General features: G+C 72.6%; 90 protein-coding genes and 3 pseudogenes (1 of these 93 running past the window's edge). 49 read left to right on the top strand and 44 right to left on the bottom strand.

The annotated features are described in order from the left end of the window. The 3 genes from ACIQ9P_RS32000 to ACIQ9P_RS32010 all read left to right on the top strand — a co-directional run. Nucleotides 1-2,891, top strand: partial view of an FtsX-like permease family protein gene (locus tag ACIQ9P_RS32000; RefSeq protein WP_402364041.1) — the 3' portion only. It extends 469 nt beyond the left edge of the window; only the last 2,891 of its 3,360 coding nucleotides appear in the window; its start codon lies beyond the left edge, outside the window; it ends in the stop codon at nt 2,889-2,891. 154 nt (nt 2,892-3,045) lie between these two features. After that, a complete protein-coding gene (locus tag ACIQ9P_RS32005; RefSeq protein WP_402364044.1) occupies nt 3,046-5,874 on the top strand; it encodes a hypothetical protein in 2,829 nt (942 codons plus the stop codon). A 104-nt stretch (nt 5,875-5,978) separates the two neighbouring features. Beyond that, complete coding sequence (locus ACIQ9P_RS32010) at nt 5,979-6,935, top strand: ABC transporter ATP-binding protein (RefSeq protein WP_402364047.1); 957 nt, start codon at nt 5,979-5,981, stop codon at nt 6,933-6,935. Between the two features lie 63 nt (nt 6,936-6,998). On the opposite strand, the gene ACIQ9P_RS32015 is transcribed toward ACIQ9P_RS32010, so the two are convergent. Further along, nucleotides 6,999-8,273, bottom strand: a complete 1,275-nt coding sequence (locus ACIQ9P_RS32015) for an MFS transporter (protein WP_402364050.1) — start codon at nt 8,271-8,273, stop codon at nt 6,999-7,001. Nucleotides 8,274-8,340: 67 nt separating this feature from the next. On the opposite strand from ACIQ9P_RS32015, the gene ACIQ9P_RS32020 reads away from it, so the two are divergent. Next, the gene (locus ACIQ9P_RS32020) at nt 8,341-8,997 is read left to right on the top strand and encodes a TetR/AcrR family transcriptional regulator (RefSeq protein WP_402364053.1); all 657 of its coding nucleotides are present in this window, start codon (nt 8,341-8,343) and stop codon (nt 8,995-8,997) included. A 127-nt stretch (nt 8,998-9,124) separates the two neighbouring features. On the opposite strand, the gene ACIQ9P_RS32025 is transcribed toward ACIQ9P_RS32020, so the two are convergent. After that, on the bottom strand, nt 9,125-13,846 hold the full coding sequence (locus ACIQ9P_RS32025) for an FG-GAP-like repeat-containing protein (RefSeq protein ID WP_402364056.1): 4,722 nt from the start codon (nt 13,844-13,846) through the stop codon (nt 9,125-9,127). Nucleotides 13,847-14,569: 723 nt separating this feature from the next. Between ACIQ9P_RS32025 and ACIQ9P_RS32030 the strand changes: the two genes are divergently transcribed. Further along, nucleotides 14,570-20,920, top strand: coding sequence for an RHS repeat-associated core domain-containing protein (locus ACIQ9P_RS32030; protein ID WP_402364059.1), 6,351 nt, complete (start codon nt 14,570-14,572; stop codon nt 20,918-20,920). Between the two features lie 238 nt (nt 20,921-21,158). Here ACIQ9P_RS32030 and ACIQ9P_RS32035 read toward each other — a convergent pair whose 3' ends face one another. Continuing rightward, entirely contained in the window at nt 21,159-21,998 is an 840-nt protein-coding gene (locus ACIQ9P_RS32035) for a hypothetical protein (RefSeq protein ID WP_402364062.1), read from the bottom strand. Nucleotides 21,999-22,697: 699 nt separating this feature from the next. Here ACIQ9P_RS32035 and ACIQ9P_RS32040 point away from each other — a divergent pair. Further along, on the top strand, nt 22,698-22,967 hold the full coding sequence (locus tag ACIQ9P_RS32040; protein WP_402364065.1) for a hypothetical protein: 270 nt from the start codon (nt 22,698-22,700) through the stop codon (nt 22,965-22,967). A gap of 382 nt (nt 22,968-23,349) precedes the next feature. Here the strand turns inward: ACIQ9P_RS32040 and ACIQ9P_RS32045 are convergent, their stop codons facing one another. From ACIQ9P_RS32045 to ACIQ9P_RS32055, 3 genes are all read right to left on the bottom strand, one after another. Beyond that, complete coding sequence (locus ACIQ9P_RS32045; RefSeq protein WP_402364068.1) at nt 23,350-23,910, bottom strand: hypothetical protein; 561 nt, start codon at nt 23,908-23,910, stop codon at nt 23,350-23,352. Between the two features lie 334 nt (nt 23,911-24,244). Beyond that, nucleotides 24,245-24,862 (bottom strand): hypothetical protein, encoded by a 618-nt coding sequence (locus ACIQ9P_RS32050; protein WP_402364071.1) that lies wholly within the window; start codon nt 24,860-24,862, stop codon nt 24,245-24,247. Continuing rightward, nucleotides 24,859-25,221, bottom strand: a complete 363-nt coding sequence (locus ACIQ9P_RS32055; RefSeq protein ID WP_402364073.1) for a hypothetical protein — start codon at nt 25,219-25,221, stop codon at nt 24,859-24,861. Before ACIQ9P_RS32055 ends, ACIQ9P_RS32050 begins: the two co-directional genes overlap by 4 nt. 105 nt (nt 25,222-25,326) lie before the next feature. Here ACIQ9P_RS32055 and ACIQ9P_RS32060 point away from each other — a divergent pair, with 105 nt between their 5' ends. Together ACIQ9P_RS32060 and ACIQ9P_RS32065 are read left to right on the top strand one after the other, a co-directional pair. Further along, complete coding sequence (locus ACIQ9P_RS32060) at nt 25,327-25,479, top strand: hypothetical protein (protein ID WP_402364076.1); 153 nt, start codon at nt 25,327-25,329, stop codon at nt 25,477-25,479. A gap of 850 nt (nt 25,480-26,329) precedes the next feature. Then, nucleotides 26,330-26,758, top strand: a complete 429-nt coding sequence (locus ACIQ9P_RS32065; protein ID WP_402364079.1) for a glutaredoxin domain-containing protein — start codon at nt 26,330-26,332, stop codon at nt 26,756-26,758. Between the two features lie 544 nt (nt 26,759-27,302). Here ACIQ9P_RS32065 and ACIQ9P_RS32070 read toward each other — a convergent pair. The 6 genes from ACIQ9P_RS32070 to ACIQ9P_RS32095 all read right to left on the bottom strand — a co-directional run bounded on the left by ACIQ9P_RS32070 (nt 27,303) and on the right by ACIQ9P_RS32095 (nt 32,974). After that, nucleotides 27,303-27,773: a hypothetical protein gene (locus ACIQ9P_RS32070; RefSeq protein ID WP_402364082.1), complete on the bottom strand. Its 471-nt coding sequence runs from the start codon at nt 27,771-27,773 to the stop codon at nt 27,303-27,305. Next, the gene (locus ACIQ9P_RS32075) at nt 27,770-28,207 is read right to left on the bottom strand and encodes a hypothetical protein (RefSeq protein ID WP_402364085.1); all 438 of its coding nucleotides are present in this window, start codon (nt 28,205-28,207) and stop codon (nt 27,770-27,772) included. The genes ACIQ9P_RS32070 and ACIQ9P_RS32075 overlap by 4 nt, the downstream gene beginning before the upstream one ends. Before the next feature lie 213 nt (nt 28,208-28,420). Continuing rightward, nucleotides 28,421-29,281: an amidohydrolase family protein gene (locus tag ACIQ9P_RS32080; protein WP_402364315.1), complete on the bottom strand. Its 861-nt coding sequence runs from the start codon at nt 29,279-29,281 to the stop codon at nt 28,421-28,423. 8 nt (nt 29,282-29,289) lie between these two features. Beyond that, complete coding sequence (locus tag ACIQ9P_RS32085; protein WP_402364088.1) at nt 29,290-30,174, bottom strand: 3-hydroxyacyl-CoA dehydrogenase NAD-binding domain-containing protein; 885 nt, start codon at nt 30,172-30,174, stop codon at nt 29,290-29,292. Further along, a complete protein-coding gene (locus tag ACIQ9P_RS32090; RefSeq protein WP_402364091.1) occupies nt 30,171-32,183 on the bottom strand; it encodes an acetoacetate--CoA ligase in 2,013 nt (670 codons plus the stop codon). Before ACIQ9P_RS32090 ends, ACIQ9P_RS32085 begins: the two co-directional genes overlap by 4 nt. Then, nucleotides 32,180-32,974, bottom strand: coding sequence for a crotonase/enoyl-CoA hydratase family protein (locus ACIQ9P_RS32095; protein WP_402364093.1), 795 nt, complete (start codon nt 32,972-32,974; stop codon nt 32,180-32,182). Before ACIQ9P_RS32095 ends, ACIQ9P_RS32090 begins: the two co-directional genes overlap by 4 nt. A 119-nt stretch (nt 32,975-33,093) precedes the next feature. Between ACIQ9P_RS32095 and ACIQ9P_RS32100 the strand changes: the two genes are divergently transcribed. Beyond that, nucleotides 33,094-33,510, top strand: coding sequence for a MarR family winged helix-turn-helix transcriptional regulator (locus ACIQ9P_RS32100; protein ID WP_402364318.1), 417 nt, complete (start codon nt 33,094-33,096; stop codon nt 33,508-33,510). 338 nt (nt 33,511-33,848) lie between these two features. Here ACIQ9P_RS32100 and ACIQ9P_RS32105 read toward each other — a convergent pair whose 3' ends face one another. Further along, entirely contained in the window at nt 33,849-34,550 is a 702-nt protein-coding gene (locus ACIQ9P_RS32105) for a substrate-binding domain-containing protein (protein ID WP_402364096.1), read from the bottom strand. A gap of 76 nt (nt 34,551-34,626) precedes the next feature. Between ACIQ9P_RS32105 and ACIQ9P_RS32110 the strand changes: the two genes are divergently transcribed. The 7 genes from ACIQ9P_RS32110 (at nt 34,627) to ACIQ9P_RS32140 (ending at nt 41,757) form a co-directional block, all read left to right on the top strand. Then, entirely contained in the window at nt 34,627-35,394 is a 768-nt protein-coding gene (locus ACIQ9P_RS32110) for an IclR family transcriptional regulator (RefSeq protein ID WP_402364099.1), read from the top strand. Between the two features lie 102 nt (nt 35,395-35,496). Next, entirely contained in the window at nt 35,497-36,708 is a 1,212-nt protein-coding gene (locus ACIQ9P_RS32115; protein ID WP_402364102.1) for a 4-hydroxybenzoate 3-monooxygenase, read from the top strand. A gap of 26 nt (nt 36,709-36,734) precedes the next feature. Continuing rightward, nucleotides 36,735-37,757: an amidohydrolase family protein gene (locus tag ACIQ9P_RS32120; RefSeq protein WP_402364104.1), complete on the top strand. Its 1,023-nt coding sequence runs from the start codon at nt 36,735-36,737 to the stop codon at nt 37,755-37,757. 19 nt (nt 37,758-37,776) lie between these two features. After that, nucleotides 37,777-38,472: a 4-carboxy-4-hydroxy-2-oxoadipate aldolase/oxaloacetate decarboxylase gene (ligK, locus tag ACIQ9P_RS32125; protein ID WP_402364107.1), complete on the top strand. Its 696-nt coding sequence runs from the start codon at nt 37,777-37,779 to the stop codon at nt 38,470-38,472. After that, nucleotides 38,469-39,386 carry an amidohydrolase family protein gene (locus ACIQ9P_RS32130; protein ID WP_402364110.1) on the top strand — a complete coding sequence of 306 codons (918 nt, stop codon included), beginning with the start codon at nt 38,469-38,471 and terminating at the stop codon, nt 39,384-39,386. Before ligK ends, ACIQ9P_RS32130 begins: the two co-directional genes overlap by 4 nt. Before the next feature lie 87 nt (nt 39,387-39,473). Further along, nucleotides 39,474-40,781 carry a protocatechuate 4,5-dioxygenase subunit alpha gene (gene ligA / locus ACIQ9P_RS32135; RefSeq protein ID WP_402364113.1) on the top strand — a complete coding sequence of 436 codons (1,308 nt, stop codon included), beginning with the start codon at nt 39,474-39,476 and terminating at the stop codon, nt 40,779-40,781. Between the two features lie 4 nt (nt 40,782-40,785). After that, nucleotides 40,786-41,757: a Gfo/Idh/MocA family oxidoreductase gene (locus tag ACIQ9P_RS32140; protein ID WP_402364115.1), complete on the top strand. Its 972-nt coding sequence runs from the start codon at nt 40,786-40,788 to the stop codon at nt 41,755-41,757. Between the two features lie 127 nt (nt 41,758-41,884). Here the strand turns inward: ACIQ9P_RS32140 and ACIQ9P_RS32145 are convergent, their stop codons facing one another. After that, the gene (locus ACIQ9P_RS32145) at nt 41,885-42,313 is read right to left on the bottom strand and encodes a hypothetical protein (protein ID WP_402364118.1); all 429 of its coding nucleotides are present in this window, start codon (nt 42,311-42,313) and stop codon (nt 41,885-41,887) included. A 540-nt stretch (nt 42,314-42,853) separates the two neighbouring features. Further along, complete coding sequence (locus ACIQ9P_RS32150) at nt 42,854-43,615, bottom strand: ricin-type beta-trefoil lectin domain protein (RefSeq protein ID WP_402364121.1); 762 nt, start codon at nt 43,613-43,615, stop codon at nt 42,854-42,856. 188 nt (nt 43,616-43,803) lie between these two features. Between ACIQ9P_RS32150 and ACIQ9P_RS32155 the strand changes: the two are divergent. Continuing rightward, a pseudogene (locus ACIQ9P_RS32155) lies at nt 43,804-43,890 on the top strand (DNA-binding response regulator); the annotation flags it as partial. A 160-nt stretch (nt 43,891-44,050) separates the two neighbouring features. Here ACIQ9P_RS32155 and ACIQ9P_RS32160 read toward each other — a convergent pair. Both ACIQ9P_RS32160 and ACIQ9P_RS32165 read right to left on the bottom strand, forming a co-directional pair. Then, complete coding sequence (locus tag ACIQ9P_RS32160; protein WP_402364124.1) at nt 44,051-44,227, bottom strand: transposase; 177 nt, start codon at nt 44,225-44,227, stop codon at nt 44,051-44,053. A 15-nt stretch (nt 44,228-44,242) separates the two neighbouring features. Beyond that, nucleotides 44,243-45,181 carry an NADP-dependent oxidoreductase gene (locus tag ACIQ9P_RS32165; RefSeq protein WP_402364126.1) on the bottom strand — a complete coding sequence of 313 codons (939 nt, stop codon included), beginning with the start codon at nt 45,179-45,181 and terminating at the stop codon, nt 44,243-44,245. A 193-nt stretch (nt 45,182-45,374) separates the two neighbouring features. Here ACIQ9P_RS32165 and ACIQ9P_RS32170 point away from each other — a divergent pair, with 193 nt between their 5' ends. Then, nucleotides 45,375-45,752: a nuclear transport factor 2 family protein gene (locus ACIQ9P_RS32170; protein WP_402364129.1), complete on the top strand. Its 378-nt coding sequence runs from the start codon at nt 45,375-45,377 to the stop codon at nt 45,750-45,752. A gap of 129 nt (nt 45,753-45,881) precedes the next feature. Here ACIQ9P_RS32170 and ACIQ9P_RS32175 read toward each other — a convergent pair whose 3' ends face one another. From ACIQ9P_RS32175 to ACIQ9P_RS32185, 3 genes are all read right to left on the bottom strand, one after another. Then, the gene (locus tag ACIQ9P_RS32175; RefSeq protein ID WP_402364132.1) at nt 45,882-46,583 is read right to left on the bottom strand and encodes an SDR family NAD(P)-dependent oxidoreductase; all 702 of its coding nucleotides are present in this window, start codon (nt 46,581-46,583) and stop codon (nt 45,882-45,884) included. Nucleotides 46,584-46,657: 74 nt separating this feature from the next. Next, a complete protein-coding gene (locus ACIQ9P_RS32180) occupies nt 46,658-47,089 on the bottom strand; it encodes an SRPBCC family protein (RefSeq protein ID WP_402364135.1) in 432 nt (143 codons plus the stop codon). 566 nt (nt 47,090-47,655) lie between these two features. Beyond that, nucleotides 47,656-48,615 (bottom strand): AsnC family transcriptional regulator, encoded by a 960-nt coding sequence (locus ACIQ9P_RS32185; RefSeq protein WP_402364138.1) that lies wholly within the window; start codon nt 48,613-48,615, stop codon nt 47,656-47,658. 253 nt (nt 48,616-48,868) lie between these two features. Here ACIQ9P_RS32185 and ACIQ9P_RS32190 point away from each other — a divergent pair, with 253 nt between their 5' ends. Beyond that, nucleotides 48,869-49,816, top strand: coding sequence for an isopenicillin N synthase family dioxygenase (locus ACIQ9P_RS32190; protein ID WP_402364141.1), 948 nt, complete (start codon nt 48,869-48,871; stop codon nt 49,814-49,816). A gap of 580 nt (nt 49,817-50,396) precedes the next feature. On the opposite strand, the gene ACIQ9P_RS32195 is transcribed toward ACIQ9P_RS32190, so the two are convergent. Further along, the gene (locus ACIQ9P_RS32195) at nt 50,397-50,894 is read right to left on the bottom strand and encodes a hypothetical protein (RefSeq protein ID WP_402364145.1); all 498 of its coding nucleotides are present in this window, start codon (nt 50,892-50,894) and stop codon (nt 50,397-50,399) included. A 514-nt stretch (nt 50,895-51,408) separates the two neighbouring features. Continuing rightward, entirely contained in the window at nt 51,409-52,347 is a 939-nt protein-coding gene (locus ACIQ9P_RS32200) for an AraC family transcriptional regulator (protein ID WP_402364147.1), read from the bottom strand. A 98-nt stretch (nt 52,348-52,445) separates the two neighbouring features. Between ACIQ9P_RS32200 and ACIQ9P_RS32205 the strand changes: the two genes are divergently transcribed. After that, nucleotides 52,446-53,267: an NAD(P)H-binding protein gene (locus ACIQ9P_RS32205; RefSeq protein WP_402364150.1), complete on the top strand. Its 822-nt coding sequence runs from the start codon at nt 52,446-52,448 to the stop codon at nt 53,265-53,267. 326 nt (nt 53,268-53,593) lie between these two features. Here the strand turns inward: ACIQ9P_RS32205 and ACIQ9P_RS32210 are convergent, their stop codons facing one another. The 6 genes and pseudogenes from ACIQ9P_RS32210 to ACIQ9P_RS32235 all read right to left on the bottom strand — a co-directional run bounded on the left by ACIQ9P_RS32210 (nt 53,594) and on the right by ACIQ9P_RS32235 (nt 60,892). Continuing rightward, nucleotides 53,594-53,893, bottom strand: coding sequence for a helix-turn-helix transcriptional regulator (locus ACIQ9P_RS32210; RefSeq protein WP_402364153.1), 300 nt, complete (start codon nt 53,891-53,893; stop codon nt 53,594-53,596). A 707-nt stretch (nt 53,894-54,600) separates the two neighbouring features. Continuing rightward, nucleotides 54,601-54,927, bottom strand: a pseudogene (locus tag ACIQ9P_RS32215) (CDP-alcohol phosphatidyltransferase family protein); the annotation flags it as partial. 243 nt (nt 54,928-55,170) lie between these two features. Then, a complete protein-coding gene (locus ACIQ9P_RS32220; protein ID WP_402364156.1) occupies nt 55,171-56,538 on the bottom strand; it encodes a hypothetical protein in 1,368 nt (455 codons plus the stop codon). A 408-nt stretch (nt 56,539-56,946) separates the two neighbouring features. Beyond that, nucleotides 56,947-58,077 carry a sensor histidine kinase gene (locus tag ACIQ9P_RS32225; protein ID WP_402364159.1) on the bottom strand — a complete coding sequence of 377 codons (1,131 nt, stop codon included), beginning with the start codon at nt 58,075-58,077 and terminating at the stop codon, nt 56,947-56,949. A 53-nt stretch (nt 58,078-58,130) separates the two neighbouring features. Then, complete coding sequence (locus tag ACIQ9P_RS32230; protein ID WP_402364162.1) at nt 58,131-58,790, bottom strand: response regulator; 660 nt, start codon at nt 58,788-58,790, stop codon at nt 58,131-58,133. A gap of 881 nt (nt 58,791-59,671) precedes the next feature. Continuing rightward, nucleotides 59,672-60,892 (bottom strand): alpha/beta hydrolase family protein, encoded by a 1,221-nt coding sequence (locus ACIQ9P_RS32235; RefSeq protein WP_402364165.1) that lies wholly within the window; start codon nt 60,890-60,892, stop codon nt 59,672-59,674. 132 nt (nt 60,893-61,024) lie between these two features. Here ACIQ9P_RS32235 and ACIQ9P_RS32240 point away from each other — a divergent pair, with 132 nt between their 5' ends. Next, nucleotides 61,025-62,272, top strand: coding sequence for a sensor histidine kinase (locus tag ACIQ9P_RS32240; RefSeq protein WP_402364168.1), 1,248 nt, complete (start codon nt 61,025-61,027; stop codon nt 62,270-62,272). Further along, nucleotides 62,269-62,940 carry a response regulator gene (locus ACIQ9P_RS32245; protein ID WP_402364171.1) on the top strand — a complete coding sequence of 224 codons (672 nt, stop codon included), beginning with the start codon at nt 62,269-62,271 and terminating at the stop codon, nt 62,938-62,940. The genes ACIQ9P_RS32240 and ACIQ9P_RS32245 overlap by 4 nt, the downstream gene beginning before the upstream one ends. 368 nt (nt 62,941-63,308) lie before the next feature. Here the strand turns inward: ACIQ9P_RS32245 and ACIQ9P_RS32250 are convergent, their stop codons facing one another. From ACIQ9P_RS32250 to ACIQ9P_RS32270, 5 genes are all read right to left on the bottom strand, one after another. Continuing rightward, nucleotides 63,309-64,400: a polyprenyl synthetase family protein gene (locus tag ACIQ9P_RS32250; RefSeq protein ID WP_402364174.1), complete on the bottom strand. Its 1,092-nt coding sequence runs from the start codon at nt 64,398-64,400 to the stop codon at nt 63,309-63,311. Nucleotides 64,401-64,599: 199 nt separating this feature from the next. Further along, entirely contained in the window at nt 64,600-65,253 is a 654-nt protein-coding gene (locus ACIQ9P_RS32255; protein ID WP_402364177.1) for a hypothetical protein, read from the bottom strand. Between the two features lie 38 nt (nt 65,254-65,291). After that, entirely contained in the window at nt 65,292-66,638 is a 1,347-nt protein-coding gene (locus ACIQ9P_RS32260; RefSeq protein ID WP_402364180.1) for a cytochrome P450, read from the bottom strand. Then, nucleotides 66,619-67,677, bottom strand: coding sequence for a hypothetical protein (locus ACIQ9P_RS32265; RefSeq protein ID WP_402364183.1), 1,059 nt, complete (start codon nt 67,675-67,677; stop codon nt 66,619-66,621). The genes ACIQ9P_RS32260 and ACIQ9P_RS32265 overlap by 20 nt, the downstream gene beginning before the upstream one ends. Before the next feature lie 1,438 nt (nt 67,678-69,115). After that, entirely contained in the window at nt 69,116-70,471 is a 1,356-nt protein-coding gene (locus ACIQ9P_RS32270) for a DUF4157 domain-containing protein (RefSeq protein ID WP_402364186.1), read from the bottom strand. A gap of 640 nt (nt 70,472-71,111) precedes the next feature. Here ACIQ9P_RS32270 and ACIQ9P_RS32275 point away from each other — a divergent pair. Then, entirely contained in the window at nt 71,112-71,960 is an 849-nt protein-coding gene (locus ACIQ9P_RS32275) for a hypothetical protein (protein ID WP_402364189.1), read from the top strand. Nucleotides 71,961-72,312: 352 nt separating this feature from the next. Here ACIQ9P_RS32275 and ACIQ9P_RS32280 read toward each other — a convergent pair whose 3' ends face one another. Then, entirely contained in the window at nt 72,313-72,828 is a 516-nt protein-coding gene (locus ACIQ9P_RS32280) for a hypothetical protein (protein ID WP_402364192.1), read from the bottom strand. Between the two features lie 577 nt (nt 72,829-73,405). Here ACIQ9P_RS32280 and ACIQ9P_RS32285 point away from each other — a divergent pair. From ACIQ9P_RS32285 to ACIQ9P_RS32305, 5 genes are all read left to right on the top strand, one after another. After that, a complete protein-coding gene (locus ACIQ9P_RS32285; protein WP_402364195.1) occupies nt 73,406-73,864 on the top strand; it encodes a hypothetical protein in 459 nt (152 codons plus the stop codon). A 65-nt stretch (nt 73,865-73,929) separates the two neighbouring features. Next, complete coding sequence (locus tag ACIQ9P_RS32290) at nt 73,930-74,211, top strand: hypothetical protein (protein WP_402364198.1); 282 nt, start codon at nt 73,930-73,932, stop codon at nt 74,209-74,211. 594 nt (nt 74,212-74,805) lie between these two features. Next, nucleotides 74,806-76,281, top strand: a complete 1,476-nt coding sequence (locus ACIQ9P_RS32295) for an FAD-dependent monooxygenase (protein WP_402364201.1) — start codon at nt 74,806-74,808, stop codon at nt 76,279-76,281. Between the two features lie 236 nt (nt 76,282-76,517). Continuing rightward, on the top strand, nt 76,518-77,450 hold the full coding sequence (locus tag ACIQ9P_RS32300; protein ID WP_402364204.1) for a ScbA/BarX family gamma-butyrolactone biosynthesis protein: 933 nt from the start codon (nt 76,518-76,520) through the stop codon (nt 77,448-77,450). Between the two features lie 17 nt (nt 77,451-77,467). Next, the gene (locus ACIQ9P_RS32305) at nt 77,468-78,310 is read left to right on the top strand and encodes an NAD(P)H-binding protein (RefSeq protein ID WP_402364207.1); all 843 of its coding nucleotides are present in this window, start codon (nt 77,468-77,470) and stop codon (nt 78,308-78,310) included. A gap of 271 nt (nt 78,311-78,581) precedes the next feature. Here ACIQ9P_RS32305 and ACIQ9P_RS32310 read toward each other — a convergent pair whose 3' ends face one another. After that, nucleotides 78,582-79,769: a PP2C family protein-serine/threonine phosphatase gene (locus tag ACIQ9P_RS32310; RefSeq protein ID WP_402364210.1), complete on the bottom strand. Its 1,188-nt coding sequence runs from the start codon at nt 79,767-79,769 to the stop codon at nt 78,582-78,584. Beyond that, nucleotides 79,766-81,382 (bottom strand): CHASE3 domain-containing protein, encoded by a 1,617-nt coding sequence (locus ACIQ9P_RS32315; RefSeq protein ID WP_402364213.1) that lies wholly within the window; start codon nt 81,380-81,382, stop codon nt 79,766-79,768. The genes ACIQ9P_RS32310 and ACIQ9P_RS32315 overlap by 4 nt, the downstream gene beginning before the upstream one ends. A 114-nt stretch (nt 81,383-81,496) precedes the next feature. Between ACIQ9P_RS32315 and ACIQ9P_RS32320 the strand changes: the two genes are divergently transcribed. Continuing rightward, the gene (locus tag ACIQ9P_RS32320) at nt 81,497-82,273 is read left to right on the top strand and encodes a response regulator (RefSeq protein WP_402364216.1); all 777 of its coding nucleotides are present in this window, start codon (nt 81,497-81,499) and stop codon (nt 82,271-82,273) included. Between the two features lie 459 nt (nt 82,274-82,732). On the opposite strand, the gene ACIQ9P_RS32325 is transcribed toward ACIQ9P_RS32320, so the two are convergent. Then, entirely contained in the window at nt 82,733-83,980 is a 1,248-nt protein-coding gene (locus tag ACIQ9P_RS32325; RefSeq protein ID WP_402364219.1) for a phosphatidylserine/phosphatidylglycerophosphate/cardiolipin synthase family protein, read from the bottom strand. Between the two features lie 109 nt (nt 83,981-84,089). On the opposite strand from ACIQ9P_RS32325, the gene ACIQ9P_RS32330 reads away from it, so the two are divergent. Genes ACIQ9P_RS32330 through ACIQ9P_RS32340 form a run of 3 tightly spaced genes read left to right on the top strand, consistent with a single transcriptional unit; the run spans nt 84,090 to nt 87,512 of the window. Continuing rightward, nucleotides 84,090-85,727: a diacylglycerol kinase family protein gene (locus ACIQ9P_RS32330; protein WP_402364222.1), complete on the top strand. Its 1,638-nt coding sequence runs from the start codon at nt 84,090-84,092 to the stop codon at nt 85,725-85,727. A 46-nt stretch (nt 85,728-85,773) separates the two neighbouring features. After that, on the top strand, nt 85,774-86,718 hold the full coding sequence (locus ACIQ9P_RS32335; RefSeq protein WP_402364225.1) for a YihY/virulence factor BrkB family protein: 945 nt from the start codon (nt 85,774-85,776) through the stop codon (nt 86,716-86,718). Next, a complete protein-coding gene (locus tag ACIQ9P_RS32340) occupies nt 86,718-87,512 on the top strand; it encodes a phosphatase PAP2 family protein (RefSeq protein WP_402364321.1) in 795 nt (264 codons plus the stop codon). Before ACIQ9P_RS32335 ends, ACIQ9P_RS32340 begins: the two co-directional genes overlap by 1 nt. A 322-nt stretch (nt 87,513-87,834) precedes the next feature. Here ACIQ9P_RS32340 and ACIQ9P_RS32345 read toward each other — a convergent pair whose 3' ends face one another. Together ACIQ9P_RS32345 and ACIQ9P_RS32350 are read right to left on the bottom strand one after the other, a co-directional pair. Beyond that, nucleotides 87,835-88,182 (bottom strand): PRC-barrel domain-containing protein, encoded by a 348-nt coding sequence (locus tag ACIQ9P_RS32345; RefSeq protein WP_402364228.1) that lies wholly within the window; start codon nt 88,180-88,182, stop codon nt 87,835-87,837. Nucleotides 88,183-88,312: 130 nt separating this feature from the next. After that, entirely contained in the window at nt 88,313-88,957 is a 645-nt protein-coding gene (locus ACIQ9P_RS32350; RefSeq protein ID WP_402364231.1) for a DedA family protein, read from the bottom strand. A gap of 460 nt (nt 88,958-89,417) precedes the next feature. Between ACIQ9P_RS32350 and ACIQ9P_RS32355 the strand changes: the two genes are divergently transcribed. After that, nucleotides 89,418-90,104: a hypothetical protein gene (locus ACIQ9P_RS32355; protein WP_402364234.1), complete on the top strand. Its 687-nt coding sequence runs from the start codon at nt 89,418-89,420 to the stop codon at nt 90,102-90,104. Nucleotides 90,105-91,498: 1,394 nt separating this feature from the next. After that, nucleotides 91,499-91,981 (top strand): GNAT family N-acetyltransferase, encoded by a 483-nt coding sequence (locus ACIQ9P_RS32360; protein WP_402364237.1) that lies wholly within the window; start codon nt 91,499-91,501, stop codon nt 91,979-91,981. A gap of 531 nt (nt 91,982-92,512) precedes the next feature. Here the strand turns inward: ACIQ9P_RS32360 and ACIQ9P_RS32365 are convergent. Then, complete coding sequence (locus ACIQ9P_RS32365) at nt 92,513-93,094, bottom strand: RBBP9/YdeN family alpha/beta hydrolase (RefSeq protein ID WP_402364240.1); 582 nt, start codon at nt 93,092-93,094, stop codon at nt 92,513-92,515. A 74-nt stretch (nt 93,095-93,168) separates the two neighbouring features. On the opposite strand from ACIQ9P_RS32365, the gene ACIQ9P_RS32370 reads away from it, so the two are divergent. Then, nucleotides 93,169-93,786: a TetR/AcrR family transcriptional regulator gene (locus ACIQ9P_RS32370; protein ID WP_402364243.1), complete on the top strand. Its 618-nt coding sequence runs from the start codon at nt 93,169-93,171 to the stop codon at nt 93,784-93,786. A 535-nt stretch (nt 93,787-94,321) separates the two neighbouring features. Then, nucleotides 94,322-97,192, top strand: coding sequence for a tetratricopeptide repeat protein (locus ACIQ9P_RS32375; RefSeq protein ID WP_402364246.1), 2,871 nt, complete (start codon nt 94,322-94,324; stop codon nt 97,190-97,192). Nucleotides 97,193-97,878: 686 nt separating this feature from the next. On the opposite strand, the gene ACIQ9P_RS32380 is transcribed toward ACIQ9P_RS32375, so the two are convergent. The 3 genes from ACIQ9P_RS32380 to ACIQ9P_RS32390 all read right to left on the bottom strand — a co-directional run bounded on the left by ACIQ9P_RS32380 (nt 97,879) and on the right by ACIQ9P_RS32390 (nt 99,982). Beyond that, nucleotides 97,879-98,271 carry a nuclear transport factor 2 family protein gene (locus ACIQ9P_RS32380; protein WP_402364249.1) on the bottom strand — a complete coding sequence of 131 codons (393 nt, stop codon included), beginning with the start codon at nt 98,269-98,271 and terminating at the stop codon, nt 97,879-97,881. Nucleotides 98,272-98,345: 74 nt separating this feature from the next. Further along, nucleotides 98,346-98,648 carry an ArsR/SmtB family transcription factor gene (locus ACIQ9P_RS32385; RefSeq protein WP_402364252.1) on the bottom strand — a complete coding sequence of 101 codons (303 nt, stop codon included), beginning with the start codon at nt 98,646-98,648 and terminating at the stop codon, nt 98,346-98,348. 104 nt (nt 98,649-98,752) lie between these two features. Next, nucleotides 98,753-99,982: an MFS transporter gene (locus ACIQ9P_RS32390; RefSeq protein WP_402364255.1), complete on the bottom strand. Its 1,230-nt coding sequence runs from the start codon at nt 99,980-99,982 to the stop codon at nt 98,753-98,755. Between the two features lie 265 nt (nt 99,983-100,247). On the opposite strand from ACIQ9P_RS32390, the gene ACIQ9P_RS32395 reads away from it, so the two are divergent. The 13 genes and pseudogenes from ACIQ9P_RS32395 to ACIQ9P_RS32455 form a co-directional block, all read left to right on the top strand. Continuing rightward, nucleotides 100,248-100,841: a TetR/AcrR family transcriptional regulator gene (locus ACIQ9P_RS32395; RefSeq protein ID WP_402364258.1), complete on the top strand. Its 594-nt coding sequence runs from the start codon at nt 100,248-100,250 to the stop codon at nt 100,839-100,841. Nucleotides 100,842-101,154: 313 nt separating this feature from the next. Further along, on the top strand, nt 101,155-101,721 hold the full coding sequence (locus tag ACIQ9P_RS32400) for a nuclear transport factor 2 family protein (RefSeq protein ID WP_402364261.1): 567 nt from the start codon (nt 101,155-101,157) through the stop codon (nt 101,719-101,721). A 344-nt stretch (nt 101,722-102,065) separates the two neighbouring features. Further along, nucleotides 102,066-103,040 carry a dTDP-glucose 4,6-dehydratase gene (rfbB, locus tag ACIQ9P_RS32405; protein WP_402364264.1) on the top strand — a complete coding sequence of 325 codons (975 nt, stop codon included), beginning with the start codon at nt 102,066-102,068 and terminating at the stop codon, nt 103,038-103,040. Nucleotides 103,041-103,092: 52 nt separating this feature from the next. Beyond that, nucleotides 103,093-103,962 carry a glucose-1-phosphate thymidylyltransferase RfbA gene (gene rfbA, locus ACIQ9P_RS32410; protein WP_402364267.1) on the top strand — a complete coding sequence of 290 codons (870 nt, stop codon included), beginning with the start codon at nt 103,093-103,095 and terminating at the stop codon, nt 103,960-103,962. Continuing rightward, nucleotides 103,959-104,894, top strand: coding sequence for an acyltransferase (locus ACIQ9P_RS32415; RefSeq protein ID WP_402364270.1), 936 nt, complete (start codon nt 103,959-103,961; stop codon nt 104,892-104,894). The genes rfbA and ACIQ9P_RS32415 overlap by 4 nt, the downstream gene beginning before the upstream one ends. Beyond that, nucleotides 104,891-106,123: a hypothetical protein gene (locus tag ACIQ9P_RS32420; protein ID WP_402364273.1), complete on the top strand. Its 1,233-nt coding sequence runs from the start codon at nt 104,891-104,893 to the stop codon at nt 106,121-106,123. Before ACIQ9P_RS32415 ends, ACIQ9P_RS32420 begins: the two co-directional genes overlap by 4 nt. Next, entirely contained in the window at nt 106,123-106,626 is a 504-nt protein-coding gene (locus tag ACIQ9P_RS32425) for a hypothetical protein (protein WP_402364276.1), read from the top strand. The genes ACIQ9P_RS32420 and ACIQ9P_RS32425 overlap by 1 nt, the downstream gene beginning before the upstream one ends. 19 nt (nt 106,627-106,645) lie before the next feature. Next, nucleotides 106,646-108,847, top strand: a complete 2,202-nt coding sequence (locus ACIQ9P_RS32430; RefSeq protein ID WP_402364279.1) for a prenyltransferase/squalene oxidase repeat-containing protein — start codon at nt 106,646-106,648, stop codon at nt 108,845-108,847. Between the two features lie 58 nt (nt 108,848-108,905). After that, nucleotides 108,906-109,700 carry an amidohydrolase family protein gene (locus ACIQ9P_RS32435; protein WP_402364282.1) on the top strand — a complete coding sequence of 265 codons (795 nt, stop codon included), beginning with the start codon at nt 108,906-108,908 and terminating at the stop codon, nt 109,698-109,700. A 268-nt stretch (nt 109,701-109,968) separates the two neighbouring features. Next, nucleotides 109,969-110,805: an aldo/keto reductase gene (locus ACIQ9P_RS32440; protein ID WP_402364285.1), complete on the top strand. Its 837-nt coding sequence runs from the start codon at nt 109,969-109,971 to the stop codon at nt 110,803-110,805. Nucleotides 110,806-110,843: 38 nt separating this feature from the next. Further along, the gene (locus ACIQ9P_RS32445; RefSeq protein ID WP_402364288.1) at nt 110,844-112,253 is read left to right on the top strand and encodes a BTAD domain-containing putative transcriptional regulator; all 1,410 of its coding nucleotides are present in this window, start codon (nt 110,844-110,846) and stop codon (nt 112,251-112,253) included. A gap of 502 nt (nt 112,254-112,755) precedes the next feature. Then, the gene (locus tag ACIQ9P_RS32450) at nt 112,756-114,027 is read left to right on the top strand and encodes a hypothetical protein (protein ID WP_402364291.1); all 1,272 of its coding nucleotides are present in this window, start codon (nt 112,756-112,758) and stop codon (nt 114,025-114,027) included. A gap of 153 nt (nt 114,028-114,180) precedes the next feature. Beyond that, nucleotides 114,181-114,348: pseudogene (locus ACIQ9P_RS32455) on the top strand (transposase); the annotation flags it as partial. Between the two features lie 9 nt (nt 114,349-114,357). Here the strand turns inward: ACIQ9P_RS32455 and ACIQ9P_RS32460 are convergent. Then, nucleotides 114,358-114,891, bottom strand: a complete 534-nt coding sequence (locus ACIQ9P_RS32460) for a hypothetical protein (protein ID WP_402364294.1) — start codon at nt 114,889-114,891, stop codon at nt 114,358-114,360. Between the last annotated feature and the right edge of the window lie 452 nt (nt 114,892-115,343).

Here is a 115,343-nt window from a genome sequence, read left to right on the forward strand (position 1 = left end):
TTCCCGAGGCCGCCGCCGACCGGCTCGGCCTGGACACCGGCGCCAGCACGGTCATCCGCACGCCGGGCACCGGCGAGCCGCTCAGGCTCACCGTGACGGGCGTCTACCGGGCCGACCCGGACGACGCCGCGTTCTGGACCGGCCTCGGCGGCGCCGACGCCGAGAGCCAGAGCCTCGTGCTGGTCGACGGGGCCCGGCTGGCCGCGCTGCCGGGGTTCGACGGCCGCATGTTCGCCGTCTGGCTGGCCCTGCCCGACACCGGGCGGTCGAGCCTCGCCGCACTCGCCGCGCTGCGCGACCGGGTGGCGGCCTTCTCCCGCTCGGACACCGGCCGCTCGGTCTACCGCGGCGCCGAACCGGTCCTGGCCGACACGGCGGTGCGCAGCACCCTGCCCGGGGCGATCGACGGCCAGGTGGTGCCGGTCCTGGCGGCCCGGGCCGAGATCGCCGTGCCGCTGGGCCTGCTCGCGCTGCTCGCCGCCGTCGTCCTCGTGCTGACCGCCCGCCGGCTGGCCGACGCGGTCGCCGGCGAGCACGCGCTCCGCAACGCCCGGGGCGCCGGCGCGGGCCGGCTGCTCGCGTCGGCGGCCGGCGAGTGGGCACTGGTCGCGGCGCCGGCGGCGGTCTGCGGTCTGCTGCTGGCCGGGCCCCTGCTCGCCGCCGTGCCGCGTGTCGCCGGAGCGCACGGCCTGGTGGTGGACGACGGCCGGGCCGGCTGGTGGGCGGCGGGCTTCGCGCTCCTGGTGCACGGCGCGGCCCTGCTGCTGCCGCTCGCCCGGCAGGCGATGGACCCGGGGGCCCAGCGGGCGCTGCGGGCACGCGGTGCGCGCCGCCTCGGTCTGCAGCGGGCGGGCGCGGACCTCGCGCTGCTCGCCGCCGCGGCCTTCGGCCTCTACCAACTCCGGTACTACGACGGAGTGGTGGTGAGGAGCTCCGGGGCCGGGTTCGACTCCGGGGTCGACCTGACGCTGGTGCTCGCCCCGGTGGTGATGGCGGTGTCCGGTGCCGTCCTGCTGCTGCGGGTGATGCCGGTGGTGGGGCGGCTGCTGGAGCGGGCGGCCGCCCGGGCCCGCGGACTGGTGCTGCCGCTGGGCGCCTGGCGTCTGAGCCGTGACATCGGCCGCCAGGCGGTGCCGGTGCTGGTGACCCTGCTGGCGGTGGCCTGCAGCAGCCTGGCCGCCGGGGTGCTGGGCGCGCTGCCGAGCAGCGACCGTGACCGGGGCGCGTACGCGGTCGGCGCCGATCTGCGGCTGTCAGGGGTGACCGGTGCGGCGGGGGAGCGCCACGCCGCGCTGGCCGCCCTGCCGGGTGTCACGGGACTCACCCCGGTGGCCGAGCAGTCCGCCTACGTGGGGACCACCGTGGTCCAGACGGTCGCCCTCGACAGCGCGGCAGCCTCCGCCGCGGGGCTGCCGAAGCTCCGTCCGGACCAGGCCGACCGCCCCGGCCCGGAGCTGCTCGCCCCCCTGACCGCCGTGCCCGCCCAGGGGCTCGCGCTGCCCGGCGCGCCGACCGTGCTGGAGGCGAGCGTCCGGGCGAGCACCGATCTGCCGGTCCCGGCACCCGGCCTGCTCCTGCGGTTCTGGATCCAGGACGCCGACGGGCTGACCGAGCAGCTGACGGTCCCGCTGCCCGCCGACGGCCGTCCGCACGTCCTCACCGTCCCGCTGCCCGGCGGCGACCTGCGGGCCCGCCCCCTGACGCTCGGCCGACTCGGCGTCCACTTCCCCGGCACGACGGCCCTGCGCACCACCCTCGACCTGAGCGTGCCGAGGATCACGGCCGTGGCCGCCGACGGCACGCGGACCGACCTCGCGGTTCCGCCGGGACAGGGCTGGGCCCGCTCCGGCAAGGTCCTCGCCGACCCGTCCGTGCTCGGCTGCCCCGGCACCGAGCACCGTCCCGACGGGATCTCCGCCCCGCAGGCCGAGGCGTGCACCTGGCAGAGCGAAGGGGCCGACCTGCTGCACACCGTGATGCGGTCCCACGAGCCGGAGATCCCCCTCGACCCGCTGGGCTCGGACGCGGTCCTCGCGGCGCCCGTGACCGGTGACCTGCCCGCACCGCGCACCCTGCCGTCGGGCGCGATCCTGCCGACACCCCCCACGCTGCCCGTGATCGCCGACCGCGCGCTGCTCGACGCGGCGAACGTCAGGGTGGGCGACACCGTCCCGCTCAACTGGGAGCGCGACGGGCGCAGCACCCAGCAGGTCCGGATCACCGGGAAGATCGACGTGCTGCCCGGCTACGGCCAGGGGCAGGGCCACCTGCTGCTGGACCTGCGCGCGCTCGCCGCCAACCGCGCGCTCACCGGCGCCGCCCCACCTGTCGCCGCCCACTGGTGGGTGGCCAGCTCGGACCCGTCGGCCACCTGGGCCGCCGTCGACGGCCGCGGCGAGTTCGGCCGGCCGCAGAGCGCTCGGCGGGTCTCCGACGGCCTGGCGACGGACCCGTTCCGGGTCGGCCTGCGCTGCGCCTGGCTGCTCGTCCTGATCACCGCGCCGCTCTTCGCGGTGACCGTGCTGACCCTGCACGCGGTGAGCACCGTCCGCTCCCGTCAGCGGGAGTTCGCGCTGCTGCGCGCGCTGGGAGTGCGGCGCGCGGAGCTGACCGCGCTGCTGCGCGCCGAACAGGTGGCGGTCACCGTGCTGCCGGTCCTGCTCGGAGGGCTGCTGGGCCTGCTGCTCGCGGCCCTGCTGCTGTCGCTCGTCGTACTGGACGACTACGCGCGCCCGGTCTTCCCTGCCATGGCCGTCGACCCGGGCCGCCCCGCCGCCCTGCTCACGGCGCTGGCCGGCGGTCTGCTGCTGACCCTCGCCGTGCTGGTGCTCACCCGGGTGCTGGCCCGGGTCGACCTCGTCCGGGCCCTGCGCGCCGGGGACGACGGATGAACCCGGCGCGGGACCGGCGGCGCGCCCGCCGACGGCGCGCGGACCACTGGTACGCCGACCACTGCGGCGCGGACCACTGCCGCGCCGACCGGCACCTGACGGGCGGGCACGGCGGTGCGCGCGAGGACGGACGCTTCGACGGGGGGAGCCCCACATGCTGACACTGCGCCTGATCCGGCGCGAGGCGCGGATCGCCTGGCCGGTCTGCGCCGTGCTCGCGCTGCTCGCCGCCCTGCTCACGGCGGTCCCGCTGAGCTGGCCGCCGCAGTTCGACCGGATGGCGGCCGGCACGCTCGCCGACCGGGTCGCCCGCGCCCAGCTGGCCGCGCCGCTGCTCTCCGCGAGCACCACCACCGTCCCGCTGATCGGGCTGGAGCCCTCGCGCCCCGGCTCGCTCGACCAGGAGCTGGACGCGCTCGGCGAGCGGACGCGCACCGCGGCGGGGCCCGAGCTGACCTCCGCGCTCGGCAGGCCCCGGGCCCGCGTCACCACCCTCCGCCTGGCGGCGAGCGGCCCCGGGATGCCCACCCCCTACAACAGGGAGCCTGGGTTCAACCTGGTCCACGCCCAACCCGACGGCCCGGACGGGGCGGTCGAGTACCTCCAGGGCCGAGCGCCGCAGCAGCCCGCGGCCGACCTGGTGGCGCCGAACGGAGAGGCGGGCCCGATCGAGGTCGCGGTCTCCGAAGGGACCCGCGAGAAGATGGGACTGACGGTCGGCCGGCGGTTCGACCTCATGGGCGGCCGCGCCCCGGCGATCCTGGTCGGGGTCTTCCGGACCGACCGCGGCGCGGCCCGGCTCTGGCAGCAGTCACCGATGCTGGTCCTCCCGTGGACCGTGGTGCTGCCCGACGGCGGCCAGCAGTTGGAGAGCCAGGCGTTGACCAGCGCCGGCGGCATCGAGCTGATCGCGGGCCACGGCGGCGCGCTCAAGGTGAACTGGGAGCTGCCGGTGGCCACCGACCGTTCCGGGCCGGCCGCCACCCCGGCCGGCATCGCCGGACTGCGGTCCGCCCTGAGGACCCTGCACGGCGCCGGGCCGGAGCAGTTGTGCGGACCCCAGACCGGGGCGCGCTGCATGCTGGCCGGCCAGATGGTGCCCTCGGTCAACCCCGCCGACCGGCTCGGCCCCGAGCTGGACGCCTTCGCCGCCCAGCGTCAGCGCACCGAGCAACTGCAGAGCTTCGCGCTCTCCGGACTCCTCGCCATGGTGGTGGCCACCGCCGTCGCCACCGCCCGGCTCGGGACCCGCCGCCGGGCCGGCGCGTTCGCGCTCCAGGTCTCCCGCGGCGCGGGGCTGCCCGGTATCGCGGGGCGGCTGCTGGTGGAGGCTTCGGTGGCGGTCGGCGCCGGGGTCGCGGTGGGCTGGGCGGCCGGCCGCGCGCTCGCGCCGCAGGGCGTCGCCCTCGGCTCGCCGGTGCCCGTGCTGGTCGCCGCCCTGCTGGTCTGGTGCGCGCCGGCCGCGGTGCTGCTCGCCTCCGCCGGACGGACCCGGCCGGTGCCGCGCTCGCGCCGGATCGTTCTGGAGGTACTGCTGCTGATCCTGACCGTCGGCGGCCTGGTCGCGCTGCGGACCCGCGGCGCCTGGACGGGCACCGGGATCGACCCCCAACTCGCCCTCTCGCCGGTCCTCCTGGCGCTGCTCACGGTGGGGGTCCTGCTCCGGCTGCTGCCCGCGCTGGTGCGCCGGGCGAGCCGCGCGGCGCGGCGCTCGCGCGGCCTGGTACCGCTGGTGGCGATGGCCGGGGCCAGGACGCAGAGCGGCGCGGCGGCCCTCTCGCTGCTGGTCCTGGTCCTGTCCCTGGGCTGCGGCGTCTACGGGGGGATGATCCCGCGCACCCTCGCGGACGGCCAGGAGCAGATCGCCTCCTGGCGCACCGGCGGGGCGCCGATGGCTCTGGTCGGGCCGAAGGACCGGCTGGCCGATGACCTGCCACCGGTTCCCGGCGTGGAGCACCGGGTGGCCGTCACCGGCGCGAGCGGGGAGATCGTCGCACTGGACGACGGCGCCACCTTCCCGGGCACCCGGTTCGTCGGGCTGGACGCCGCCGCCCTGGCCGCGGCCGACCCGTCCTCCCCGGTGGCCCGCGCCCTGCTGGCCGCCGACGGGGCGGACGCGGCCGTCGGGCGGACCGGCGCCGACGGTGACGTCCCCGTACTCACCGCGCTGGCCGACCCCGGGCTCGCCGCCCGCCTCCCCGACGGCACCTTCGAGCTGAACGCGCTGGGGGCGAGCCGGCGTCTGGTCCACGTGGTCGGCGCCCTGCCCGAGGAGGCGCTGCGCGACCCGGTCCTCGGGCCGGTGCTGGGCAGCGGGGCGAGGACCGGGGCCCTGCTGGTGTTCACCGGCCCGTCCGCGGAGCGCCTGCCCCCGCAGCGGACGAACCCCTCCGCCCTCCTGCTCTACCCGGCCGCCGGGGCGCCTCCCCTGGACCCGGCCGCGATGCGGATCGCCGCCGGCGCGCTGCTGGCTCCCGCCGAACTGCCCGGGGCTCAGGTCGAACTCCGCGACCGGGCCGGGGAACTCGCCGCGCTGCGGTCGGACGGGCTGGGGCACTCGGCCCGGCTCGCCTTCCGGATCACCACCGCGCTGGGCCTGCTGCTCGCGCTCGGCACGTTCGCGCTGGACCTGCTGCTGGGCGCCGGCGAGCGGGCCCGGACGACGTCGTACCTGCGGACCCTGGGAGTCGGCGGCCGCGCGGTACTCGGCCTGCAGTTGCTCCAGCTGCTGCCGCTGGCGCTGGCGGCGGCGGTCGGCGGCACCGCGCTCGGCCTGATGCTGCCCGCCGCGCTCGGCTCCGGCCTGCGGCTGGGGGCGATCACCGGCGGGCCGTTCGAGCCCGCCGTGCACATCGACTGGACGATCACCGCGGGGCTCGGCGTCGCGCTGGTGGTGCTGATGGCGGCGGCCGCCGTCCTGGAGGCGGCGATCAGCCGTCGGCGCGGACTGGGCGCCGTGCTACGAGTGGGGGAGGCGTTGTGACCGACCGACCGAACGGACAACCCGGGGCCGGGGCCGGGGCCGTGGCTGTGGCCGGGGGACCCGCATCCGGCACCGGCAGGCCGGGGCCGGGCACCGACCGGCCCATGGTGGCGTGCGAGAGCCTGGTGCGGATCTACCGCACCGGCACCCGTGCCCGCGACGGGGTGGAGGTGCAGGCCCTGCAGGGGCTCGACCTGACCGTGCGCGAGGGCGAGCTGACCGCTCTGGTCGGCGCCTCGGGCTCCGGCAAGTCCACCCTGCTCGGCATCCTGGCCGGCCTGGACACCCCGAGCGCGGGCACCGTCGAGGTGGCCGGCACCGACCTGGGCGGACTCAAGCGCCGCGAGCGGATCGCCTACCGGCGCCGGACCGTCGGGGTGATCCAGCAGCAGACCGCGCGCAACCTGCTGCCCTACCTCACGGCGCGCGAGAACGTTCAGCTGCCGATGGGCTACGCCGGAGTGCCGCGCCGTCGGCGCGCCGCGCGGGCGATGGAGCTGCTCGACCTGATGGGCATCGCCCCGGCCGCGGACCGCACCCCGGCCTCGCTCTCCGGCGGGGAGCAGCAACGGGTGGCGATCGCGGTCGCCCTGGCGAACGAGCCCCGGCTGCTGCTCGCCGACGAGCCCACCGGCGAGCTGGACACGGCCACCTCGGAGGAGATCTTCGGTGCCCTGCGCACCGCCAACACCGAGCTGGGCACCACCGTGCTGATCGTCACCCACGACGCCCTGGTGGCCGACCAGGTCCGCCGCACGGTGCGGATCCGCGACGGGCGCACCTCCACCGAGGTGCTCCGCCACGCGGCCGACACCGGTGCGGACGGCGGGCTCGGCGCCCAGGAGTACACCGTGCTGGACCGGGTCGGCCGGCTCCAGCTGCCGCGCGAGTTCACCGACGCGCTGGGCCTGGCCCACCGCGTGCGGCTGGTCCTGGAGCGCGACCACGTGTCCGTGTGGCCCGACCTCGGCCGCCCACCGGACGGTGCCGGTGCTGGGGTCGACGACGCGCGCGGAGCGGACGGGGACGGTACGACCGGGGGAGGGGACTCCGGGAGCTGAGGCGTCGGTGCGGCCGGCCGCCGCGGCGCAGCGCCGCACCGGCGCACATCGGCTCCCCTCGCGTCAGCCGGAGGCGGACGCCGGCACCGGCTCCGCCGCATCCGCACCGCGCCGCACGACCGGCACCAGCAGCAGACCGGTGACCGCCAGCAACGCCGCCCCGGCCAGGAACGGGGACCGCAGGCCGAAGCCGTGCGCCAGCACCCCGGCCAGGGCCGCGCCGACCGCCGTGCCGCTGTTCGCCAGCATCTGGTGCGCCATGCCGACCCGGCCCATCAGTCCCTCCGGCACCAGCCCCTGCCTGACGGACACCGCGACGATGCCGTACGCCATGCTGAGCGCGCCCCAGAGGAACGTACAGATCCCTACCAGCAGCAGGGACTTGAACCGACCGGCACCGGCCAGTGCGGCAGCAGCGCCGATCGGCCCGGCGATCAGTACCCACCCGCTGCCCAGCCGCGCCGCCGACCGCGACGCGGCCAGCGAGCCGAGCACCCCGCCGACGGCGAAGACGGCGACCAGCGCGCCGTAGCCCTCCGCCCCCAGGTGCAGCACGTTGCGGGTGTACAGCACCAGGACGGAGATCACGCCCCCGGCCACCAGGTTCGTCGCGCAGGCCGCCAGGCACAGGGCCCGCAGCACCCGGTGCCGCCAAAGCCGGCGCACGCCCTCGCCCGCCTCCGCGCAGAGGTGCCGCACCGCGGAGCCGCGCCGCTCGGTCACCCGCTCCGCCCGCGGCACTCCGCCGAGGCCGTCCCGGATCCCGAGTACCAGCAGCGCGGCCGCCGCGAACGAGATCGCGTCCAGGACGAACGGTGCCGACACGGCGGCGGCGAACAGCACAGTGCCGAGCGGAGCGCCGAGCAATGGCTCGGCGACCAGCGCGCCCGCCTGGAGCCGGCCGTTCGCCCGGGCCCGGTGCCCCGGTGCGACCACGGACGGCACGGCGCCGACCCAGCCGGCGTTGTAGAACGTCTGGCCGCAGCCGAGCAGGAAGCCGACCACGGCGAGCAGCGGCACCGACACCGCGCCCACGGCCATGGCGAGCACCAGACCGCCGACCAGCACCGCGCGCAGCATGTCCACCAGGAAGAGCAGGCGGCGGCGGTCCATGCGGTCGGCGAGCGCCCCGGCGGGCAGGCTCAGCAACAGCCAGGGCAGGTGCTCGGCCGTGGCGACGAGGGTCACGTCGCGCGGGTCCCCGGTGATCCCGGCGGCGAGCAGCGGAAGCGCGACGAACCGCATGCCGTCACCGAACGCGGAGACGGTGACGGAGACACAGAGCAGATGGAACCGGCGACCCAGTGACGAACCGGGCTCTCCCCCGATGGAAAACATGAACCAGACTCTGATTCGTATCTGACGAGCTGTCAAGATAGGCTGTCGTCCTCAGTGAAGGAGCCCCATGTCCGATCCCGGTCCGCCGCCCACGTCCGCCGAGGCCACGGTGCTGCCCGGCGCGCTGCGCACACCGCAGCAGCAGCGCAGCCGGGAGAAGGTGTCCCGGATCCTCGCGGCGACCGCCCGGCTCCTGGAGGAGCGGCCCTACGACGAGGTGGGGACGAAACTGATCGCCGCCGAGGCCGGAGTCTCGGTCGGCGTGCTCTACCGCTTCTTCCCGGACAAGCACGCGATCGTGACGGCGCTCACCGTCGACTGGCTGGACCGGATCGTGCGGATCGCCGACCGAACGCTGGCCGGGCCGCTGCCCGCCGACCCCCGCGAACTGATCGGCCGGCTGGTGTCCGAGCACTCCCGCTTCCGCGCCGAGCAGCCCGGCTTCCGTCGGCTCTGGTACGACGGCCCGCCGCTGCCCGCCCTGCGCGAGTACGACCGGGCGAGCGACCAGGCCGTCGCGGACCTGATCCGGGCGGCCCTGGTCCGCGACTACGGCTACGCCGACACCCCGGCCTTCGCCCTGCGCACCCGGCTCGCCGTACACACGGCCGCCGACCTGCTGAACGCGGCCTTCCGGGACCACCCCGACGGTGCCCCGGAGATCCTCGCCGAGATCGAACTCCTGCTGAACCGCTGGCTCCTGGCCCTCCCGGACACCGAGTGACGGTGAGGAACCGCTGGAGCTGACCGCCGCATCCCGGGTCTACGACGGGGGCCCGCCCGTCCGGTCGCGCGCGGTACGGCTGCGCGCGACCGGACGGTCGGTGGTGGTTCGGGTGGTGCGGGGGCGGCTACCAGAGGCCCGCCGGGGTCTCCCAGCCGGGCAGGTTGCCGGTGAAGGTGCCGTCGGGGCGGCCGGGGACGACGGCGAGGCTGAAGCGGGTGTCGCCGTAGTCGTACATGAACGTCAGGTCGGCGCGGTTGTCGCCGTCGTACTTGCCTCCGGTGAGGGTGAGGGCGTTCCAGTCCCAGGCGCCGGCCGGGATGTCCCAGCCGCCGGTGAAGCCGTTGACGGTGCCGTCGGGGCGGGTGGTGAAGGTGAAGAAGCGGACGCGGCCGTCGGGGTAGCTGTAGACCGCGCCGATGTCGGCGTAGCCGTCGCCGTTGAAGTCGCCGGTGGCGTACTTCGCGCGCTCGGGCCACCAGTCGTTCGGGGCGCCGCTCCAGGCGACGGACGCGCCGTTGAACCCGCCGTCCGGGCGGGCGCGGAAGGTCCACAGCCGGGCGTTGCCGTTGCCGTAGTTGTACATGGCGCCGATGTCGGTGCGGCCGTCCTTGTCGAAGTCGCCGGCCAGCAGGGTGGACGCCGCCGCGCACCAGTTGCCCGCGCCGGAGCGGTAGCTCGCGAGCTCGGTGGAGAGACTGCCGGTGGCCTGGCCGTAGAGGGTGAACAGGCCGGAGTCGCAGTTGCCGTAGTCGTACAGGAAGGCGATGTCGTCGCGGTGGTCGTCGTTGAAGTCCCCGGTGATTGGTTTGATCGCGTTCCAGCTCCAGTTGCCGGGCGGCACGTCGCGGGCCAACTGCTCGTCGAAGGACCCGTCCGGCCTGGCGATCCAGGTGAAGATCTTCACCCGGCCGTCCCCGTAACCGTAGACGGCGGCCAGGTCGTCGCGTCCGTCGCCGTTGAAGTCGCCCGCCAGGTACTTGGCGTTGCCGTAGCACCACCAGTCCTTGGGCCAGCTCTTGCGCTCGACCGGGTTCGCGGGCCTGCCGTCGGGGCCGGTGGTGAACGTCCAGATGCCCATGGCGCAGGTGCCGTAGTCGACGAAGGTCGCGACGTCGTCGCGTCCGTCACCGTTGAAGTCGCCCGCCACATTGGTGCGGGCCATCGGGCGTTCGTCCCCGCCGCGGTAGTCGGTCGAGCCGCCGGCGACGCCGTTCCAGCGGATGTAGCCGCCGGTGAAGCTGGAGCGGCGCCCGGCGGCGACGGTGAACTCGTCGCTGGTCGGGAAGCCCAGGTAGCTGTTCTCCCAGCCGAGTTGGGACCACTTGGCGCGGATGTCGCCGTGCACCTCGTGCGCGCCGGTGTCCTGGCTCCAGTAGATCGACAGGTACGGTTCGGTGCCGCCGGAGGGCAGGACGAAGTGGTTGTAGCGCCCGGGCTTGACCGGGGTGGGTGTCTCGTCCGTCGTGGGGAACCCGACGACGTTGTGCCCGCCGAGGGCGAGGTAGCGCTGGTAGATGGCGCCGTGCATCTCGTGGGTGCCCGCCGAGCCGGTGAACGTGATCGCGCCGGGCGTCGCCCCGGGAGCGCCGGCGAAGGTGGAGATCCACGAGGTGTTCAGGCCGCCGATGTTGAGCTCGTCGGTGGCGGGGTATCCCAGGTAGCTCTGTTCCCAGCCCAGTTCGGCCCACTTGGCGCGGATGTTGCCGTTGACGAAGTGGGCGCCGGTGTCGGGCGACCAGTAGACGGAACCGGCCGAGGCGCCGCCCTCGGCCTCGCCCGACCGGAAGTGCACGTAGCGGCCGATCCCGTCGGGGGTGACGGTGGTGCCGGTCACCGGGTTGCGCAGCGGCCCGGTCGGTCCGCCGAGGGCGAGGTACTTGTCGAGGATCGGTCCGCAGACGCTCAGGCCGGAGAAGGTCCGGCAGTCGGTCCACAGGCTGACGCCGTCGGCGAGCGGCACGGCGGGGCCGAATCCGCCGCCGGTGCCGGTGCCGGTGCCGGGGTACAGGGTCATGTGCTTGTCGGCGCCGCGGGCCCACAGGTCCGGCTTGCCGTCGCCGGTGAGGTCGCCGCCGCTGCCCAGCAGCGGCTGGGCGGCCGTCCGGAAGGTGCCGCCGACGGCGGTGCCGGGGCCGAGCGCCAGGGCGCTGCCCGCGGTGGTGAGCGAGTACTGCGTGAGCGCTCCGGTGGTCCCGTTGCGCCCCCAGACCTCCGGCCGGCCGTCGCCGGTCAGGTCACCGGGCGAGCTGAGGGTGGTGTCGGTCCACCCGGAGCCGAGCAGGACCGGGCTCCGGCCCGCGGCGTCCAGCGTGCCCGAGCCGTCGCCCTGGTAGAGCCACAGCTCCCCGCCGGACAGCACGAGCAGGTCCGGGTAGCCGGAGCCGAGGCCGGTGTCGTCCCCGGTGGCGTTGTCGATGGCGAGCAGGTCCGTGGCGGCCGCGATCCGGGCGCGGGCGGCGTCGTCGCGGACGGGCATCCGCTGGTAGCCGGAGCACTCCTTGTCCACGCAGACGCGTCCGTCGCCGAGGCCGGGGTGCAGGTACATCTCCACCGTGCCCGTGGTCGGGTCGGTGCGGCGCACCAGGGCGTCGGCGTAGCCGTCGCTGTTCCAGTCGCCGCGGCTGGTGACGAGGTTGCCCTTCCAGGCGGTGGCGTTGTTGGGGAGGGTGTCGGTGTACTGGGAGGCGCGGGAGGGTGTGCCGAGGCCGGTGCCGGTGCCCGGGTAGAACAGGAGCCGGCCGTCGGGGTCGGTGGTGAGGACGTCCACCTTTCCGTCGCCGTCGAGGTCGCCCGGCGCGTCGACCGCGCCGCTGCCCCTGGCCCAGAAGTCGTAGGTCGCGACGTCCGAGTAGTTGCCCGCCCGGTCCTTGCTGCGGACGGACAGGGTGTGCGGTCCCGGGTTCGGGATCCGGAGGCTGATGCCGCGGTCGCAGCCCGCGCACGGGGCGTCGACCGCCCGGTGGTCGGGGTCCCATTCCGTCCAGTACTCGTACCGGGCGACGTCGTTCACGCCGTTGGCGGTGAAGGAGAACGGCCCGGTGCCGCGTGCGGGCCCGGTCGTCGCCGGGTCGGGGCCGTAGGCGGTGGAGGTCACCACCGGCGGTTTGGAGGGCCTGGAGCGGTCGATGGTGAAGCGGCATGCCGGGGACCACCCGGACCACGCCGCGTCGTCGTACGCCACCACGTCCCAGGTGTACTCGCCGGTGGGCAGGTCCTGGGTCCGCACGTCGAGTGTTCCGACGTTCCCGGCGGAGACCGCGACCATTCCGGCGTCCCGTGCCGGGCCGCCGGTCGGGTAGAGCCGGAAGTACAGCTTGACGGTGCCGCCGTCGCGGTCCTGGCCGCGGGCGCGCAGCCGGACCGCCGGGGCGTCGCCGAGGACGACGGAGCCGTCGCAGCTGGTCCCGGGGTCCGTGGACAGCCAGTCCGGCGTCTCCGGCGGGTAGTTCGCCTCGGTGGAGAGGATGGCGCTGGCGGCCTGGAACTTCGTCCACGAGTAGGCGGTGCTCTCGTCGTTCGCGCGCAGGCCGAGCGACCAGTTGTACCAGTGGTTCCCGGCGGCGAGCCGGGCCGGGCCGGTGGTGTCCCACTCCACGTCACCGCCCGGGCAGTTGGCGCCGCCGCCCGCGCCGGTCTTCGCGGTGGAGACCGGATAGCCCCACCAGCCGGCCGAGTTGTTCCAGTTGGTCGACGGGCTGATCTTGGGGGTGTCGTAGAGCGTGATCGGTTTCGCGGTGCAGGACCAGCTGTGGGTGGCCCGCAGCCGGAACGTCGATCCGATGATGTTGGCATCCCACAGGTTCGTGGTGTCCAGTTCGAAGAACGAGCGGGCGGTGCCGTTGGTGTCGGTCTCGTGGCCGACCCGGGCGACGGACGTCCAGCTGTTGCCGTCGCCCTCGTTGAAGCCCGCGCCGTTCCAGTACCCGGTGTTGGGTGTGGGCTTGTAGGCGGTCGTCCAGTTCTGGAGCCGGCCGGGGAAGGTCGGGTCGATCACGACCGGGAACACCGTGTCCGGTGCGGTGAGCAACGACTGCTCGGGGGTGATGGTGAGCTCGGTGTCGTCGCCCGCGCCGGAGACCGTGGCCGTCATCGGGTGGGTCTCCCGGGGCGCGTCCGAGGGCGCGGCACCCGGCTCGGCTGCGGATCCGGCCTCCGGCGCGCCGTCCGGTACGGCCTCCGGTGCGCTGTCCGGAACGGCCTCCGGTGCGGCCGGGTGCTTCGCCCCGGCGTTCGCCCCGTTTTCCGCCCCGGAGTCCCACATCAGCGGTCGGGACCCGGTGAAGAACTCCTTGCCGGCGGAGTCGGCGGCCCGCAGCGTGCCGTCGGCCTCGGTGCGCACGGTGACGCCGGTGCCCCTGGTGGTGAACGTCAGCTGCGCGAGCTTCGGGTTCCGGGCCGCCTGCGGGGTCCTGACGACCAGGACCTCGGAGAACTCCTCGGCGTGCGCGGTGACGACCAGGTCGACGTCGGGGAGCACGTTCGCGTACGTCGCCACCGGGCCCGCGAGGGTCGGCACCGGGAGCGGGACGTCCCAGGAGAACGCCAGGCCGCGCCCGGCCCGGTTCAACTCGGCGAGCGCCTGTCCGGGTCTGCCGCCCGAGAAGCTCATCCCGAGCGGTGTGGCAACGGGCCGGACGCTTCCGTCGGGGGCGAAGCGGAGCGTCGGGTCGATCGCGGCCCACTTGCCGTCGACCTTCACCCGCTGCGGTTGGAAAGCCTGTTCGACGGTGAAGGTGCCCGAGGGGTTCGCGAACACCTGGGTGTACTCGGTCCGGGCCGAACCGACCTCGATCCGGTGGCCGGCGCGCCGGGCCTCCGCCGAAGCCTCGGCGCGGGTGGCCCTCACCTCCGGGCTGTTCGGGACACCGGCAACGGTCGCCGCAGGCGCGGGTGCGACCGGTGCCGGCGCGGCGGCGGCCGTCGGTGAGTGGACGGGAACGGCTGTCACCACGGCGGCTGCGACGGCCAGGGCGACCGGCCTCCACCGGTGCCGCATTCGCTCCTTGCGCGGGGTACGGGCGGTCAAGGCGACCTCCAGGGTCCGGGCCATGAGCGCCCCGGTCCCCGCGCGCGACTGCGTGAAGAGCCTTGGGCGCTGCGGGAGTTCGGAGACTAGCGCGCACCGGCCCGGGACCGTGGTGTGACGAGGGTCACATGTCGGGAGCGGTCGGACGGCCTCCGGATCCGGCATCGGTCGGCGGGCGGGCCGGATGCACCCTTCGCCCCCGATTCGTCCGCACGTAAGTGCTGCATAACGCGCCGTTCGTGCCGCTCCGGGTGTCATGTCACAGACATCAACAAAACGGTGCCTCGCGACGTGATGCGGGTCACATCCTCGCTTGGTCCGCCCAACACCCCTTCGGTGACGCCCGATTGACGCAGCGCCGCACCCGGCGAGAATTGACGGTGCATTGCTGATCTTCGAGTGCTCCGTTCGCACGGTCCCACAGCGATGTGTCATGCGGGGGCGGGGCATGACCGGGACGGGGGAATCGCCGTGGCATTCACGTTCAGGGACGACCGCACTCCAATGCCGTTACCCCGCAGGGGAAGAGGCCCCCTGCGACTGGTGACCGCGTCCGGGCTGGCCGGGCTGCTGCTCACGGGGCTGCTCGGTCCGACCGCGGCGTTCGCCGCGAAGTCGTCACCGCCTGGCGCGGTCGGCCCCGCCGCGGCTCCGGCCCGGGTGCGGCCGGTCGTGCCGAAGCCCTTGCCGGTCGACACCGAGACCGTGACACCACCGCCCGCCGTCGCCTGGCCCCAGGAGGCGGAGGCCACGGTCGACCTCACGGGCGGCCCCACCGGCCCGGGCGGCTTCGCGGCGGCCGGCCGACTGCCCGTGCAACTCTCGCTCGACGCCGGGCCGGGCGCACCCGACAGCACCACCGAACGGCGGACGACCCCCTCGGCGCGGGTGAAGGTGCTGGACGCGGGGAAGGCCCGCGCCGCCGGCGTCAACGGACTGCTCCTCACCGTGGACACGGGCGCGCTCGGCGGTAGCCCGCTCTCGGTGCGGATCGACTACCGGTCGATCGCCGGTGCGGGCGGCGCGGGCTGGGGTTCCCGGCTGCGACTGGTGCGGCTCCCCGCCTGCGTGCTGACCACCCCCGAGGTCCCCGCCTGCCAGGTCCGCACCGACCTCGCCTCGGTCAACGACGCCGGGGCCACGACCGTCACCGCGCACCTGCCCGGCACCCGAACCGAAACGCAGCCCGAAACGCAGACCGACGCGCGCACCGACGCGCCCGCGACCCGGTCCCCCGAAGCGGCCCCGTCCGAAACGCAGCCCCTCCGAGCCGCCGCGCCGACGGTTCTGGCGGCGGAGCCGCAGGCCGCGGGCGCGAGCGGCGACTTCAAGGCCACCGGCCTCGCCCCCTCGGGCGCGTGGACCGGCGGCAGTTCGGCGGGCGGGTTCGCCTGGACGTACCCCGTCCCCACACCCGAGGTGTTCGGCGGCCCGCGACCCGACCTCGCGCTGTCCTACTCCTCACAGGCCCTCGACGGCCGCACCTCGGTCAGCAACAACCAGTCCAACTGGGTCGGCGACGGCTGGTCGTTCGCCGAGAACTTCGTCGAACGCCGCTACCGCACCTGCTCCGACGACATGGGCGGCACCGCCACCAACACCACCAGGAGCGGCGACCTCTGCTGGTACACCGACAACGCCACCCTCTCCCTCAACGGCACCACCGCCGAACTCGTCCGCGCCGCCGACGGCAACTGGCACCCCGTCAACGACACCGCCGCGAAGGTGGAGAGGCTCACCGGCGCCGTGAACGGCGACAACGACGGCGAGTACTGGAAGGTCACCGACGCCAAGGGCGTGCAGTACTTCTTCGGCCTCAACCGACTGCCCGGCTGGAGCGCCGGCAAGGACGAGACCAACTCGGCCTGGACCGTTCCCGTCTTCGGCAACAACCCCGGCGAGGACTGCAACAAACCCGGCAACCACGCCGCCTCCTGGTGCCAGCAGGGCTGGCGGTGGAACCTCGACCACGTCATCGACCCGCGCGGCAACGCCATGACCGTCTACTACGCCAAGGAGACCAACAACTACGGCCGCAACGGCAACCTCACCACCGGCGCCTCCACCGCCACCTCCTACGTCCGCGGCGGCCACCCGCTGCGCATGGAGTACGGCCTGCGCGCCGACGCCGTCTACGCCACCCCCGCCGCCCGGGTCGACTTCACCGTCTCCGAACGCTGCGTACCCGACACCGCGGCCAGGATCACCTGCGCCCCGGGGGAGTTGAAGACCGACCCCGACCCGTCCAGGGACACCACCCGCTGGTGGCCCGACGTCCCCTTCGACCTCGACTGCGCCGACGGCAAGGAGTGCAAGGGCCAGTTCTCGCCCTCCTTCTGGACCCGCAAGCGCCTCACCGGCATCACCACCAAGGTCCTGGTGGGCGGCGGCTACAAGGACGTCGACACCTGGACCCTCACCCAGACCTTCCCGCCCACCGGGGACACCGCCAAGGAGTTCCCGCTCTGGCTGGAGGCCATCACCCGCACCGGCACCGCCGGCACCGGCGGCCCGATCACCCTCCCCCCGGTCTCCTTCAACGGCATCCAGCTCGCCAACCGCGTCGACGGCACCGGCGACGGCGCACCCCCCTTCCTGCGCCGCCGCGTCAACAGCATCACCACCGAGACCGGCGCCACCGTCGCCGCCGTCTACTCCGGGAAGGACTGCACCACCAGCGACCTCCCGGCGCCCGAGACGAACAACCGCCGCTGCTACCCGGTGTTCTGGCAGAAACCCTCCGACACCAGGCCGACCCTCGACTGGTTCCACAAGTACGTGGTCACCCAGGTCCGCGAGGAGGACAACACCGGCGGCTCCCCGGCGAAGGTCACCGACTACGCCTACCTCGGCGGACCCGCCTGGGCGAAGTCCACCGACGAACTCACCAAACCCGAACACCGCACCTGGTCCGAGTACCGCGGCTACGCCACCGTCCAGACCCGCACCGGCGCCGGCAACGACCGACGCACCCTCGCCGAGACCCTCTACCTGCGCGGCATCCCCGGCGCCAAGGTCGCCGACTCCGAGGGCAACACCGTCGACGACGACACCGCCTTCCAGGGCATGGCCCGCGAGACCCGCAGCTACCTCGGTGACGGCGGCCCCCTCGTCAGCGCCACCACCAACACCCCCTGGCAGTCCGACCCCACCGCCACCCGCACCCGACCCGGCCTCCCCGACCTCGTCGCCCGCTACTCCGGCACCGCCCGCACCGCCACCCGCGTCCTCGTCGACGGCGGCACCTGGCGCCGCAACGCGACCACCACGACCTACGGCGCCTACGGGATGGTCACCGCGGTCGACGACGCCGGCGACCTCGCCGTCCCCACCGACGACCGCTGCACCCGCACCGAGTACGCCCGCAACACCGCGGCCAACCTGCTCGACCTCCCCTCCCGCGTCGAAACCGTCGCCACCGGGTGCGCCAACACCCCGGTCCGGCCGCGCGACGTGGTCGCCGACAACCGCAGCGCCTACGACGGCGGCACCCCGGGCACGGCACCCACCCGAGGGCTCCTCACCGCGACCGAGCAGATCAAGGGCGACGGATCCGGCTACGCCCCGGTCACGACCGTCGGATACGACCTCTACGGCCGCGCGACGTCCATGGCCAACGCCGCCGGCTCCACCACCAGCACCGTCTACACACCCGCGCAGGGCGAAGCCGCGGCGAGCAGCGTGGTCACCAACCCCCTCGGCCACACCGTCACCAGCGAGTTCGACCCGCGCCGCGGCCTCACCACCGCGACCGTGGATCCCAACGGCAAGCGCACCGACCGGGTCTACGACGCCCTGGGCCGCCTGGTCAGGGGATGGGCCGCGGGCTGGAGCAAGGCCGAGCACCAGTCCTACCCCAGCGTCCAGTACACCTACGACATCACCCGCACCGGCCCGGCGGTGATCACCTCGAAGAGCCTCCTGCCGAACGGGGCCTACCGGACCGGCCACACGGTCTACGACTCACTGCTCCGGGAGCGCCAGACCCAGGAACCCACCCCCGGGGGCCGGCTGATCACGGAGAAGTTCTACGACACGCACGGCTGGACACCGATCGAGTTCAAGCCGTACTTCACGACCGGTGCGCCGGAACCGAAACTCGTCTCCGGCGACCCGTACGGGGTGGTGGACCAGCAGGTCACCGAGTACGACGGGGTGGGCCGCCCGACCGCGGTCGTCTCCAAGTACCTCAACCAGGAGAAGAGCCGCACCACCACCCTCTACGGCGGCGACCGCACCACGGTCCTGCCCCCGGACGGCGGCACCGCCACGACGAAGCTGACGGACGTCCGCGGCAACACCACGGAACTGCGGGAGTACACCGACCCCGCCCGGACGGCCTGGGCGGCGACCGCCTACGAGTACGGCGACCGCGGCCTGCTCACCAAGGTGACCGCCCCCGGCGGCAGCGTGTGGACGTACGCCTACGACGTCCGGGGACGGAAGACCACGACCGTCGACCCCGACAAGGGCGCGCTGACCCTCACCTACGACGCCCTCGACCGCCCGGTCACCGCGACCGACGCGCGCGGTGACACCCTGACCACCGAGTACGACCCTCTGGGGCGGACCACCGCCGTCCGCAACGACGGCGTCCTGCGGTCCAGTTGGGTGTTCGACACCGTCGCCAAGGGACTGCCGACCTCGTCCACCAGCTTCGACAACGGCCAGGCGTACACCACCGCGGTCACCGGGTACGACGACCGCGGGCAACCGACCGGCCGCACGGTCACCGTCCCCGCGGCCGAACAGAAACTGGCCGGCACCTACAGCTGGAAGTACTCCTACAACCAGCAGACCGGCAAGCTCGAAGGCACCGACCTCCCGGCCGCCGGCGGCTTCGGCGCGGAGACCGTCGGGCACACCTACGACAACCTCCTCGGCCTGCCGCTGACCACCGCCGGCCTGGTGCCGTACGTGCAGAACACGACGTACGACAACTACGGCCGGATCAACGGCATCGACTCCTCGATCACCGGGAAGCGCGTCTACCAGCGCCTGGGCCACGACCTGCACACCGGTCGGCTGACCGACGTCAGCGTCAAGCGCGACACCGCTCCGGTCGACCTCACCGACACCCACTACACCTACGATGCCGCGGGCAACGTCACCGCGATCGGCGAACAGCAGAAGGCCGGCGCGGGCGCCGCGCAGACCGACACCCAGTGCTTCGCCTACGACGCCCTGCGCCGCACGACGGAGGCGTGGACGGCGACCGACCAGTGCGCCGCGCCGCCGACGACCACCGGCCCGGCCGCGAACGTCGGCGGCCCGGACGCGTACTGGACCAGCTACGCGTACGACGCCGCCGGCAACCGCAGTACCGAGACCCGGCACGGACCGGCGGGCGCCGCCGCCACCGTGCGCAGCTACAGCAACACCGGCCACCGCACCACCGGGGTGAGCGAGACCGGCCCCGGCGGTACCAGGACCGAGACCTACGCCTACGACACCACGGGCAACCTCCGGCGCCGGGCGGCCACCGGATCGGGCGGTGCGTTCGACCAGACGCTCACCTGGAACGACCAGGGGCACCTGACCGCGAACGGCCCCACGGGCGGCAGCGGCGGCTCGACCTACGTGTACGACGCCGACGGCAACCGCCTGCTCCGCAAGGACGCCGGCCTGGTCACCCTCTACCTGGGCGAGACCGAGCTGACCTGGGACAAGGTGTCGGTCAAGGTCCTCGGGACCCGCAGCTACAGCCACGACGGCGTCGTGGTCGCCGTCCGCACCGCCACCGCGACCGGCGGCACCGTCGTCACCTTCCAGACCGCGGACCAGCACGGCACGGCGACGACGAGCATCGACGGCGCGGGCCAGCAGGTCACCCGGCGCAAGCAGACACCGTTCGGGGCGCCCCGCGGCGCCCAGCCCCCGCAGGGCGCAGCCGCCGGCAACTGGCCCGACGACAAGGGCTTCCTCGGCAAACCGCAGGACGGCACCGGGCTCACCCACATCGGGGCCCGCGAGTACGATCCGGCGCTCGGCCGCTTCATCAGCGTCGACCCCGTCATGGACCTGAGCGACCCCCAGCAGATGAACGGCTACGCCTACGCGAACAACGCCCCGGCGAGCGCGTCCGACCCGACGGGCCTGATGGCGGGCGGTGGGTTCATTCCGGGGATCGGGGGGATCGGGGGGATCGCGCTGGCCATCGGCCTGCTGATGATCGACCAGGACTACGCGGAGGTCAAGAAGCTCTTCACCGAGCCCCAGCAGTCCGGCCACACGAAGATCCCGGCCAAGGGCCCGATCCGTCCGGGCAACGGCATCATCGTCGTGCGCTTCTTCATCGCGGCCAAGAGCCCGGCCCCTTTCATGGAGGGGGACGGCAGGGGGTTCAGCACCGACGGAGACGCCCCTTACCGCATCGTGCTGGCATGGGACACCGACACCGGCGAGGTGGTCATGGACGCGGCCCCGACCCACTCGACCGCGGTGGGGGCTCCCAGCAGCGGTCCGGTCATCGTTCAGAAGGAGTGGGCGGCGCACCCGCGGGGCGACGGCAACGACCTGACGGACGTGACACCGACCTCGACCGGCGACGGCTTCAAAGCCACCATCAAGGGGCTGATCGGCTCCATCGCGAACAAGCCGGTTCTCAAGTGGGCGTCGATCGACTACAGGGTCGAGCTGAGCGTACCGAAGAACAATTGCGGCTTCGACGAAGGCATCTCCGTGAAAATCAAGGGCGACGACTTCCCGCACGTGGAGGCCATCCAGTACCGGGCGAGCCAGCCACCCCGGACGATCGGGACCGACAAGGCATCCGGTCTCGGCGTCATAGCTACCCAGGGGTGGACGAAGTGGATCCCCGGGGTCGACGGACGTGACCTCAAGTGGAAGGTCCCGAACGACTCCTGGTCGACCCCGCACCGTCCGGGACCCTGAGCCCCGACAGTCCGTCGTTGCGGGGGCGTGCCCGACGCGGCACGCCCCCGCAACTCGCGTCCTGACCAACGCGTTCGGGGACCCCGGTCCTGATCCACCACAATCACCAGCGCGGCCTTCGCGTCAAGTCCTCGATCTCGGTTTCGAGTTCAGGATCACGCGAGGGCCGCTCCGCTGTCCTGGGAGCACTCGCACGGGTGACTGCCAGGTTGGCTTCAGCGGGGCCGTGCCGGGCCTTCTACTGCATGAGCTCGTCGACGGCCCGCCACTCGACGTAGAGCAGGAAGCGCAGGTGGTTGTACGCCTTGTGCAGATCGCCCGGCTTGTCCAAGAACGTGCTTTTGCCCACCGAGGCTTTGAACGTCTTGCCGCTCTGGCCCGGCAGGTCGATCAGCCCGGCTGCGTCGAGCCGACTGAGCCCGGTGTCGGCGGCGAGCATCTTGGCGCCGACGATCGCGTTCATCTCGCCGTTGGCGGGATCACGCGACGGCGGTCCACTGATCATCGGCGTACGCGTCGGCTGCTTCTTGAGGGCATCGATGCAGGCGCCGCGTCCCGCGGCGAGCACGAGATTCCAGGAGATCCTGAAAACCGTGGTCTTCTTCGTCGCCAGGTTGGCGTTGGTGATGAGCGTGACCTCGGGGACGTTCAGCTTCGTCATCTGACGCAGCCGGGCCTCGGCCGCGCTGCGCAGCGCGATCAGGTGGACGGCGAGGTCGCACAGTTCCGGAGTGACCGCCCCGAACGCGGTGCGCACGTGGAAGGTCTGGTGTACATCCGGGGCCGGACACCACGTCCAGTTCGGCGTCACACGCTCGACGACCGCGTCAACGACCGCGTCCAGCAGGCATGCTTCCTTGACCAGAGTGCTGACGATGTTGCCGGTGACGTGCGCCCGAACGGCCGCCAGCGCCGGGGCCGCCATCGTCGCCCGTGCCGTTCTACTGCTGGTCCACTGCCCGTCGACCTTGTACTCGCGGTGAGTGGCGGGTCCGCCCGGGTGGGTGAAGTCGACGTGGTTCACCGCATCGTGCAGGAACTCGGCTCCGGAGATCCCTTCCTTCTTCCCCGGAACCACTCGCCAGACTCCCGCTGTTGGTGCTACTGGCATGGCCACGGACGGTCCCCCCAACCTGCGTGCGTTCGCACGCTCAGGCGAATCGTCCCGTCACAGCCTCCACCGGTCAACAATCCGGGCGCGCCGCCGCACGAGCAGCCTGCCGCACTGACAGCCGCGTCCAGGGTGAGGGAAGCACTGTCCCGCCGTCCCCTCCCGCGGAGCGTAGGGCGGCCGGTCCGCGAAAGAGCGGCTACCCTGCCGTGACGATTCCGCGCGGGCCCTGACCGGCATCCTCGACCACGTCCTGGCCCCGGCGGCACTCCCTTCCCGATCCACGGCTGCGGTTCGCTCAAGCTGTGGCTGCTGCCGCCACTTCTGCGCCTCATCGCGCCGGGTGACCGTCTCCACCGCTGCGGGGTTCGGTGTCGTCGGCAGGACCCGTCCGGCCAGCCATCCGTTCGCCTGGATGGGCTGCCTCAACCGCGCCCGGCACCGCCGTCGTCGTCACCACCATCCGCTCCCGGCGGGTTCGCAGTGGTGGTGTGGGCCGTTCGGGGGAACGAGTCGTCGCGGGTTGCGGTTTCGTGGTCAGGAGTCGGTTCCGGGGCGGTAGGTGTGTACACGGATGCCTCGGGTCCGCAGCGGCCCACCGGAGTGTCCGGACATGTCCTGGCGGGCCGCCGGTCCCAGCGGCTCCCCGAATCGGAGGGAACTCCCGTGCGCCGACTTCTCACCTCACTGGCCGTTGTCGCGGCCACCGCCCTCACCCCTGCCCTGGCGCTTGCCGCGCCCGCGCACGCCACCACCCGCACCGTCGCGGAGTGCGTCGGACGGGCCGTGCTCGCGGGCGTCAACACCCAGGTCGCCAAGGACGCCTGCGCAGCCGCCAAGGAAGACGTCGCTCTGTGTGTCGACGAGTTCGACGACGAGGACACGGCCAGGACCTTCGACCACTATTCGGCGTGCGAGGAAGCCGCCAAACCCTGAGATCACGGACCGGGGTTGTCATCCGTTCCGGCCTCGGCCGCGTGCTGCGCCACGTCGTTCCGCGCGATGGCGCGGCCGATGCGCACCGGGCGGGTCGGGAACGGACGCAGCGGGTTCGCCTGCTCGTCGGGTCCGTCGTCGTCCCCTGCGGCGGCCGGTTCCCGCAGGGGACGCGGGCCGCCGCCCTCCGGGTGGGAGCGATGGAAGGTCCTCGATCCCCAGCCGCACGTGCTGCCGTGGCGGGCGCAGGGCTGCAGGCGGCCGGGTCGCGCCCGGCCGCCCGCAGCCATCGGACTCTGCCATCGGACACGGCCGTTGTTTCGCGCGGTGTGCGAGGATTCGCAGCCGTTGACGGTCCGACCGGTGCCGTTGGGGCGTTCGGTCAGAGGCGGCGCAGCAGGTGGCTGTAGCCGCGGCAGTCGGTGGACGCGGTCGTCGAGGAGGAGGTGAAGCCCGCCGGTATCGTGCAGGCCCACAGGCCGGTGGCCGGCGTGCGCAGGTGGTAGTTGCCGCCGTAGGCGCTGCACCCGCTCAGTACCGGGGTGGTGGAGATGCGGTCGTAGGTCCAGACGCCCGCCTTGGGCGGAGCGCACACCCACGCGCCGTCGACGGGGGCGAGCAGCCTGGTGGCGCTGCCCTTGGAGGCGCCCAGCTGGCACGGTCCGTAGGGCTTGCCCCCGAGGGACGAGTCGAGCGCGTCGTACGTCCAGGCGTCCGGGACGGCGCAGCTCCACCGCCCGGTGGCGGGTGTCAGCAGGCGGAACGTCACGCCGCTGCCACCGCAGCCCGAGGCGATGGCGTCGTGCACGTAGCCGGCGGGCACGGTGCAGGACCAGGTGCCGTCGAGACCTGTGGTGTTCGCCGACGCCGGCCCGGTCGTCCACGGGCCGAGAGCCGCAAGTGCGGCGAGTACGGTCAGGACCAGAGCTCGGATCGTTCTCATCGGACACTCCTCCGTTCGGTGCGGGCGGCCGACACACGACTCCGGATCCGGCCGGTCCGAGTCTGCGGCCCGACCACGGGCCCGGGGAATACGTCCTTCCCGGTCGGTACGGAGGCCCCGAGTAGACGGTCTGGTACGGCACTTCGTCCTCGACGCGGGTCACCCCCGTTCTCTGCCGGGCCGGGAACGGTGTCGGCCGCCCCGCGACATGCTCGCCAACCCCGCACCGAACCGCACTGCCGACGTACCGGCGCCGTCCCACTGCGCCTTGGGCCCACCTTGGCCGGACCCCTGACCGCGACCGGCGCTGTCGGGGCCGGGCCGGGTTCCTGCTTCAGGGCGTGCCGGGGGTGTCCGGCCGGTCTGCGGGGCGCTTGTAGTAGCGCCAGGGGAAGGAGCCGGAACCCACCTCTGTCCACCCGTCCGCGTGCACCCGGCGGCGCTGGCCGACGAAGGCGCGTCGGTGCTCCCAGGTCCGGTCGGAGGCTTCCACGACGAGGAACAGGGTTCCGTAGTCGACGAGGTGCCAGCCGTCCCGCCCGGCGGTGTCGAGTTCGGCCATCTCGTTGAAGGCGGTGACGGGCGTGATGGTCCGGCGTGCCGGTGCGTCGTCGGCGGCGGCGGTCCCGTCCGCCCCGTCCTCGGCGGAGTCCGCCGTCACGGCCGGGGCCTTGACGGCGAACCGCTGCTGGGCGGCCTGCCGACTCACGCCGAGGACGCCTCCGACGCTGTCCCAGCTGTGGCCCGCGGCCCTGGCCCCCTGGATGGCCTCGCGCAGGAGGCGGCTGGACTCCTCGGCGCCGACGCGGGCCGCGGCCACCAGGCGCAGGAAGCTCTCCGGGTCGCGCTCCAGGGATTCGGCGAGTCCCTCGGGGGTGCGGAGCACGGCGGCCGCGATCTCCTCGCGGATGGCGGTGATCTCCTGCTGGCTGAGGAGTTCGGCGTTGCTCATCGCTGGTCGTCCCGAGCGCGGCCGGCGGGGTCCAAGGGCTCCAGGGCGTCGAGCAGTTCGTCGTCCCGCCGGCGTCGCGCCGCGTTCTCCCGGGCATCCTGAGCGCCCAGGCCGTTCAGGGGAACGCCGGGCGTGGACTGTGGCCGTTGCGCGGCGAGCAGGGCCCCCATCGCGGCGATGAGCACGACGTCCGCGGCGATGAGCGCGGTGGTGGCGCCCGCCCCGAGGTCGTCGGCGAGCGTCAGGGCGACGGCGACCAGGCTGGTCGCGAGAGCGAGGAGCCCCAGCACGGGGGCGAAGGCGGGGGAGGTGGCACTGGCGGGGGAGGCCGCGGCGGGGATGTCCTGAGAGGCGTTCACAACGTCAAGGATTCCTTGACGTGATCTTCCTGTCAAGGAAATCTTGACGCCGACGTCGGCCCGGGCGGCACCCGGCAAGTGGGCGCTCGTTCTGCCGATCTTGATGTGTCCGACGAGTTCGACCTGGACGTGCGGATCGCCGTGAATGCGGACATCCACTCGTTCGAGGGATCCTTCAGCAACTGGCTGTCCTGCAAGGAGACCTGCAGCATCTCGCGCTGTTATCGCGGGGCGTCCACGTCCTGCGGCGCCCGCTGATTCGGTTCGAAGGAGCGGCCCGCCACATCGGCGGGCCGCGCCCTCCTGGGAAAGGCAGACATGGCCACCGAACGCGTACTCGTCATATCTCCGCGCAACAGCGGAACGCACCTGATTCAGGAACTCATGGTGCAACTGGGCTTCCGGGTCTACGGAGAGCCGGTACCGCCGGCCGAGGGCCGCCCCGCCTTCAGCATCACCGAGCGGCAGGAGATGGCGGAGCGGTACCTCGATCCCGACGAGCTGGCGGGCCTGGACCACCGGCGGGACCGGGCGGGGTTCCTCGGCAGGACCGACCAGCTGTGGCACCAGCTCGCGTGGGCCTGGCAGGTGAGGCTGGCCGTGGCGCCGCTGGCGCACGTGGAGGCTGTCGCCCCGGGCTCGGTGCTGAACCTCAGGTTCAAGCCCGAAATCCGGACGTCGCCGTTCTCCGAGACGCCCGCCGGGATGAGCTGGATCTTCCATTCCATGGACGTCTGGCGCGCGGACAACACCTTCCTCGCGGAGTGGCTGAACTCCGGTAGTCCCAAGGTGATCCTGAACTACCGGGACCCGCCTGACGCGCTGCTGTCGCTCGTCAACTTCTTCTCCCGGAGCAACGGTCTCGACTTCGTGAGATATCCGGGGTCCGCGATATTCGGCCCCACGATGGAGTCGATCGACTCCCTCACCGAGAAGCCCGGTCCACGTCACCTCGGCCGTGGCGGTCTCCCCGCTCAATGGTGGTGCGGTCGCTCGGTGCGGGTTCGGCTCTCCGGGGCGGGGTGGGCCCGAGCCGCGAGTGGCCCGCGGGTTCCGGTCCCGGGGCGGTTACGGCGGGTCCTCCTGCTCCTTGCTAGCGTGCGTCACCATGATGCGCGTCTGGATCCTTCCGTTGCTGTTGATGTTCTGCGGCTCGACCGTCGCGATCGGGCTGGTCCGCTCCGGGAACCCCGCCATGGCCGTGGCACTCCTGGCGGTGTTCCTCCCGCTCGCCGTCGTGAACTCGCCTCTGATCTTCCCGGGGTCGGTCGGTGCGGAGGAGGCACAGCGGCGCAGCGCGGTCGACGGCCGGCCGGTCGTGTTCTGGCGGCCGGGCTGCAAGTACTGCATCCGGTTGCGGATCGGGCTGGGCCGCGGCGCCCGTCGGCTGCACTGGGTCGACATCTGGCGCGACCCGGCGGCGGCCGCGGCCGTGAGAGCGGCCAACGACGGCAACGAGACCGTACCGACCGTTGTCGTGGCAGGTCGGCCGTACACCAATCCTGACGTCGAATGGGTGCGTGGACAGCTCTCCTGATCCGCGGCACAAGTGGTGCCCGCTCCAGCAGCGCCGGTCGTGCACCGGCGGAGGAGCTGTGCCGTTCCACTCCGGCGGAGGCGCCACGGCTGGTGCCCCGGGTGGAGGGACGGTGTGTCAGGCGCGTGCGGCGGCCTCGATCAGGCGTGGCGCGAGGCGGGGCGAGCGGACGAGGGAGGTCCGGCCGCGGGTGCGCCGGGCCTGGCGGGCGAGTGCGAGGACGTCGGGGCAGAGGGGCCCGGCGGAGGATCGCAGGTCGCATGGATCCGGTGCAGTCCAGTTGCTCCGAATCCTTTGCCGAGAGGTTCCCCGCCGATGGCTGTGCCCACGCCTCGACCCCGCACCTGGGACGGACGAGGCAGGAGATCGCGCCCTGACGGTGGGCCAGGCTACGGACCTTCGACTCGCCGAGGCCGACGAGCCCACCGTCGAGGCAGGCCGCGTACACGTACCTCGCCCGCTGCGGCTGCAGCCGGGCATCCACCGCTCCTGGGACGAAGTCCCGTAGGGTCGTCCTGCCGCTGTCGGCGTTGTGGCCGACCCGTCAGGGGGCCCGGAGCCTCGGCGCGATCGTCATTTCGGAGCCGGCCACCAGCGCGTCGCCGTCACCGATCCGGAGGAGCCAGTGGTCGTACTCGCCTTCCTGGGGATCGTGCCGGAAGATCGGGAAGGTCTCCAGCCTGAGCCCGGCGAAGTCGAACCGGGTCTCCAGCGCGGGCGGCCGGATCAGAACCTCGGTGAGCCGCCTGCCTTCGAGTCGGGCGAGCGCCTGATCGATGTCCTGATCCGGGTCCTCCGATCCGACGATCACCTGGTCCGCGGTTTCCAGCCGCCATGCGGCCATCATGATCCACAGGTGGTAGTGGCCGTGCACGTTGCCACGGCCGTCGGCTGGCAACGGATGGCCGAACTCGATCGAGACGTAGCTGCCGATGCCGCGACGGACGTTCCACGCCCGCTGTCCCAACAGCGGGTCGATCCTCCGCCGGGCCCCGGCGAGGTCGATGGCGCTCATTCGACCACTGCCCATCGTGGACCCGGCCCGACCTGCAGCAGTCGTCCGGACGGCAGGCGAAATGTCCAGTCCGGCAGGGCGGACGTGTCTCGGTGATGCACGGAGTAGATCGTCAGTACCTCGTCCTCGAAGCGGATCCGGGTGTCCCGGCCGGGCAGTCGCACGTCCACCGAGCTGATCACCCGGTCGACCAGCGTCGAGAGGTCCACGGCGAGCCGCCCGGTGTCGTCGCCCGCGGCCGCGAGTACGGCTTCCCGGCCGTCCAGGCGCCAAGCCTCCGAGTGGATCCACAGCCATCCGAGCCGGTCCCGCGCCGACAGCTGCAGGCCGAATCGGCCCTCGCCGTGGGGCTGAACCTGCACCGCTCTCACGGCGCAGCCGCTCAGTCGCCCCACCAGTTCCCGCAGTTCGTCAATGCCCGCAGCGTCCTCCACGGTCCAGAGTATGCCGACCGGCGGGCCGCCGGGACACCGGAATTCGACCTGTGCGGCAGGCCGACCTCCAGGCGGACCGACCTGCCTTCGACGACAGGCGATTCGCCTTCGTGGTCGGGCCGGCAGGTGCGGTGGGTGAGCCCGGCGGATTGCCGATGAGAGGAACGGGGGCCGGTGGACCACCGCGTGCCCGGTCGCGTCCTGCGTGGGTCGTCAGAGGGCCAGGACGCGGGCCGCGTTCTCCTTGAGGATCAGGGGGCGGACCTCCGGTGCGATGTCGAGGGTGTCGAAGTCCGCCAGCCAGCGGTCGGGTGTGACGACGGGGAAGTCCGAGCCGAACAGCACCTTGTGCCGGAGGAAGGAGCCGGCCGCCTTGACGAGTTGCGGCGGGAAGTACTTCGGCGACCATCCCGACAGGTCGATGTACACGTTGGCCTTGTGCGTGGCGATGGAGATCGCCGCGTCCTGCCAGGGCACCGACGGGTGGGCGAGGACGACCGTCAGGCCGGGGAAGTCGGCCGCGACGTCGTCCAGGAGCATCGGGTCGGACCAGCGCAGCTTGATGCCGCGTCCACCGGGCAGGCCGGCGCCGATCCCGGTCTGCCCGGTGTGGAACAGGGCGGGGACACCGAGTTCCTGGATCGCCTCGTAGAGCGGGTAGTGCTCAAGGGCGTTGGGCGCGAACGCCTGGAGGCTCGGGTGGAACTTGAAGCCGCGCACGCCGTGGTCGAGGACGAGCGAGCGGGCCCGGGCGACGGCGTCCGGTCGGTGCGGGTCGACCGAGCCGAACGGGACGAGGACATCGGGGTGGGCGGCGGCGGCCTCGGCGATGTCCTCGCTGGACAGTGCGGGGTGGCCCAGGCCCGTGGTGGCGTCCACCGTGAAGATCACGGCGGCCGTGCGGCGTTCGCGGTAGTACGCGGCCAGGCGCTCCACGGTGGGTGTGCGGTCCTGGCCGGACCTGAAGTAGGCGGCGGAGGCGTCCATCAGCTCCGCGTCGAGCGCGAGATGGCCGTGGGCGTCCTGCTCCACGTGGACGTGGAAGTCGATGGCGATCACATCGGCGGGGTTCATCGGAGTGCTCACAGGTGGTCGGTCCGGTTCTTGGCGTCGAGGAGGAGGGAGAGGAGGGCGTCGCGTTCCGCGACGAGCTCGGCCGTCGCGGTCCCGGCGAGTTCGTCGCCGACGCCTTCGATGACGGCGCGCGTCAGTCCTGGTGTCAGGCGCGGCGTGCCGAGGTCGGCCCACCACTCCTCCATGGGCGGGCCGAGGTGTTCCAGGACGTGCGCGATGCCGCCAGGGCCGCCCGAGAGGTGCTGGTTGAGGAAGGGTCCGAGCAGGGCCCAGCGCAGGCCGGGGCCGTGGGCGATGGCCGCGTCGATGTCCGCGACGCTCGCCGCCCCTCGTTCGACCAGGGAGTACGCCTCCCGCCACAGCGCGGCCTGGAGCCGGTTCGCGACGTGGCCGGGAAGTTCCTGGCGCAGTCGGATCGGACGGCGGCCCAGGCTGCGGTAGAAGCCCATGGCCGCTTCGACGTTGGCCTCGTCGGTCAGTTCGCCCGGTACGACCTCGACCAGCGGGATGAGGTGGGGCGGGTTGAACGGGTGTCCCACCAGGACGCGTTCGGGATGGGCCGGGCAGGCCCGCTGGATCCGGGACGGCGGCAGTCCGGAGGAGCTGCTCGCCAGGATCGTCCCCGGTGGGGCCGCGGCGTCGAGGACGGCGAAGAGTTCGTCCTTCAGGTCCGGACGTTCCGGGCCGTTCTCCTGGACGAAGTCGGCGTCCGCGACGGCCTCGGCGAGGTCGGGGGTGAACGACAGCCGGCGCTGGTCGGCGGCGATGGCCGCCCGGAGCCGCTCCTCCGCGCCGGGCGCGGGATCGCCGGCGACGACCTCGTGCCCGTGCAGCAGGAAGAGCGTGGTCCAGGAGGCCCCGATGACCCCGGTGCCGACGACGGCGACCTTCACGACGCGCTCCCGTGCCCGGTGCCGGTGCCGGTGCCGGCGCCGGTGTCGGTGGCGCAGGCGGTGGCGGTGGCCCGCCCGGCGGCGTACGCGACGAAGGGGTCCAGCGAGCGCGGGTCGGTGAGGACATCGCCGCTGGCGACGGACTCGGGACGCGCGCCGAGCAGGATCCGCTTGACGGGCACCTCCAGCTTCTTGCCGGTGCGGTTGCGGGGGACGGCGGGCACCTGCTCGATGACGTCCGGGACGTGCCGCGGCGACAGCGCCGACCGCAGCGCCCGGGCGATCGCCGTGCGGAGGGTGTCGTCCAGTTCCACGGGGCCGGCGACGAACAGCAGTAGTTCCCCGTTGCCGCCCTCGGGGTCCTCGATGTGGACGACGAGGCTGTCCTCGATCCCGGGAAGGTCCTCGACGACGGCGTAGAACTCGGCGGTGCCGAGCCGGACCCCGCCCCGGTTGAGGGTGGCGTCGGAGCGGCCGGCGACGACGCAGTGGCCCTCGGGCGCGAACCGCACCCAGTCGCCGTGCCGCCACACGCCCGGGAACTCCTCGAAGTACGCGGCCCGGTAGCGGGAGCCGTCGGTGTCGCCCCAGAAGCCGACGGGCATCGACGGCATCGGTTCGGTGATCACCAGCTCGCCCAGCTCGCCGACGACCCGCCGGCCCTCGCTGTCGTAGGCGTACGCGGCGACCCCGAGGCAGGGGCCGGAGATCTCCCCGGCGCGCACCGCCTGGAGCGGGCTGCCCTGGAGGATTCCGGTGCAGACGTCGGTGCCGCCGCAGCCGACGTTCAGGAGGACCTGGTCCCCGAACTGCTCTGCCACCCAGCGGAAGCCGTCGGCGGCGAGCGGGCTGCCCGCGGCGCCGAGCTGGCGCAGCCGCGGCAGGGCGAACTCCTCGGCGGGCCGGATCCCGGCCTTGCGGCAGGCCATGAGGTAGCCGGGGCTCACACCCATCAGCGTCGCCCCCGTGTCCTGCGCGATCCGCCACTGCTCCCGCAGGTCGGGGTGGACCGGATTGCCGTCGATCATGACGATCGAGGCGCGGACGAGCAGCGCCGAGACGAGGGTGTTCCACAGCATCCAGGCGGTCGTGCTGAACCAGAGCATCCGGTCGCCCGGCTTCAGGTCCCAGCTCAGCGCGTTGTTCTTCAGGTGCTCCAGGAGGATCCCGCCGTGCCGGTGGACGATCGCCTTGGGGATGCCCGTGGTGCCGGAGGAGAAGAGCACGAACAGCGGATGGTCGAACGGCACCGGCTCGAAGGCCGGTTCGCCCGGTTCGGCGAGCAGCTCCGGCCAGCCCAGCGCGTCGGGGAGGGCGTTCGGACCGTACGGGACGTGGACGACCCGTTCCAGGGTGGGAAGCAGGGCGGCGATCTCCGCCACCTCGGTACGGCGGTCGACGTCCCGTTCCCCGTACCGGTAGCCGGCGACGGTCAGCAGCACCTTCGGTTCGAGCTGGGCGAACCGGTCGACCACGCTGCGCGGGCCGAACTCCGGTGCGCAGGCCGCCCAGACCGCGCCGATGCTCGTGGTGGCGAGGAAGGCCACCAGTGTCTCCGGGATGTTCGGCAGGTAGGCGACGACCCGGTCGCCCTTGCGGACGCCGAGGCGCAGCAGCCCGGCGCGGGCCCGGGCGACCTGGTCGCGGAGCTCGCCGAAGGTCAGCTCGATGGGTGCCCGGGTCTGGGAGTGCGCGACGACCGCGACGGCGTCGCGGTCCTCCTCGCGGCCGAGCGCGTGCTCGGCGTAGTTGAGGGTCGCGCCGGGGAACCACTCGGTGTCCGGCATCGACCTGCGGCCCAGGGCGGCCGTGGGCGGGGTGTGGGGGCGGACGTCGAAGAACTCCCAGACCGACGACCAGAAGCCTTCGAGGTCGGTGACGGACCACTGCCACAGGCTGTCGTAGTCCGGGAAGGTGAGCTGTCGCCGGGACTCCAGCCAGCGGAGGTAGCGGCCGATCTCCGACTCGTCCCTGACCGCGGGGCCGGGGGTGCTGAGGATCTCGTTCACCGGGCGTCCTTTCCGTGGGAGCCGTGTGCGGCGGCGACCTTGGCGGCGCGGCCGTCGAGGAACGCCCGCATGCGCTCCTGGGCGTCGTGGCTTCCGGCCGCGACGGCCGACATCAGGGATTCGAGCAGCAGGCCGCCGGCCGGGGAGGCTTCGGCGATCCGGGGGAGTGCCTGGAGGACGGCGAAGTTGGTCAGCGGCGCGTTGGCCGCGATCCGCTCCGCGAGATCCAGGGCCCGGGCGCGCCCCCCGCCCTCCTCGGTGAGGTAGTGCGAGAGGCCGACGGCCTGGCCCTCGGGGGCGTCGAGGACGCGGCCGGTGAGCATCATGTCCGCCATCCGGTGGGCGCCGATCAGCCGGGGGATCCGGACCGAGCCGCCGCCGCCGACGAAGAGGCCGCGCTGACCCTCGGGCAGCGCGTAGAACGTGGACGGTTCGGCGACGCGGATGTGCGCGGCCGCGGCCAGCTCCAGACCGCCGCCGATCACCGCGCCCTTGAGGGCGGCCACGACGGGAACGCGCCCGCCCTCGATGGTGTCGAAGACGCGGTGCCACATGAGCGAGTGCTCCAGTGCCTCCTCGGTGGACCGCTCGGTCAGCTCGCCGAGATCGAGTCCGGCGGAGAAGTGGTCACCCTCGGCGTCCAGGACGACGGCCCGGACGTCCGCGCCCGGCTTGCGGAAGAACTGCTCGACGCTCAGCACGGTGGCGTCGTCGAGGGCGTTGCGCTTGGCCGGGCGACGGAGTGTCAGGACGGCCACTCCGTTGTCGCGGTCGATGGAAAGCGTGCTCAAGGGGGGCTCCTCAATTATCAGGAATCCTGAGTATCGGAGGGTGCGGCGCCGGCGGGCAAGGGGGTAGGGCTAGAATTTTTGACAGGTTTCCTGATGATGGAGGAGGGCTTGTGACGGACATGGCTCCGCCGTCGTTGCTGTACTCGGTGAAGCAGGTCGAGCTGGCGACCCGGGCCCGGCTCGACGAACTGCTCAAGCCCGCGGGCGTCACCGCCCTCCAGTACACCGCCCTGACCGTGCTCGAACGCCGGGACGACATGTCCTCGGCCGAGCTCGCCCGCAACTCCTTCGTCACGCCGCAGTCCATGGCCGACCTGGTCGGCGCGCTGGAACGGCGGAACCTCATCACCCGGTCCCCGGACCCGGCGAGCCGGCGCCGCCACGTCATCAGCCTCACCGACGACGGCCGCGCCCTGCTGGCCCGCCACGCCCCGGCCGTGCAGCAACTGGAGGAGGAGATGCTCACGGGCTTCACCGCCCGCGAGCGCACCGCCTTCCGCGGCTACCTCAACCGCGCCCGCGCCGCACTCGGCTAGGGCTTGTCCGGACCTGGACCGGGCGGCCGCGCGGGCGTCGACGGCACGGGCCCGCGGCGATCGCGGAGGCCGGGTCGAGGCGCTGCTCGGACAGGAGGACGCGGCAGTCGTGGGCGCCGGGCTCGGGCCGGTCGACGGCGACGTGCGGGCCGGCCGGCGGGTCGGGGATCACCGCCTTGCCGGTGAGGGGTGCAGGGGTGGTGGTGGGGGTGTGGGGGCGGGGGTGAAGTACGTGCCATGAAACCGGCGGCCGCGAGACACGTCAATCCTGTTGTCATAAGGGCCCGCGACCGTCCGCCTGGCCCGGGCCGCCGGTTGCGGTTGGTCGGGGCCCCGCGTCAGCCCCGGTGGCCGAACGCCCGCATACCCCTGGCACCGGCGATCGCCGACGCCGCGTCGGACCCGAGCAGGTCGAGGACCTCGCCGGCCCGGCCCCGTTGCCCGGACGAGGCCAGGACACCCCCACTGAACAGCGAGTCGATCGCGGTGTCGCCCGGCAGCGGCCCGACGACCACGACGCCCGGCAGGCCCGTCAGCTCGCTGCGCTGCTGAAAGGCCAGGTCGGCCCGGCCGGAGGTGAGCAGGCTGCCGGCGGGCACCCCCGTCGGTGCCTGGACGAGCCGCCCCGAGAGAGCGTCCGCCAGCCCCAGCCTGGTGATCAGTTCGACGAGAGCCGTTCCGCTCGGACCTGTGGAGTACGCGATCCTCCGCGCGGACAGGAGCGCGGCCCGCAGGTCGGACTCCGAGTCGAGTGCCGGTACCGGCCGTCCGTCCGGCAGGGCGGCCACCACCTGGGAGACCCACAGCGGCCGCACCGTCGCACTCAGGACGAGCCCCTCTTCCGCCAGCCGCACCAGTGCTCCCTCGGCGAGGACGAGCAGGTCGGCCTCCGCGCCCGCGCGCACCCGCCGGGCGGTCTCGACCCCGCCGGCGGACTCGAAGCGCACCGGGACGCCGCAGGTGCGCCGGAGGTGGTCGGAAAGGTCGGTCAGGATCGGCCGGGTCGCCATCGAGGACAGGCCGGAGATCTCTTGCTCCACATCGTCTCCTTCGGGATCCGGCAGCCGGTACGACGCGTGCCGGGGAGGCAGCGCGCCGGTCTGCGAGACTGGCCGGATGATCACACCCCGGAGCACGGCGGCCGGAAAGGTTCTCGAGGTCCTCGCGGCCTTCGACCGTGAGCACCCGTCGCAGACACTGTCGGAGATCGCACAGCGTACGGGCTTGGCGCTGAGCACCACCCACCGCGTGCTCGGCGAACTGGCGGGCTGGGGGGCGCTGGAGCGCGCGGAGGACGGATCGTGGCACGTCGGTCTGCGTCTGTGGGAGATCGCCTCGGGATGTCCGAGGACCCAGATCCTGCGCGACGCGGCGCTGCCGTTCATGCAGGACCTCTACGAGGCGACCCACGAGAACGTCCAGCTCGCGGTACGCGAGGGCACCGAGCTGGTCTTCGTGGAACGGATCGCGGGGCACGGGTCGGTCGAGGTGGTCACGATGGTCGGGTCGCGGTTCCCCATCGGCTCCACCGGGATGGGGAGGGTGTTGCTGGCGCACGCGCCCCGGGAGATCCAGGAGGAGGTCCTCGATTCGCCGCTGCGGGCCTGGACCCCGCACACCGTCACCGACCCGAAGGCGTTGCGGACGCAGCTGGACCGGATCCGCCGCGAGCAGGTGTTCGTCAGTGACCGGCAGCTCTCGGAGCGCTCCGTCGCGGTGGCCGCGCCGGTGCGGATCGGTCGGGCCGGCCCGGTGAGCGCCGCCCTGGGGATCGTCATCGCGGCGCGGGGAGCGAGCCGTGCGCGCGGGCTGCGCGAGCCGCTGCTGAGGGCTGTGCGGGGGATCTCCGACGAGCTCGGCCGGCGGGCCCGGACGACGGCCTGACAGCCGGGGCTTCCGCCTGACGGAAAGAGCGGCGACGGGCCGAGGGGCCGGATGCCAGCGTTCGGGGTGTTCGCAACCCCGCGCCACCGTTCAGGAGATTCCATGGCCGATGCCATCGTCGACACCGTCGCCTCGGTCCCCGTCGCCGTCGTGGGTGCCGGCCCGGCCGGACTGATGCTGGCCCACCTGCTCGGGCGCGCCGGTGTCCCGACGATCGTGCTCGACACCCGCACCCGGCAGGAGATCGGGACGACGCACCGGGCGGGCATCCTCGAAGCGGACGTGGCCCGGGACCTGGTCGAGACCGGTGTCTCCGAACGGATCCTGCGGGACGGCCACGAGCACGAGGGCGTCGAGCTCCGCTTCGGCGGCCGTCCGTACCGCGTCGACTTCAAGAAGCTGGTCGGCGCGTCGGTGTGGCTCTACCCGCAGACCGATGTGTTCACCGACCTGGCCGACGCCCGGGAGCGCGACGGCGGCACGGTCCACTTCGGTGTCAGGGACACCGAGGTCCTGGACGTCACGACCGACGCTCCCCGGGTCCGCTGGACCGCGCCCGACGGGGCCCGCCACGAGGTCCGGGCCCGGTTCGTGGTGGGCGCGGACGGATCGCGCAGCATGTGCCGCGACCTGGTGCCCGAGGACCGGCGGGTCCGGTACGGCAAGAAGTACCCCTTCGCGTGGTTCGGCATCATGGCCGAGGCGCCGATGAGCGCGCCCGAGCTGGTCTACGCCCACTCCGAGCACGGGTTCGCGCTGATCAGCCAGCGCACCGAGACCGTGCAGCGGATGTACTTCCAGTGCGCCCCCGACGAGTCCGTGGACGCCTGGCCGGACGACCGCATCTGGGAGACGCTCCAGGCCCGGGTGGCCGGTGAGGACGGCTTCCGGCTCAAGGACGGGCCGATCGTCGAGAAGACGGTGCTGCGGTTCCGCTCGTTCGTGCAGGAGCCGATGCGCTGGGGCTCGATGGCGCTGGCGGGCGACGCCGCGCACACCGTACCGCCGACCGGCGCCCGCGGGCTGAACCTCGCGCTGCACGACGTGAAGGTCCTCGCCGGCGTCCTGCTCCGGGCGCTCGGCCGCGAAGGCGCGGCCGCGCTGGACGACTACCAGCCGCGCGCCCTCCAACGGGTCTGGCGGGCACAGAACTTCTCGTACTGGATGACCCGGCTGCTGCACACCGCGCCCGGCGCCACGCCGTTCGACCTGCGACGCCAGCTCGGCGAGCTCGACAACGCGGTGGGCACCCGGGCCGGCCGCGCCTTCCTCACCGAGCAGTACACCGGCTGGCCCACCGGCACCCAGGACTGACCCGGACGCGCTTCAGGAGAGCACACATGATCATCGACTGTCACGGCCACTTCACCACCGCACCACCGCAGTTGGCCCAGTGGCGGGACCGGCAGGCGGCGGCGGCCGGCTCCGCCGCCGACGCACCCGACCCCGACGACCTGGTCATCACCGACGACGACCTGCGCCGGGCGATCGAGGACAACCAGCTGCGGCTCATGGACGAACGCGGCACCGACCTGACCGTCTTCTCCCCGCGGGCCAGCTTCATGGCCCACCACATCGGCGACCTCGCGGTCTCCTCGGTGTGGGCGCGGATCTGCAACGACCTGGTCCACCGCGTCAGCACGCTCTACCCCGACCGCTTCGCGATGGGCGCGATGCTCCCGCAGTCGCCCGGCGCCGACCCCGCCACCTGTCTGCCCGAGCTGCGCCGCGCGGTCGAGGAGCTCGGCGCGGTGACCATCAACCTCAACCCCGACGCCTCGGGGGGCCGGTGGACCGCACCGCCGCTGACCGACCGCAGCTGGTACCCGTTGTACGAGGCGATGGCCGAGTACGACATCCCCGCCATGATCCACGTCAGCACCTCGTGCAACCCGGCCTTCCACACCACCGGTGCCCACTACCTCAACGCCGACACCACGGCCTTCATGCAACTGGTCCAGGGCGACCTGTTCACCGACTTCCCGACGCTGCGGTTCGTGATCCCGCACGGCGGCGGCGCGGTGCCCTACCACTGGGGGCGGTTCCGCGGCCTGGCGATGGCGCTCGGCAGGCCGGACCCCGAGACCCTGCTGGACAACGTCCTCTTCGACACCTGCGTCTACCACCAGCCCGGCGTCGACCTGCTGACCCGGGTGATCCCCAGCCGGTCGGTCCTCTTCGCCAGCGAGATGATCGGCGCGGTCCGCGACATCGACCCGCGCACCGGCCACCACTTCGACGACACCAAGAGGTACGTCGACGCGGCCCCCGACCTCACGGACGAGGAACGGGCGGCCGTCTACGCGGGCAACGCCCTGCGTGTGTACCCCCGCCTCGCCGCGCGCCTCGCCGCCGGCCGCTGACCCCCGAGGAGAAGAAGGAATGGAACACACCGAGATCGGTATTGTCCGCACGGCGATCACCCGAGCCGACCCCGAGGCGGTCGCCGCGCTGTCGAAGTTCGGCGTCGCCACGATCCACGAGGCGATGGGCAGGGTCGGACTGATGCGGCCCTACCTGCGTCCGGTCCACCCGAAGGCCCGCCTGTGCGGCACGGCCGTGACCGTCCTGCTGCAACCCGGCGACAACTGGATGCTCCACGTCGCCGCCGAGCAGATCCGCGACGGCGACGTCGTCGTCGCCGCCTGCACGACCGAGAGCGAGGACGGATTCTTCGGCGACCTGCTCGCCACCTCCTTCCGGGCCCGCGGCTGCCAGGGCCTGGTCATCGACGGCGGCGTGCGCGACACGGCGGACCTCCAGGAGATGGACTTCCCGGTCTTCGCGCGGTCGATCAACGCCAAGGGCACGGTCAAGGCCACCCTCGGCTCGGTCAACGTGCCGGTGGTCTGCGCCAACGCCCTGGTCCGGCCCGGCGACGTCGTGGTGGCGGACGGCGACGGCGTCGTCGTCGTGCCGCGCGAGCGCGCCGCCGAGGTCGCCGAGGCGTCGGCCGCGCGTGAGGCGGGCGAGGCGGGCAAGCGCGCCCGGTTCCGCGCGGGCGAACTCGGACTGGACATCTACGACATGCGCGGCCCGCTGGCCGCGCTCGGGCTGCGGTACGAGGACCGGGGATGACGACCTTCGAGAAGACCCCCGGCTGGCTGGACTGGCACGCCGGGCCGAGCCGTCCGGAGCTGCGGTTGCCCGCGGGCGCCGTCGACGCGCACTGCCACGTCTTCGGACCGGGTGCCGAGTTCCCGTTCGCCCCCGAGCGCAAGTACACCCCGTGCGACGCGTCGAAGGACCAGCTCTTCGCCCTGCGCGACCGACTGGGCTTCGCGCGCACCGTCGTGGTCCAGGCGACCTGCCACGGCGCCGACAACAGCGCCATGGTCGACGCCCTGCGGGCGTCGGGAGGGCTGGCCCGCGGGGTCGCGACGGTGCGCCCCGGGATCGCGGACGCGCAGCTGCGGGAACTGCACGAGGCCGGCGTGCGCGGCGTGCGGTTCAACTTCGTCAAGCGGCTCGTCGACGCGGCCCCGCGGCAGGACCTGCTGGACGTCGCCGAGCGGATCGGACCGTACGGCTGGCACGTCGTCGTCTACTTCGAGGCGGCCGACCTCCCCGACCTGCGCGAGTTCCTCCTCTCGATCCCGGTGCCGCTGGTCGTCGACCACATGGGCCGGCCCGACGTCTCCGAGGATCCGCACGGGCCGCGGTTCGAGGCGTTCCTGGACTTCCTGCGCGCCAGGCCGGACATCTGGTGCAAGGTCACCTGCCCGGAGCGGCTGTCGGAGAGCGGCCCGCCGGCCCTCGACGGGGAGCGCGCGGCCTACCGCGACGTCGTCCCGTTCGCCCGGCGCGTGGTCGAGGAGTTCCCCGACCGGGTCCTGTGGGGCACCGACTGGCCGCACCCGAACCTCACCGGCCACATGCCCGACGACGGCCTGCTCGTCGACTTCGTGCCGCACATCGCGCCCACGCCGGAACTGCGGCACAGGCTCCTGGTCGACAACCCGATGCGCCTGTACTGGCCCGAACCGGACTGAAACGGCTCGAACCGGACTAAACCTGACTGAACCTGACTGAATCTGACTGAACCGGATTGAACCGTCCCATCAACGAAGGACCCACCCATGTCGCTGGACAAGAGCTACAAACTGGTCCCGGGGACGACCGTCTTCGACGCCGAGCAGTCCGCCAAGGGCTACCACCTCAACCAGTTCTGCATGTCACTGATGACGGCCGAGAACCGGCGCGGCTACCTCGCCGACGAGCGTGCCTACCTGGACGCGTGGCCACTGCGGGAGGAACAGAAGCGGGCGCTGCTCGACCGCGACCTCAACGCCGCGATCCGCGAGGGCGGCAACATCTACTTCCTCGCCAAGTGGGGGGCGACGCTGGGACTGTCGTTCCAGCAGATGGCCGGCTCGATGACCGGCATGACCGAGCAGGAATACCGCGACATGATGGTCGCCGGCGGCCGCTCCGTCACCGGCAACCGGATCGACCACGCCGTCCTCGAAGCGGCCCACGCCGACCGGACGCCGCCGGCCGAGCACGCCGTGATCACCGGCGCCGTCTTCACCTCGCACGTACCGGCGATCGGCGCGGCGATGGACCACCACAAGACCGAGGAGCCCTACTGGCGGTCGGTCTTCCAGGGCTACGAGTTCTCCAAGCGGTGGGAGGAGGAGAACCTCCCCGACGTGATCATCCTGGTCTACAACGACCACGCCTCCACCTTCGACCTGTCGATGATTCCGACCTTCGTGCTCGGCACCGGCGCGGCCTGCCCGACCGCCGACGAGGGCTACGGGCCCCGGCCCGTTCCCGGGATCGAGGGCGATCCGGAGCTGGCCGCGCACATCGCGCACTCACTGATCCGCGACGACTTCGACCTCACCCTCGCCAACGAGATGACCGTCGACCACGGGCTGACCGTCCCGCTGTCGTTGATGTTCGGCGACGTCGAGCGGTGGCCGTGCAAGGTGATCCCGTTCCACGTCAACGTGGTGCAGTACCCCGTGCCCTCGGGCGCGCGGTGCTTCCGGCTCGGCCAGGCGCTGCGCAGGGCCGTCGAGTCCTACGACAGGCCGCTGAACGTCCAGGTGTGGGGCACCGGCGGCATGAGCCACCAGCTCCAGGGGCCGCGCGCCGGCCTCATCAACCGCGAATGGGACAACGCCTTCCTGGACCGTCTGATCACGGATCCGGAGGGTCTGGCCCAGGTACCGCACCTGGAGTACGTCGAGGAGGCCGGCTCCGAGGGGATCGAGCTGGTCATGTGGCTGATCGCCCGCGGCGCGATGAGCGACATCGACGGATCCGGCCGGACAGAGGTCAAACACCGCTTCTACCACGTGCCGGCGTCCAACACCGCCGTCGGCCACCTGATCCTCGAGAACCACCCGCAGGGCGAGACGCCCGCAGTGAAGGAGTGACGACATGACCGACGAGCAGACCGTCCGGATCGCCCTGGTCGGCGGCGGCGCCTTCGGCGCCAAGCACGCGGCCGCGCTGCGCCGGATCAAGGGCGTCGAGGTGAGCGCCGTGGTCAGCAGCAGCCTGGAGAAGGCGCGGCGGTTCGCCGAGGAGCAGACCGTGGGCCGCGCCGTCGCCACACTGGAAGAGGCGCTGGCGATGGACGACGTCGACGCGGTGATCCTCGCGACGCCCACCCGGATGCACGCCGCGCAGACCCTCGCCTGCCTGGAGGCGGGCAAGCACGTCCAGGTCGAGATCCCGCTGGCCGACTCACTGGCCGACGCCGAGGCGTGCGACGCGGCGCAGCGACGCACCGGCCTGGTCGCCATGGTGGGACACACGCGGCGCTTCAACCCCAGCCACCAGTGGGTGCGCCAGCAGATCCAGGCCGGGGACTACCGGATCCAGCAGATGGACGTGCAGACCTACTTCTTCCGCCGCACCAACCTCAACGCGCTGGGCCAGGAACGTTCCTGGACCGACCACCTGCTGTGGCACCACGCCGCGCACACCGTCGACCTGTTCGCCCGTCAGACCGGCTCGCCGATCGTGCGGGCCAACGCGATCCAGGGGCCGGTCCACCCCGAGCTCGGCATCGCGATGGACATGTCCATCCAGCTGCGCGCGGAGAACGGGGCCATCTGCACCCTGTCGCTGTCCTTCAACAACGACGGTCCGCTCGGCAGCTTCTTCCGCTACATCGGCGACACCGGCACCTACCTCGCACGCTACGACGACCTGTTCACCGGCAAGGACGAGCCGATCGACGTGAGCGCGGTCGACGTCTCCATGGACGGCATCGAGCTGCAGGACCGCGAGTTCGTGGCCGCCATCCGCGAGGGCCGCGAGCCGAACTCCTCCATCGCCCAGGTGCTGAACTGCTACCGGACGCTGGCCGCCCTCGAGGAGCAGCTCGCGACCGCCGGGTCCTGACCGCGGAGCCGAACGCGGGCCCGGCCCGCCGCGCCTTGCGGCGGCCCGGGCCCTTCGACGTACTGTCCGACGATCATCGCCGGGCATTGCGGAGGCCGGGGGCGTACTTCCCCGACGGCTGCAGGTTCTAGCGGACGTGGTTGATGAAGACGCGGGATCCGTCGTGGAGGTCGAGGACCGCTCCGTGGCCGACGGCGGGCGGGGTGGGGCGGGCGGAGTAGAGGTCGACGGAGGCGATCTCGCCGGGGTCGGTGGCGAGCAGCCGGGCGATGAGGGCCCGTTCGACGGTGGCGGGGTCGGCGGTGGGTGCGGGGGCCTCCATCGCGGGGGGCTTCGCGCCCAGGACGGGGGCCGGCACGTCCTCACCGGTCAGGATCTCGCCCGGGGCGCTCATGACGGCGACCTGCCAGCGCGAGGTCCGGCCGTCGGCGTCGACGGTGATCCCGAACGGGTGCCGGGCGCGATCGCCGTCCGCGTCCTCGAACGTCCTTGCCGAGACGCCGGGGAGGCCGACCACAGCGTCGAGGAGCAACTGCTGAACGCGGGCAGGGCGCATGGGGGTCCGTCCTTCGGTGGGGTCGGCATCACGCTACTGGCCGCTGGCCCCGGTGCTCCCGAGGCGGTCGTGCGGCTGACGTTTGATCACCCCGTCGGCGTATCGAAGAACAGGTCGACGACCGACTCCGTCCGGTTCCCCCCCCCGTGTACCCGGCCCCGACGCAGGGTGACGTCGAGCGGGCGCCGCCGGAGCTGATGACGTTGCCCGGGACGTCGGGATGTGCGCAGGTGGCGGCTGCTGGAGGCGCGGATCGGCGGTGGTTGGTGGGCGGAACGCCCTGGAGCTGGTCCCCCGACACCCGCGCCCAGGGGCTGTCGAACCGGCAGATCCCCGACCGCCCGGAGGCGCCCGCACGCCGCCTCCTCTGTGAAGCGGATGGTTGTCACGCTCCGTGAGGCCCTGGGGGTCGAGAATCGCTCCCAGTGCGCCGGCCCCGTCCACGGAGCGGTGCGGTCCCGGGGCGGAGCGCCACCCCGGGACCGGCCGCCGCGCCGCGTCCGGGCCGCAGCCGGCCCGGGCGCCGGCTTGGCGCACCCGTCAGGAGGGCAGGCTCCAGTGCTGGTTGGCGCCGTTCAGGCAGTCCCAGAGCACCAGTTGGTTGCCGTTCGTCGGGTCGGACCCCGGGACGGTCAGGCACCGGCCGGACTGCGGGTTGACGATCTGGCCGTCCGGTTCCGGATACCACTGCTGGGCGGCGCTGCCGTTGCAGAGGAGGAGCTGCACCTTGGTGCCGTTGTCCGTACCACCGCCGGTCGCGTCCATGCACTTGCCCAGCGCCTTGTAGGTTCCGCCGACGGGCAGCCGCCAGATCTGGCCGGCGGTGCCGGTGCAGTCGCTGATCTGTACCTTCGTCCCGTCCTCGGGGCTGCCGTTCCGCAGTTCCATGCACTTGCCCGCGAGTCCGGTGATCCGTCCGGGCGGGCGGACCGGACCGGGCTGCTCCGGCGGCAGGCGGTAGCCGAGGAGGATGTCCACGTCGACGAACCGTCCCGCCTTGCAGTCCACGGAGGTGGTGGTGTTGCCGACGATCACCGAGCTGTTGACGTAGAAGTCGTAAGGGTGACCGTTGAAGCCAAAGTCGCAGTGGGCCCGGAGTGTCCAGGTCTGGAGCGGGTCGATTCCGGTGCATTCCCCGTACCACCGCGGTTCGCCGATGACGGCATAGGTGCGGCAGCCGACGGGCGCCGAGGCGGTCGCCGCAGGCGCTCCGGGTTCGGAGGCGAAGGCGGCCGAGGGTGCAGTGAGGGCGGCGACCACCGCCAGGAGGAGGGCCGCGAGCAGGGTTGGGGCACGACGCATCGAAGGATCCCTTCCGGGCCACGGAATGCCCAACTCAACACCTTGCCGGTTGAATTGACTGATCAACAGATTCCCCGCGGGCCGCTGGCCAGCTTCGGGGATCGACCGCGCGGCGTCAATGTGACCCCGCGAAATTCTTCGCCGGGCCGGTCCGTCCGTCCTCGGCGTCCGGACGGGCGGGACCGGCTGTCCGGCGGCTGCTGGCCAAGCTCCACGCCCATGACCGGGCCCAGCTGGTCGTCATCGCCTATGAGACCGGAGTGGTCGTGCCCGGCGAAGGGCCGGTGGGCCCGGTCGGCCGTGGAGTCGATCGCTACGGTCCACTCCGCCCGGCCCACCGCGTCGTCGCCGGATCAGGACGTGCTCCAGCAGCTTCGCCAGGGTGCCGCTCGACTTCCGGCGGGCGAACCGCTCGTTGACGCCCCGCCACGGCCCTTACCGGTCCGGGGGATCACGCCACGGGGCCCCGGTCCGGAGCCGCCGCGGGACGCCGTTGACCGCCTGCCGGTGATCACGCCACGGGCGGCCATGTCGGTCCAGATGCGGCAACAGGGACTCCATGCACTCCCGCGCCGCATCCGTCGACTCGCCTCGACCCCGCCACAAGATCAATTATTCGGGCACGCCTCAGGGTACGAGCACGATCTTGCCCTGGACCCGTCCGGTTTCGCTCAGCTCGTGGGCCTTCGCGGCCTCGGTGAGCGGGAGGGTCTCGGAGATCGTGGGTCGGATGCCGTGCGCGTCGACGAGCTCGGCGAAGGCGGCCAGTACGGCGGGGGTGGGCTCCAGGAAGAACTCCACGAACCGCACGCCGAGTTCGGCGGCGCGGGCCATGACCTCGGTGCGGTCGACGCCGACGCCGACAACGTCGACGAGGATGCCCCCCGGCTTGAGGGTGGGCAGGGAACGCGGGCCGTAGTCGTTGCTGACGGTGTCGAGCACGGCGTCGATGTCGCGCAGGGTCGAGAAGTCCCGGGCCGTGTAGTCGATCACCTCGTCGGCGCCGAGTCCGCGCAGGTACTCGTGCTTGGCGGCGCGGGCGGTGCCGATGACGTACGCGCCACGGGCCTTGGCGATCTGTACGGCGAGGTGGCCGACGCCGCCGGCCGCGCCGTGGATCAGCACCCGCTGTCCCGGCTGTACTTCGGAGAGGGTGATCAGGGCCTGGTAGGCGGTGAAGCCGGAGATCGGCAGGGCGGCGGAGCCGACGTGGTCGAGAGTGCGCGGCTTGGGCGCGATGCGGTCCTCGGTCACCACCACGTGGTCGGCGTGACTGCCCCGCGGCGGGACGGTCCACCCGTAGACCTCCTCGCCGATGGCGAAGCGGGTCACACCCTCGCCGACGCCCTCCACCGTGCCGCTGAACTCGTGGCCGAGGACGAACGGCGGCGGGCCGAAGAAGTCCACCTTGCCGACGCGGACCTTCCAGTCCGCGGGGTTCATGCCGGTGGCCCGTACCCTCACGAGCACCTCGCCGGGGCCCGGGGAGGGCGTGGGTGTCTCGGCGAGTTCCAGGACGTCGGAGCCGCCGATGGTCCGCTGGGTGATCACACGTGTCGTCGTCATGCCGAGCATTCTGCGCCAGATGATCATGAGAGGGAAACGGTTTCGCCGCCCGGCGGTCCCGCGGCGTTCCGGGCATCACGACCCGAGGAACCTGTTCGGTCGCAGCACTGGTGCTGCGACCGGGACGGCTCGCGGTGACCGGAGGACGGCTCGTGGGACGAGCGGACGCGAAGCGGCTGGTATTACTGGGGGCATGCAGGAAGAGACCGCACGCTCCGCGATCGACACGTTCATCTCCGCGTTCAACGCCTCGGAGGACAGCTATGTGACCGCCCTGCTCTCTCGGGCCCTGACCTCGGACGTGGTCTTCTGGGGACCGTTGGGTCGCAGCGAAGGAATCGCGGCGGTCGAGCGGTTCGTCCTGGACATCCGGCGCCACCCGGCGGGGCCCGGCACGATGGTGCGCTGCTCGGCAGTGGACATGCCTGACGAATGGGCCCGGTACCAGTGGGTCTACACCACGCCTGAGGGAGGCCCCCGCCTGGCGGGAACGGACGTCGTCCATCTGCGACGGAACCTCATCGACCAGTTCATCGTCTTCGCGGGGGAGATCGCGCCGTCCGGCTCCTGAGTGTCGAAATTTCCTCCTTCGCCCGGGGCCGCGTGACGTGCTACGCCGTCCCGGAACAGCTGAGGAAGGACTTCGGCGTCGGCGGCACCGTGGCCCCGAACCGGTACTGGACCCCTCCCGCCCCCACGGTCACTGCCTGAGCGGGTGGGCACCTGTGCTGTCGGGGCGCAGGACGGTGCCGCCGTGGAGCAGGCCGTCGAGTACCGCGGACACCCAGGTGTCCAGGTCGGCCCCGGGCGGCAGCGGCGGGGGCGTTCCGGCGAGGGCGCGCTGAGCGAAGCCGGTGTCCAGGTGAGGAAGGCGGGCGTCGAGCACCGTGAGTCGTTCCCGGCGGTGCTCGGCCCGCAGCGAATCGAGCCAGACCGCCAGCGCGGCCTTGGACGCCCGGTAGGCGACTGTCCCCGGTACGGGCCGATCGACGACCATGCCGGTGAGCGCACCGACCGCGCCGTCCGGTGCGAGGACGTCCAGCGCTCCTTCGAGCACGGCCATCGGGGCCGAGGCGTTCACGGCCATCAGATGCTCCTGGATCGCGAGCGGAACCTCGCCGGCCCGGCCGAAGGCGACCGCGCCGAACGTGACCAGTACCGCGTCCAGGCCACTCGTCCGACGCGCGGCCCGGGCGGCGAGGCCGCGGCAGCCCTCCAGGTCGTAGGCGTCGAACACCTCCCCCCGCTCCGCGCCCACCCGTCGTGCCACGCGCTCCAGTCGCGCCGGGTCCCGTCCCGCCACCGCGACCCGGGCCCCTCTCGCCGCCGCGGTGGCCGCGACCTCGGCCCCGATCACCCCGGTGGCACCCACCACCAGCAGTCGCCATCCGTCGATCTCCATCGTCGCCTCCGGGCCGGTCGTCGCGTCGGTCGTTGCCGTGCGAGCCGTCGTCGGGCCGGTCACCGTCGGGCCGGTCATCGTCGGGTCAGCACGCGCGGAAGCCGGTAGGCCACCGCGTCCGCGAGACGCTCGAACTCGGACCGCAGGAACGGTGCGGCGAGCCGTGCGGGGCCGTGGAAACGCAGCGAGGCGCGGTAGACCAGCAGCGTGTGGTCGGTGGACGCGCCGACCGTGATGTCGTCGGTGGCGGTGACAGTGCGGTTGCGCCCGACGAACACCAGCCGGTCGGGCCCGTACTCCTCCAACCGGTACTCCAGTTCGGTCCGCCGCCCCCTGAAGCGCGAGGCGTTGCGCCAGCGTGCTCCCGTCTCCACCGGCCCGGAGTCCAGGCGCACGCAGTCCTCGGTACCCGGGTCCCATTCGACTGTGTTCCCGAAGTCCGCCAGGTACCGAAGCACTTCGTCGGCGGGCCGCTGCACCGCCATTCGGCGCTCCACCTCGATCATCGCTCTCCCTTTCGCTCACGGGGCGCCGGGCGTGCGCGCCGCCGTCCTCCTGTTCGGCGCGGACGCGTCCGCGGATGTGTCTGGTGCCGAACCCGTACCGGCCGTGGTCCCGCCGGGGTCGGTGGTGGTGCCGTCGAGCGCGCCCCTCCCGTTGCCGTGGCGTCGCCAGGTCCGGTCGTATGCCGCGTCCGCCGGCCCGGGGCGGGGGCGAGGCGCCCCGGCTCACGATCGGACCCCGCTGTGTCGTTGGTGCGCTCGGCGATCGTGGGGGCCGTGCGCCGTGCCGGGGCCGGGCTGGGGCGGCGCGTCAGGACGGTGAGAAGGTCGCTGTCCGGTGGGTCGCAGGGGCGGGCGGCGTCGGCCCCGGGGCGGACGCCGGTTTGCGCGGCAGTGCCAGGTGTCGCAGGACGAGTGCCGGCACGGGCGCCGACGCGCGTGCCGGCTTCGGCGGTGTGGCGGATGGCGAGCGGCCCGGACTCGTCGAAGGCGAACACCCGGTCGGGGAGGCGTTCCAGGAGGTGCTCGATGCGGTCGACTCCGGCGTCGTAGCCGGGGGGTGGGGGTGCTCATGCGGGCGTGAGGGCGAGGCGTTTGATCTCTCGTAGGGTCATGGCCGTTTCGGTGTGGTGGATCCCCGGGAGTGGGCCGATGCGGTGGTGGAGGTAGTCGTACAGTTCGGCGGGGTCGCGGAAGATGCCGTTCGCAACCAGGTTGGACGTGCCGGTGGTGGCCGCGGCGAAAGCGATCTGTGGGTGTGTGGCGAGGGCTTCCCCGACGGTGCGCAGGTGCGCCGGGGCGACGTTGAGTCGGATGCGTGTGGCTGTCCGGTAGCCGAGGAGCCGCGGGTCGAAGTCGACCGAGAGGTTCAGGGCGCCCGCGTCGCGCAGACGGTCGAGGTGGCGCTGGATGCTGGAGGGGGAGCGGTGGGCGGCCGCGGCGAGTTCGGGCAGTGTCGCGCGGCCGTCGCGGGCCAGTTCCTGGAACAGGATGCGATCGGTGGTGTCCACGTCCAGCGGGGTGGTGGGGGGTGCGGGGGAGTGCGCCGCGGCCGCCGTGTTCCGGGGCCCGTACCGGGTGGAGTGCCAGGTGCTCGTGGCCCCGACGAAGACGTGCAGCATGCGGTGCGCGCCGGCGGTGAGCACCTGCGGGGTGCGCAGGAGCTTCTCCAGCAGCAGGGTGGCGGGTTCGTCGGCGGTGGGGGCGTCGAGTGCGCAGTAGAGCTCGGTGCTGTCGGCGGTGAGGGTGACCCAACTGGTGTCGGAGCGGCGGGCGAGGTCTTCGGCGATGGTCGCGGTGGCGGGCGGGGCGCAGTGCAGGCGCAGCAGCCAGCGGCTCAGGCCCAGTCGGTTGGAGACGGGTCGGCCGACGATGCGCAGGCCGAGGCCGCGTAGGCGCCGGTAGCGGCGGGCGACGGTGCGTTCGGACACGTCGTGCTCTCGGGCGATGCGGCTGAAGGGTGCGCGGCCGTCGAGTTGGAGAGCCCGGAGCAGGTGCTGGTCGAGCTCGTCGACGGTGTCGCGATCCACCGGTGAACCTCGCTTCCTCGCCGGAGCCTCCCGTTCTTGAGCGTACGGCTTGAGCCGGGGCGGCGGGGCGGCGGATGGTGAGCGGGTCGTTGTCCGTCCGGCGGGTGACGGCGGTGGTGGGCGAGTGCGACGAGGTCGCGCTCCCACTGATCGACCGCCCCGCTTCCACTGATCGACCGCCGTGCTCCCGCCTGCCGCCCCCGGCCCCGCCGACCGTCCTGCTCCGTCCGCCGACCTCAAGGAGGATCCACCCGTGGACACCGCCCCGATTCCCCTCATCGACCTCGGCCGCTGGACGCGCGGCCATCGTGCGGACCGGGAGCGGCTCGCCGCCCGGGTCGACCGCTCCCTGCAGTCCAGCGGCTTCCTCCTGGTGACCGGACACGGCATCGAAACGGAACTCCCGGGCAGGCTACGCGCCGCGGCGAACGAGTTCTTCCACCTGCCCCAGCCCGTCAAGAGGCGCTACGACCAGGACCGGCGCGGCTGGATCGGCCGGGACCGGGTGACGACCGCCAGGTCCGAGGGCACCCCCGGCCCGCCGGATCTGCTGGAGGTCTGGTCGTGCGCCGTCGACTCCTCCGTGCGCCCCGGCGGTCGGCAGCAGACCCCCGGCCGGTGGCCCGGGGAAGTGCCTGTCCTGCACCCGCTCGTGACGGCGTACACCGCCCGGATGCGCACTCTGGCCGACACGCTCCTCGCCGTCATGGCGACGGCCCTGGGCCGCCCGGCCGACTTCTTCACCCGTCACACGGCGCGCCCGCACTGGGACTTCACCATCAACTGGTATCCGGCGGCCGAGGAGACCGGTGCGCCAGCACCGGGTCAGTTCCGCGTCGGACCGCACACCGACTTCGGCCTCGTCACCCTCCTGGACCGGGAGCCCGGCAGGGGCGGCCTCCAGGTCCACGACGAAGTGGCGGGCTGGCGGGACGCCCCTTTCAAGGCGGGTGCGGTTACCGTGAACATCGGCGACCTGATGGCCCGTTGGAGCGGGGACCGCTGGCGCTCCGGGCGCCACCGCGTGCTGCCCCCGCCCTGCGGGGCGCCGCAGGAGGAACTCACCTCGCTGGTGTACTTCCACGGGTGTGCGCCCGACACCGAGATCACCTCGCTGCCGGCGCCGCTCGGGCGAAGGTCCTACGGCGCGATACGCGCCGGTGACTATCTGGCCGACAGGATGCGCGCCATTCTCCACTGACGGCCTCCTCCTTCCTCCCCCTCGTTCCCAACGCCCGCTCCGCCCGGTCCGCCCGATCCCGGCCCGGGGGGGAGCCGTGTCGTGGCTGTCGGCGCGCACCGCGGCGGAGAACAAGGGTCCGCCACGCCTTCGGGAACTTCCCGGCCGGAGCACGACACCGGCGACGACCGACGCACACACCCCTGCGGCACGATGCCCTCGCCCCCGGCCCCCTGGCGCTCCCGGCCCCGGGAGGGGCGCGTCCCCCGGATGACAGGAAATCTTGCGGCCGCGAGGCCCGGAATGGTGTATGCCCACCCCCGAGGGTGCCGAAGAATTTCCTGTCCCCGTCCGGTGCCGCAGGTGGCTGCGCCAGCGACACACCAGGGACCCGTGACCGGGGGGCGGGTGCGCGGGTGCTCGTCAGGCTCCCGGTGCACGCCGCCGGGGAGGACCCCGATCCCCCGAGGACCCGCGTCCGCGGCCGTAGTGCGGGGAGGGCACCGGGCACGGAAGGCCGTCGATCACTCGGGATCGATCCGGCTCGTACTCGGGACAGCGATCTGAGTACGAGGCGGTCAGAGGATGAGCGGGACGACTGCTAGACGGGTGATCCCCCATGCTTGACCAGTGACTTGAGCGCACCGGGCGCTCCTACGCCGAATGCGCCCACCAGGGAGTATCCGAGTGCGGCCTCCTGCGGTGCGACACGTGCCTCCGGCAGCCAGTCGACGCCGATCGCCCCGGACGGGTTCCGGTCGAAAGTCCCTAGCTCGATCCCTTCGCGGTCGAAACGGCTACGGATCCCTGACACGGGTACGAGCCGGTACGAGCGACCCTGGTATTCGACGTCCACTCGGAACGATCTGCGAGTGGCGAATCCCATGCCCGGGGCTGTCGTTCCCGAAACTTCTCCCACCGACAACAGCAAATTCCGCCGGTTGCGAGTTCCGATCGGCGAACAGTCCTCGGCGATGGCCCCGTCACGGCGCTTCACGCTCGCACCCGGCAATGAGGGCGAGCTGACATGGACCACTCCGCGCCGACTGTCGGAAAGAATCTCCACCCGCCCGTGACGCGGATCATTGACGACGATCATTCGCTCATCCCTCTTCGCTCGTGCCTTCGGCCGCAAATCCGGGACCCTGCCTGCCCAGCGGCTCGTGGGCGCGTGTCCCGCAGTGCTGGAGCTGAGTTCGCGCGTGACGGTGTGGTCCGCGCCGACCTGACTCGCGGACCGTATGCGGTTCCTGGCGTCCAGTCCGTCCTTGACGAAGAAGGTAGCCGGTTGAACCGAGGCCGCCGCCGGAGCGACCGCACCCGTACTTCCCTCGACAATCGCGACAACTGCCGCCCAGAGGATCCCGGTGCTGCGCAGAGTTTCGCTCCTGCCGAGAATTCCGGACAGGTATCCAGGGCTACTTGTGGCGTCCGAATACTGTGGGGCGATGCCATTCTCCATCTCGTGGCACGACGTCGGCCAGCCCTCTGTCGGCTGATTCTGATCCGCCACGGGGCGGCTTTCGACCCGCTGGCCGGCTGTCTGTAACCCCGCCGTTCGGCGGGTCGGCCCCCATCGTCCGGCGGAGGTGGCTCGGAGGCTGCCGAAGCGCTCAGCCGTCGAGCCGTCGCCAGTCGGAGGGGCTGTGTCCGCGGGCCCGTTTGAAGGCGACGCTGAACGCGAAGGCGTCCGCGTAGCCGACCGCGTGGGCGACGGCGGCGACGGTGTCGTCGGTGTCGCGGAGCAGGTCCGCCGCCAGGACCATCCGCCAGGTGGTCAAGTAGGTGAGCGGGGGCTCGCCCACGGCGGCGGTGAAGTGCGCGGCGAAGGTGGCCCGGGACTGGCCGACCTGTGCGGCCAGTTCGGCGACGGTCCAGCGGCGGGCCGGGTCCTCGTGCAGCAGGCGCAGCGCGTCGCCGACCGCCGGTGTGGTCAATGCGGTCTGCCAGGAAGGGGGTTCGGCGTTGGGGCGGGCGCACCAGGCGCGCAGGGCGAGGACCAGGACGAGGTCCAGCAGCCGGTTCAGGACGGCGTCCTGGCCGGGTTCGTCGAGGGCTGTCTCGGTGGCGAGCAGGTCCAGCGCGCCGCTGGTGCGGGGTCCGGCGGGGACGACGGCCAGGGGCGGGAGCATGGCGAGCAGGCGTTCGCCGACGTCGCCGCGCAGGTCGTAGGCGCCGCGGAGCAGGACCGTGGCGCCGGGCAGGCCGTCGCCGTAGGTCCGGGGGGCCAGGCTCTGCCGGCACGGGCCGACGGCCTCGAAGACGGGTGCGCTTCCGCCGCGGATCACCACCTGCGGCGGAGTGTCCGGGGCGTCGGCGACGGTGTAGCGGTGGGTGCCGCTGATCAGGGCGATGTCTCCGGCGGCAAGCCGTACCGGGGTGGCCCGCGGGTCGTCGTCGAGCCGGATCCACGCGGCACCGCCGAGTGCGGTCACGACGGTGAGCGCGGGGTTCTCCGCGAAGGCCATCGACCACGGCGGGCGCTGGATCATCTGCCGGACCAGTGCGCTGTTCGCGCGGGCCCGGTGCAGCAGATCGCTCAGCACGTCCATGCGGACCACGCTAGACGATGGCAGGGCTGGACGATGACAAAGGGATCGTCGACGATCACCCATGGAACATCCGGCTCCGCCGGGGTTGCCTGGAGGGCATGACGAACAACATCCTCGTTCTCGGCGGGACCGGCACCACCGGCCGCCGCATCGCCCGCCGCCTGACCGACCGGGGCCTGCCGGTCCGTACCGCCGCCCGTACCGGCGCTGACGTCCGCCTCGACCTGGACGATCCCACGACCTGGGCGCCCGCGCTCGACGGCGTTACCGCCGCCTACCTCCTGGAGCCCGGCGGGCAGTCCCGCACCCCGCACCTGGTCGCGGAGGCCGTCGCCGCGGGCGTCAAGCGCCTGGTACTGCTCTCCGCCCACGGCGTCGACCTGGCCGGCGACAGTCACCCGCTCAGGGCCGCCGAAGCGGCGGTGCGCGGGAGCGGCGTCGACTGGACCGTCCTGCAGCCCGAGTGGTTCGCCCAGAACTTCACCGAGTCCTTCTGGCGGGAGGGCGTGCGCTCCGGGACGCTCGCCCTGCCCACCGGCGACGGCCGGGTTCCTTTTGTCGACGCCGAGGACATCGCCGACGTCGCCGTGGCCGCCCTCACCGAGGACGGCCACGGCGGCCGCACGTACCGGCTGACCGGCCCCCGGGCGATCAGCCTCGGCGAGGCGGCCGACGTGATCACCGCCGCCACGGGCCGCACCGTGCGCCACCTCGACGTCACCCCCGAGGCATTCACCGCCCAACTGGTCGCCCACGGCACACCCTTCGACGTCGCCGCGGTGCTCACCGGCCTGCTGGTGAACATCCGCGACGGCCACGGCGCCGACATCTCCGACGGCGTCGAACAGGCCCTCGGCCGCCCGGCCCGCTCCTTCGAGTCCTTCGCCACCGGGGCAGCGGCCGCGGGTCTCTGGGACTGAGGCCGTCCGGGGCCGCGACCACGCGTGGCGGTCGGTTCCACGGCTTCGTGTCGGCCGGCCGGTTCCGTCGGCCCGGTGCGCACCGTCGCCGTCGATCCTGCCTTCGGGGAGGGAGCACCCCGGAGGCAGGATCGACACGGTGTCGGCCCGGGTCGAAGAGCCGGTGGGTGTTGCCGGAGCAGCACCCACCGGGAGCCCAGGAGCGGGGTTTGCCCGGATGTGTGGGTCGCTGTGGGGCCGGCCGGTGGCGTGCAGCGGCCTCGGCGGGGAGCCGGCGGAGCAGCAGGTCGACGTCGGAGCCGGTGTACGCACGGTCACCCCGTCCGTCAGGAGGGTGTGCCCCGTCGGCAGATCCGATCGTGGTCCAGGACCGCGACCAGGGCGGCCTCCAGGCGGGAACGCACACCGAGCTTGCCGAAGAGGCTGGAGACGTGCTTCTTGACGGTGCGTTCGGTGATGCCCAGGCGGAGCGCGATGGAGACGTTGCCCAGTCCGGACGCCAGGAGCAGAAGGACGGAGGTCTCCCGTTCGGTGAGCGCGGACAGGTCGCGCGGTGCCGGCCGTGCCGTCGGCGTGGGCTGTTCGCACAGGCAGGTGGTGGGTGTCGAAGGCCGGGGTCGGCTCATCGGTTCGGTGGTCCGTTCATCGGGGCGTCCGCCCGTCCGCGCATTCCGGGCGGACGGGGGAAAGCCGGGTGCTGTGGGAGCGAAGCGGCCACGACAGCAGGATTCGTCCTGCGGTTGTCGTGTATCGGTACGTCATCGTAGGCAGGCGGTGGGCGCCGGAACCGCGTTCGGGCGGGGGGATCCCACCCGCCAGGCGGCGGGTCTTTCCCGCCGTGCGGTGGTCTCCGTGTCCGCCCGGGCGAAGAGGCTCGCCGGCCCCGCTCGGTTTGTGCTTCATGGTCTGCTCCGGTCCCGTTCGGTGGTGTTCTCGGGGTGCCGGACGGCTTCTTCCTACGTCGAAGGGGGTGGCAGGGCGCTGGTTCTTCGAGCTGAGGGGCCTGCCGGGGCCCGGTCCGGTGGGTTTGGACGTACGGGGTGGACCTGGCGCCGCGTCTGCCGGTGGTCCTGTTGTCGGGACGGCGCGGATCGGTTGGCTGCGGAACGGTAGAAGTTCCTGTCGCGGGCCGTCCACGGACGGAGGGAAGGACTGTTGTCAGGACGATGGCTCCTTCCTGTCGCCCGCAATCCCCGCTCACCCGTCCGGCCCGGAAACGGACCCCCACGTGCCGCGCTGGGCGAGCGAACCGGCCGATGCGCGTTCCCGAGCCAGGAGTCGCGGCCGAGGACCTCGGCGAAGCGTCGCCGCCTCGCCGCCTCGCCGCCCTGGCGCGCAGGGTCAGTGCCACCAGCGTTGCCGCGGTGCAGAGACGGTCCGCGGCCGGGTCCAGGATCCGGCCGAGATCGCTCACCTGGTCGACCTTTCGTGCGAGGCAGCCGTCCGGACAGTCGGTGATTCCGCTGAGGGCAGGGACCAGAACGGCCAACAGATCCTTGTTGTCGCGCCCGTCGCGCCCCAGCAAGGGGAGCAGGGCGAGTCAGAGGAAGACGGGAACACCCGCGAGCCGCAGCATGCTCAGCACATTGGGAACCGTCAGGATCCGAGCTGCCTGTTCTCCTGCCCGAGGGCGTCTCGGCCCCGTTCTCGGTTGTGGCACGTGTGATCAGGTCCAGCGATTCCGGACGTGGACAGTTCACACGACCCGGCATCGCCCATGTGCCGTGGGCGGACGCCCTGGGAGCCACTGTTTCCGGTGGTCCGCCGACACCTCGGCCCACGCCACTCCCGCGCCGGCCCGCGCGGGTTCCGCGCGCGACGTCCACCGACAGTAGCCGCCCCGGTCCCACGGCAAGCCGTGTCGGACCGTGCTTCCGGGGGTGCCTCGCCCGTGGGCGAACACTCAGACATGGGGGTGGTCGGGGGCGTAGTCGCTCAGGTGGTCGAGCGCGCTACGGACGAGGGGTTCGTGCCGGTAGGGGTTCAGGCGGTTGCGGTACGCGGTGGTCAGGCCCGGGGAGAGCTCTCCGCCTACGGCGATGGCCCGGTGGACGGCCCAGCAGGCGAGGTCGATCTCGTTCAGCGCGAGGTAGGTGTCGACCGCGCGGAGAAGCCGACGGGCGGCGAGGGGCGAGGGAGGTTCGGGGCGGGGATCGGCGAGAGAGCTCGCGAGGGTGTCGAAGTAGCTTCTGGCCCGGTGGGGTTGGCCGAGGCTGAGCCAGGCATTGGCCCGCGCGCCGGCCAGGAAATGGTCGTCGACGTTGATGCCGAAGGGAGTGCCGGCTTCGTCGTGCTCGCTGGGGGCCGTGCGTGTGTCGGCGGCCAGGTCCATGGTCCGCGCGGTGTCGTCGGGCCGACCGAGCTGCGCACGGGCGAGGGCCTCCTTGATGTACAGGGAGGCTGTCGTGTGGGGTGACGGCCGGGGGTGCGTGGCCAGGGCGGCGCGAACGAGGGCCATGGCGTCCGTAGGATCGCCGGCGATGAGATGGCGCATGGACAGTTGAGCCAGTGCGGCCGAGACGTACTCCGGGTCCGCTGCCGCGGCGGCTGTGCGCAGTGCGGTGAGGTTGTGCCGTTCCGCTCGGGTTTCCTCGCCGAGCGAGCTGCTGAGCCAGCCGCAGGCGATGGAGGTCCGGGTGGCGAGCCGCAGGAGGCGTTGGCCGGTCGGGTGGTCGTATCCGGTCCTGGTCAGCAGGTGGACGATCAGCCGGAACTCGGCGTGCGCCGCCGTGTACAGTGCCGCGGCCGGCACGAGAGTGCCGTTCTCCTGTTGTTCGAGGGCCTTCGTCCGGTTCTCCGCCCAGTCCAGGTAGTCGTCGGGGAGCCCGGGGCCGTCGCGGCCGGGCCACGGTTGCGGGCGGGCCAGGCGTGCCCGGACGGCCCGCAGCTGGCGGGCGAGCGCCGGGCCGCCCACGACGAGAGTCGGACTGGCGTGGGCTTCGGGCAGACCGAGGGCGTTGTGGACAGTCTCGACGGTGCCTTCATTTGTGTACGGTGTTTCCAGCCAGTCGGCGTCCCCGGTGGCGATGCGCAGCCAGACGGGCCAGCCGAGCCGGTACACCTCGCTCGGCTCGATGCCGTGGATGTGGGCGATGGCGAGCTGGGCGGTGTGCTCGGGTACGGTACGGCCCGATTCCCAGCGCGACACCTTCTCCCTCCTGGCGGCCATGTGCCCGAAGCCGAGCTCGCTGTGGGTCTGGGCGACCAGCCGCGCGTAGTCGGGATGGGACAGACCTGCCGTTGCCCTGAGTCGAGCGAGTGGATGAGTCATCTGTACAACCTGGAGGGTCGTCGGGAACAGGAGCACCGGAGGGCCACCGCACGTCGGCGGGGATCCTGGACACGCCGCTTCACCTGTATCAGTACGCGAGGCCCCTGCCCGGGCAGCCCACGGGCTGCCGGTGCGGGGAGAGCAGAGCGAACGGTCCTCCGCCCGGCGTGCGACCCGTCTCCCTGTTGGGGGTGCGCCGGCTTCGTCGATGGAGTCGACCACTGTGCCTCTACCGCCGAATTTTACCGTCGGCCGGGTGTTCCTCGGCTGCGGCAAGGGTCGCTCGGGGCAACTGTGGCCCCGTGGCGGAGCACGATCCGCCGATCGGCGGTGGAACTGCTGGCCTCCCGTCGGTGGCTCTCCGCCGGACGGCGGACGCCCGACACCGGACGGCGCCGGCGTGCCCGGTCACTTCCGGTAGTCGGGCAGGGCGGCGTGCACGCGGTAGCCGCCGTCGGGCGCGGGGCCGCTGGTCAGGGAGCCGTCGAGGTTCTCGGCACGCTCCCGCAGCCCGATCAGACCGTGCCGGGAGCTGGGCAGTTGGAGGCTCGGTCGGGTCGGTGCGGTGTTCACCACACTCACCTCCAGGCCCAAGCCGGACCGGTGGATCTCGACCACGGCGCTCGCGCCGGGGGCGTGCTTGCGGACGTTGGTGAGGGCCTCCTGGACGATCCGGTAGACGGTGCGTTGCACCGTGGCGCTGGCGTCGGCGGGCACCTCGCCCACCAGCCTGGCGTCGAGACCGCTTCCCGCCACCAGCTCCGCGAGCTGTTCCGCGGTGGGCTGGGGGGTGATCTCGGTGTCCCGGCTGCCCGATGCCCTCAGCAGGGTGACCATGTGCCGCAGCTCGTCGAGGGTGGTGACGCTCAGCTTCCGGATCGTTCGGGCCGCCTCCTCGGTGTCGGCGTTGTCCGCACCGACCTGCAGGGCGCCGGCACGCACGGCGATCAGACTGACCTGGTGCGACACCACGTCGTGCATCTCCCGTGCCAGCTGCGCCCTCTCCCGCCCCAGGACAGCCTGGGCGTGCAGTTCGCGGCGGTGTGCCTGGGCCTCGTGCAGGTCGGCCACACTCCGGGTGAGGCCCGCGCGAATCGCGAGCAGTTGGCCCACGGCGACGGCAGCGAAGGCCGCCATGGCCGGAGGGGGCACCAGCCAGAGGTACTCCGGTCCGACGACGTAGTGGTGCGGAACCTTATGGGGGAGTGCCCAGCACTGGTAGGACGCGACCACCGCCAGGTACAGCAGCGCGCCCGCCACACCCCGGCGCAGCGACCCCTCGGCGACGGTCGACAGTGCCACCAGCACTGCCGGCGCGTCGTGGTGGTCCGCCACGGCCACGTAGACGAGGGAGAGGGCGAACACCGGGACCGGGAAGCGCCGGCGCAGGAGCAGCAGGAGCGCGGCTGCCGAGCCCGCTACCAGGCGCGTGTGGTCCAGTGTCGCGAACGACAGGTGCGGATCGAGACGATGGTGGGTAATGCCCAGGGCGTGTATCCACGTGGTCGCCAGGGCGATCGCCACCAGTAGGGCATCCACCGCCCACCTGGGCATTGTCGGCCGGACGCGCGCCGTCCCCGGACCGAGGGGATTCACTTGACCACGCCATCGACGAGCAGTCCGGCGCGCTGGGCCCACAGGGCGGCCTGGACGCGGTTGTCGACGGCGAGCTTGGCGAGCAACGAGCTGACGTGATCCTTGACGGTGCCGGTGCTCAGGTGCATGTGCCGTCCGATCTCGGCGTTGGTCAGCCCCTGGGCCAGGAGCGTCAGGACGTCGCGTTCGCGACGGTTCAGCGCGGTGCCGCGCGCGGGGTCGAATTCCGGGTCGCGATGGCGGCTGAGGTACCCGCCGACCACGACGGGGGCGATCCTCCGGTCCAGTACCACGGCACCTCCGATCAGTGACCTGACGAGGGGGGTGAGGTCGTCCGGGTCGGTGTCCTTGAGGATGTAGCCCGAAGCGCCCGAGCCCAGGGCCTGCGCGATGTACTCGTCGGAGTCGAAGGTGGTGAGCATGGCCGCCACGGGCGGTGCGGGCAGTGCCAGCAGCTGCTCCAGGAGCGCCAGTCCGTCGACGTCGGGCATCCGTACGTCCAGCAGGACCAGGTCGGGGGCGTGTTCCGTGACGGCCGCCAGTGCCTGTCCGCCGGGCACCGCGGCGACCACTTCGATGTCCTCGGCGACGTTGAGGATCAGGCTGAAGCCGGAACGGACGAGCGCCTCGTCGTCGACCACCACTACCCGGATCATTCTCGGTTCCCGCCCTCTGGTCCTGATCGTCGGGCCGGTCCACCGTGCCACGTCTGTTCGTCCGCGGCCGCCGCGCACCCGGCGGCGACCGGAACCAAGGTAACCGGCCGAAATGCGTGCGAAGCACCGTGGAAGCCGGGAGCAGAAGGGCGGCACCTTGCACCCCGGAGGGGGCTTGTGGACGTCCGGAGAAGCCGTTCCCCCTTGGGGCGCGGGGAGTCCGGCCCGGAGGAAGCCGGGTGCTCACGGGATCAGGGACCGGGAAACGCCTCCAGGAGGAGGCACGTCCGAGGCACGTGGAGGTGGCGTGGAGGCGGACCTCAGCAAAGGGTCCTGGGCCCGCCGCTCGGGTCGGAAGCCATAGGAGACCGGCTCGAAGTCGGCCTCGAAGATCGGCTGCAGCCAAGGTCCACCTGAGCGCGGACGGCCGCTGCCGCCCGCTGTCCCTTGTCGTCACCGCCGGGCAGCGGGCGGACTGCACCCAGTTCGAACCGGTGCCGGAGAAGATCCGCGTCCCGCGGACCGGCCCGGGCAGGCCCCGCAAGAAGCCCGACAGCATGGCCGCCGACAATGCCCACAGCAACGGGCCCTGCCGCGCGCACCTGCGCAGACGCCCCCGGTGCGGCCACCGGCGTCCTTGTGCTCCCCGCACCTGGCGGCCAGCAGGGCAAGTGGCCGGCGTTCCATGGGTGAGCGGGACACGGCTCCCGTCGAGAGCAGGCGCATGGCGATCTCGTTGCGGCCCACGTCGAGGCCGTAGGTCACGGTGGCAGGAAGTGGCGGAGGAGCAGGCCCGCAGGATGGTGAGCACAAGGATGCTCTTGCCGTGGGCGGGACGGAGCCCCCGTCCGGCGCCCCTCCTCCTCCGCCCGGTGCCGGCGTCAGCGGATCAGGTTCACCTCCGGGTGGGTGGGGGACGGCATGCTGAACAGGGGCGTCGGACGGTGACGCAGGTGGAGGTCGAAGAAGGCCGCTAGGTAGGCGCGCTGCGCGGCGACGGCGCGGGCCGGGTCGATCGTGCCGAGGAGGTGGTCGACCTCCTCGGCGGGCCAGCCCAGGACCGGCCGGGCGGCGCTCAGCAGCACCTCCAGGTCGGCGAAGCTCCCGTGTCCCGAGCCGTCCAGGAGGAGCTGCCGCCGCCAGGAGGTGAGGCGCGGCCAGAGCGCGTCCCACATGGCGTCGCGGACCGGCCGGTCGTCCGCGGCGCCGAACAGCAGCAGCGGGCGGTCCAGGCCGTCGGCGGCGACGGTGCCGAAGACCGGGCCGTCCAGGGAGGCACCGGCCAGCACGCGGGGGTCGTCATGCAGGATCTGGACGGCGGTGGCGCCGCCCATCGAGTGGCCGGCCACCCCGACGGCGGTGAGGTCGAGGGCCGCGCCGAGGCCCGGTGGGAGGGGCCGTTGCTCGGCGTCGGGGTTGGTGCCGGCGGCGAGGTCGGTGAGCCGGTCGAGGAGGAACCGGATGTCGGCGGTGCGGTAGGCGACGATCTCCTCGTCCGTCATGGCGAACACGGCCGGCTTGTTGCGGACCTCCAGCCGGCCGTCCGGAAAGGCGACTTCACCGGCGTCGAAGGTGTGGTCCAGGACACCGACCAGATAGCCCCGGGAGGCGAGGTCCTCGGCGGCGAGGGTGGCGAAGGAGCGGTCGGCGCGCGAGCCGGGGGAGTAGAGGACCACCGGGTGGCGTGTGGTGCGGTCGACCGGCGCGTCCTGGCGTGCGTGTGTGGCGGGCCAGGAGAGCCGGCCGGGGGCGACGCCGAGGTAGTCGGACTCCAGGTGGGCCCGTTCGGCTGCCCCCGTCCACGGCGCGAGCCGGCGGGCGGGGGTGCCATGGGCGGCGGCCGGGTACCAGAGCTGCGCCATCAGCTCGCGCGGACGCGGGGTGGGCGCCCAGCGGTCGGGGCGCTGCGGGTCGACCAGGTGGAGGGTGGTCGTGCCGACGGGCTGCGGGCCGGTCGGCGCGGGCAGGGTGAGCGTGATCGGAGCGGTGGCCGCGACGGCGACGGCGGCGGCCGAGGGCACGGTCAAGGTTCCGGCGAGCGCGCCGGTGGCCAGCAGCGCGGCGAGCGCGGCGGCGGCGGGACGGGAACGGGGGTTCGGCATGTGGGAGTTCCTCCGAGGGACGGGTCGGTCAGCCGTCCCCACTCTGGTGCCGGGCGTCTCCCGGCGCGCCCCGCCAGGGGCATACGACCGTGGTCGGATGCCGGCCCGCCGGGCCGTGGCTAGCCTGGCCGGGTGCAGAACGAGAAGCGGGTGGTGCCCGTCCCGTGGACCAAGCGGCTGGCGCCCGCGCACCGGGTGTGGACGGACCCGCTCGCCGCGTTGGCCGGTACGGCCGTGACCGCCGCGCGGGTGCTCGAAGCTGCCCGGCACTTCGACCCGCACGGGCGCGGCAACCCGCCGCCGGACAGCCCCGCCGTCGTGGCCGTCGCGCTGCTCACCACCGTGGTGCTGGGCATGGCGCTGGCCGTCCGGCGGCGGGAGCCGGCCGGGGCCTGCGGGCTCGCGCTGTTCGCCTGGGCGGCCACTGCGGTCGGCTGCCGGCAGCCTGCGATCGGGCTGGTCGTCGGGTTCTGGGCGGTGCTGGTGGGGGTGCTGCTCGGGTACACGGCGGCGGTCCGGAACCGGCGGACCGCCCGGTCGGCGCTGGGCGCGGCCGTCGCCGGCTGGATGGTCACCCTGGTGGCACCCGCCGAGGTAGCCGCCAACGTCCTGCTCGCCGTGCTCGGGCAGGCGCTCGGCTGGGCGGCAGGGCACGCGGTCCGCCGCCACCGTGCGCACACCGCCGCGCTGGCCGCCCGGGCGGCGGCCCTGGAGCGCGCCGCGGCTTCGGACGAACGACTTCGGCTGGCAAGGGAGTTGCACGACGTGGTGGCACATAGCCTGGGCGTGGTGAGCGTTCAGGCGGGCTTCGGGCGGTACGCGCTGGAGCGGGCCGGGCAGCAGGACGGGCCGGCCGGGGACGCGCTCGCCGCGATCCGGACGGTGAGTGCGGAGGCACTGCGCGAGACCCGGGTGCTGCTGGCCGTGCTGCGTGAGGACGCCGAGCCGGGCGAGCCGCCGCCCGCGCCCGGCCTGACGGCGGTGGAGCTGGCGCGGCTGGCGGAGCGGACCGGCGCGGCGGGCGTCGCGGTGCAGGTACGGATCCACGGCCGGGAGCGCGAACTGCCGCCCGGCGTGGGCCTGTCCGGCTACCGGATCGTGCAGGAGGCGCTCGCCAACGTGGTTCGCCACTCTGGCGCGGCTGCGGCCCAGGTCGAGGTGGAGTACCGGGACGGCGGGCTGTGGCTGGAAGTCACGGACGGCGGCCCCACCGACGGCCGTACCCGCGCTGCGACGTCGCCGGGCGGCACCGGCCTGGCTGGGATGCGCGAGCGGGTGGCCCCGTACGGCGGATGGTGCGTCGCCGGACCGACACCGGCCGGCGGGTTCCGTGTCACGGCGGGCCTGCCGCTGGACGCCGCGGCCGTGGTCGGGCCGTGACGATCCGCGTGGTGGTGGCCGACGATCAGGCCCTGGTGCGTGCCGGGTTCGCCGGGATCCTGCGTCTGGCCCCCGGTTTCGCGGTAGCGGGCGAAGCGGCCGACGGCGTCCAGGCCGTCGACCTCGCTCACCGGGAGCGGCCGGACGTGGTCCTGATGGACATCCGGATGCCCGGCCTGGACGGTATCGAGGCCACCCGGCGGATCACCGCTGGACCGTCCGGCAGCCGGGTACTGATCCTCACCACCTTCGAACTCGACGAGTACGTGCGTGGCGCGCTGCGTGCCGGGGCCGGCGGTTTTCTGCTCAAGGACGCCGAGCCGGCCGAACTCCTCGCCGCCACCAGGGCGGTGGCCGCCGGTGAGGCCGCGCTCGCGCCCAGCGTCACCCGCCGGCTGATCGCCGGAATGCTCGCCGGTGTACTGCCCGGCGGCCCCGAGGACCCGGCACGCACCCGGGCCCGCGCGGCCGTTGCCGCCCTCACCGCCCGCGAGCGCGAAGTTCTCGCCCTGGTCGGCGACGGCCTCACCAACCCGGAGATCGCCGCCCGCCTGCACATCACCGAGGGAACCGTTAAGACCCACATCGGCCGCCTGCTCCACAAGCTCGCCGCCCGCGACCGCGTCCGCCTCGCCATCCTCGCCCACCACGCGGGCCTGTCCCGCTAGGACTTGTCCGGTCGATCGTGTGCGGAGCCGGATGACGGGGGCGGCTGCGGTGACGGTGCCGAGGCAGACGTAGCCGCGTTTGTCGTATCCGGTGGCGACTGCTCCGGCGTGCTTGAGCTTGTTGATCGCCCGTTCGACGGTGTTCCGCTTCTTGTAGCGCCCCTCGTCGAAGGCCGGTGGCCGTCCGCCGCGTGGGCCCTTGCGTGGGCGGGCGGCCCGGCTGCCGGTCTTCTCCGGCACCGGTTCGAACTGGGTGCAGTCCGCCCGCTGCGATGTCGGAGAACGGCGGCACGGGTTCCGGTCCCGGCCGGCCCGGTGGAGCCTGCGGGGCTGCCGCCCTGGAACGAAGAATGCTGGACCCCGGGCGGTCACAGGTCCCGATGGGTGGCGCGCCGGGCGACGTGGCGCAGGGCATGGACCACGTCGGGCGGGAACGGGGCACGGTCCAGGGCGCGTTGGGCCCGGTCGTGGCGGTGGCGGATCATGCGTTCGGCTTCGTCGTGTGCGCCTGTTTCGAGGATGACGGTCCGGATGCGGTCGGCGTCGTGGTCGGTGAGACCGGGGCGGCCGACGAGTTCGTGCAGGGTCTTCAGCTGTGCGGGGTTCGCGCGTTGATGGGCGAGGGTCATCAGCACGGTGCGTTTGCCTTCGCGCAGGTCGTCCAGGCGGGACTTGCCGGTGCGGTCGGGGTTGCCGAAGACGCCGAGGAGGTCGTCACGCAGTTGGAACGCCTCCCCGAGGGGGAGGGCATAGGCGGTGCAGGCGCGGAGGACCGGTGGGTCGGCGCCGGCGAGGGCGGCGCCGATGTGCAGGGGGCGTTCGCAGGTGTACTTGGCGGTCTTGTAGCGGATGACGGTGAGCGGGACGCGGATGTCGTGGGCGGGGGTGGTGGGGGCCAGGAGGTCGAGGTACTGGCCGTACATGGCCTCCTCGCGCATCAGGTCGCTCAGGCGCCGGACCGCCCGGAGGCGGTCGGCGGGGATGTCGGCGGAGTGGAGGAGTTCGTCGGACCAGCACAGGGCGAGGTCCCCGACGAGGATGGCCGCGCCGGTACCGAGGTGCTCCGCCGCGGCGTCGGGGGTCCGGTCGGCGTACTGCCGGGCGAACGCGCGGTGGACGGTCGGGCGGCCGCGGCGGGTCTCGGAGCGGTCCATGACGTCGTCGTGGATGAGTGCGAAGGCGTGGAAGAACTCCAGCGCGCTCGCGGTGCGCACGACGGCCTCGGGCAGGGGGCCGGGGGAGCCGGCCGCGTACCAGCCGATGGCGCAGAGCAGCGGGCGCAGCCTCTTGCCGCCGGAGTCGAGGAAGGAGCGCAGGCTGCGGGCGGCCGTCGGGGGGAGCCGGCGCCGGGTCGCTGTTTGTTCCTTGGCGGTCAGGAACTCGTGGAGGCACTGTTCGACGGCCTCTCGGATGCCGGGGAGGTCCAAGGCCGCTGTGCAGTCGTCGGGGGTGCTGGTCATGGCCGGAGGCTTCCGATCGGTGTGCGTGGGCGCAGCCCGGGCGGCCCGTGCCGTTGTGGTGCGGCCGTGCGTCGGCCGTGCGGGGTTCTGCGGTGGCGGGGGCGGCCGTCCCCGTCGGCAAGGCGGTGCCGGTGTGGTTCGTGGACGGTGCCCCGTGTTCGGGGGCACTGCGCCGTCGGCTCCCTGCGGTCCGCGTGGTTCAGGCTTGCGATCCGGTGGGTGCGGGGTGTTCCGGGGTGGTCCGGGCGGCGGTGCGGGCCACCGCGCCGAGGCAGACCAGGTCGAGCACGGTGGTGCCGATGTAGAGCCAGGTCAGCAGGTGGGTGTGCGCGTTGGGGAAGTCGGGGGTCCAGCGGGTGAAGGCGAGGGTGATCGAGGCGGTGCCCAGGACCCTGACGACGGTGATCGGGACGGTCTGTCCACGGGCGGAGCGGCGGGCGATGAGCATGGCGAGGAACAGCCCGTCCATGAGGAACATCATCGCGTAGGCCGAGTAGACGCCCCACGGGTCCTGGAAGAAGGAGTTGACGGTCAGGACGGTCGGGAAGGCGATGGCCAGGGTGAGAAGGACCATGGCGTGGAAGACCGGTCGCGGGAGGTGGGGGAACTCGGCCGGGCCGAAGCGCAGGAGCTGGTACAGCAGCACGACGTCGAGCGTGAACCAGGCGGCGATCGCGATGCGCAGGAGCCCCGGGTACGGGGTGACGAAGGAGTAGACGAACTCCCAGGAGATGTTGGCGCAGAGCGCCACGAGCGGCATGCAGTAGGTCTGCTGGCGGAAGCCGAGACGGATCATGAGCGCGTAGGTGATGATCCAGGCCGCGCCGCCGGCGACGAAGAAGACGTGGAACACGGGTGTGCCCTTCCGGGGGTGGGGAGCGTGCGCCGGCCTCACCGGGGACGGCGGGTCACCGTCATCGGCAGACTGCTGGGGCTCAGGACGAAGCCGGCGACCTTGCGCACCCGCGCGCCGGGGACGAGGTGGAAGCGCCACCGCTGGAGGAGGGTCGCCAGGACGACGAGGAGTTCGGCGCGGGCGAGGCTCTCCCCGACGCAGGCGCGGATTCCGGCGCCGAACGGGATGAACATCGCGTCGCCGGTGGCTCCCGCGGGGGTGGTCAGCCAGCGGTCGGGGTCGAAGCGGTGCGGGTCCGGGTAGGCGGCCGGGTCGTGGTGGAGGAGGTAGGGGGAGTACCAGAGGGCGGTGCCCGCGGGCAGGGTGCGGCCGCCGACCTCGACCGTCCCGGCGACCCGGCGGGTGAGCATCCACGCCGGTCCCTCCAGGCGCAAGGTCTCGTCGACGACCCGGCGCAGGAGAGGAAGGGCGTCGAGGTCGTCGACCGTGATGTCGCGCGCTCCGAGGGCGGTGTCGAGTTCCTCCAGGACGCGGAGCTCGACATCGGGGTGGCGGGCGAGTTCGTACAGGGTCCAGGAGAGGCTGACCGCGGTGGATTCGGTGGCGCCGCCGAGCATGGTGATCACCTCGTCGTGGACCTGCTGGTCGGTCAGCCGGTCCCCGGTCGCGCGGTCCTGGGAGTGCAGGAGCACGGACAGCAGGTCGTGGTGGTCGTGTCCGTCGTCGCGGCGGGCCTCGACGATGTGCGAGACGACCTGGTGCAGGCTCGCCACCGCCGCGCGGTAGCGCCGGTTGGTGGGGGTCGGCAGCCGCTCCGCGAGGCCGAACGGTGCGGTCACCCGTTTTCCGATGCCGCGGACGACGGTCAGTCCGGCGTCGTCGATGACGGCTTCCGATCCGTCGTCGAGGTGGCTGTGGTAGAGGATCCGGGTGCCGATCGAGGCCGCGAGGCGGTACATCTGGCGGTCCATCTCCAGCGTCCGGCCGTCCTGCCAGGAGTCCACGCGGTCGGCGGTCGTCCGCGCGGCGACCCGCAGGTAGGCGGGGAAGCGGGAGCGGTGGAAGGCGGGCTGGACCAGGGCCCGCTGGCGCCGGTGGGCGCGGCCCTCCGCCGAGGCCAGACCGTCGCCGATGACCGGGCGCAACTTCTCGAACTGGGCGCCCTTGTGGAAGTGGCGGGCCTGTTCCGTCAGGACGGACCTGGTGAGTGCGGCCGTGGTGGGCAGGTAGACGCGTTGGGGGCCGATGCGCAGTTCGGCGAGGTCGGCCAGTCCGCGCAGGGACTCCAGGAATCCGAGGGGGTCGCGGCGCAGCGACAGCGCGTCGCCCAGCAGGGGCAGGCGGCCGGGAGGGCGGGGGTGGTCAGGGACGTGGGTCGGCATCGGGTGTTCCTCCCGGGCGGTGGGGCGTGGTGGGGGCCGCGGGGTCGGTGAAGCGCAGGGTGTCGCCGTGGTTCCAGGCCAGGACGCCGGCGAGTACGTCGCGGAAGGACACGATCACGTCCTCGTGCCGGGTGCGTTCGGGGCCGCGCAGGCCGGAAGCGGCGATGCGTGCGAGGGTGCGCCGCTCCGTGGCCGGGTAGTCGCGCACTCGTTGTCCGATGCGCCGGGCGACCTCCTCGGCGGCACGTTCGGGGGCCCAACCGCGCTTCCGGGCGAGGACGGTGACGAGGTTGTCGTTCTCGTGGCGGGCCGTCTCCCGGGCGAGGGAGACGAGGTCGTTGTCCCAGCCGGCGATGTCCGCCGCGCACGCGACCTGGGCGTGGTACTCGGCGCTGGTGTGGAGCAGGGGCAGGGTCTCGGTGTCGTGCGCGAGTTCGGCGAGGTCGGCGAAGATCCATGCGCAGCTGGTCCGACGGCGCAGGGCGATGTACTGGCCTTCGGTGGGCGGCGTGCCCTCGCGGCGGTGCTCCGCTTCGGTGGCGAAGGCGTCGAGGGTCTGGCGCAGGTGTGCGTCGAGCCGCTCGGAGAGGGTCCGCGGAACGAGGGCGCGGGTGCGTCGCCGGAGGTCGGCGAAGGCGCCGAGGAGTGGTTCGGGGGGTGCGGTCGACGGTGGGTGGCGCAGGAGCGCGGCAAGGTCGGCGAGGCTGCGCGAACCCGCCGTGCTGTCGGCCGGGTCGTGGTCGAGCCGGTCGTCGAGGACGAAGAGCCAGGTGAGGTACGCGGTGATCAGCGCGAGTGGGGGGCTCTGGGCGTCCGGGTACATGCGGGCGGCGGCCAGGTGCGGTGCGCAGTCGGCCAGCCATGACGCCCGGTCGGCGCGGACCAGGCCGACGGCTGCCGCCCACCGGCCGTTGGCCTCTGCGGTGGTTGCTGCGAGCGGGCTCGTGCGGCCGGGAAAGGGAAGGCCGTAGAGGTCGGGGGGAGCGGCGGGCCGAAGGGGAGCGACGTCGTCGGCGGGGCGCGGATCCTGGTGTGGCATGGCGGTTCCAACGGCTGTGCGGGGACGCGGCACCGTCGGTGGGGGGACGGTGGCGCGGCGGGGCGTTCCAGGGGTGGACCGAGGCGGCTTAGCGTGGGTGGCCGCGACGGTGACGTGAGCCGTGTGCAGCGGTCGGCGTCCGGTGCGGTGGCCGTGCGGGGGCGCGACCGGTGGCTCGGTCCCGCTGTCCCGCTGTTCCTTGTCCCGGGACGAGGAACAGGGTGAGTGGTGCTGGCTGTGCCCGGTGAGCGCGGCGGCGCGGGCCGGGCCGCGCCGACCCAGAAGGCCGCAGTCCGGCTCCCGTGCGCCGAGGAGCCCGGACCGGTGCGGCCGACCGCGCACGGCGGTCAGGCACAGGCGGAGGTTCGAGGCGTCGTCAGGCTGGTGGTGCGAGGTACCCGGGAGCGGCCGGTCACTGGCCGGCCCGACGAGGGCGGCGCCGCTCGTGCCGACCCGGGGGAACTGTCCCACAGAGGGAGGCCCCCGTCACCGGAGCGCGCTGGCGTGTGCGTCGTTCACCGGAGCGAGGGCACGGAGTGTGTGTCGGCCCGCCCGCCCAGGAGTGCACTCGGGGGCGGGTACCCGTGGTCGTGCGACGGTCACCGCATCGCGGCGAGCGCTTCCGTTGACGGGCCCGGCCCTCCCGGTCGGGCGTGGAGCGGTCTGCGCCTGTGGTGGTGGGTCGCGGCTGTCCCCGCTCCGGACACCTGATCCGGCCTGCGGAGCCGGTCGGGGACCGGTTCCGAGCGTGTTCCGGACGGGAGCGGGGGCAGGACTGCCCGGGGTGGGCAGGCTGCTGACGCCTGCCCCGAGTGGAAGAGCGCGGCGGTGCCGGGCACGTTCCCGTCCATGGGGCACAAGTACTGGAGGGGCGGCATAGGTGTCGGCCACGAGCAGTGGGAGTGGCCTTGGCGATCATTGGGGCCTGGAACCTGGAGAACTTCGGCCGACCCCTGCCGGCCGAGAGTCCACCCGACAGCGCGTTCTGATCTCCTGCGTCGGAAACGGCGGATACGTGTGGGAGACCGCGTCGATGGACGGCGGCCGCACCTTCGACGGCCGGCGCCGCCCGGCCGGTTCTCCGGCCCCGTCGGCCTCGGCACCGGCGGTGTTCCCGACGCCCGTGGGGAACACCGCGTGGACGATCACGACCAGGTGGAACGGTGTCAGGAGCGGCCTGTTCCCCGACAGCGCGGCGGTCCCGAAGCGCATCTGGTAGGTCGGCCGGACGTTGTGCGGGAAGCACGGCCGGAAACTCTTCGGCCGTGCTTCCCGTACTGCGGTGGATGCTCCCGGCGCCCGCCGACGAGTGGCGTACGGGTGCTGCGGTGAACCGCGTGGCGGTGGTCGGCCGCCGGACGGGACAACAGGGACGTCGTGGTCGGCAGGAGGAGTCCGGGGACGGGCGAAACGGCGTGGGTTCGGGCGGTCTCCTGACCTAGGCGATGTTCGGGTTGACCGGCTGTTCCGAGCCCGCTGCCACCCGGCGGCCCCTGCCGCGCTTGACGAGGACCACGGTCTTCATGGTGACGCCCTGGTAGTGCGGGGTGTAGTACGTGCCCGTCCAGTAGTCGTGGAAGGACTCCACCGTGCCGATCGTGTACGTCATCGGGTTCGCGGCGGTCTGGCCGCTTCCGGCGAACGCCTCCATCGTCACTGTGTCCTGGCCGTCCATGCCCACCACCGCTGCGGCGTGGTACTGCGACATGATCCGCTCCCCGGGGTTCATGGCGAGCATCAGGTAGGACTGTCCCACCACCGGGCTGGCGTTGCGGTCCGTCGCTCCCTGGAAGTCGCCCGCGCGGTCGCGGTTCTGCTCGTCCGACATGCCGAAGGCCCTGAGTCCGGCGCTCGTACGGACGTTGCTGTTCGCGCCGTCGGCCAGCTCTCCGACGGCGTTGTGCATGATCTCCTCCGCCGTGTGGAGGCAGTCGTCCAGGATGTTGCGCGCCAGCTCGTGTTCCTGGTAGAGCTCCGTGCCGCCGAAGAGGGCCTGTTGCGCCGTGCTTGTCGGGCGCAGGGCCGGGGAGTGGGAGCCCGCGGGCGCGCTGACGCGGATCCAGATCGAGGTGGCGTCGGCGTTCGGGACGGCGAAGACGCCGTTCGCCGAGACCGTCATGTCCTGCTGGTTCGGGTCGGCCTGTGTCGCCCAGCGCTGGACCGCCTCCTGGGCCGCCCCCCGACCGGCCCGGCCCGCCTGTTGTGCGTGCTGCTCGGTCCTCGGCGCCGCCCCGCTCATGGCGCGGCGCGCGTTGCTCTCCGCCTCCCGCTCGAAGCGGTCGGAGGGGTCGGAGACCCGCAGGCCCGCTCCGTTGTCCGTACCCGCCACGGGGCCCTGGCGCTGCTGGATCACGTGGGTGAGTTCGTGGGCGAGCGTGTGCTTGTCGGCGCCGCCGTCCCCGATCACCACGTGGTTCCCGCTGGTGTACGCGCGGGCGCCCACCTCGGCCGCCGACGCCTTCGCCGCGTGGTCGTCGTGGATGCGGACGTCGGAGAAGTCGGCGCCCAGCCGCCTCTCCATGTCCGCGCGTGTGCCGCCGTCCAGTGGCCGGCCGCCGGCCCGCACCACGTCGTGGACGGCCGAGCGCTGGACCGGCGTCTCTTCCGCTTCGTGGCCGCACCCCGCACCGTGCCGGTGCTGCTGCTTCAGGCGCTGGAGGACCACCGCGTTCCCCACCGTCGCCTGCAGCCCGAGGAGCCCGGCGGCCTGTGCGGGTGGTGCGGTGACCGGCCTGCGGACCGTCGTGCGGGCGTCCTCGGTGGCGTTCGACCTGGCCTTCGCGTGGTTCTGCACTGGCGCTTCCTTCGTCGGCGAATCGGAGCCGTACGTGCTGCCCATGTCCTGCGTACGTCTCGTGCAGGTCCTTGTCCTGGATATGCCGGGCGACCCCGCGCACGCCAGGTATTCGAGGGCAGAGTCGACCGGCGGTGAGGGCAGTCCCGGTTCCTCCTGAGGAACTCGACCTCCGCGAGCGCCGCACGACAGCCCGGGGCGAGCCGCCTCGCCTCGCGTATCGCGCCGGATGACGGGACCGCCGAGGGGCGGGCGGCAGTCGGGCGCACCTGACCGCCCGGGCGGCCGAGCCAGCATCGGTCGGGCGACCGGTGCGAGCCTCTGCCGTGGGCGAGTTGACTGCCGCGCACTATCTCCCACCAGGGCAGGCCGTTCGACGTCATCCATGTCGGTGACCCGGCCCGGTACCTCACTCGCTCCGCGTCTGCGTCCCGGCAGTAGCTTGCCGATCGGCCTGCGGGTGCGCCCCGGAGTGGCGGAGACCGGAGCCGCGCCGGGCCCGATCAGGGCCGACCGGTGTCGCCGTACGTCGCGTCAACAGCTCCCGCACCGTGCGCAGTTCACGAGGGCCGGCGCCAGTTGACCCGTTCAGTCACCGTCCAGCCGATCCGCACAGTCGACGAGACAGGAACCGAACGTCATGAGCACACCCGCACCCGCCCGAGCGATCCTCCGCACCGCCAACGCGTTACGGGCCGCCGTGGCGGTGGCCACCGCCACGGCCGCCGTCGCCTTCGCGGCGCCGGCCGTACCCAGCGCGGCCGCCGTCGGTCGCGGCACGGCACCTTCCGTGGCCGTCGTGCTGCCCACCCCGCCCGGCACGCCCTTCGGTGACCCCACCGGGGTGAACAGGCTCGGCGTCGTCATCGGGAGCGTGTCCTCCGGCAATCCCGGTGACGGCCCCCGCGCGGTGCGCTGGGACGACGACCACACCGTCGCCGTCCTCGACCCGCTCCCCGGCGACCACTACGGGAGGACCGTCGCGCTCAACGACGCGGGCACCGTGATCGGTGGCGGGACGGCGGATCCCGACTCCGGTGCCGGGCACGCCCTGGTCTGGGGCGCCGACCACAGCCGCCGGGACCTGGGCGCGGGCACCAGTGCCACGGTGCTCAACGCCTCGGGCCACATCGCGGGCACCGTGCCGCCCGCCGACCCGGACACCGCCCGGCGCGACGCGGCCCTCTGGCGGCCCGGTGGTGCGCGCAGGACGCTCGGGGCGCCCGCCGGCGTATCGGGCACTGTTCCCAGCGGCATCAACGCCGCCGCCGTCGTCGTCGGATACACCTGGAGCGGTATCCCCGCCCGCGAGTACCAGCAGGCGGTGCGCTGGAGTTCCGACGGGACGGCCACCGTGCTTCCGCTCGCCGGGGGCGAGCAGTACGCGGCCGCCCTGTTCGTCAACGACGCCGGTCTCGTCGCCGGAGTCCAACTGCTGCACGGAAGCGCCATGTACGCGTCCCACCTGGCCGTGGTCTGGCGACCGTAGTCCCTCGCGGTTGCGCCCCTGCGGCCGGTTCCCGCGTCGCAGGGGCGACGGCGGCTTCCCTTGCCGAGCCCCGGTGCGCCACCGACGGCCCGCCCCCGGAGGTCAGGGCGTTCCGGTGGGGCCCGGTCCGTGGCTCCGGCCGCGTCCGGCGGTCCCGGTGCGCAAGCGCTGCGGTCCGTCGGCGAGGGGGTCGTCCGGGAAACGGGTGAACCGGAACCGTGGTCGCGCACCGCGATCCGGACGCCGGTGGCGGTCACCTCGACGCGCGGCGTGCTGTGGTGGTGGGCGCACCGCTGGGACAGCCGGCCCGACCGTCACCCGTGAACACGCGCCCGATGGTGCGTCGAGCGGTTCACTGCTCGTCGTCGAGGCCCTCGACGTCGACAGGCTGCCTTCCGTCGAACGTCACGAGGATTCCGTAGGGGTCCGCCAGCCGGAGCCTGCTCTCCGTGAAACGGATCGCCCAGGTTCCGTCGGCCCACACGGTTGCTTCAGGAACTGCCAGTGGCAATTCCGGACGGTCGAGCCAGCTCAGTTCCTCGGTGGTGAGTTCGAAGTGCGCTTCCCGGAGTCGGGTGCGGCAGTACTCCAGAGCGTGGTCGACGAGGACATCGAAGTGGGTCACGATGTCGTGAGCGAATTGGAGGGTGGCCTCTTCCGGTGGGGCGGCCGGCTCGATCACCAGACTCATCGCGATCCCGACGGCGCCTGTCTGCTCCGGGAGGTAACCGGTCCAGCAGGCCAGCGACGGAGGGCTCTCCGTCCTGCCCAGTACCACCCCGGCTATACGCACGGTCGCGGGCAGCTTTGCGTCGACGCCAGGCTCTTCGGCGCCCGCGCTTCTCGTGGGTGCGCCGTTGTCGGTCATCGGCTCAGCATAGGTCAATCCTGGTCACGATCATGATCGACGGCCGAGGCACGTAGCCGCTCGTGCCCTGCGCCCCGAGCCCTGTTCGCCCGGTCTGTCGATCATTCGAACCAGGCCCATCGGCTCAGATCGGGGCGATCCTGCCCGGCCAACGCCCGACCGGCCGACGGAGGTGCTCGGTCACAGCCTGCTGCAGACCGGCCCGCACCGTGTCGGCGGCGCGGTGACCGACACGCCGCCGGCCCGGTCCGGGGCTTACCGGCTCCCGGTAGGGGCTGATCGGGCGTGGGAGCGCGCCGAGAGTCTCGACAGTCCGTTGACCAGTGGCGCCGTCCTCGACGGGGCCACCGGATTCGCGCTGGTCGCGGTTCTGGAACACGACCGGATCTGCCGCCGGCGCACAGCCTCCTGAGCAGTGGGTGGCCACCGGTACACCGGCCCCGACGTCCACCTGTTGCTCCCCGGCTCCCCCCGCGAAGCTGGTGCACGCCGCCGGTCGAACCCCTCAACGGGCCTGGAGCCCGGGAAGGACCCGGGCTCAGCGCGCCGGTCGGTCGTGAAAGGAAACACACCCTCCATGCACAAGCACGTCCGGCTCATCGCCGTCGCCGTCGCCGTCACCGCGTCCCTGACGGCCGCGGCGCCGCTCGCCAGCGCCGCCGCACAGCCCCGGCACACCCTCCAGACGACGGCGTCGGCGGCCACCGCCGACACGGAGACCGTCACGCTCACCGCGAACGAGCTCGCGCAGATCCGGCTCGTCGCGGCGGAATTCCAGGAGGAGACCGCCCCCGGTACCGCCGCCCCCGAGTACACCACCTACTCGGGCAAGGGCGACGTCGCCAAGAAGATCGTCTCGATGCTGAAGAAGTCCCCGAAGCTCTTCAAGTCGGCGATCGGCAAGGCCAAGGAGGGCAAGGGTGCGTTCGACGGGTGGATGGGCAAGCAGAACATCCTGGTCCGCGGGGCCTACTGGGCCGCCGGAGGCTACGCCCAGAGCGAGGTCATCGACTACCTCGCCTCCCTGACGAACTGACCGCCCGGTGGGGGTGGGCACGGCGGTGCCCACCCCCACCGCAACCGCAAGGACCCCCGGTGACCGTGCCCGAACGACCCTCCTCGACCCTCCAGGACCTCATCGCCCACACCGGCTTCCTCCTGGTGATCCCCGCCTTCGCCCTGAGGCTGCTCTCCCGCCACGGAGACCAGCCGGTGGCCTACCTGACGACCTCCTGGATCCTCCAGGGCCTCGCCCTGCTCGCGGTGCTCGCGGGCATGACCGTCGCTGTCACCCGCTCCACCCGCCCCTCTCCCGGCATGTGGGGCCTGCTGGTCCTGTGGACCTTCGGGACCGCGCTGGCCCTCCTGAACGCTGTGGCCTGAGCTTCGTACTTTCTCCTGCGGCTTGACGTCTACAGGAGCATCCCCCCCCGCCGCCCGTGTGCGGGACGTCGCAGCCGCCGGCTCCCGTACACGGCCCGCGTGAAGCCGCCGTCTCCGACGACGCCTCCGTGATGCGGGGGTCCGGACGTCGGCTCCTGCCCGGTCAGGGGAGGAAGTGAAACCCCGAGGATCCGTCACCCGTTGGGCACGGGACCGTCCTCGACCTCCCGGAGGCACCGTGAAACGCGTCCACGCCACCATCGCACTGGGCTCCGACCGCGCGAGCGACGCGGGGAGCGTCAGCACAACCCGCCGGAGGCGAGGCGCGGTGAGTCGCGTCGCACTTCGCGCGCGCGGGGGGCTCGGCTCAACAGTCAGCAGGCCCGGCGGGCGGGACTCACCCCGAAGCCGTTCCTCCCGGGTCACGCACGGTCGTACCCCCGGCACACAGCCGGACTACGGTACTGCTGTACTAGATTCGATCATGACGGCTGAACGGGATTCCCGGAGACAGCCGGGCGGACCGGCCGGAGCCCCATGAGGGAACGGCCCGGAACCGCTGCACACATCAACCGGCGGAGGACCGAGACTGCCATGCGCACTACTACGCACACCGACATAGTCGTCGTCGGAGGCGGGCCGGTCGGCATGCTGATAGCCGCCGAGCTGGGGGCATACGGGATCGACGTCGTGGTGCTGGAGGAGAACAGTGCGACACCCGATCAGCCCAAGGCCGGGACCGTCCACGCCAGGGCGGTGCAGGCACTGGTCCGGCGGGGCTACCTCGGACTGCCCCGGGTCTCCGACGCTCCGGTGACCGAGCAGTTCCACTTCGCCGGAATGCCCGGCCTGACGATCACGGTTCCCGCGGGCGAGCCGGAACCCGTCCTCAAGCGCGCACAGGCCGATCTGGAGCGGGAGTTCGAGGAACGGGCCCGCGATCGCGGAGTGACCGTGCTGCGCGGCCACCGAGTGACCGCGCTGCGCCAGGGAGACGACGGGGTCGAGGTGGTGGCCGAGGGGCCGGGGGGCAGCCGCACGTACAGCGCCGGCTTCGTGGTCGGGGCCGACGGCGCGCGCAGCGTCGTACGCCGGGAGGCCGGCTTCGCCGAGGACACGCATCCCGCGACGGTGTCGGCGATGATGGGTCTGGTCCGGCTGACCGAGCCCGACAAGGCGCCGCGGGGCTGGTGCCGTACCGAGCGCGGCTGGGTCGTCGCGAAGCCCGTTCCCGACGGGCACACCCTCGTCCGCACACTCGACTGCAGCGGGCCCCACCCCCACCGGGGCACGCGGGTGACGGTGCGGGAACTGCAGGACGAGGCGTCCAGGATCGCCGGATACGACATCCCGATGGAGGACGCGCTCTCCCTGACCCGGTTCAGCGACTTCACCCGGCTGGTGCGCCACTACCGCAAGGGCCGCGTGTTCCTGGCGGGGGACGCCGCGCACGTCCACTTCCCGATCGGGGGGCAGGGGTTGAGCACCGGACTGGTCGACGCGCTCAACCTGGGCTGGAAGCTGGCGCACGCCGTGCGCGGAACGGCGGGCGAGGGGCTGCTCGACACGTACGACGACGAGCGCAGGCCGGCCGCGCAGCGGGTCATCGACAACACTCGCGTCCAGCTGACGCTGATGCGACCCGGGCCCGAACTCGACCCGCTGCGCGCGATGGTCGCCGAGCTGCTGACGCTCGAACAGGCCCGTGGGCACATGGGCGACTTGATCAGCGCGCAGGAGACGGTGTACCCGGTCCGCTCGGGCCTCGCCTCCCGGTGGGAGGGGCGGTTCCTGGAGAACGTCCCGGTGCGGGAGGGTGCGGAGCCGCAGGACGTGACGGGGCTGCTGTCCGACGGCCGGCCGCTGCTTCTCCTGTCCGGCGAGCGGGCCGAGGCCCACGGCAGGTCGGCCCGGGGCTGGGCCCATGTGCTGAACACCGTTGCCGCGTCGCCGGATGCCGTCCTCCCGTGCGAGGCGGTGCTGGTGCGTCCTGACGGCCACATCGCCTGGGCACCGGACGCGGGTGACCTCTCCGACGCGCTGCGCCGGTGGTTCGGCGAGCCCCGGTAGCCGCCGGCGGGCCGCCGTCCGGCCGATGCCCTGTCGGGGCTCTGCCGGGGCGGCCCGCGCGGTCCTTCCGCCGTGCTCGGTCAGGCAGTTCACGTTGTCACGCCGCCGTCTTCCCCGCTGTGACCCGGATCTCTTCGTTGAGCAATGACCTGATCAGTGCATAAGATCATCCGCCTGGTTCGGATCTTGTTCCGGAAGCGGCTCACCCGCCGCCTGCGGGACCCATGGGGGAGTTCATGAACACGACGACGTTCGACACGGGAATCGACCGGGCGTCCAGCACGCCGGTTCCCGCGTCACTGGCTGAGCTGCATCGCGCCAGGGAGGCCGACGCCTTCCCCGTCAGCTGGGCACGGACCGGGGACGACCAGTACTCGGTCATCGCCCAGTGGCCCAGCGTGCACCCCTACTTCGTACCGGTGCACGGGCACCGCTTCGATCCACTGCTCGTCACCGAGACCATGCGTCAGGCCACCCTGCTCGTACTGCACGCCGGGTACGGCGTTCCCCTGGGCCACCACTTCCTCCTGACGGAGCTGCGGTTCACCTGCGAACCGGACCGGCTCGCCATCGTGGACGCCACGGCGGAGGTGGAGGTGCAGGTGGCCTGCTCGGAGCTGAAGCGGGCCCAGGGGCACGTCTCCCATCTCAAGGTCGACATGGTCGTCCACCGTGCCGGGTCGCCCGTGGCCACGGGCTCCATCCTGGGACGGATCGTCGGCCCGGAGACCTACCGCCGGATACGGGGCGACCGCGGCGTCCCGGGATTCGAGGTCCCGGGCACGCCTCCGGTGACCGCCGGGCTCGTCGGCCGGTCGCACCCCGAGGACGTCCTGCTCTCGCCCACCCCGCAGGACCGGCTGTGGCAGCTGCGGGTCGACACCGGGCACCCGGTCCTGTTCCAGGGCGAGAAGGACCACGTCCCCGGGATGCTGCTGCTCGAAGCAGCCAGGCAGGCGGCCGAACTGGCCACGCCCTCCCAGCCGTTCGTCCCGTCCTCGGGACGCGTGACCTTCCAGCGCTACGCGGAGTTCGGCATCCCCTGCTGGATAGAGGCCGACGCACTGCCCGCCTCGCGCGCCGGAACGACCGGCATCACCGTCACGGGGAGCCAGGACGGCAGCGCGGTGTTCCTCGCCGAGCTCTCCACGGACCTTCCCACCTGCTGACGAACGGTAACCCACACATGATCCTCGTCACCGGCGCAACCGGCACGACAGGGCGGGAGGTCGCCCGCCTGCTGGCCCCCGGCCACCCGCTGCGCATCCTCACGAGACGGCCCGAACTCGTCACCGCCCAGGGGCCCGCCGTCACCGTGGTCCGCGGCGGCTTCACGGACCCCGAGAGCCTCCACCGGGCACTGACGGGAGTCCGCGCCGCCTACCTGGTCACCAACCGGGTGACGGAGGACGACGACGCCCGCTTCATCGACGCGGCCCGGGCCTGCGGCGTACGGCATCTGGTCAAACTCTCAGCAGCCGCCGTGGAGGATCCGGAGGCGGACGACCTCATCACCCGCTGGCAGCGCGAGAACGAGCGGGCCCTGCGCGAATCGGGACTCGCGTGGACCTTGCTGCGCCCCCGGTCCTTCATGTCCAACACCTTGTCGTGGGCACCGGCCGTCCGTTCCGACGGCGTCGTGCGTGCGCTCCACGGGGACTCCGCCAACGCCTGCGTGGACCCGCGGGACGTCGCCGAGGTCGCGGTGCACGCTCTGACGCGGGACGGGCAGGAAGGCCGCGTGCACGCGCTCTCCGGCCCGGAGGCGGTCACCGCGCGCGAACAGACCGCCGTGCTCTCGAAGGTGCTGGGGCGCCCCCTGCGCTTCGAGGAACTCGGGCCGGAGCGGGCCCGCTCCGCACTGCTGGACCGCTACCCCGAGGCGGTCGTCGAAGCACTCCTGCGGAGCGCGGAACGCCAGAAGGCCGGCGCGAAAGCACGGGTGGACTCCGCGGCGCCCGCGCTGCTGGGACGCCCCTCACGGTCCTTCGCGACCTGGGCGGCGGACCACGCGCAGGCGTTCGCCTGACCGCTCCGCCGGACAGCGCAGGGCCGGACCGCCGGGCTGTACGCCGGGCCGGGTCCCCAGGGACGGCGGCCACGCCGTCCGGGCGGGTGCTCCTGCCGCTGCCCGGTGGCCTGAGGCACGGGGGTCGCGGTCGTCGCGGCCCCCGAGACCCTCGGTACCCGCCTCCGGCAGCGGTTCGCGGACTCGCCGACCACCGGGACCGTGCCGTGTCGGCGCCCGTGGAGCGGGGCTGTGCTCCCGGCTGCTGCTGCCCGCCCCGCGCCGACCCGGCTCAGCGCGGGGTCCACTGGAGGTGCAGGACGGCGAGGTCGTCGGTGTGGCGGCCGGCGTTGAGGGCGTGGGTCTGCTTGATGATCAGGTCGACGTGGGTCGCCGGGTCGGCCACGACGGCGGCGTTGATCAGAGCGAGCAGTCCCTCGACGCCCAGCCGTTCACCTGTGCTGCCGTTGTGTCCTTCGGTGAGGCCGTCGGTGTAGATGGTCAGCGCGCCGCTCGCCGGCAGCGGGAGGAGTGTGCTGGGCCAGTTCCGCAGGCCCGGCAGGATGCCGAGCGCGATGCCGTGGGCGGCGCTCACCTCGGTGGTGCCGGACGCGGTGGTGAGCAGCGGTTCGTGGTGGCCGGCCAGGTGGAGGACGGCGGTGCCCCGGGCCTGGTCGAGGGTGAGCAGCGTGCAGGTGGCGAAGTGCGACGCGCTGCCGCGTTCGGCGACCAGGACACGCTCCATCAGGTGCAGGAGTCCTTCACCTCGGTGGCCACCGAGGACCAGTGCGCGCCAGGAGACGCGGAGCAGGACGCCGAGGGCGGCAGCGTCGCGGCCGTGGCCGCTGACGTCGCCGACCACCGCGTGCAGCAGGCCGTCCTCGCCCACGACGACATCGAGGAAGTCGCCCCCGAGCAGGGCCATCGCGGTGCCGGGCAGGTAGCGGCTGGTGACGGTCACGGTGGAGGTGCCGAGGATCGGCGGCGGGAGGAGGCCGCGTTCGAGCCGGGCGTTCTCCTCCGCCCGCAGCCGGACGGTCTGCGCCTCCATCGCGGCCTGCTCGGTGTGGCTGCGGTAGACCGCGTAGCGCAGGGTTCGGCGCAGCAGTTCGGGGTCGACCTTGCCCTTGACGAGGTAGTCCTGCGCACCGGCCGCCATGGCGTCGGTGCCTGCCTTCTCCTCGGCCAGGCCGGTCAGCACGATGACGGCGTTGTGGGGTGCGAGTTCGCGCACGGCGGTGACGGCGGCGGTGCCTGCGGCGTCGGGCAGGTGCAGATCGAGCAGGACGCAGTCGATGGGCCGGGTGGCCAGGGTGGAACGGGCCTCGGCGAGGGTGGTGGCGACACAGAGGTCGAAGCGCAGGCCGGTGTCGACGAGAAGCTCCTCCACCAGGATGGCGTCGGCGGCGTCGTCCTCGATGAGCAGGACCCGGTAGTGCTGGTCGTTCACTGTCGCGCCGGGCGTGGTGATGGCGGTCATGGTGTGTGCGGCTCCGCTTCGGTTCCTGCGCGGGTGGCCCCGGTCAGGGGAGTGACGCGAGGGTCCTGGGGCGGTCGGGCGGCGAGGGTGAACGCGATGCGGGTCCCGTCGCTGTGGTCCGGGTCGACGGCGATGGTGCCGCCGTGGAACTCGACGATCTTGCGGCACATTGCCAGGCCGATGCCGCTTCCGCTGAACGCCTCCTTGGTGTGCAGGCGCTGGAAGATGACGAAGACCTTGTCGGCGAATTCCGGGGCGATGCCGATACCGTCGTCGGTGACCGCGAAGTGCCACAGCGGGCCTTCGCGCTCGGCCGTGATGTGGATGTGGGGCGGTCGGCCGGGGTGGTGGAACTTGACGGCGTTGCCGATCAGGTTCTGGAAGAGCATCCCCATCTGAGTGGAGTCCGCCACCAGGGCCGGCAGCGGGTCGTGGGTGATGTCGGCGCCCGCTTCCTGGATGGCGATGCCGAGCGCGTCCAGGGTGCGGTCGAGGGTCTCCTCCAGGTTCACCTCGTCGGTGGTGTTGAGGACCCGGCCGACCCGGGAGAAGTCGAGCAGGTCGTTGATGAGGGTCTGCATGCGGTTGGCGCCGTCGACGGCGAAGCCGATGTACTGGTCGGCCCGGGCGTCCAGTTGTCCGCCGTACCGGCGCTGGAGCAGTTGGGTGAAGCTGGAGACCTTGCGCAACGGTTCCTGGAGGTCGTGCGAGGCGACGTAGGCGAACTGCTCCAGCTCGGCGTTGGACCGCTGGAGGTCTGCCGCCTGGGTGTCCAGGCGCATCCGCGCCTCTTCGGTGAAGGCCAGCTCGTGGACCAGACGGCGGCGCATGGAGTCGACGTCGGCGCTCAGTTGCCGCAGGTCGGCCGGCCCGGTCAGCGCGATGGCGTGCTCGAATTCGCCCTTGGTGATCCGACGGGTGTCCGCGCCGAGCTGTTCCAGTGGGCGGGTGATGCCTCGGCGCAGGCCCTCGAAGACCAGGACGGTGAGCAGGGCGACGACTGCGGCGATCGCGGTGAACACCAGGTTGCGCAGGTCGAAGGTCGTGGTCAGGGCATCGCGGGCCTCGGCGCGGTCGGCGCGCAGGCGGTCCTGCTGGGCGGTCATCGCGGTCCGCAGCGCGTCGAAGGACGCCTTGCTGTCGGTGACCAGGCCGGTGGCCTGGGGGCTGGGCGTGCCCTGGGGTTGGGCGGCGATCGGTCGGGCGATCTTCTCCTGCCAATCCGCGATGGCCGTCTCGACACGAGCGAGGTCGTCGAGGGCTTCCGGGTCGTCGGGCAGCAGCTCGGTGAGGCGGGTGGTGCAGGTGGCCTGGTCGGCCAGTCCTTGCTGGTAGGGCTGGAGGAACTCGGGGTTGCCGGTGAGTCCGTAGCCGCGGATGCCGGTCTCCTGGTTGAGCATGGCCGCTTCCAGGCGGAACGAGGACGTCAGCGCCGGTGAGCGGGTGTCGACCAGGTCGACGCTGATGGTCTCGGTGCGCTGCAGGACCCAGGCCCCGGTGAGGCCGAGGGCGGCCAGGACGGTGAGGGACAGGGCGGCGCCCACGCGCAGCCACCGCCTGGTCGTCCACGTGGACAGGGACCGCGGACGCGGCGGCCTGTGGTCGTCGTGCATCGTGTTCGCCCTTCCAGGTGGCGGCCATCCGGGTGAGGCGGCCAGCGCATACTGTAGAGCCAGTGACGACAACCATTGTTGTCGAGGGTCGGATTGCGGCCTAAGGTACCGATCATGCCTGGCAAGAACTTCGTGCTCCGCTCCACCAAGGAGGAGACGGCCGCCATCGCGGAAGCGGCGGTGGCCCGGCTCGCGCAGCGCCTCGTGCGGCAGTTGCTGGAGGATTCTCCGGCTCCTGCGGCAAGTGGCACGGCGTCGGCGCTGAGCTTGCTCCATGTCCTGGACCACCTCGAGCGGGCCGCCGAACGTCTCCAGCGCGAGGCCGCTGTCGCCGCCACCCGGGCCGGCGCCGGCTACCCCCAGCTCGGCTCGGCCTGCGGGCTCACCCGGCAGGGCGCCCGGCAGCGCTGGCCGGGCATCTTCGACCATTCCGATGAAGAAGTACCTATGGAGACCTTGATGATGACCAGCCCCGACCGAGCGTTCGATGTCCTGCTGGTCGAGGACGACGCGGCCGACGCCCTCCTGATCGAGGAAGCCCTCACGGAGCGCGGAGCCCGCAATCTCGTCCAGGTCACTGACGGCATCGCGGCTCTCGAGTACCTGCGCGCCCCCGGAGCGGTCCGCCCCGACCTGATCGTGCTCGACCTCAACATGCCCCGGATGAACGGCCGCGACCTGCTGCGGGTGCTGAAGACGGACGAGGACCTGCGCACCATCCCCGTCGTCGTCCTCACCACCTCCGCCGCCCCCGACGACGTCAACGGCGCCTACAGCAGCCACGCCAACGCCTACGTCACCAAGCCTGTCAACCTCCCCGAGTTCGAGCAGGCCGTGCAGAGCATCGACGCCTTCTACCTGGACACCGCCACCCGCCCGCCCCGTGCCTGACACTGGGAGCGGCGCTCGCCGGACGGTCCTTCGCCGGTTCCGACGAGGTCACCCGGGCCACCCCGTCCCGCCACCGCCCGGCTGAATACCCGTGCCGGACCCCGGAACCGGGGCCGGCGCGTCCCACCCACCCGGACCCTACGGCGCGGCCGGGTCCACCTGCTTCGAGGAATCCGGTGCATCGGGCCACCCGGGCCGGTGGCCGGGTGGTCCCGCCGCGCCCATTGACCGTCGGGTGCGACCGTGACGCCGTGACGTCCCGGCCCGCCGCCCCGTGCGTACCTCACGCCGATGGAGCTACCGGAGGTGACGTACGGACATCAGGCGAACCGGTCCGACATCACCCGCCCGAGTTCACTGCTGCCGGCGCTGTTCGGGGATCTGCGTGTGCCGCAGGCGCTCACGGACGAGCGCGGGCACCGAACCCCGATGAACCGCTGCGAACAGCGAACGGCAGGCTCAGAGGAAGTGCCGGATCGGGGCGGTCGCCGCCTCCATCGCGCGCCGGGCCGGGCCGCGGCGGTGCCAGCGGGACGGTGTGAGGGCCCGGCTGCGCGTCAGGTCCCGGTCGAAGTCCCGGTCGAGCCGGGCGGTGAACTCCTCGTCCACCACGGCCAGCACCACCTCCTCGTCGTGGTCGAGCGAGCGGCGGTTGAAGTTCGCCGAACCGATCACGGACATCGTGCCGTCCAACGTGAGGACCTTGGCGTGCATCATGGTCGGCTCGTACTGCCAGACCGTCACCCCGCAGGCCATCATCCGCCCGAAATGGCGCTCGCCCGCCAGTTGGCAGACCCGCTTGTCGGTGTGGCGCCCCGGTACGAGGAGCTCGACGGTGACGCCGCGCCGCGCCGCCTGGCAGAGCAGGTCGACGAAGTAGTCGTCGGGGGCGAAGTACGCGGTCGCCACGCGGAGCCGGTGCTCGGCGGAGGAGATCACCACCCGCATCAGGGTCTGCAGGTCCTGCCATCCGACGGCGGCCGAGCCCCGGACGACCTGGACCACCGCGCCGCCCGGCTGCTCGTGCTCCTCGAACCGGTCGGCCCCGTCGTAGAGCGTTCCGGGGGCGCACTCGGCCCAGTTCTGCGCGAAGGCGGCGGCGATGCCGTCGACCGCGGGGCCGATCACCCGGACGTGGGTGTCGCGCCATTCGCCCGGGTGGCGGGCGTCGCCGCACCACTCCTCGGCGATGCCGACTCCGCCGGTGAACGCGGTCCGGCCGTCCACCACCATCACCTTGCGGTGGCAGCGGTGGTTCTGCTTGAACGGCGAGAGCCGAACCGGGCGCCGGAACCAGGAGATCCGGACGCCGGCCTTCTCCATCAGGTCGATCAGCTCGGGTTCGATCAGCCTGCTGCCGAACCCGTCCAGCAGCAGCCGTACCCGTAGCCCCTCGGATGCCTTGCGGGCCAGCGCGTGGGCGAACCGGCGGGCGATGTCGCCGCGCCAGTAGACGAAGGTCATCAGGTCGACGGTCCGCCGGGCGGCGTTCACGGCCTCCAGCATCGCCGGGAAGATCTCGTCCCCGTTGCGCAACGGCGTCAGCAGATTGCCTTCGGTGGCGGCGATTCCGATCAGGGCTTCCAGCCGACGGCGCAGCGTCGGGCCGCGGTCGGGTCCGGCGGCGGCCTGTTCGACGGGGCCGGGCCCGGAGGCGGCCGTAGCGTGTGCGACGGGACGGGGGCCGGGTGCGGTCTCGGTGGTCATCGGGGTGATCCGTCCGGGGGAGGGGCTGATGGTGGCGGACGCTCCGCTACCCGTTCTCGGCGGGTCCACGCCAGGGGATGAAATCCGGAGATCGGGGGACACGGCGTCCGTGACGAGAACTCGGGCGCGCGCCGTGCGGATCGGCGAACCGGTGCTGGCGGCGGCCACCCAGGGAGCGGTGCTGGTCGCGGTCGGGCTGCTGATCACCCACCCGCCGGCCGGCTGGTGGGATCCCGGTGAGCGGGGCCTGGTGGCCTGGCTGGCCGCGCACCGCAGCGCCGCCTTGACCGGGGCGAGCGACTGGTTGTCCGCGCTCGCCTTCACTCCGGCCATCGTGACGGTGACGGCGGTGGCGGTCGTCGCACTGCTGGTCGGGCGCCGTTGGCGCGCCGCGGTGCTGCTCCCGGGCGCGGTCGCCCTTCAGGCGGCCCTCTTCGTGACCGCCGCCCACCTGGTCGACCGGGCCCGGCCGGACGTGGTCCGGCTCGACGGGGCGCTGCCGACCTCCAGCTTCCCGTCGGGGCACGTCGGTGCGGCGACCGCCCTCTACGGAGGCATCGGTCTGCTGCTGCTGCGCCCGGGGCACGGGTGGCGGCGGGTGGTGTGCGCGCTGCTCTGGGCGGTTCCGGTGCTGGTGGCAGCCAGCCGGCTGTACCGGGGCATGCACCACCCCACCGACGTGGTGGCGGGCGCGTTGAACGGCGCGGCGGCGCTGTGGGTGGTGTCCCGGACGTTGCCCGCCCGGCAACGGCAACGGCACCGCGCCGGTCCGGTGGCCCGGGTGCGCGGATCCGTCGCCCTGGTCTACAACCCGGTGGGCGTGGACGACGCCCTGCTGGAACGGTTGTCCGCGGTCGTCACCGCGCACGGTCACCACCCTCCGCGGCTCCTGCCCGGGTCCTCGGAGGACTCCGGCCGGGCGGCGGCCGAGCGTGCCGTCGCCGGTGGGGCCCGCCTGGTGGCGGCCTGCGGCGGTGACGGCACGGTGACGGCCTGCGCCGACGCACTCGCCGGGACCGACGCGGCCCTCGCGGTCGTCCCGTGCGGCACCGGCAACCTGCTGGCCCGCAACCTCGGCCTGCCGGCCGACCCGGCCGAGGCCCTCGCCGCCGCCCTCGGGGGTCACGCCCGCCGGATCGACCTCATGCGGGCCGAGGGCGACGGCCTGCCCGCCCGGGCCGCCGCGACCATGGCCGGGATGGGCCTGGACGCCGCCGTCATGGCCTCCACCCACAGGGGCCTGAAGCGGCGCCTCGGCTGGCCCGCCTACCTGCTCGGCGCGATCCGGCACCTGGGTGACCGTCAGTTCGCTCTGACCGTGCGTGTCGACGGCGGCCCCCCGGTGCGGCGGCATGTCCGGATGGCGGTGGTCGGCAACGTCGGCAACCTCCAGGGCGGGGTGCGCCTGCTCCCCGGCGCCGTGCCCGACGACGGTCTGCTCGACCTCGTCCTGGTGCAGCCGCAGGGCCTTCGCGGCTGGAGTGCCGCTCTGGTCGGCCTGGCGACCGGCACCCACCGGCCCGGCCCGGCCGCCCCGCTGGAGCACTTCCGCGGCCACCGGATCGAACTCGCCGCCGACCGGGCCCGCCCGCGGGAGTGCGACGGCGATCCGGTCGGGGACGGCCGGCTGCTCGCACTGAGCGTCCGCCCGGAAGCCCTGCTGGTGCGACTGCCCGGCACCGTCCGGGACACGCCGCTCGAAGGGACGGGGACAGTACGCACGGACGAGGAACGGGAGACGGCATGACACGGACCGACCACGGCCTCCGGCACCGGCGGACGGAAGACCTCTGATGGGAACCGCCAGCCGCGTCGGGGCCGGCCACGAGCACCTGTCCGCCGACGAGGCAGTGCTGACGCTCCGTCGCAGCGCCTGGTGGCCCCTGGCCCGTGACGCCTTCCTGCGCTTCCGGTACGCCGACGGGTTCAGCCACGCCCGCGCCCTCGCCTTCCAGATGGTGCTCTCCCTGGTGCCGTTCGCGATCTCCGTGGTCGGACTCGCGTCCTCGGTGCACGGAGGGCCCTTCGGCCAACTGGTCGCGGCCGGCATCGAGCGGATGGCCCCCGTGTCCAGCGGTGATCTGGTCCGTGACGTGCTCGACCGCAGCCGCGACCGCACCGGCGGCACCGTCGCGCTCTGGTTCGGTGCCCTGTTCGCGCTGGCCAACCTGGTGACCGCCATGTCCCAGATCGAACGCGGCGCCAACCGCATCTACGGCATCGAGCGGGACCGCCCCTTCGACCGCAAGTACGGCCGGAGCCTCATGATGGCCGCAGGTGCGGGCCTGCCCCTCGGTACCGGCTTCCTCGTCCTCGTCGCCGGCCCGCAGGTCGCCGCGGCGGCCGACCAGGTCTTCGGCCTGGGCACCGACAGCACCACGGCCTGGACGCTGCTGCGCTGGCCGATCGGCCTGCTGCTCACCCTCGCCTCCACCGCCCTGATCTTCCGGCGGGCCCCGCGCCGCCGCCAACCCGGCTTCAGCTGGCTGGCCTTCGGAGCCGGTGTCCACCTGGTGCTCTGGCTCGCCGCGACCTGGCTGCTCACGCTCTACCTGCGCGTCAGCGGTTCCTTCGACGCCGTCTACGGGCCGCTCAGCGTCGTCTTCTCCTTCCTGGTCTGGGCCTACCTGACCGCGATCGCCCTGTTCCTCGGTCTTGCCTTCGCCGCCCAACTGGAGGCCGATCGCACCGGGCGGCCCGGCCCGGTCCTGCCCGATCCGGAAAGGAGCGAATCGTGATCCGCCGGCCCGGACGCCACCGCACCCCACTGCGCCCGTCGCTGCGTACCGCGGATCTCCGACTCGGGGAGCGCCTTCTCGCCGGCGTCGTCGCGTTCGGCGTCGCGGCGGTGCCGGTCGCGCTGCTGCTCGTGCTGATCGAGGCGAACTGGCCACCGCTGCGATGGCTCGACGCCGGAGCCGCCGGGCACCTGCACGCCTCCGTCCGTGATCGTCCCCGTGTGCTCGCTGCGCTGCGCGTCCTCAGCGACGGCGTGTGGGACCCGCTGACGATGAGGTTGCTGATCGCGGCGACCGTCGGCTGGCTGCTGTGGCGCAGGGCCTGGCGGCTCGCGGTGTGGGCGGCCGCCACCGTCACCGCGTCCGGGCTCACCGGCCTGGCCGTGAAGGTCACCGTTGCCCGGGCCCGCCCCGCTCTGCCCGATCCCGTGGCGCACGCCCCCGGCTTCTCCTTCCCGTCCGGGCACGCGATGACTGCCGCCACCTGCTGCGCGGTGCTGCTTCTGGTGTTCGCCCCGGTGCTGGGCCCGCGGTGGCTGCCGACGGCACGGACGGCGGCGGTGATCAGCGTCCTGGGGGTCGGGTGCACCCGGATCGCGCTCGGTGTGCACTGGGTCAGCGACGTCCTCGCCGGGTGGCTGCTCGGGCTGGCACTTGTCGCGGCGACGGCGTGGGCGTTCGAGGGGTGGCGCCGGGACACCGGTCGGTCCGTGCCACCGCCGCTCACGGAGGGACTGGAGCCCGAACTCGCCCGGCACGGGCCGGCCGGGCCCGAGGCGATCGGCGGCCGGTGAGGTCTGCTACGGCGTGGTGACGGGCCGGCCGCCGAGGGCGATGTCCTCGGCGGCCTCCTTCGCGTACGAGTGAAGAGCGGGGCCCGTCCGGTCGATCATGGGCGAAGCCGAATGACGAGGGCGGTCGCCGTGACGGTTCCGAGGCGGACGCAGCCGCGTCCGCCGCCCCCACGCGAGCCTTTGCGCAGGTGTCGCTTCTCCCGGCGGGATCGGTGATCCCGTCGGGAGCGCGACCGGGCCTCGGCGAGCCACCTCGACCGGAACGTCGTCCGCCGGGCCCCGACCGCATGGTCGGGGCCCGGCGGACGACAGGGGGCGGGCGTCAGGCGGCACCGCTGTAGTAGTCGCCGACCGTGAGGTGGTAGTCGAGGTCGCCGGCGTGCCGGTCCTGGTGGTACTCCGGCGCGTTCTCGATCTCGGCCTTCGTCCGGTTCACCCACACCGCCCGCTCCTCGGCGTCCACCCGCCGGACCGTTCCGGCGGGCAGGAGGATCTCTCGGCCGAAGATCCACGGGCCGGTGTCGACCACGATGTGCGCGAAGTCGACGTCCTGGCTGTGCCGATCGACCTTCCCGACGTACCCGTCCTCCGCCTCGACCCGGTATCCCGTCAGGTCCAGTGTCGCGCCGTACCCCTCGGCGTTGCTGTAGTCCCACAGTCCGCTGGTCACGGAAGCCTCCTGCGCCGTCGACAGTCTGCGTGGTGCGACGGTCGGCTTCCCCGATCGGACCGGAGCATGCGAACCCCGTGCCGTCCGGGGACCGCTTCCGGCACCGCCGTCGGCCCGCCGCCGGGTCGGTTCAGGGCTCGCGGCCGCTGCCGCGGTCCGACCGGTCCCGGCCGTGCGAGCGGCGCCGCCGCCGCAGGTAGTGGACCAGCACCGCGACGGCGACGACCGCGCCGATCGCGATCGCGGTGAGCCGGCCGACCGTGCCCTCCACCCTGGTGTAGGCGGCTCCGGCGAAGTAGCCGAGCAGGGTGAAGCCGATGCCCCAGGCGACCCCACCGAGGGCGTTGTAGAGCAGGAACCGGCGGTACGGCATCCGCGACATCCCGGCCAGCGAAGGGACCAGCGGCCGGAAGAAGGCGATGAACCGTCCGACGAGGACTGCGGCCGGCCCCCGCCGCCGGACCAGGTCCTGCGCGGTGTCGATCCGCTCGGCGTGGCGCCGCAACGGTCGGGTGCGCAGGATCGCCGGACCGAGGTGGCGGCCGATCTCGTAGCCGGCGGAGTCACCGAGGACGGCCGCGCACACCACGACCACGACCATCCAGCCGAGGGAGACCCTGCCCTGGTGGGCGAGGAAGCCACCGAGCACCGCGGCGGTCTCGCCAGGGATGAAGAAACTGAAGAACAAGGCGTCCTCGGCGAGGACCATGCCACCGACGATCGCGTACACGACAGGACCGGACAAGCCGCGCAGCCAGTCGGTGATCGAGTGCACGGGCCCACACCCCATCGGCGATCGTGTCTCTTTCCACCCCAATGTAGCGTTTCCTCCCCAATGCCTCCCCGCGCCTCGCCCCGCGGCGCGGGCCACTGGGGTGCCGCCCCCGAGCCGTACGGCGGAACCGTCCACGCCGACCTTCGCCTTCGCCCCGCTGTGGCCGGCGGGCCGATCCAGGATGGGTGGAGAGACGGCTTCTGGACCTGTGGTCGGAGTACTGGCGATCCGTGCGACAGGATTGAGGGGCCCGGTGCAATCGGCAGGAATGAGGTCCCATCCGCATGGACAGGAGAGACGCCGCCGACTGCCCCGATCCCGGCGGTGCCCGGCCGATGTACGTGCCACCCGCCGCGGCCGGGGTGAGGTGGCGGGCGAAGGGGAGTCCTCCTGGTGTCGTCAATCGATACGGTGTCATCGGCGCCTTGTTGGCGGGGGTGTCGACGCGGACCGGATACAGGTGTTCCACGACCCGGAGGACGGCGGCGTCTACTGGGTCGTCGCCCTTGACGGTGGGCGCACAGCCGTACTGACCGATGACACCGAGGACCATGTGGTCCACATGGAGGGGTTGTGGCCGTTCAAGGCCGTGCTCCTCGACCCGGACCGTGTCCGGACGGAGATCGACTACTCGATCGACGAGCTCACGGCTCGCGTCGTCACGTGGTGTACCGAGGCCGCGGGGTCTCCGGCGGGCACGGGAGGGCCGTCGGCCCACGGTGCTGTCCGCAGTGGCGTCGCCGAGGTGACGCACGAGGTGCCGTGTGATGAGGCGGTGAACAGCGACTACGTCGTCCTGGACTGCCGGCGGCCGTTCGAGGAGCGGCTCGGGGAGATCGTCCGGCTGTGGGTCGGTGGGGGGCGTGGGCGTGACCACCTCCTGACCGGCAAGGCGTTCTTCGCGGTGTACTCCTGGCACCTCGGACACCGAGCCCACCGCGACAACGCGTGGGCCGCGTTCGTGGCCGCCGCCTACGACTCCATCGGGGGCGACGACGGCTGGGAGACCATGCTGCGGGAGCGGGCCGTGTGCGGGGGCTGTGGTGACCGCTACCGGTTGGGGAACATCGGACTGTGCACCGGATGCATGCGCTACACCTGCTGTGGCTGCGGCACTCACGGGTCCTGCGCCGGCGAGACGCTCTGAGCCGAATCCGTGGGCGCTGGCGATGTCCGGAGGCGACAGACCGCCGGCGGCCGCGGTCCCGCGGGAACCGGGCTACCCGGTGGCTGCTGTCGGGCTGCCGTTCCCCGCGTGCTGGCCGAGTCCGGCTGGTAGCAGCAACTCGCGTCCGGGGCGTGGGAGATCGGTAGGTCGGGTCCCGGCGGCCGTGTCTGCAGTGCGAACCGCGGCTCACAGACATGTGGAGGGGACTGGGCGGGCGGCAGTAACTGACGATCGCCTGAACGGCGCAGGAGGGTGGACTGGGCCGATCTTGTGAGGCGCGGCGCCCCGTCGTTCGGTTCGGCTCCGCGAACCGGTGCGCGGACCGAGCTCGGTCTGGCGGGTATGGAGCGCGGGGGAGTGGTGGCGATGGCTGGCCGTGTTGCCGAGCCGCGGTCTTCTCCCGGAGACCTGTTGAGCCTGTCAGGGGCCGGGACCGAGGCCGGCGTGTTTCGTCCGAGGCCCGCTTCCTCCGTCGTCGCGACGTCACCTGCCGCGACGGGCGGGCCGGCCGCGCCCTGCCCTTGTGGCGCGGTCCGGTTCCCGCGGTCAGCGGCTGGAGTCCCGGCGAGCCCGAGGCGAGCCGAACCGTCCGTGCCGTCCTCCGCGAAGGCGGCCGGGCTCTGTCGGTGCGTTCAGCCCTGTGGTGCTGCGCGGGCGGGCGTGGCGGGGGCTGTCGATGGCGCGGTCGCTGCGGAAGACGGCCGCCTGAGGGCGGCTACGGCGGTGTGGCAGGCGGCGGGGGGCGGTGGCGGTCAGGATCATCGCGAGGGCGGGCGGGACGAGTAACAGGACCAGGGCCATGGCTATCAGCGCCTTCCAGGTGGAAGTGGACGTCTGCCGCGTGCCCGGCCGTGTCTGGTCCATGCCCGCGAATGCTGCTGCGCCGCCTGGTGCCCTGGCGGTTGGAGGTCGCCGCACCGGGCGGGTCCCTCCTGGGCGTGATAGCCGGACCGGCTACCCGGCAAGGAACAGCCGGACGGACCCAGGAATCCCTCTTCACCGTTCGGATGGGAGCCGGGGCTTCGGAGTCCGGGCCCGGGTGGCGCGGCCGACGCGGACCGGGCTGAGGCGCGTGTCGTTGCCGTACGCCCGCTCGACGTTGTCCGGCGGGGACCGGGCGACGTGGCCACCCGCGTCCGCCCCGTCGCCCGCCACGGCAGCTGCCCGGGCCGGCCGGCTGCCCGGAGGCGTCGGCGCCCGGCCCGATACGGTGTGCCTGCGGACATGCTGACGATCACCGGGAGTCCGACGGGGAAGCCGACCGGCGGCGGCGCGACACGTCGTGCTCCCGCTGTGCCCGCCGCCACGACCTGTTCGCCGGCAACGCCCGCAACGTCCGCCAGCACCCCTGACCGCTCTCACCTGGAGCCGAGATGTCCGAAACCCCCGCGATCACCATCCGCGACCTTGCGGCTGCCGACGAGAAGGACTGGCGCCGGCTGTGGGCCGGATACCTCGGCTTCTACGAGTCCACCGTGCCCGCGGGGGTCGCCGACTCCACGTGGCGACGGCTCCTCGATCCGGACCAGCCGCTGCTGGGCCGCGTCGCCGAGCACGACGGCACGGTGATCGGCATCACCAACAGCGTGCTGCACCACAGCACCTGGCTCACCGGCCGGGTCTGTTACCTGGAGGACCTCTTCGTGGATCCCGCCCATCGCGGGCTGGGCACGGGCCGTCTGCTCCTGGAGGACCTCTTCGACCTCGCCGCCGCCCGTGGTTGGGCACGCGTCCACTGGCTCACCGCCCATGACAACCCGGCCCGCCGCCTCTACGACACCTTCGTGCCGGCCGACCGCTTCGTCCACTACGAGCGGGACCTGCCCACAGGACCCGCCCCGGCCGACCGGCCCTGACCCGGGCCGGGTCCGCCGACGCCGTCGCGTTCCCCGGCGGGCCCGGTGCCGCGCCCTCGGGCGGCGCGCGGAAGGCCGCCGTGGCCCGGGCGGCGTGCCCGGACGCCGTACCGATACGTACGCAACCCGGTCGGCACATGCACATGGGCAGGAACCGTCTCCGCGGCCTCTGCGCCGGTCCCCGGGAGGAGAAGGCCGAGCGCCCGCGCCGCATTCGTCGCGCCCGGTCCATGCCCGCCGGCCGTTCCCGGTCGGGGCAGGTGCCTCGGTCGGCGGCGGAGCCCGGACGTCGGACCGGAGCCCGGGAGCGATCGGCGGACGTCCACCGCTTCGGGAGGCGTCCGACGCGGGCGGGTGAATCGGATCGCGCACGGCTCCGGGCGGCTCGCACAAGGGGCGGGCGATCCGGGAACGCGCGGGGGTGAGGTGGCGCTACTGGTGCCGGAGCGTGCGGTGGGGCATCCCTGCGGGCACCCCACCGCGGGCGGGTGGCGCGGGCCCGCGGTCGCCGCGGGCGCGTGCCCTGGCCGGTCAGGCCGCGAGCAGTTCGGTGACCAGGCGGACGGCTTCCGGTACCTCGACGTGGTCGTCCGGGGTGGCCCCGAAGTGGGCGCCGGTCGGTGTCAGCACCGCGGTCGCGCCGAGGCCGTCGACGAGCAGGCGGACGTGTTCGGTCGGGTCGGGCTGGTTGACCGGGTCGTCCATGGCCTGCAGGACCCGGAAGCGGCGGGCGGAGCGGCGGATCCGCTCCCAGTCGAAGCCGCCGTCGAAGAACTCCGCGAGTTCGTCGTAGCCGACCTCGTGCGCCGACGCCGCCACCAGCAGGACGCCCGCGAACGCGCCCTGGGTCTCGGGGTCGTGCTGTTCCAGGAAGCGCAGCACGTTGACCGCGCCGATGCTGTGGCCGACGAGCACGGTGGACCCGGCGGGGCCGGCGGCCAGGGCGGCTTCGCCGAAGGTCCTGCGCCAGGGCTCCAGTCGCGGGGCGGCGCTGTCCGGCAGGCGGGGCACGCTCACCCGGTGTCCGGCCGCCGCGAGCTGTTCGGTCAGGTACGGGAACCAGACGCTGTCGTCGCTCGCGCCGTAGCCGTGCGACACCACGATCTCGCTCATGATCGATCCACTCCCCTAAATCAAAACGATCCGTCGCGTTTCGATTTAACGTAGCACACTGCTAGCGTGTTCGCGTGCCTACCGGACAACCCCCAGCCCGCCGCACCGGCGGCCGGATCCGCAACGAGGACGCCCACGACGCCGTCCTCACCGCCGCGATCGAGCTCGTCGAGGAACTCGGCTACCAGCCCGTCACCGTCGAACGCATCGCCGCCCGCGCCCGCGTCGCCAAGAGCACCATCTACCGCTGGTGGAAGTCGAAGGCGCCCCTGGTCATGGACGCCTACCGCGCGACCGTCGAGCAGCGGGTGCCCGAACCGGACACCGGCTCGCTCGACGGCGACCTGACCGCCTTCGCCACCGCCCTGTACGGCGTCACCGCACACCCGCTCCGCGTGCGGGCCCTGCGCGGCCTGATGGCCGAGGCCCAGCTCGACCCCGCCTTCGCCGAGCCGTTCCGCGCGTGGGTGGAGAGCCGGCGCGCCGTCGTACTCACTCTGCTCGACCGCGGCGTGCAGCGCGGCGAACTCCCGCCCACCGCCGATCTGGACGCCGCCACCGACCAGCTCTTCGGTCTCTTCTGGTACCGCCTCCTGGTCGGCCATCAGCCCCTCGAACCCGCCCGGGCCGCCGAGCACATCAGCCAACTGCTCCACGGCCTGCGCGCACAACACCGACAGCAGGCCGGCTGACGGACACCCCCTCGCAGAGGTGGTCCCGGCCGGTTCGAGGGGCCGGTGCCCGTCACGGTGGCCGGGCAGGCGTGCGGCCTGTTGGAGGAGGACGGGGACGCGGTCGCGCAGTCGGCGGGTCCGGCGGTCGCCGCGGGACACGGTCGGCGTCGCCGCAGCGGCCCACTTGCCGGCCACCGGCCCGGGCTCCGCCTGCTTCCGAGCGCCGACAGCAGATCCCCGCTGGTCCCGGTCGAGCTCGGCCGGCCCGTTGCGCCTGGACCGTGTGAGGTGGTTGGTGGGTTCGGGCCCGGTGGGTTGTGTGCCGGGCGTACGCTGCGCTCGGGACGGCGTTCGGGTGCTCGCCCGGTTGTCCGTTCCGGGGCCCGGGGGTTGATGGCGTGGTGGCCGTGCGGGTGGGGGTGCCTGGCGGCGCCGGGTTTGCCGCGGCAGATGAAGGTGTCCTGTGCTTCGACGGGCCCGACGTGGGTGTCGCAGGTCCCGGACCGACCACTGTCGGCGGCCGCTGCCGCATCGATTCGAGGGGGAGGCGGCCATGACCCCGCCGTTCTGGCCGTGGGGCGGCGGGCGCCGGAAACGGAACGGGCAGGCCGACGTCTCCGGAACCGGTAGCCCGCCGGAGGCCAGCGGCAGCGCCTCCCCGGCGGAGGGGGACAGCGTGCCGGTCTCCAGTACGGGCGGCAGCGCGCCGGTCCTCGTTCCGGACGGCCCCGGTGCCGGGATGTCGTCCTCGGTGCGGGTGGAGGTGTCGGGGGAGGGAGCGGTCGGCGCGGGGCGTGATATCACCCGTTCCGCGATCGGGGCGGGCAGCCGGGTCGAGCACACCGAGGTGGACAACCGCATCGACAACAGCACCGTCAACGGCGACGTGGTCCAGGTTGGCCGCGACCTCACCATCAACAACACCCACCATCATCCCGCGCCCGCTCCGGCACCTGGGCCGGTGTGGCGGCCGGTGCGGGTGGGTACGGTGCCGCCGCTGGCCTCCGCGTTACAGCCCCGCGAGGTACTACGTCAGGAGATCGACCGGGCGCGGGAGCGCAGCGCGACCGTGGTGCTCACTCAGGTGCTGTCCGGTGGCGGGGGTGTCGGCAAGTCGCAGCTCGCCGCCGTGTGCGCCCACCGCGCCCATGCCGACGGGGTGGATGTGCTGGTGTGGGTGGACGCCACCGAGACCTCGCAGATCATCTCGACCTATGCGCGGGCCGCGGCGCAGGCCGGTGTGTCCGGTGCGGACGGGCAGGACGCGGAGCGCGACGCGGCGGCGTTCCTGGACTGGCTGGCCGTCACCGACCGCAGCTGGCTGGTGGTGCTGGACGACCTCACCGACCTCGAGGCCGCCGGCCCGTGGTGGCCCCGTTCGCCGGCCGGTTCGAACGGGCGGGCGCTGGTCACCACCCGCCGCCGCGACGCCCTCGTCACCGGCAACGGCCGCACCCGCATCGACATCGGCACCTACACCCCCACCGAGGCAGCCGCCTACCTGACCGAGCGGCTCACCGAAGTCGGCGCCGGGCATCTGCTTGACGACCGAGCCAGTGATCTGGCCGAGGTGCTGGGCGGGCTGCCGCTGGCCCTTTCCCACGCCGCCGCCTACATGATCAATGAAGACGCCGACTGCACCACCTACCTCCACCTGTTCACCGACCGTGCCACCCGCCTGACCACCCTTCTGCCACCGGGCGCCGACACCGACGGCTACGGCCGCCGGGTCACCACCTCACTCCTCCTGGCCCTGGATGCCGTCGAACGCCGCGAACCGGTCGGCCTCGCGGTCCCCGCGATCCGGCTCGCCGCTCTCCTCGACCCCGCCGGCCACCCCGAGCAGCTCTGGACCACTGACGCCGTCACCCGCTACCTCGCCACCAACCGCACCTCACTCTCCACTGGCGCCCCCCGCCGACGACGATCATGGCGACTGCGGCGCTCTGCGCCGGTCACCGCGGACCAGGCCCGCGCCGTCTTGCGCCTGCTCCACCACTACGCCCTGATCACCCACCACACCCACGACACCAACCGAGCCGTCCGCCTCCACGCCCTCACCTCCCGCGCCGTCCGCGAAACCACCTCACCCAGCCAGCTCCCCGCCACCGTCCACGCCGCCGCGGACGCCCTCCTCGAGACCTGGCCCGAGTCCGAGCACACCGCGCGCGAACTCACGACCGTCCTGCGCACCAACACCGACACCCTCGCTACCCACGCCGGCGACCTCTTCTGGAACCCCAACGGCCACCCGGTCCTGTTCACCGCAGGCCACAGCCTGAACAGCACTGGACTGATCCACATTGCCGTCACCTACTGGCAGAGTCTCGCAGCCGATGCTGAGCGGTTGCTCGGTGACGATCACCTCGACACCCTGATCTCCCGTGCCAACCTCGCACTCTCCATCCAGCGGGCTGGGCGCACGGGTGAGGCGATCGACCTGCTGGAGTGGGTGCTGGCCGACCGTGAGCGGTTGCTCGGTGACGATCACCCCGACACCTTGACCGCCCGCGGTAACCTCGCCTCCTTCTACGGGCAGGCGGGCCGTGTCGGTGAGGCGATCGACCTGCAGGAACGGGTGCTGGTCGGTGCCGAGCGGTTGCTCGGTGACGATCACCCCGACACCCTGATCTCCCGTGCCAACCTTGCCCTCTCCTATTGGCGGGCTGGCCGGGCGGGTGAGGCGATCGACCTGCTGGAGTGGGTGCTGGCCGACCGTGAGCGGTTGCTCGGTGACGATCACCCCGACACCCTGACTGCCCGTGCCAACCTCGCCTCCTTCTATGGGCAGGCGGGGCGCACGGGTGAGGCGATCGTGCTCGAGGAGCAGGTGCTGGCGGACCGTGAACGGTTGCTCGACAGCGATCATCTTGACACCTTGACCGCCCGTGCCAACCTCGCCCTCTCCTACTGGCGGGCTGGGCACACGGTAGAGGCGATCGGGCTCGGGGAGTGGGTGCTGGCCGACCGTGAGCGGTTGCTCGGTGACGATCACCCCGGCACACTGATCGTCCGCGGTAACCTCGCCTCCTTCTATGCGCAGGCGGGGCGCACGGGTGAGGCGATCGTGCTCGAGGAGCGGGTGCTGGTCGATGCCGAGCGGCTCCTCGGTGAGAATCATCTCGACACCTTGACCGCCCGTGCCAACCTGGCCTCTTCCTACTGGCGGGCGGGGCGCACGGGTGAGGCGATCGTGCTCGGGGAGCGGGTGCTGGTCGATGCCGAGCGGCTCCTCGGTGAGGACCATCCCGGCACTCTGATCGTCCGCGGTAACCTCGCCTCCTTCCACTGGCGGGCGGGGCGCACGGTTGAGGCGATCGACCTGTTGGAGTGGGTGCTGGCCGACCGTGAGCGGTTGCTCGGTAACGATCACCCCGACACCAGGGCAACTGCTGACCTGCTCAGGAACTGGCGCAGCTCCTGACACCGTAAGACCCCTCGCCGACCCGCCCATGGGTCGTACAGCCCGGGCCTCGGGTTCGTTTCGTCCCGGCGGGTCCCGCTCCTCGGCCCGCGGCGGGTGATCGGCAGGCCCAGGCGCGGGAGCTGTGGATTGACCTGGGTCTGGATCCGGTCGGCGAAGGGGCGCAGGACGGTGTCGTGGTTCGCGGGTGCGGTCGGCAGGTCGGCAGGTCGGCAGGTCGGCAGGTCGTCGGGGTGGCGGTTGATCTGGTCGGCGAGGACGAGGGCGCCGGTCGGAGCGGCGGAGGTTCCCATGCCGCTGCAGGGGGAGGCGCAGTGGGCTTCACCGGCCAGGACGACGGCCCTTGGACCAGGTGTGGGTGCGGACCTGGGGGTGGCGGCCGTCCCGGTCGGGGACGGCCGGGTGAGTACGGCAGCGCCGGGCATCCTTCCGGCAGAACCACCGATGGACGAACCCACGGACGCCTGGACTACCGGGTGCGCGAAGAGCGACGGGCTCCGGCCGGGACGTCCCGGCCCTCCGCCGTGTCGTCGAACGAATGACGACAGGCGGCCGGCGTGTCCGATGAACCCGGGCTTTCCGGAGCCTGACGGCGGCGCCTACGTATGGCGAAGGCGCGTACGGCACGACCGGTCGTGCCGTACGCGCCGGTCCTGTGGGGCTCAGCCGTTGGAGCCCGCGGGCTCTCAGCTGCCGGAGAGCTGGGCCGCGAAGATCGCGTGGTTGAAGTATGCCTTGGCCTCCTGGATCAGGCCCTCGCTGTTCAGCTGGTAGACGTTGATCCCGGACCAGTTGACCGGCTTGCCGTCCTTGGAGACGGCCGCGCCGTGCCAGGAGACGGCGGCGAACTCGCCGACGGTGTGGGCTTCCAGGGGGGTCAGCCCGAGGAACGGGTCGAAGTTGGGGATGACGGACCTGATGAAGGTCCGGATCGCCTCGCGGCCCTTGATGGGCTCGGTGCCCACCGGGTCGTGGAAGAGCGCGTCCTCGGCGAAGGCGTCCGCCCAGCGGTCGGCGTCCGCCGACTGGGATGCCTCGAAGAACTGCAGGACGGCCTTGGGCATGGCGGGGAGAGTCATGGACTCGCCTTTCTGTTTCGGTATTTCGTGATGGCTGCCGAACGGGCGTCGGGCCCGTCGGACAGGTCTGGTGGTCAGGAGCGGCGGACGTCCGCGGTGCGCGGATGCAGCAGGTCGACCTTCTGCAACTCGTCGGCCTTGAGGCGGTAGTAGAGCCGGGTGCCCTCCCGCCGCCGGGTCAGCAGGCCCGCGTAGAGGAGCATCTTCAGGTGGTGGCTGATCGTCGGCCCCGACTGCTGGAAGCAGTTCCGCAGTTCCCCGACGTAGCCCTCGTGGGCCTCCCGGTCGAGCAGGATGGCCACGATGCGCAATCGGATCGGGTCGCCGAGCGCCTTGAACAAGGTGGCCAGCTCGTCGTGTGTGTCCGCGTCGTTCATGGCGTTCGCCCGGGTCCCGACGGGACGACCGGCGGTGCACGGGAGGGGATCGGCGGGGTGGGGCATCTTCGCTCTCCTCGCGGGGCGGGTGTGCGGGGTGCGGGTCAGGCGGCCACCGGGTGGCGGCGGTCGTGCTGGCGCATCAGCGGGACCACCAGCAGGCCGATCACCGCGAGGACCGCCTGGACCGCGCAGACGCCGCCCCAGCCGTAGGAGTCGAAGCAGGCGCTGGCCACCGCCGCCGAGACCGCTCCGCTGAGGAAGACCGCGACCATGTAGACGGTGTTGGCGCGGCTGCGGGCATCGGGGACGTAGGCGAAGATCCGGGCCTGGTTGGCGATCTGGCTCCACTGCACCCCGACGTTGGCGAGCACGATGCCCACGATCAGGGCGGCGAGCAGCGAGCCGCCCAGTGCGTAGGCGCCGGCCGAGAGCAGGGTGAGTACCAGCGAACCGATGATGATCGGCTGGGCGCCCTTGCGGTCGATGCGGCGTCCGGCCCAGGGCGCGCACAGCGCGCCGGCCAGGCCCAGCAGGCCGAACAGTCCGGCCGCCGCACTGCTGTAGCCGTAGTGGTTGTTCGTCAGCACCAGCACCAGGGTGGTCCAGGTGGCGCTGTAGGCGCCGAACAGCGCTCCGTGCAGGGCGCAGGCGTGCCGTACGGCCGGTTGGTCGCGCACCAGACGGGGCAGCGAGGCCAGCAGGCTGCGGTAGCTCATCGCCGGCCGTGCGCCCTCATCGGGCAGCAGGTAGACCGTGAGGGCACCGGTGAGCGCGGTCAGCACGGCGGCCAGTACGTACACGGCGCGCCAGCCCGCCAGCTGTCCGACCGCGCCACCGATCACCCGGGAACCGACGATGCCGGTCATCAGGCCGATCTGGACGTTGGCCACCACCGCGGCGCGCTTCTCCGGCGGAGCGAGCTCGGCGGCCATCGGCACCAGGACCTGGGGGATCACGGTGGCGGCGCCGATCGCGGCGGTGGCGGCGGCCAGCACTCCGAGGCCGGGGGCGGCGGCGGCCAGCAGCAGGAGGGCGGTGGTGACGGACAGCATGGTGGCGAGCAGCGGCCGGCGTCGGCGGACGTCGCCCATCGGGACCAGGAAGAGGATGCCGCCCGCGTAGCCGAACTGGGCGCAGGTGACGACGATTCCGGCCGAGGAGTGCGAGATCCCCAGGCTGTCGCTGAACAGTTTCAGCAGTGGTTGGGCCAGGTAGACGTTGGCGACGGTGGCTCCGCTGCACACCGCCATCACCAGGAACAGCAGGGGGCGGACGGCGGTTTTGCCGGGCGGTCCGTCGACGTCGCGGGGAAGAACCGGAGTGTCTGTCATGACAGATCCTTGGTCACGGGTCACGCGGATTGGGTGAGCGAGCGGATGGTGCGCGGGCGCCGGGGGAGGAACGGCTCCCTGTCACGGCGGAACACTGAGTCGGGCCGTGGTGCCGGCGGAAGGAGAAGCCGACTGTCACGGCGGTGTCACGAGGAGTTCTACACCAACCAGATGGTTTAATTCAACCGGTTGGTCTCGCCTGATCGGCCGCCTAAACTGATCAGTCTCCCTGCCTCCCCCTTCCAAGACCCGAGGTGCCTGGCCGATGACCTCACGCTCCGAGCAGACCCGGAACCGGATCTACCAAGCGGCGTTGGACGAGTTCGCGAAGTACGGCGTCGCCGGCGCGCGCGTGGACCGGATCGCCCAGGAGGCGAAGGCCAACAAGCAGGCGATCTATCTCTACTTCGGCGACAAGGAGAAGCTCTTCGCCACGGTGCTCAGGCGTTCGCTGGGCGAGCTGGCGGCCGCCGTGCCGCCGCCGACCGCCGAGGGCGAGGTGGACGTCGCCAACTACCTGGACCGGCTGTTCACGTACCATCAGAAGCACCCGGAGGTGACCCGGCTGTTGCTGTGGGAGGCGCTGGAGTACGGCGACCGGGCCGTTCCGGACGAGGAGTCGCGCCGGGCGCACTACCAGCAGAAGGCCGCTGACCTGAACACGGTCCGGTCCGCCGCCTCCGAGCGGATCACCGCGATCGACGCGCCGACCCTGCTGCTGATGTTCACCGGACTGGTGGGCTGGCCGCTCGGACTCCCGCAGGTCCGACGCATGATCGTCGGCGAGGACGAGGGCGCCCTGGAGCGCGTGAAGGCCGCGGCCATCGCCGCGGCCGTGGCCATCGCCGACCAGAAGTGACCCGGCCCGGGCCCGTCGGCCGGTCGGTGTCGCCCGGGCTCGGCGGCCGAACTCCCGTTACTTCCACGTCCATCGAAAAGCTTGTCCGGGGGCGGGACCGCTCCTAGGTTGGGGTCGCAGCCGCGGCGGCGCGTGGGTTTCGCCGGCCGGCTGCCTCCAGAGCCGCTCCCCGGGATCTCCGGGTCGAGATTCCGCCTGTCCGGACGACCCCCGCGGGGCCCCGTTCCCGGTCCGGCCGTGCGGGACCCGGCCCGGCCGGGGAGCGGCGCCCGTGTGGTGACGGGTCCATGACCGAGAGACAGGTGGACATCCCATGAGCAGGGCAGATCAGACCCTCATCGGCCGTCGCGAGGCCCTCGGCTTCGGCGCGCTGCTGGGCGCCGGCGCGCTGACCGGCACCCTGGCCGCGCCGACCGAGGCCGTCGCGGCGCCCGCCGGCGGCGCGGGCGTCGCGGAGGCGAAGCACCACCGAGCGCCGCACCACTACTGCGGGTTCCCCGCCATGCCGGCCTCGGTGCTGCGGTTCTTCGACGCCTCCCGGCGGGCCGATGCCGATGCCTGGGCGGCCGCCTTCGCCGAGGGAGGGGTCCTCAGTGACCCGGTGGGCCGGCCGCCGATCACCGGCCGCGCCGCGATCCGGGCCCGCATGGCCTCGATCCTGGCGAATTTCCGCCCGTTCCTGGGCATCACCCCGCTGGAGGCGCACGCCGCCGCCGACTTCGTCGCGGTCTCCTGGCGGGGTGCCGCGGTGACGCTGTCCGACCGTCCGGTCAACTGGTCCGGAATCAACGTCTTCCGGCTGGATTCGCAAGGTCTGATCAAGGAGTGCTCGGCCTACTTCGAATACGCCGTCTTTCGGGCACAGTTGGACCCGAAATAGGAGAAAGCCCCCGGTTCCCCCACCGGTCGTCCGTCACGGGAGCTCTCGTGGACTGTCCGCGCCGCCCTTTCGGGCCGGCGCCGCGGTCTGCGGGAGCTCCTTTTTGGGTTCCGGGCCATTTCGACCGTTTCCGGTCTGCTTCGGCTGCTTTCGACCCGTTTCCACGGCATATTCCGGTATACGAACGGTAGGTCGGCGGTAGGGCGGAAGAACGTTCCACTGTTTCGATGGGTACCACCCCCGAGGGAGCTGTTGGGCCTTTGGTGGCAGGTTGTCGCGACATCCCAGCCCTGGACGGCGCTCAGTCCGGCGCCTCATCGACAGCTACCGGAGGAGCCCTCCCCATGCGAATTCTGGTGACCGGCGGTGCCGGATTCATCGGCAGCAACTACGTCCGCCGACTGCTCACCGGCGACCTGGACACTTATGTGACCGGTATCACCGTTCTGGACAAACTCACCTATGCCGGGAATCTGGAGAATCTCGCTCCGGTCTCCACCGACAGCCGGCTGCGTTTCGTCCACGGCGACATCGCCGACGAGACGCTGGTTCCCAAGCTGGTTTCCGAGGCGGACGCGGTGGTGAATTTCGCCGCCGAATCCCACGTGGACCGCTCGATCGGAAACTCCACCGAATTCGTGCACACCAACATAGTCGGTGCGCACAACCTGCTGCGGGCCGCCCTGCAGGAGGGCCTGGCGCGTTTTGTGCACGTGTCCACCGACGAGGTGTACGGCTCGATCGCCGAGGGATCCTGGACCGAGGAGTGGCCCCTGGAGCCGAACTCCCCGTACGCGGCCGCCAAGGCGAGCGCCGACCTGCTGGTGCGCTCCTACGCCCGCACTCACGGCCTGAACGTCAGCATCACCCGCTGCAGCAACAACTACGGTCCGCACCAGTACCCCGAGAAGGTCATCCCGCTGTTCGTCACCGCACTGATGAAGGGCGGCACCGTCCCGCTGTACGGCGACGGCCTGAACGTCCGCGACTGGCTGCACGTGGACGACCACTGCCGGGGCATCCAGCTGGTGCTGGAGCAGGGATCCCCCGGTGAGGTCTACAACATCGGCGGCGGCCGGGAGTTGACCAACCGCGAGCTCACCGAGGTCCTGCTGCGCGCGATGGACCGGGACTGGAGCTCGGTGCGCCCGGTCGCCGACCGCAAGGGCCACGACCGCCGCTACTCGCTCGACGACAGCAAGCTGCGCCGCCTCGGCTACCGGCCGCGGGTCACCTTCGAGGACGGCATCGCCCGAACCATCGCCTGGTACCGGGAGAACACCGCCTGGTGGCAGCCGCTGCTGGCGAACACCGGCTGATCCCGGCCGGGTTCCGCAAGACACGCCCCTCCGCAGCAGGAAGGAAGAGCACATGCGTGGCATCATCCTCGCCGGCGGGTCCGGCACCCGACTGCGTCCGCTGACCAACGTCCACTCCAAGCAACTTCTGCCCGTCTACGACAAGCCGATGATCTACTACCCGCTCTCGGTGCTGATGCACGCCGGGATACGGGAGATCCTGGTCATCTCCACCCCGCACCACCTCAGGGTCTACCGCGAACTGCTCGGCGACGGCAGGGACCTGGGCATCGATCTGCACTACGCCGTCCAGGAACACCCCGGCGGGCTCGCCCAGGCGCTGCTGATCGGCCGCGAGTTCGTCGGCACCGAGGATCTCTGCCTGGTGCTGGGCGACAACATCTTCTACGGCAACGAGCTGCCGTCCATGCTGCGCCGCGAGGTCGAACGACTCGACGGCTGCACACTGTTCGGCTACCCGGTCAGCGACCCCGAGCGCTACGGCGTGGCCGAGACCGACGAGCACGGCGCGATCGTCGGCCTGGAGGAGAAGCCGGCCAGGCCCAGATCCAACCTGGCCGTCACGGGTCTGTACATGTACCGCAACGAGGCCCTGGACCGGGCCGCCCGGCTCACCCCGTCGGCCCGCGGCGAGCTGGAGATCACCGACCTCAACCTGACCTACGTACGGGAGAACCGGGCCCGGCTGGTCAACCTCGGGCGAGGCGCGGCCTGGTTCGACACCGGCACCCACGACAGCCTCCTGGAGGCATCGACCTTCGTCCAGATCCTGGAGAAGCGCCAGGGCATCAGGATCTCCTGCGTGGAGGAGGTCGCCTACCGGATGGGCTTCATCGACCGGGAGCAGCTCGCACTGGTCGGCAAGAAGCTCTCCCCGTCCTCCGGTTACGGCCAGTACGTCCTGGAACTGGCCGGCGTATGACCTCGCCGAGCGACACCGTGCCGCACGACACCGCACTGGTGGAGCCCGGGGCCCGTACCCACGCCTCGACCGTGGGGCCGGGCTGCTGGGTGCGCCACGGCGCGAGCCTGCACGACAGCATCCTGGCCGCCGGAGTCTTCGTCGGCTTCCTCGGCGAGATCGCCGCCGCCGACCTCGGGCCGGGCGCCATGGTCGCCTCCCTCGCCCGGGTCGGGGCGGTGGGCGGCGCCCGGGTCACCGTCGGGCCCGGCGCCTGGATCGCCGCCCGCGCCGTGGTCGCCCCCGGCGTCCGGCTGGGCCGGGGCGCCGTGGTGGCGGCCGGCGCCCATGTCACCGGGGACGTCGCCGACGACACCGTCGTGGTGGGCCGCCCGGCGCGGATCCTGCGCCGCCGGACGCCGGTGGAGGACGGCCTGCCGGACCCCGCGCCGATCGTCGCCCTGGTCCGCCGCCGCGGCCCCCGCCGGGTCACCCTTCCGCCGACCTGGCGGGTGGGCCCGGGCGGGCTGCTGGACGCCGAGTTCAGCGGAGGCGACGGCGTGCGGATCGGGCCCGGCCTGATCGCGCTCGGACGCCCCGACGGGCCGTCGCCGTTGGGCGGCATCGTGCTCGGCCCCGGCGTGCGGATCGGCGCCCAGGCCGTCCTGGAGGGCGGCGGCGGAATCGTGGTCGGCGCCCGCAGCGTGCTGGGAGCCGACGTCCAGATCCTGTCCAGCGGCCACGACCTGGACCGCCGCTCGCTGCGCTGGCAGGCCGGCCCGGTCTCGATCGGCGCGGACGTGCGGATCGGCACGGGCGTGACCGTCATCGGCCCCCGCACTATCGGCGACCGGGCCCGGGTGGCCGACGGCGCGATCGTGGTGGACGACGTGCCGGCCGGCCGTACCACCTCCGGCGTTCTCGCCCCTTCCGACATCAGGAGTCCGCGATGAAGATCCTCCTAGCTCCCGCCGCCACCGGCTCGGGACACAACATGCGCGTCCTGTCGCTGGCCCGGGAGATCCGCGCCCAGCAGCCCGACGCCGAACTGACCGTGCTGCTCGGCTCCCTGCAGTCCACCTTCACCCCGTTGTTCGCCGAGGCCGGGGTGACGGTGGTGGACCTGGAGGCCGGCCGGCCGGTGGACTACGCGACCAAGAGCAACCTGGGCCACCGGATGGACTGGGACGGCTACATCGGCGGCTACCTCGCCCCGGCCTTCGTCAACGGCGAGCGCATCCTGCGGTACCTGGCCGTGATCCAGGACCACCGGCCGGACCTGGTGGTCAGCGACTACAACATGTCCGCCAGCATGGCCGCCGAAATCCTGGGCGCGCCGCACGCCCTGATCACCGAGCGGTACGACTTCACGCTGTACCAGCTCGACGACCGGACCCTGATCGACGGCGGCTTCGACATCGAGCCGGAAGACCTTCGGCGTGGCCGGCAGGCCCTGCACGCCTGCTTCGAGTGGATCGTCTCGGGCGCCGAGGTGGTGCTCACCGACAAGCCGCTGGTCGCCGAGCTGGACGAGGGCACCGCGCTGGCCCGGGCGCTGGGCCCGGGCGGCAACGCGGTCTTCACCGGTCCCATGGTGCGCCGGGTACCGCCGCCCGGGAACGGCGCCAAGGTCCGGGCCGACCTCGGCATCCCCCAGGGGCCGCTGATGGTCGGCTCGGTGGGCGGCACCACGATGTTCCTGGAGAACAAGCAGAAAGTCATCGACTGCTACCTGGCGGCCTACGAACTGCTCCGCGAGCAGTACCCCGACCTGCAGTTCGTGCTGCTGGGCCGGGAACCGGTGCCGGCCCCGGAGTCGGTGATCCAGCTGCCCTACCTGCCGGAATGGATGCCGCTGCTGCGCGAGTCCAACGTGCTGCTGTCCGCCCCGGGGTGGATCACCGTCACGGAGGTGGCCACGATGCGAATCCCGACCGTGTTCGTGCTCGGCAGCCTCAGTGAGTACCACGAGGTGGAGGCGGCGCGCCGGCTCGACCGGCTCGGCTTCCCCACCTGTGTCGAGCCCACCGCGGAGCAACTGGCCCGGACCGTCGCCCCGCTGCTGGCGGTACGGCCCGACCACGACGCGCCCACGCCGGCCCAGCTCGCGGTCGCTCCCGACGGCCCGGGCACCGCGCTGGCCGCCCGGCACCTGCTGGCGGCCGCCGGCCGCGCCCGGTGATGGCCGCGCCCACCACCGTCCAGCTGCCCGTCGCCACCCGGATGCTGCTGGCCAGCGACGGCTCCACCACGGTGCTGCTGGAGTCGCTCCTGGGCCGCCGGCTGGCGGTGCGGGTCTCCCTCCAGCACCGGGTCGGCGCCCGCCAGGCGCCGCCGCGGGCGGTCGCGGCGCTCGGGCTGGGCCCCGAGCGCACCGCGGTCGAGCGCCACTCGGCGCTGGTCACCGACCAGGGCGAGGTGGTCAGCCGCAACGTCGTGGTCTTCACCGCTTCCCCACGCGGCTGGTCCGTCACCGCCGAGGACGCCGTGCCGCTCGGCAACCGGCTGCGTGACGCCCGGATCCTGCAGCACCGTCAGCTGCTCGGACGCGGAACCGACCGCTGGAGCCCGGACGACGAGCCGTGTGCCTACAAGGAGTACCTGATCCGCAGTGAGGACGGCGCACACCTGTACGTCCACGAACGCTTCAGCCCGCGGTACGTGCCGCTTCCCGACGCCGCCTGAGACCCACCGAGGAGTCCCGATGACCCGACCCCCGTCCCTGCGAGCCTTCTTCACCGAGAACTTCCTGGACGCGCAGAGTCACGTCCCGGCCGTCCTGGGCCGGGACGCCGCCGACCCGGTCACCGTCGACCGCACCCTGCGGGACGCGGCACTGGCCCTTCTGGTGCTCGGACGCGCCGAGGACGCCGAGCGCACCCGCGCTCTGCTGGCCGCCCTGGGCCGGTTCCAGGACGAGCAGGCGCCCGGCTTCCACGAGCTGCTGGACGTCACCGGCACCCCGCACCCGGTCGGCGACGTGCGCACCCCGGCGGCCCAGGCGCTGGCCTGGTGGGCGCTGCACCACGCGGGCACCGCGCTGGCCGAGCCGGCCTCCGTCGAGAAGGCCCGCGCGGGGCTGCGCCCGCTGGCCGAGGCGGTGCTCGCCACCGACTGGCCGGCCCGCCTGCACCGCGACGGAACCACCGTGCTGGACGGCGCGACCCTGCTGGAGCAGGTCGCGGTGCTGGTGCTGGCGGTCCACGCGGTGGACGACGGCGATCCGTTCTGGGCCTCGTTCCTGACGGCGGCCACCGACCGGCTGACCGCGTTCGACTCCGCCGACGGCGCCTGGTCGGCGCTGACCCCGCGCGGCGAGCCCGACACCTTCCACGGGTACCGGCTGCGTGCCGGCGCGCTCGCCGTACTGGCCTGGTGCACGCTGCACGAGCGCACGAGCGTCGCCGGCTCGCCGGAGCGCGGCGCCCTGGAGCGCGCCCGCAAGGTGCTGCGACACCTGGGCGTCCACGAACACACTCGCGGCCGTGGCCTGTGGGACCGCGTGGACGCCGGTTCGCAGACCCGGGTCGACCCGCTGCTGGCGCGGTACGGCCGCCCCGATTCGCCGTTCCCGGCCAAGCTGATGCCCGACCACGCGCTCGTGGTGCTGGCCGCCGACCGGGTCGCGGAGCTGTCCGACGACGTGTGGGCCAAGGGGCTGTCGGCACTGGCCGCCGCCGAGCTGTGGCGCTACACCGACTCCGAGGCGGGCGGGGTCTTCCAGGGCCAGGGCAGCTGGTTCTCCACCCCGGTGGAGGCCAGTGTCCCGCTCGCCCGCCACGTCATGGTGCCGCCGCGCTCGACCGGAGCCTTCTCGGTGGGCAACACCGCCTACGTGCCGTTCCACGAGAAGCACGCCACCACCCAGCTGCTGGCCCTGGCCGCCCTGGGAGAGCGCGAGCAGCCCGCGCCGGCCCCGCCCGGCCCCGCCCCCGCCCTCAAGCCCTGGCCGCTGGAGCGCGACTTGTCGTACGTCTCGCGCGAGCCGCTGTCCGAGGGACTGATCGACCTGCCCGCCTACCTGGCCTGGCTGCGCTCGACCGCCTCCGGCCTGGGCTACGGGCTGACGCCGTACCGCGCGCCGCTCGGCCTGCGCTCGGACCGCACCGCGCAGACCTTCTCGGTGCTGCACGTGGTCTCCGACCTGATGGCGCTGAACGAGCCGATCGCCGACCGCGAGCAGCTGCTGGCGGGCATCTGCGCGACCCAGAACCCGGACGGCGGCTTCGGTGAGCAGCCGAGCCTCCTCTCGGAGGCGTTCACCACGTACTGCGCGGTGCTGACGGCGACCGTGCTCGGGGGCGCGCACTACGACACCGAGCAGTGCGCGGCCTTCCTGCAAGCCTGCCAGCACGCCGAGGGCGCCTTCGGCAACGCCCCCGGTTACCCGGGCGACGCCTGGCACTCCAACCTGGCCGTCCTGGCCCTGCTGACGCTGGGGCGGCGCCCGCGGCGGGAGGCCGACCTGGTCGCGTACTTCACCGCCTGCCGGAACCAGGACGGCGGATACGGCAACCAGCCGGGCCACCCCTCGGACACCTTCGCCACCTTCCGGGTGGTCGACACGCTGATCGCGCTCGGCCTGGAGCCGCCGCGCCACGAGGAGACCGTCGCCTGGCTGCGCGGCCTGCAGACCGAGGCCGGCGGCTTCCGCTATCGAGCGTCGGGCCCGGAAAGCTTCGTCGGCTCGTACCACGCCATCGCCTCGCTCTACGTGCTGGGCTCGCGGCCGGTCGACCCGGTCGCCTGCACGGCCTGGATCGCCGCCCGGCAGAGCGCGGACGGCGGCTTCGGCCGGCTGCCCGGCGGCCCCTCGGAGACCACCGACGAGGGCTTCATCGCGATCCAGGCGCTGCACATGCTGGAGGGCAAGCTGAACCCGTACTGGGCCGTCGTCATGACCTGAGCGCCCGTCATCCCGTCGATCTCGCACGCCGATCCACCACGACCCGAGGGACTTTCCGATGATCTTTGACTGCCACCAGCACGTCGTCCTGCCGACCTCGGCGCAGATCGCCGCGATGGACGAGGCGGGCATCGACCGCGCGGTGCTGCTGTCGACCCTGCCGCACATCGAGCGGGCAACCGACATCGCCTCGCTCAAGCGGGAGATGTCCGTGCTGCACCGGGTGCTGCAGGGTGAGGCGGACGGCCGCGAGCAGCCCGGCCGGGAGGTCCGGGAGGCGCTTGCCGAGGGCGGCGAGCGGTTCGTCGCCTTCGGCAAGGTCCAGGTGGGCCTGCCGTACGAGGAGACCGTCAAGGCGCTCCAGCAGGAGGTCGTCGAGCCCGGCTACGCGGGTGTCGGCGAGCTGACCTTCGGCGCCGACGAGGCCGACCGGCTGGAGCCGGTGTTCCGGGCCGTCCACGAGGCGGCGGTGGGCGGACGGGCACTGCCGCTCCTGGTGCACGGGTTCGTGCCGCAGACCGCCGGGGACATCCGGACCACCGCCGCGCTCGCCCGCTCCTTCCCTGCGGTACCGGTGATCATCGGCGTGCTGGGCGGCCTGAACTGGCTGGAGACCATCGAGCTGGTCAAGGAGATCCCCAACCTCTACCTGGACCTGGGCTCCTCCTTCGTCTCGCTGGCCCCCCGGCTGGCCGCCGCCGAGGTGCCCGAACGCTGCCTGTTCGGCTCCAACACCCCGTTCGCCGACATGTACAGCAACCGGATCCTGGTGGAGCGGATGATCCCGGACGCCGCGGCCCGGGCCCGGGTGATGGGGGAGAACCTCGCGGAACTGCTCGGCATCACGGGCTGACGCTCGGCACGGCCCAGCACGGCCCAGCACGGCCCAGCACGGCCCAGCACGGCCCGGCACGGCCCGGCGCAGGTCGGCAAGGAACCCTCGCGGGGGTGGACGGATATCCCCACGTCCGCCCCCGTTGTCGTGTGGGTCACATTCGACCGGGCGGGAGCCAGTCGCGCGCACATCGGCGCACGCCATCGCGGTCGTCACGGTCCGTTATTTAAACCAACCAGTTGCATTAAAACCATCGATTGAGTAAGTCTTGAGCATGGCATCCTCCATGAAAGCTGACGAGCCGTCACCATCGTTGCCAGGGCGCCGCCTTGGCCGGTCCGGCCCCACTCTTCCCTGCGTCGGGCTCGGCACCTGGCGCCGCTTCGACCTCCCCGTCGCACGCGAGCACCTGGCTCGGGAGGTCGTCGAGCTGGCGCTGACCCACGGAGTGCGGGTCTTCGACACCGCGCCGGTCTACGGGCGCTCCGAGGAGGTGCTCGCCCGCGCCCTGGGCGCGGCCCGGGAGCATGCCTTCGTCGCGACCAAGATCTGGGCCGACGGGCCCGCCGACGGCCGGCGCCAGTTCGAGAACCAGCTGCGTCTTTTCGACGGCCGTGTCGACCTGCTCCAGCTCCACCACCTGATCGGCTGGCGCAACCACCGCGGGTGGCTCCAGCAGGAACGCGAGCGCGGCCGGATCGGCCGACTCGGCCTGACGTACTGGCGCGACCACGCCTTCGGCGGCGGCACCGCGGCCGAACTGGAGCAGGCCATGCGCACCGGCCTCTTCGACGCCGTGCAGATCCCGCTGAACCCGCGCGAACGCGCCGTCGAGCGGCGCATCCTGCCGCTGGCCCAGGAACTGGGCATCGGCGTGCTGGTGATGCGGCCCTTCGCCGAGGGCGGACTGCTCGGCCGGACCCCGGACCGCCGCCGACTGGCCGCGGCCGGCTGCGCCGGGCCCGCCGAGGCCCTGCTCCGCTGGGGACTGTCCGACCAGCGGGTCAACGTCACCCTGCCCGCCACCATCGACCCCGTGCACCTGCTCTCCAACATCGCGGCGGGCTCCGCGCCACCGCTGACCGAGGATCAGCGCACCGCACTGGCAGACCTGTTCGCCTGACCCTGTCCATCGCCGCCACTGACGGAAGGATCGATCCCATGAACGGTTCCACCGCCGCGCTCGCCGCAGCGGGCTCCCCGCCTCCTGTCCACGCGGGCCCTGCCCCGGCCCTGGTCGCCGTTGGGGCCGCGGGGGCCGCCGAGACCCCCGCGAGGGAGACGTTCTACGTCAGTCTGCTGGGCGCGCCGGCCATCTGGATCAACGGCGAGCCCGTCCAGATCCGGGGCGAGGCCACCAGACGGGTCCTGGTCCACCTCGTGCTGTCGTCCCCGCACGTGATCCCCAACCACCGCCTGATCGAGTCGACTTGGGGCGGAAGCGAGCCGGAGAGCGCGATCGAGCAGATCCGCAAGATCATTTCCAAGCTGCGCCAGGGCCTGCCCGGCGGCAAGGACCTGATCCGCACCGAGCCGGGCGGTTACCGCATCATGCTCAATGCCCAGCAGAGCGACGTCGTGCTGTGGCGGGACGCGATCCGCCGCGCCCACATCCTGCTCCAGAGCGACGGGGAGGAAGCGGTGCTCGAACAGTTTCGTGACGCGTTGGACCTGTGGCGCGGGCCGGCCCTGGACGGCCTGGAGGGCCACCCCTTCGCCAACGAGTCGGTGTCCCTGCACGAGGAACGCAACGCCGCGCTCGAAGCATGGTGCCAACTGGCCGTCAAGAGGCTCGGCGCGCCCTCGGTGATCGCCCGGCTGCGCCGCGAGGTCACCCAGCGGCCGCTGGAGGAGCGGTTGTGGGACCTCCTGATGACCACCCTGGCCAACTCCGGCCGGGTCCTGGAGGCGCTGGACGAGTACAACAACCTCTGCAAGATCCTCTCCAGATCGCTGGGCGTGCGGCCCTCTCCGCGCCTCCAGGCGCGATACCGCACCCTGGGGGCCACCGCCAACAACCTGGCTCCGGACCTGTTCCCCCTCCTGCCCAGAGTGCGCCGCCCGGCCGACCGGACCACGCCACAGGTGCCCGACTGGATCAAGGACCTTCTCCGCGGCCAGGAACCGAACCCCGGCTACGTGATGGACTCCCGCTGGAACGTGCTGCACTGCAACCACGCGATGGAGCGCTGGTTCCCCTGCATGGCCGCCGAGAACGCCAACATCATGCGGTGGGCGCTGACCGACCCCCTGGCCCCGGTCACCCTGCACGACTGGGACAGCCACGTCCTGGTCTGCCTCGGCATGCTGAAGCTCGCCCTGGCCAAGTACCCCGGCGACCCGACCCTGAGCTCCATCCTGCGCACGTTCAAGGACACGCATGGAACCTCCGCCGCCCTCATAAGAGACGCGATCGAGGTGGAGACCCGGGAGAACCACAAGTACACCGTCAACGTCCCGCATATCACTCCGGCGCCCGTACAGGTGGTCTCCCACCTGCTGATGCCCGCCGGCAACCCGAACCTGCGCGTCGTGATGCTCACCCCGCCCCAGGGGCGGGTCATCCTCTGATCCGCACATGGCTCTGTCACGAATCGGCTCTCCAGCCGGACCCTCTTGTGAGGACCGCCCCTGACGGATCGTCCATTCCGCTGCACTCCCCATTCCCCGGCTGTCGGCCGGCGGAAATGGAGAAGCAGGGTCCCGGGGTGGGCGATTCCGGCCCGGGCCCATGGGCCCGGCGGGTCGCCTGCCGGCGCACGGGGTGCCGGCTGGAGTCGCCCGAACGGCCGCGCGTCCGGGTCGCCCGGCCGTCGGCCCCGCCCTCGCCCTTGCCCCTGTCTGCGCCTGCGCCGAGCCCGGACCGGAAGAATCGAACCTTCTGAACCATCAGCACCTTGGTTATCACATCCGGAGCGGGTGATTCACCTGCGAAGGCCAGGCTTGGCCACTAGAGTCGCGCCCATCACCACTCGCCCACGGCACGCCCCGTACCACCGCACCACCGGCCCGTCCTGCGTGGCTACCGCCGGACGGGGCCGACACGTCGCCGAGCAGACAGGGAACCCGTGTCATGACCACCCGGACCACCCGGACCGGCCGCCGAACGGCCTTCGCCGTTGCCGCCGCCCTCACCGCCGGAGCGCTGCTGGGGGCCGCCCCCGTGACGGCGTCCGCCCGCACCGCTCCCGCCGCCCCCATCACTCTGTCCACGGCAGCCGCCGTCCCGACGCCGACCGTCCTGCAGTCCGGTCTGCCCGGCAAGGTGTACAGCGATCCCACCGGGGTCAACAACGGCGGCTTCGTCGTCGGCTACGCGTACGGGAGCGGGCAGGTCCGGGACGACGCCGCGATCCGCTGGAGCCCGGACCTCACCCCCACCACCCTGCCCCCGCTGCCCGGCGAGGACCACGCGCAGGCCCGGGGCGTGAACGACGAGAACCTCGCCATCGGCATCTCCTGGCCCGCCTCCCGGGACTACTCGCGGGCGACCGCCGTCCGCTGGGCCGCCGACGGCACACCCACCGCCCTGCTGCCGCTGCCCGGCGACCTGTACAGCAGGCCGACGGCGATCGGCGCCAGCGGCATCGTGGTCGGGATCTCCGGTGGTGGAGCCGCCCAGCGTGCCGTGGCCTGGCGCCCGGATGGGACCGTCGTCGTCCTCGCCCCGCTGCCCGGGGACGCCACGAGCGAGACCGTCGGCGTGAACAGCGCCGGGGTCGCGATCGGCCGCTCCTGGACCGGGACGGGCAAGTTCCACGGAGTGCTCTGGAGCCCCGACGGCACGCCCGTCCCGTTCCAGACCGGCCCGACCGGCGGGTCCGGCGACTGGCCGGTCGGGATCAACGACGCCGGCACGGTGATCGGGGTGGCCGACCGGCCGCTCACGACCGGGGTCGTCCGGCACGGCCTGGTCCGGTCGTCCGGCGGGGCGATCCTCGACCTGGGGGCGAACGCCGAGCCGCTCGCGATCAACGCCACCGGCGCCGTCGTGGGCCAGTACCGGCCCGACCCGGGCTCGCTCCGTACGTCCGCCGCGCGCTGGAGCCCGGGCGGTACGCTCACCCCGCTCGCCCTGGGCGCGTCGTCGGCCGCCAAGTCGGTCGCCGTCGGGATCAACGACTCCGGCACCGCGATCGGCTACGCCTGGGACGGCATCCCGGCCCGGCAGTACCAGGCGGGCAAGATCTGGGCCCCCGACGGTACCCTCACGGACCTCGACCCGACCGGCACCACCAACACCACCCTGTTCGTCAACAACGCGGGGCTGGTCGTCGGGCTCACGCTGGTCCGGTGGGGAGGGAGCCTCTACCCCGCGCACCTCGCCACGGTGTGGCGCTCCTGAAGCTCGTTCCGACAGGTCGGGTGCGGGGTGTTTCTCCGGTGTGGGTGGGGTTCTCCGGGCCGGGCCGGGCCGGTGTGGGTGGAGACGTTCACGGGGCCGCGTCTGAGGCGGTTCGAGGGCCTGGTGCGGGTGGAGCGCGAGCGGGGCGGCAATGGCCCCGGACTCGGCAAAGTGCGCTGGGTCGTGGAGCGCGCGTTCGCCCGGCTCCACCAGTTCAAGCGCCTGCGCATCCGCTACGAGCGACGCGCCGGCCTCCGCCGGGGACTCCTCGAACTCGCCTGCGCAATCATCTGCCTGCGGCGGCTCTCGCGATCGTTCTGAAACGATCAGTCAGCCGATGGCGGTCAGGGCCTCGATGGCCCGGCTCTCACCGGTGGTGCCGACCAGCACTCGCGCACCGGCACGCTGGCCCTGCCAGCCGTAGCCGCTCAGGTGCGCGTTGAGCACCACCGAAGCGCTCTGGGTCTGGACCTCGAGCGCCTCGATCGCCAGCGACTGGCCGGTGGTGCCGACCTCCAGCGTGACGTTGTCCGGCACGCAGACCCACGGCTGCCAGCCGACGGTGGCCACGTGGGCCCGCGCGCAGAGGCCGCTCATCCCGAACGGGACGAACCGCAGGGCCTCGATCGCCCGGCCCTCCCCGGTGGTCCCCACCATGGTGCCGGTGCAGGTCTTGTCGGCCTGCCAGCCGATGCCCGCCACGTGGGCCTGGACACAGAGGTAGCGGGAGTTCAGACCCTGCCCCACCGGCGGGGCAGGGCGGATGCCGGAGTCGGCGCCGGCGGCGCCCGCAGCGCCTGTGGCGGACAGCGAGCCGACGAACAGGAGGGCGGCGGTGAGCACCTGGGCCAGTGGCCTGCGCATGGCGGGAAACCTCTCGGGTACGGGCGATGACGACCGATCCGCCGGGGCGGCCCGGCGCCTGACGGTGCGATGACCGCCACATCTTCACCATTTCATTGACAGACCGTCAAGTGCGTCTCTGCACGGCTGACTTGAGTGGTGCCGCGGCGAAGTCCGGGCTCTGCCGACCCATCGCACCCACCTTGCGAACGGCCTCGGCGCGCTCGCCGGGGCCATGGTCGTACTGTCGATCAACGTCCGGTGGTCTCCTCCCTCGACCTGGAGCTCGGGACCTCCGGGTGCCGGACCGCCCGGGAGTACGGGTGCGGACCCTGGTCGGCGTCCTCGCGTTCGCGCGTCCTCGCATTCGCGCAAGCCGACGTGCTGTGCGTCGGCCGGGCTGCGGCGCGGCTGCGCCGGGTGCAGGCGCGGCCGGCCGGAGCTGTCCGGGATCTCGTGGAGGACCTTGGTGG

The organism is Kitasatospora sp. NPDC094019 (genome assembly GCF_044764505.1).
Taxonomy (GTDB): domain Bacteria; phylum Actinomycetota; class Actinomycetes; order Streptomycetales; family Streptomycetaceae; genus Kitasatospora.

Coding starts and splice junctions, on each gene's coding strand:
- ACIQ9P_RS32005 (WP_402364044.1), top strand. CDS start 3,046: ATGCTGACACTGCGCCTGATCCGGCGCGAGGCGCGGATCGCCTGGCCG.
- ACIQ9P_RS32010 (WP_402364047.1), top strand. CDS start 5,979: ATGGTGGCGTGCGAGAGCCTGGTGCGGATCTACCGCACCGGCACCCGT.
- ACIQ9P_RS32015 (WP_402364050.1), bottom strand. CDS start 8,273: ATGTTTTCCATCGGGGGAGAGCCCGGTTCGTCACTGGGTCGCCGGTTC.
- ACIQ9P_RS32020 (WP_402364053.1), top strand. CDS start 8,341: ATGTCCGATCCCGGTCCGCCGCCCACGTCCGCCGAGGCCACGGTGCTG.
- ACIQ9P_RS32045 (WP_402364068.1), bottom strand. CDS start 23,910: ATGAGAACGATCCGAGCTCTGGTCCTGACCGTACTCGCCGCACTTGCG.
- ACIQ9P_RS32050 (WP_402364071.1), bottom strand. CDS start 24,862: ATGAGCAACGCCGAACTCCTCAGCCAGCAGGAGATCACCGCCATCCGC.
- ACIQ9P_RS32065 (WP_402364079.1), top strand. CDS start 26,330: ATGATGCGCGTCTGGATCCTTCCGTTGCTGTTGATGTTCTGCGGCTCG.
- ACIQ9P_RS32070 (WP_402364082.1), bottom strand. CDS start 27,773: ATGAGCGCCATCGACCTCGCCGGGGCCCGGCGGAGGATCGACCCGCTG.
- ACIQ9P_RS32080 (WP_402364315.1), bottom strand. CDS start 29,281: ATGAACCCCGCCGATGTGATCGCCATCGACTTCCACGTCCACGTGGAG.
- ACIQ9P_RS32100 (WP_402364318.1), top strand. CDS start 33,094: ATGGCTCCGCCGTCGTTGCTGTACTCGGTGAAGCAGGTCGAGCTGGCG.
- ACIQ9P_RS32110 (WP_402364099.1), top strand. CDS start 34,627: ATGATCACACCCCGGAGCACGGCGGCCGGAAAGGTTCTCGAGGTCCTC.
- ACIQ9P_RS32115 (WP_402364102.1), top strand. CDS start 35,497: ATGGCCGATGCCATCGTCGACACCGTCGCCTCGGTCCCCGTCGCCGTC.
- ACIQ9P_RS32120 (WP_402364104.1), top strand. CDS start 36,735: ATGATCATCGACTGTCACGGCCACTTCACCACCGCACCACCGCAGTTG.
- ligK (WP_402364107.1), top strand. CDS start 37,777: ATGGAACACACCGAGATCGGTATTGTCCGCACGGCGATCACCCGAGCC.
- ACIQ9P_RS32130 (WP_402364110.1), top strand. CDS start 38,469: ATGACGACCTTCGAGAAGACCCCCGGCTGGCTGGACTGGCACGCCGGG.
- ligA (WP_402364113.1), top strand. CDS start 39,474: ATGTCGCTGGACAAGAGCTACAAACTGGTCCCGGGGACGACCGTCTTC.
- ACIQ9P_RS32140 (WP_402364115.1), top strand. CDS start 40,786: ATGACCGACGAGCAGACCGTCCGGATCGCCCTGGTCGGCGGCGGCGCC.
- ACIQ9P_RS32145 (WP_402364118.1), bottom strand. CDS start 42,313: ATGCGCCCTGCCCGCGTTCAGCAGTTGCTCCTCGACGCTGTGGTCGGC.
- ACIQ9P_RS32150 (WP_402364121.1), bottom strand. CDS start 43,615: ATGCGTCGTGCCCCAACCCTGCTCGCGGCCCTCCTCCTGGCGGTGGTC.
- ACIQ9P_RS32165 (WP_402364126.1), bottom strand. CDS start 45,181: ATGACGACGACACGTGTGATCACCCAGCGGACCATCGGCGGCTCCGAC.
- ACIQ9P_RS32170 (WP_402364129.1), top strand. CDS start 45,375: ATGCAGGAAGAGACCGCACGCTCCGCGATCGACACGTTCATCTCCGCG.
- ACIQ9P_RS32175 (WP_402364132.1), bottom strand. CDS start 46,583: ATGGAGATCGACGGATGGCGACTGCTGGTGGTGGGTGCCACCGGGGTG.
- ACIQ9P_RS32180 (WP_402364135.1), bottom strand. CDS start 47,089: ATGATCGAGGTGGAGCGCCGAATGGCGGTGCAGCGGCCCGCCGACGAA.
- ACIQ9P_RS32195 (WP_402364145.1), bottom strand. CDS start 50,894: ATGATCGTCGTCAATGATCCGCGTCACGGGCGGGTGGAGATTCTTTCC.
- ACIQ9P_RS32200 (WP_402364147.1), bottom strand. CDS start 52,347: ATGGACGTGCTGAGCGATCTGCTGCACCGGGCCCGCGCGAACAGCGCA.
- ACIQ9P_RS32205 (WP_402364150.1), top strand. CDS start 52,446: ATGACGAACAACATCCTCGTTCTCGGCGGGACCGGCACCACCGGCCGC.
- ACIQ9P_RS32210 (WP_402364153.1), bottom strand. CDS start 53,893: ATGAGCCGACCCCGGCCTTCGACACCCACCACCTGCCTGTGCGAACAG.
- ACIQ9P_RS32220 (WP_402364156.1), bottom strand. CDS start 56,538: ATGACTCATCCACTCGCTCGACTCAGGGCAACGGCAGGTCTGTCCCAT.
- ACIQ9P_RS32230 (WP_402364162.1), bottom strand. CDS start 58,790: ATGATCCGGGTAGTGGTGGTCGACGACGAGGCGCTCGTCCGTTCCGGC.
- ACIQ9P_RS32235 (WP_402364165.1), bottom strand. CDS start 60,892: ATGCCGAACCCCCGTTCCCGTCCCGCCGCCGCCGCGCTCGCCGCGCTG.
- ACIQ9P_RS32250 (WP_402364174.1), bottom strand. CDS start 64,400: ATGACCAGCACCCCCGACGACTGCACAGCGGCCTTGGACCTCCCCGGC.
- ACIQ9P_RS32260 (WP_402364180.1), bottom strand. CDS start 66,638: ATGCCGACCCACGTCCCTGACCACCCCCGCCCTCCCGGCCGCCTGCCC.
- ACIQ9P_RS32265 (WP_402364183.1), bottom strand. CDS start 67,677: ATGCCACACCAGGATCCGCGCCCCGCCGACGACGTCGCTCCCCTTCGG.
- ACIQ9P_RS32275 (WP_402364189.1), top strand. CDS start 71,112: ATGAGCACACCCGCACCCGCCCGAGCGATCCTCCGCACCGCCAACGCG.
- ACIQ9P_RS32280 (WP_402364192.1), bottom strand. CDS start 72,828: ATGACCGACAACGGCGCACCCACGAGAAGCGCGGGCGCCGAAGAGCCT.
- ACIQ9P_RS32285 (WP_402364195.1), top strand. CDS start 73,406: ATGCACAAGCACGTCCGGCTCATCGCCGTCGCCGTCGCCGTCACCGCG.
- ACIQ9P_RS32295 (WP_402364201.1), top strand. CDS start 74,806: ATGCGCACTACTACGCACACCGACATAGTCGTCGTCGGAGGCGGGCCG.
- ACIQ9P_RS32300 (WP_402364204.1), top strand. CDS start 76,518: ATGAACACGACGACGTTCGACACGGGAATCGACCGGGCGTCCAGCACG.
- ACIQ9P_RS32305 (WP_402364207.1), top strand. CDS start 77,468: ATGATCCTCGTCACCGGCGCAACCGGCACGACAGGGCGGGAGGTCGCC.
- ACIQ9P_RS32310 (WP_402364210.1), bottom strand. CDS start 79,769: ATGACCGCCATCACCACGCCCGGCGCGACAGTGAACGACCAGCACTAC.
- ACIQ9P_RS32315 (WP_402364213.1), bottom strand. CDS start 81,382: ATGCACGACGACCACAGGCCGCCGCGTCCGCGGTCCCTGTCCACGTGG.
- ACIQ9P_RS32320 (WP_402364216.1), top strand. CDS start 81,497: ATGCCTGGCAAGAACTTCGTGCTCCGCTCCACCAAGGAGGAGACGGCC.
- ACIQ9P_RS32325 (WP_402364219.1), bottom strand. CDS start 83,980: ATGACCACCGAGACCGCACCCGGCCCCCGTCCCGTCGCACACGCTACG.
- ACIQ9P_RS32335 (WP_402364225.1), top strand. CDS start 85,774: ATGGGAACCGCCAGCCGCGTCGGGGCCGGCCACGAGCACCTGTCCGCC.
- ACIQ9P_RS32360 (WP_402364237.1), top strand. CDS start 91,499: ATGTCCGAAACCCCCGCGATCACCATCCGCGACCTTGCGGCTGCCGAC.
- ACIQ9P_RS32365 (WP_402364240.1), bottom strand. CDS start 93,094: ATGAGCGAGATCGTGGTGTCGCACGGCTACGGCGCGAGCGACGACAGC.
- ACIQ9P_RS32375 (WP_402364246.1), top strand. CDS start 94,322: ATGACCCCGCCGTTCTGGCCGTGGGGCGGCGGGCGCCGGAAACGGAAC.
- ACIQ9P_RS32380 (WP_402364249.1), bottom strand. CDS start 98,271: ATGACTCTCCCCGCCATGCCCAAGGCCGTCCTGCAGTTCTTCGAGGCA.
- ACIQ9P_RS32385 (WP_402364252.1), bottom strand. CDS start 98,648: ATGAACGACGCGGACACACACGACGAGCTGGCCACCTTGTTCAAGGCG.
- ACIQ9P_RS32390 (WP_402364255.1), bottom strand. CDS start 99,982: ATGACAGACACTCCGGTTCTTCCCCGCGACGTCGACGGACCGCCCGGC.
- ACIQ9P_RS32395 (WP_402364258.1), top strand. CDS start 100,248: ATGACCTCACGCTCCGAGCAGACCCGGAACCGGATCTACCAAGCGGCG.
- ACIQ9P_RS32400 (WP_402364261.1), top strand. CDS start 101,155: ATGAGCAGGGCAGATCAGACCCTCATCGGCCGTCGCGAGGCCCTCGGC.
- rfbB (WP_402364264.1), top strand. CDS start 102,066: ATGCGAATTCTGGTGACCGGCGGTGCCGGATTCATCGGCAGCAACTAC.
- rfbA (WP_402364267.1), top strand. CDS start 103,093: ATGCGTGGCATCATCCTCGCCGGCGGGTCCGGCACCCGACTGCGTCCG.
- ACIQ9P_RS32415 (WP_402364270.1), top strand. CDS start 103,959: ATGACCTCGCCGAGCGACACCGTGCCGCACGACACCGCACTGGTGGAG.
- ACIQ9P_RS32420 (WP_402364273.1), top strand. CDS start 104,891: ATGAAGATCCTCCTAGCTCCCGCCGCCACCGGCTCGGGACACAACATG.
- ACIQ9P_RS32425 (WP_402364276.1), top strand. CDS start 106,123: ATGGCCGCGCCCACCACCGTCCAGCTGCCCGTCGCCACCCGGATGCTG.
- ACIQ9P_RS32430 (WP_402364279.1), top strand. CDS start 106,646: ATGACCCGACCCCCGTCCCTGCGAGCCTTCTTCACCGAGAACTTCCTG.
- ACIQ9P_RS32435 (WP_402364282.1), top strand. CDS start 108,906: ATGATCTTTGACTGCCACCAGCACGTCGTCCTGCCGACCTCGGCGCAG.
- ACIQ9P_RS32440 (WP_402364285.1), top strand. CDS start 109,969: ATGAAAGCTGACGAGCCGTCACCATCGTTGCCAGGGCGCCGCCTTGGC.
- ACIQ9P_RS32445 (WP_402364288.1), top strand. CDS start 110,844: ATGAACGGTTCCACCGCCGCGCTCGCCGCAGCGGGCTCCCCGCCTCCT.
- ACIQ9P_RS32450 (WP_402364291.1), top strand. CDS start 112,756: ATGACCACCCGGACCACCCGGACCGGCCGCCGAACGGCCTTCGCCGTT.
- ACIQ9P_RS32460 (WP_402364294.1), bottom strand. CDS start 114,891: ATGCGCAGGCCACTGGCCCAGGTGCTCACCGCCGCCCTCCTGTTCGTC.